The following is a 92,742-nucleotide window of genomic DNA, read 5'->3' as shown; positions in this document are numbered from 1 at the left end:
AAGTCCGGCAACCGCGTTCCCATTCGTTAGCGAAGCCCGTAGCGGATGGGAACAGTGGTGGGCGAGGTCCATAGCTGTGTAACGCAGCTATGACCCTCGCCCAGTAGTCATGGACGGACATCCAGAGGGCCGCAGCAGCCGGAACAAAGCAGCGTCGCAAAGCAGTCAGCACTGACATCGATGAAACGTGCAGGAACATCCTCTCTCCTGACAGGTTCGACGACGTCGTTGTCATGCCCCGGGCTCAACCTCAATCGCTCGTTGGTATCTTCTGGCGCACAGGACGATCAGGCAAAGGAAGTATGCGCGGAAGAATGTTTTCCGATTTGAGTACCCGGTCCGCCAGCGTGCCCAGCACATGCAGAAAAACCAAAAAACCAAAAAGCCAAAAAGCCAAAAAACCAAAAAGCCAAAAAACCAAAAAGCCAAAAAACCAAAAAACCAAAAAACAAACCAACCATCACCCCCCCACGAGCGACTTCCCTTGCGAAAGAATCTTGTCACAAACCTGCTTGGTGACTTGCTGCTTCAACCCACCCCCACTCAAATCAACCTGCTGCCCATCACCACTTTTCAAAAGCCCCGCCGCCCCAGCGGTATACCCACTATCCGACGACGCAGCCGACGTTCCCCCCAGCTTGCTCATCAGCGAGTCTTTAACTGACGAAGCCCCATTCCCACTGAGATAGTTGTTCTTGATACAGAACTGCAGCACACCCGCGACATTACTTGTACTGCCTGATGTCAGCGATGACCCGGTCAACCCACTGGTCATCCCACCCATATTACCCAGGCTACTGAGCCCGCTGGACGATGACCCATCAGAGCTTCCACCTCCCTTCAGCAGATTGCCGAGTTGCGCATGAGCGGCCGAAATGGGTAACAACATTGCAATTGCGATGCCTGCAACGGTGCTGTGATACATGCGGATTTTCATACTCGAACTCCTTCTGTGGATAGATCATCCTCTAATATAGTTCGTTTCAAGCAAGACGTTGAATAAGAACGTTCCCGGCTTGCGCTAAGACAATTTAAATGGAGTGCTGATAATCAAACAAGATCAAAAAATGTCAATGAAAGTCCCGGCTCACGCTCGTCAATCCACCTAGCAGATACGACATATCCACCAGCCGTTGCGCGACAAGATGCTGAACCTCCCCCTCGCATTGCCACGTACCGTACACGGCCAGTAACGTCGAACCAAGCGCCTCGCGGCGCTGCTTCTCCAGCAGACTGGGCCATACAATCACGTTAACATTCCCAGTCTCATCCTCAATCGTGACAAACATCACGCCCTTCGCGGTACCAGGTCGCTGACGCACGGTCACGAGTCCACAACCGCGCGCCAATCGCCCGTTCCTGTAACTACGCAACGTAGCAGCCGACATCAACCGTTGCTCAAGCAACGCCGGACGCAGCAGTTCAAGTGGATGACGTCCGAGTGACAAACCCGTGGCCTTGTAGTCGCTGACAATATCGTCGGCCTCGGAAGGCGCGCCAAGCAGCGGCGTGACATCTTCCACACGTGCGTCGTTGAGCATGTCCTTGTCGGGCACTGCGGCCACGGACTGCCATAACGCTTCCCTCCGGTTACCAGCGAGCGAAGTCAACGCATTGGCAGCAGCCAATGCCTGCAGATCATGCCGATCAAGCTGCGCCCGTTGCGCAAGATCCCCCACGCTCTCGAACGGCCGCACACACCGCGCCGTTTCAATACGCTCCGCCGCACCATCACGCATCCCGCGAAGCAGCGATAACCCCAGCCGCACAGCAGGCCTGCTGTCATCGCCCCTGCGTTCATCCGGATACTCAAGCACCGAATCCCAGCCACTCACTGTCAGGTCGGCGGGAAACACCACTACGCCATGGCGCTTCGCATCCTGCACGAGTTGTGAGGGGGAGTAGAAACCCATCGGTTGCGAGTTCAGCATGGCCGTGAGAAACGCCGCCGGTTCATGTCGCTTCAACCAACTGCTGACATACACAAGCAGCGCGAAACTGGCCGCATGACTTTCAGGAAAACCATATTCACCGAAGCCCTTGATCTGCTCGAAGATGGCGTCGGCAAAGGCTTTTTTATAACCGTTCCTGGTCATGCCACTCACAATGCGATCGTAGTATTTCTCCAGGCCGCCTTTGCGTTTCCAGGCGGCCATCGCGCGGCGCAATTCGTCGGCTTCGCCGGCAGTGAAATCGGCGGCGATCATTGCAATCTGCATGACCTGTTCCTGAAAGATCGGCACACCCAAGGTTCTATCGAGCGCGACCTTCAGATCATCGTTTGGAAAACTCACTGGCTCCAAGCCCTGACGCCGCCGCAAATAAGGATGCACAGCACCACCCTGAATCGGACCCGGCCGCACGATCGCGACCTCGATCACCAGATCGTAAAACTTCTGCGGCCGCAGTCGCGGCAACATCGACATCTGCGCACGTGATTCAATCTGGAACACGCCGATAGTGTCCGCCTGCGAGATCATGTCGTAGGTCGGTTTATCGTCGGGAGGAATGTCCTGCATCTCGAGGCGCTCGCCGCGTTTCTCCGAGACAATATCGAGCGTGCGTCGAATGGCCGAGAGCATGCCGAGCGCGAGTACATCGACTTTTAAAAGCCCCAGCGCTTCCAGATCGTCCTTGTCCCACTGGATCACGCTGCGATCCACCATAGCCGCATTTTCGATAGGAACCAGCCGCGTCAGTTTCTCCCGGCTGATCACAAACCCCCCGGAATGCTGCGACAGATGCCGCGGAAAATTCAGCAATTGCGCGGCCAGCGAAGCCCACGACTGAATCAGCGTATTCTCCGGATCAAGCCCGGATTCAGCGAAGCGTTGCAGCAAGTCATGACCGTTGTCGAACCACTGATGCGACTTCGCAACGCGATCCACAATCTGCGCATCGACCCCAAGCGCCTTGCCCGTTTCACGCAATGCACCGCGCGGCCGATACGTCGACACCGCCGCCGCAATCGCGGTGCGATCACGCCCATATTTACGATAGATGTACTGGATGACTTCCTCGCGCCGCTGATGCTCGAAGTCGACATCAATATCCGGCGGCTCGCCACGCTCCTTGCTGATAAACCGCTCGAACAGCATGTTGCCGCGCGCCGGGTCCACCTCGGTTACGCCAAGGCAATAACACACGGCGGAGTTCGCCGCGGAACCACGCCCCTGGCAAAGAATGTTTTCGCCGCGGGCAAAGCGGACGAGATCGTAGACGGTCAGGAAATACGCCTCGTATTTCATATGCTCGATCAACTCGAGTTCATGTTCTATCTGTGCCTGCACCTTGTGCGGAATGCCGAGCGGAAAACGCCGATGCGCGCCAATATAGGTTTCCTGCCGCAAATAAGCGGCGTGGGTATAACCTGCCGGCACGATCTCGTCCGGATAGTCGTAACGCAGATCATCCAGTGAAAACGTGCAGCGCTTGAGCACATTGAGCGTTTCGCCAAGCGTGTATTCCGGATAGAGATTCGCGAGCCGCAACCTGGAACGCAGATGCTGCTCGGCATTCGGAGCGAGATCGTAACCACATTCCGATACCGGCTTGCCAATGCGAATGGCCGTCATGATGTCCTGCAGCGGCTTGCGCGACCGCACGTGCATCACCACGTTTCCGGTCGCCACCACGGGCACCTTATGAAACGCAGCCACGTGCTCGACGATCCCCCGGTGGATGTCATCGAGTGCGCGCTGGTGCAGCGTCAACCCAACCCACGCGCGTTGAGGAAACGTGGTGTCGAGCCATTCGATCTGGGCATCGAGCGCAGCCTGCTTCGCGGGGAAATCGGGCACCAGGATCGCGAGGCAATCCGGCATGCCGCGCAAGTGCGCAAACTCTTTATCGGGCCGTGCCAGATCGTTCGGCGTGAGCAGGTACGCGCCTTTTTTCGACCGCATGCGGGCAATGGTGATGAGCTCGGACAGATTGCCGTAACCATTGCGGTTCATCGCCAGCAAAATGAGTCCGAAGGCCGGCGAAAGATCCGCGTTGACGAGCTTGAAATACGAGCCAATCACAAGCGGAAAATTCAGTTTCTTCGCCTCCACATGCGCGCGTACGACACCCGCGAGCGAGCATTCATCGGTGATTGCCAGACCGGCATAAGCGAGTTGCGCCGCCCGTGCGACCAGCTCCTCTCCACGCGATGCCCCGTGAAGGAACGTGAAGTTGGAAAACGCGAAAAGCTCCGCATACGCGGGCAGCATGGAGAAGGTGGTATCCACGGCGCATCATCCAAACAGACCGTGGAGAAACCAGCGCGGATCTTCGGCCTCCGCACTGCCGGGCCGCTCGCGATAAATCCAGTAGCAACTTTGATCGCTGGCTTGCGCGACGAAATAATCGCGACTTGTCAAACCGCCGTCGAACCATCCCGCCTCAATGCGCTCAGCCGGCGACACCAGTTTCAGCGACGACCCATAGAACGGCCGATGGCTTTTCATCATCAGTTGCAACGGCTCTTCAAGCAGCCACGCCGGGCGCGGCAGATCGGACGGCACGGCTTCAAGCTTTTGAGGATGGGTGGTGTCGGTGACGGAGATCCATCGGTTCGCCTGCTCAGGCCGGTAATCCGATGAAGGCGCCGCACGCAACACGTTCTCGGCACCCAGCCGCGCAACCAGCAATTCCAGCAAGCGGTTATGGTCTTCAGGCGACCCGCCGGGTTCGGGAAAAAGCGTCTCGGTAGGCGGTTCGGCGGGCTGTATTTTTGCCGCGCTCAGACGCATTGCGATCACCGGAGCCACGAGTTCCGTGCGGCCAAGCCGCTCCTTGAACAAGCGCAGCAAATGTTCTTCGTGCCAGGTTGGTTCGGCGAGCGCAATCTGGATAACGGTGGGGTCAATGGCATCGCGGCCGCGCTCGTGCTCCAGCGTGAGCGTGGCGTGCGTGAGCGCCAGTTGCTGCGTGCTCAGCCAGCCGCACAGTTGCACGATCAGCCGGCGCGCGGAAAACAACATGGCTTCCGCATGTTCAATGCGATCGGGCAACTCGATGCGCGCGCTGAACGCGGGCGGCACGGCTAGCCATTCATACAGTTCGGGCGCGAGTCCATAAGCGTGGTCGAGCGAATCCAGCAGCGCGACGCCGCGGCGTTTTTTAAGCCCCGCACGCGGCAGGCGGCGGATGTCGTTCAGCGTCTTGCAGCCCAGCCCCGTGAACCAGTCTCCAAACGCCCGCACTTCCGGCGCGGCGTGGAACGGCAGCGTCCCGAGCTTGCGTTCGAGCGACGCCATTTTCAGCACGCGCCGCTTGCCGAGGTGAGCGCTGTGGGCGCTTTTGGCCAGCAGCCACGCGCCCTGGCCAGTCGGCGCTGTACTTAAACGCGCTGTCACGCCGATGGCATCGACAATGTCCCGCATCTGATGGCACAGCCGCACGATGCCGCCGAAGAGCCGCAAGCTCGCCGTGACGTCGATAACGATGGTTTCCTCATCGCAGAGCGCGACCATGGGGGAGAATTTCATCAGCGAAAAAGCTACCTCGCGCATCAAGTCGTTTTCCCGGCTCAGTTCGCGCTCGAACATGAGGGTGTCGGGCGAGAGCGTGAGGACGCCGCCGCGTTTCATGCCCACGCACACGCCGGCCTCGCGAGCCCCCGGGTCTGCGATAGAGACCGTGTCGCGGTCCAGGACCACGCAGCCGTGTTCAGGCCGGCGCGACCAGCGTGGACGGAACACTTCCAGCGACAACCGGGGTAGATGTATGCCGACGTACACGGGCATGGGGACTCAGCAGAACGGGAGAGGGTTGCAGGGTGACGGACAGTCTTTCGGCGCGGATCGGCCCTTTGCGCTTGATGATGTCGACAGCAATACCGTCGCCGGCCGGCCGCACGCACAGCCTCAACGTGGCCGGTGACGAGTCCGACGCGCTCGCGAGCGGGCGCACCATCAGGAACAGCGTTTCAGAGGATTGCGCGGCCATGTGCAGGCGCCGCAGCGACTCCGTGCGCGCGTATTGCTGCCAGAAGACAAGGGCGCCGCAACTGCCGGTCTTGAGGATTTGCTCGGCTGACCACAACGCGTCAGCCAGTTTCAATGCACGCACCTGGAGCAGCTTCTCGAGCGGCACACCCAGATACGCAAAAGCGAGAGAATTTGGATTATGAGGCGGTTGCACAAAGGCAATAGGACGCTTGCTCACCGCGGCGAGCGCCGGGCGTAACAGCCTGACTTCGCCCACGCCCGGCTGCTGCACCAGCAACTCGATCAGCGTTCCCAGGGGCCAGCCGCCGCCCGGCAGTTCGGCCGACAGCACGGCATAACCCGTGTCGACCGTCTGCCCCTGCGAGCGCGCGAGCTGCGACCCGCGCCACAAGGCGGGGTGGATGTCTTCGACGTTCTTGAGCAGGGCGGACATGGTAAATTTCACTGTATGGATGTACAGTATTTTACCTTGAATTTGATCGAGCCTGAACTGCCCCTTTTAAAAGACGGGGAGGAGAGCGGGGAAGTAAGCGGGGAAGTAAGCGGGGAGAAAAATATGTCGAATGAATGGTGTGGAAATGGTAGGGAGAATGCGCAGTGACCATCCTGGTTGGCACGGCTTCGTGGACGGATCCCACGCTGATCAAGTGCAAGCGTTTTTATCCGCCCGGCTGTTCGAGCGCGGAGGCGCGCTTGCGTTATTACGCGTCCGTGTTCCCTTTGGTGGAGGTCGATTCCAGTTATTACGGCATGCCCAACGCCGCGAATTCGGTGTTGTGGGCTGAACGGACACCGCCCGGATTCGTGTTCAACATCAAGGCGTTCCGCTTGTTCACGGGGCATCAGACCGCACGCGACACGTTCCCGCCGGACATCCAGCCGAACCTGCCGCAGAACGGCAAGACGAGCCTGTATTACAAGGATCTGCCGGACGAGTTGCAGCAGGAATTATGGTGCCGGTATTTCGAAGCTGTTGAGCCGCTTCGTGCCGCCGGCAAGCTCGGCGCCGTGCATTTCCAGTTCGCGCCATGGGTGATCTGCAATCCCCACGGCATCCGGCATGTCGAGCACTGCGCGGACGTCATGAGCGCAATGGACGGCTACACCATGGCGGTCGAGTTTCGCAACCAGACCTGGTTCGACGAAAAGCGCCGCGATTCCACACTGGCCATGGAGCGTGAGCGCGGGCTGGTGAATGTGGTGGTGGATGAACCGCAAGGGGCGAGTAACAGCATCCCTGCTGTTTGGGAAACAACGAATCCGCGGCTGGCGTTGATTCGCATGCATGGACGCAATCAGGACACGTGGAATATCAAAGGCGCGGTTGTATCGTCGTCGAGATTCAACTACGAGTACAACAACGACGAACTCGATTCAATCGCGAGCCAGATTATCGAGATTTCAAAAGCGGTCGAATTGACGCATGTGATTTTTAATACCAACTACGAGGACCAGGGGCAGAGGAATGCGCTGAAGCTGATGGGGGCGTTGGGTGTCGCGCATTCGGTCGATAGCTGACGAGTAGCGCCATGGTACCTGCCCAGCCATTGGAGACTTATGAAGACGTGAGGGTATCCAGGTTCGCACGTTGGATCGCGTCCTGCAGGTAATGACGCATAAGGCCCTCCAGTTCGTCCATGACAGCTTTACGACTGGCTATGGAGGTATCGCCATTAACTGCGACGGCCGCCTTCATGATCTGCTGGATCACGGCGGCACGGACGGCGATCTCTGCAGGTGCCAGATGCGGCGCCACTTCAGCCAGCACGGATTCGATCTCTCTACGCAGACTTTCGCGGATGCTCATGGTGCCCGGCAGAGCGTAACTGTAGGTCTCGACCAGGACCGCAAACGCCGGATGGGTCGCGCGGAACTTCACGAACGTTCTCGTCAACCGGCTCGCAAGCAGCGATACGTCCAGAGACGGCGCAGCCTCGCGCAGCTTGTGGAACGTCTCTGCGAGTATGTTCAGATAGCTTTCGAGCAACGCACCCGCGATCCGGTCCTTGGTGGGAAAAAATTGATACAGCGAGCCAATCGATGCGCCCGCGCGGGAGGCAATCGCCGTCATGGTTGCTGCGTCGTATCCCTTGTCTGCGAATTCGGTACCCGCTGCCTCGAGCAGCGCTGCGACCCGTGCGTGACCGCGTGCACGCTGTGGGGCTTTCGCTTGCCCGCTTTCGGCACGCAATGTTGCGGTTGACTTTTGTGAGGACATGCTCATAAAATAGATATGTGAGACGAGCCTCACAATACACCTTTGGCTCACTAACTTCAATGGAAGGCAAAAGATGTTGCAGAAACTTGACTCCAAAACTACGGCACTCGTTCTGATCGACCTCCAACAGGGCATCCTTGGTTTTGGGAAGGCCCCTCGTAGCGCCGAGTCCGTGCTGACGGCCTCAGCGAAGCTCGCGAAGCGCTTTCGGGAACTCAGTGCGCCAGTCGTGCTGGTACGCGTAGGCTGGAGCGACGATTTCGGCGACGCGCTGAAGCAACCCGTCGACCAGCCCGCGGCGCTTCCTGCCGGCGGACTTCCGTCGACGTGGTGGAACTTCCCCGAAGCGCTCGAAGCCGCCGAGCATGATCTCAAGATCACGAAGCGGCAGTGGAACGCATTTCACGGCACGGAACTCGATCTGCAATTGCGCCGCCGTGGCATCAAGACCATTGTGCTCGGCGGAATTTCGACGAATATCGGTGTGGAGTCGACGGCACGAGCTGCCTATGAACTTGGCTACACACTCGTGCTCGCCGAGGATGCGATGAGTTGCGCCACGGCTGAGCATCATCACGCGTCGGTTAATTACATTTTTCCGAGACTCGGCCTGGTGCGTCAGTCCGAGGACGTGATCCAGGCACTCGCGGACTGACACTGGTCCACGAAGGGGCATGAGGGCCCGAATGCGCAGCCGCAGACAGGCCGGAAAGTGCGTCGGTCGGTACGCCTTTCACCTGGAACGACCGATCGGATCGAGTCAACTCGCGGATTTGTACATCGACCTGTCCGCACACGCGAGAGGGCAGCAGCAGAGTACGAAGATTCAGTGCAGGAGTTCCGGGATGTCCAAATCAAGGTACGACGAACAATCAGTTGACCGTATAACCGACGCTTCGCCGACGCAAACAAATCGTTACGAGGTTGTCGGATCGGCCGTGTCGCGCATTGGGGCTGCTATCGATAGCAAGGCGCTTGTTCGCACGTTGACGGCCCTTTTCCCGTTAATCGTCCTCGCGCTGGTTTCCGGTCAGACAAAGTGGTTGCTCGTTTCGCTGGTGACGGTGTCGACCGCTATCGCAGTGGATCGCTCGCATCTCGCTCCGCTCGGGGTTATTTCCCACGGGATAACCATCGGAGCGGGCTTCCTGGTATTGATGGCCTCGCTTGCGTATCCACCACTGTTTGTCGTAGCCACTGCCCTAATGGCAATGGGGTCGATTTTGGTGACCGCACGGGGAAGCGAGTTGCGCTCACTCGGTAGCTATACGTTCATTCCGGTGCTTTACCTCGCCTGCGAGAGCGCCGAAGGAGTGAGGCAATCGGCACTTATTCATCGCGGGTTCGAGCTTCTTCCCTTCGTATTGACTGCTTTCTTGCCGGTTCTGCTGATTTCCTCGATTAATCACTACCGCGAACGCCGTCCAGAGGTTTCATATTTAGCGCACTATGCGAAATGGTCGAAGCGTTCAGAGCGTGGCGATCGTGTTCCGTACGTCGAAGCGATGATCGCAATAGCACTCGCCGTAGGCCTCGCAGCAGCACTCGTGGAGTGGAGGCATATCGAGCGCGGACAATGGATGATCTGGTCAGCGGCAAGCGTGGTGACGGGCAGTGCGGCGAGCGCCCGAGTCAAGTTCCGGAATCGTATCGCGGGGGCCATCGTAGGCGTGCCGGCCGGTATCTTCGTCGGGTTATTGGTCCCCCACGACTATTTCGTGCGAGACCTGGTTATTCTCGCTGCGTTGCTGACACTCGTCTGTATTCGGCCCTACGTTATGGCATTCGGCACGCGTTGCGCCTGCGCCGCGATGGCATTCGTGGTTGCCGGGCAGTCGTGGATTTTCGCTAGCGAGCGTCTGATCAACGTAGCGGCCGGCAGTGCGACCGGTCTCTTGATTACGCTGGCTGTGCACGTTATCGCGAGGCGCATCGAATGCTCGCGCAAACCGGTCTCATTTTGATGATCGGCAAGATTCCGGTCGCCCCTGTTGACGGGTCCGATGTTGCGTCGCGCGCGGAAGCGAACGGCCGTTGTTGAACCCGTCCTGAGACATTGGAGCATCCTTGCCGAGGGGACTATAGCGGGTCGTTAGTTACCCTTAAGGATTCTGATCGGCAGCCTGCAGAAATGGACCGGCGTCGGGCGCTCGATCCCGCGGTCTGATCGAACTGGAATCGAGCCGGCAATCGTGTGGATCTATCGCATGGATCTGTTTAGCCAGGGAAATCGGCGCTTATGGTCGTGGCTTCCCATGCGGCGATCTCGGCGCGTAGAGCGTCCAACTTGATTTTGACACGCTCCAGGCCGTTGCTGCCCAAGATCAGATGGCCCGGAGGGGTTGGCGACTGCACCGCGGCGATGATAGCCAGGGCCGCGCGCGCCGGGTCGCCTGGCTGCTTGCCACTACCGGCCGAGATCGTTGCGCGGCGCTTGCCGGCGCCCGCCTCGTAGGCTTCGATCGGCTTTTTAGCCTGCTTCAGCGAACGTCCTGCCCAATCGGTACGGAACGGCCCGGGTTCAACCGCCGTAACCTTGATCCCGAAATCGGCCGTCTCGGCAGCCAACGCTTCGCTCAGGCCTTCCACCGCGAATTTGCTGGCGGCATAGTAGCCGCTTCCCGGATTGCCGATCAGGCCGCCTACGGACGTGATGTTGACGATGTGCCCGGCGCGCTGTTCTCGCATCGCGGGTAACACGGCCTTGATGGTATTAGCGACGCCAAAGAAGTTGACCTCGAACATTTCGCGCACGTCCTGATCGTCGCCTTCCTCGATGGCGCTCAGGTAGCCATAGCCGGCATTGTTGACCAACACGTCAATACGAGCGAATTGCTGCAGGGCTTTTTCAACCGAGTGTTTGATCTGGCCGGGCTGGGTTACATCGAGTTCGAGTACCAGTGCACGGTCACCGTAGCGCTCGTCAAATTCTGCCAGGGAGCTGGGTTGACGAGCTGTCACGACAGCACGCCAGCCTTTATCAAGGACGGCGAGTGCGAGCTCTCGGCCGAATCCGGTCGAGCAGCCGGTAATAAACCAAACGGGTGCGGACGAGGGAGTGTGAGCGGATGGCATGACGTTCCTTTTGACGAGGGCCGCGCGGCAGTTGCACCACACGGTAGGGATAGCGGGATAAAAAGTATCGCATGTTGCGGCACACCGCGTGGCTGGCGGCTCACCTGCTCGCCATCGCTTCGATAAGCCGCCTCTTTACGCAACTTACGCTCGGCCATAACGGAACCGAGTTGCGCCGACCGTGTCAGGCAGACACCGGCCATGAAGCGTCATTCACCCGCACCGGTGCTCGGACATTGAGATGTCGGTTCTACCCGGGAATTTGCCGTTCAATTCGCGGTTATGAACGTTGCTTTTTCGGCCGGGGCGGCCATGCGCGGAGATCAATCGCGAGTCACGGCTGACGTCCGCTCCCGACTCGCTATTATCGATACTTGCCCTAAAGGAGAACAGCCGATGAGCCGGCCGGATTTCATTAAACACTGGACTGAACTCGAACAACCGGATGCGCATTCGTATCGCGGCGATACCGAGCCAATGGCGCTGGACACGCCGCTTTCCGAAGCACTCGGCATCACACGTATAGGCATTCATCACGTGAGGCTTCTGCCCGGACGGCGGACGTCATATCCGCACGCCGAAAGAACCGAGCAGGAGTTTGTGTACGTGCTCGAGGGCAAGCCCGACGTCTGGATCGACGGCGTGCTGCATCCCATTGCTGAAGGCGATTCCGTCGCGTTTCCGGCTGGCACCGGAATCTGCCACACCTTCATTAACAATACGAAGGATGAAGTGAGGCTGATGGTGATCGGCGAACGTCCGCGCGACGACAACCGTATCCGTTACCCGCTCAACGAAGCGCACGAACTTACCCGTGTGGACCGCTGGGTTGACTGGCCAGCCAGACCGCTAGGGGACCATAACGCGATGCCGGACTGAGCACGTGGATGACCGCAATGTGCTAGCCGGGCTGGTCGAGCCGCGTCATCCTGCGCAGCTGGCGCGGTAATACGATGTACATGCCCCAAGCCACGAGGCATAGCCCGCGAAGCATCTCGGCGACATGATGGGGAAACCAAATGGCCAGTTCGGCGATCAGCAGACCGCCCGGGATGGACCACGCATAGGTGGTCACGCCTAGCAACGTTGCTCGCCAGAGACCGAAGCGTTCAGTCTCGGAAATGGCGTGCGCAACGAGTCCGCTTCGTACCATGTATCCCGCAAGCGGCAGGCTCAGCAGAAGGTAGATCAGGATGGCCAGAACGACTGGTATCTCCATGAGCGCAAACGGCCATGCGGGCGATGTCCTCGTTGCGCCAGACGTGATCAGATGCGTTGTGAATCCCATGAGCGGCAGGGTTGCCTTTGCAACCAGGGAGTGGAACGCGATTACGCCGGTGAAGAAAAACAGCGTACTCGCGAACCATTGGCGCCAGGCGCAGGACCACCATACGTACAGGCGCTTGCCGAAGCCCATGACCGGGTTGAGCCTGAACAGAGACCCCCGGTCCGTGAGCGCCGCAAGGCCCGTGACGACGACAAGCAGTACGACCGCCACAACGAGCCCGTTGGTACTCCACACGAAGGTTCGCGCATAATCTCCGGCAGCAAAAGCGGACGGTCCGGACCCGGTGAAGTGCTGCAGATGTTGAGCGATATATTGCGAGGGATCGACCGCCCGCGTACCGTCGTTTGCTACCATTTTGTCCCCCTTGGCTCGCGGCGTGGGAATCAAAGTGTGTACACCGACCGGCGTGGGGAATGCGCCCGAAGCGCGATCGCGCGCACAGGCGCGCCAGCAACGCGCCCAGTACCGGAGAAACCTGCCTTGGGGGATTTATAGTACAAAAAGGCCCGGAAAGCGCACCTGTCTCACGATGCGCCCCCCCTCCTCTTGCGTCCCCTTCGCGATGTATCGAGCGGGGAATCGCCCCGCATCCGCTTTCCCCAAGCCTTTCCACACCAAGATAACAATTTGGTAATGCCGATGTCAGTGTTACGCAAAGCTTGCAGGCCAATACTGTTTGCAAGCCACCGGAATTGCACCTGTGGCCAGCCAGGAAGGTCGATCCCGGAATAGCAGCAATACCGATGTGTTTGCACTGCATGGACACAGAAATTTGGATTCAATCAAGTAAGGATGCCGAAACAAGGACGAGTCGATCGGCCGCACTTTCCAGGCTTGTCATCGCATTCCGGCAGCTACAGCTTCATCTGTTTCAGGGCAAGGTTGCCCGTTGATCAATCATACTCATTGAAGGAATAGCCATCATGAAAAAAGCTCTTGTTTGTCTCGCTCTCGCCGCTGCTTCGTTGACCGCTCCGGTCCTCAGCCTCGCACAATCGAATGCTCCCGTGACGCGCGCTGAAGTCCGTGCAGATCTCGTGCGTCTTGAACAGGCGGGCTACAACCCGGCGCGTAACGACATCAACTACCCGGACGATATCCAGGCTGCCGAAGCGAAGGTTGCGGCTCAGAACGGCCAGCAACAGGCGACGCAAGCCTACGGCGGCGTGGCGGAGAACGGCACTTCGTCGTCAGGCGTCTCGATGCACACGGCCATGGGCCCGACCTGCGCCGGTCCGGCCAGCTTCTGCAACACCTATTCCCATCACTAAGTGGTGTGGCTCAGGGCCTGTGCCGTCGCCGTCATCTCCATTGACGCGCACAGGACTGATTTCGTCCCGTACCGTGTGGCGCAGCTCAATGGAGCAGACCGGCGACAACATGGTCACCTATCAATTTTGTAATCAAATAATGGGGATCCAGTCATGTTGGTTGTTGCAACATGGGGTCTGGTTTCACTCGGATCGGATTCACCGCCCGCTCCATTGTTTGACAGCGACCAATGAAACACGCTTTCATGCGCGTTCACTGAAACATCGCGGAGTTTTAACGGTGGATCGAAATAAAATGGGGTGGCGTACTATTCTTTCGGGTAAATAAAACGTTGCAGCGAGGCGTCAACATGAGGGTTCTGGTCATTGAGGATGAGCAAAAGGCGCTCGCCTACATCAAGAAAGGTTTGGAAGAGGCCGGCTTTCTTGTCGATGTGGCGGCCGACGGCGCGGAAGGCCTGATCCTGGCAAGAGAGGATACGTATGACGTCATCGTGCTGGACGTGATGCTGCCGACCATGGACGGCTGGAGTGTCCTGAAGAATCTTCGAACCCTGAAAGCGACCCCCGTCCTGTTCCTTACCGCTCGTGACGACGTAAGCGACCGCGTGCATGGACTCGAACTGGGCGCGGATGACTATCTGGTCAAGCCGTTTGCGTTTGTCGAACTGCTCGCGCGGGTCCGCACACTGGCGCGCAGAGGACCGCCACGGGAGCACGATTCGCTGACGGTTGCGGATCTGGAAATCGACGTAACGCGCCGCAAGGTCCGCCGTGCAGGCAAGCGGATAGAGTTGACTCCTCGCGAGTTCGCGCTGCTGCAACTGCTTGCGCGCAAGCAGGGCGAGGTGATGAGCCGCACCCAGATTGCATCCTATGTCTGGGACATGAATTTCGACAGCGACACCAATGTGGTCGAGGTCGCCATTCGCCGGCTGCGAGCAAAAATAGACGATGACTTCGAAGTCAAACTCATCAAGACAGTACGTGGCGTGGGCTACGTCATAGATACCAAAGAGGACGACTGATGCGTTCGCGTTCGCGGTCGTTGACGGCGACATTGGCACTGGCCTTTGCCGGAACCACGCTGGCGGTATTCGCCCTGGTCGGAAGCTACGTTTATACGGTGCTGGCGCACGAGGTCAGTACGCAGGACGATCAGGACATTGTGCTGGCGGCGCGGCACATGCGCCGCCTGACGGAGGAGCTGGCCAACGCGCGTGACCTGACGGAGCATCGGGAGCGGTTGGAAACCCAGGTGCTGGGCAACGGGGCTTTATCGGCGGAAATGATCGATTCGTCCGGCCAGGTTCTCATGCAACATAACTTGTCCAAGGCGGCTCTCGGCATTGCGTGGCCGGCGGTCCAGCTGGATCCCACGGAGCAGATTACAGCGGCGTCGATCACGGCCTTGACCGCAAGCGACGGCACGCCATTCCGGCAAGTTGCCACCGGGGCGCGACTCACTGATGGTTCGACCGTGAAGATAGTCGTGATGCGCGACGTGGCCGACCGATGGCTGCTGTTAAAGAGGTATCGCGATCGACTTTTCCTCGCAAGCGGCGCAGGCGCATTGCTGGCGTTTTTGATGAGTTACCTGCTTGTTCGCCAGTCCCTCAGGCCCCTGCGTGAGATCTCGCGCAGCGCCACCGACTTTACGACTGAAAATCTCAGCGCCCGCATCACGGTGCGCAAGGTGCCGCGAGAACTCGAAACGCTGATTGCCTCGCTCAACGGCATGTTTTCCGGCTTTGAGCATGGCTTCAACCGGCTCTCGCGATTTACGGCAGACCTGGCCCATGACATGCGCACGCCCTTGGCCAACTTGCGCGGCTCAACCGAGGTTGCGCTTGCGCGACCCCGTTCCAGTGAGGAATACCAGGCGCTGCTGGCATCGAATCTTGAAGAGTGCGACCGCCTTTCGAGAATGATCGAAAATGTCCTCTTTCTCGCCCGCGCCGAGCATCCGAATTTTTCCCGGCACTTGCTCGAGTTTGATGTCGACGAAGAGCTCTTGAAGATAGCGGATTATTTCGAGGGGATAGCAGAGGACGCCGGTATTCGAATCCGCGTGACGGGGCACGCGAGATTGAAGGCGGATATTGAACTTTTCCGGCGTGCGGTCAGCAATCTGCTGGCGAACGCGGTGCGCTTCACGCCGCGTAACGCCGAGATCATATTGTCCGTTGCCGAACGCGACGGCGCGGTGTGCGTTGAAGTGGCGAATGAAGGCGTTCCACTGGACGCAAACCTGCTCGAGCGCGTTTTCGACCGGTTTTATCGTGCTGATCCGTCGAGGACCAACGGTGCGTCAACGAGCGGATCGACCGGGCTGGGACTGGCGATAGTGCGGACGATCATGGAGCTGCATGGCGGCAGGGCACACGCAGAAAGCGACCCGCAAGGAACACGATTCATCCTGACTTTCCCGCTGGCTCACTGAGTTCCTGACCTTGCCCCGCGTAGCGGTGTTGTGCCGCCAAGTCATATCACGCATGAGCCTCCGAGACACCCCAACTCACTACGCTTGCTCTGTTTCCATCGTCGTATTCCAGTCCGACCCGCGTGCGAGTTCAACAAAGGCGCTCAGATAATCGATAGATGTATCCGTTTCGCGCACGCCCAGGAAAATCTGCTTGGCAATGCCTTGTTTGCCCAGCCGAACTGCACTCACCGCGACCTTATCCGCGTACTCTTCAACGAGCCAGCGCGGCAGCGCGGCAACGCCCCGTCCGCTTGCGACCATCTGCAACATGATGTCGGTGGTTTCTATGACCTTGTGCCGCTTCGGCATGACGTTCGCCGGCATGAGGAACTGGTTGTAGATGTCCAGCCGGTCAATCTCGACCGGATACGTGATCAGGACCTCATCGGCCAGTTCAACGGGCAGGATAAAGGGTTTGTGCGCCAGCCGATGCTGCCGGCCCACCACCAGCACCTGCTCGTAGTCGAACACCGGCTCGAAGCGCAGGCCGGGTTTTCTCAACGGATCCGGCGTAACCAATATATCGATGTCATAGCCGAACAACGCGCCAATGCCGCCAAACTGGAATTTTTGTTTGACGTCGACATCCACGTCGGGCCAGCGGGCGAGGTAGGGCGACACCACCTTGAGCAGCCATTGATAACAAGGGTGGCATTCCATGCCAATACGCAGCGTGCCACGCTGCCCCAGCGCGAATTGCCTCATGCGTTCTTCCGCATGTTCCATTTGCGGCAGCACGCGGTTGGCGAGCGCCAGCAAATACTGCCCCGCCTGGGTCAGGCGAAGGCTGCGCCCGTCGCGGCTCCACACGGCGGTCCCGAGCTGCAGTTCCATCTTCTTGACGGTATGGCTAAGCGCCGACTGCGTCAGGCACAGCACGTTCGCTGCCGCAGTCAGTGAACCGTGACGGTCGACTTCCCGAATTATGGCCAGATGGGTTCGTTCGAGCATGTGGCGTCCATGAAAGAAACTAATCGATCAATGAGAAAAGACCATTATATTTCATAAACCACGCAACCTATTATCGAGCCGTTCACTTCAGGAGCGGCACATCGATGGTCACGACGCACAATTTGGGTTTCCCCCGTATCGGCGCAAAACGCGAACTGAAATTCGCACAGGAAAGTTATTGGAAAGGCCAGTCGTCGCGCGACGAACTGACCGGCTTGGGCGCACAACTGCGCGAGCGGCATTGGGAAAACCAGGCCGGGCTCGACCATGTGCCTGTCGGCGATTTCTCGTTCTACGACCAGGTGCTCGACACGAGCTTCATGCTGGGTAACATCCCGGAACGCGTCCGCGGTTTCGATGGCGACGCGCTGGACAATTACTTTCGCGTCGCGCGTGGCCGCTCCGCGCATGATTCGGCTTGCAGCTGCGGCGTGCAGGCTGGCGAGATGACCAAGTGGTTCGATACGAACTATCACTACATCGTGCCGGAATTCAGTGCCTCGACTGAGTTCGCACTCGATGCGTCGCGCCTGCTGGATCAACTGGCGCAGGCTCGCAAGCTCGGCGTGAAGGCCAGGCCGGTCATCATTGGCCCGGTGACGTATCTGTGGCTCGGCAAGGCCAAGGGCGACTCCGACAAGCTCGCATTGCTGCCGCGCCTGCTGCCGGTCTATGCAGCACTGCTCGAACAACTGGCGGCGCAAGGTGTCGAGTGGGTGCAGATCGACGAGCCGGCCCTGGTCACGGAGCTCGACGCCACATGGCAGCAAGCGTTCGTGACGGCATACGACGCGTTGAAGGGTTCGAAGGCCAAGCTGCTGCTGACCACCTACTTTGGACAGTTGCAGGACAACCTGGCCATCGCGTGCAAGCTGCCGGTCCAAGGGCTGCATATCGACGCGATCAACGCGCGTGCCGAAGTCGAGCAAGTGCTCGCGCAGTTGCCGGCGGACAAGGTGCTGTCGCTTGGCGTGATCAATGGCCGGAACATCTGGAAAAGCGACCTGAGCGCCGTGCTAGACTGGCTGGAACCCATTCATCAGAGATTAGGGGACCGCTTGTGGATCGCGCCGTCGTGCTCGTTGTTGCATGTGCCGGTCGATCTGGCGAGCGAGTACAAGCTCGATCACGGAATCCAGTCCTGGCTCGCTTTCGCATTGCAGAAGCTCGACGAACTGAAGGTCCTGGCCCACGCGCTAAACGGCGGACGCCAGTCGGTGCAAGCCGCGCTTGCTGACAATGGCGCCGCGATTCAGAGCCGCCGTTCGTCGCCGCGCGTGCACAACCCGGCCGTCAAGGCAGCGGTTGCGAAAATCGATGCGGCACTCGGCCGTCGCTTGAGCGCTTACCCGCAACGCGCCACGAAGCAGTCGGCCCTGTTGAAGCTGCCGGCGTACCCGACAACGACTATTGGCTCGTTCCCGCAGACCGCCGGGATTCGCCAGGCTCGCAGCCAGCTCAAGAGCGGCGAACTGGACGACGCCGGCTACAAGGCCGCCATGCATAGCGAGATCACGCGCAGCGTGCGTGAACAGGAGGCGCTCGGCCTTGACGTACTGGTGCACGGCGAAGCCGAGCGCAACGACATGGTCGAGTACTTCGGCGAGCAGCTCGACGGCTACGCGTTCAGCCAGTTTGGCTGGGTGCAGTCCTACGGTTCGCGCTGCGTGAAGCCGCCTATCCTGTTCGGCGACATCAGCCGCCCGAAGGCGATGACCGTGGAGTGGATCAAGTACGCACAATCGCAGACCGCGAAGCCCATGAAGGGCATGCTGACGGGCCCGGTCACGATCCTGAACTGGTCTTTCGTCCGCGACGACCAGCCACGTTCGGTGTCGTGCCATCAGTTGGCGCTGGCTATCCGCGAAGAGGTGCTGGACCTGGAAAAAGCCGGCGTGCGTGTGATTCAGATCGACGAGGCAGCACTGCGCGAAGGTTTGCCGTTGCGCAAGTCGCACTGGAACGAATACCTGCAGTGGGCTATTGAATCGTTCCGCATCACGGCGAATGGTGTGCAGGACGAAACGCAGATTCACACGCATATGTGCTATTCGGAGTTCAACGACATCATTGCGTCGATCGCCGACATGGATGCCGACGTGATCACGATCGAGACATCGCGTTCGGACATGGAGTTGCTGGATGCCTTCGATAACTTCAATTACCCGAACGAGATCGGACCGGGCGTGTATGACATCCACTCGCCGAATATCCCGAGCCAGGAGCACATTGTTCAGTTGATGCGCAAGGCGGCTGAGCGTATTCCGGCGGAGCGGTTGTGGGTCAATCCGGATTGCGGTTTGAAGACGCGTCAGTGGGATGAAGTGATCCCCGCGCTCAAGAACATGGTTGCCGCGGCGAAGACCTTGCGCGCCGGAGCGTGATCCAGGGCGATCCGGCATCGCGCCTGCATGCCGGGTCGGGTATGTGCGTTACTGGAACGCCAAACGCAAGGACTCCGAAGGCCGCTTGCCGAATAGCTTGCGATAGTCTGTCGCAAACTGGCTCAAATGCCAGAACCCCCAATCGGCGGCAACGCTTTGCACGGTTCTCGGCAGCTTGGCCTGTCGTGCCGAACTCAAATCGCGCCGCGCGCCATTGAGCCGGATTGCCCGCAGATACGACATGGGTGTCATGCCCAAGGTCTCTTCGAAACAGTATTGCAGGGTGCGCCGGCTCACATGAAACTGGCGGCACAACTCAGGCACTGCAACCGGGCGATCACGATGGGCGAGGATATAGTCACGCACCTGCATGACGATCCAATAGCGATCCGACTTTGACCGGTTTTCAGGCAGATCATCGGCTCGCAACGAAACGCCCAGATCGAACAACATGGCCAGGACACACGACTGTACGTTGCTGCCTGCAACGGCCGAAAGCGGTTGGGGACCTGCCTGTGCGGTAAGCAAAAGCATCGACAACCCATCACACAAGCTGGCCTTGCGCGATGCGCCGACATTCAGGATCTGCCGGCTCAGCACCTCGTCGGAGAAATCGATCCGCTCGACCTCGCGGGCATAGGTGCGCAATTCGGCATCTTCAATCACCACGCCCAGGATCCGATATCCGCTCGCCGTCACCAGCTCGAATTCGTCCCGGCCGCGCATGACTGCCAGCGCATCATCGGCAATCAAATGGCCGTCGATCAATCCCGGGCCGTCATTTTTCAATGGAATGCCAAACAAGTAGGAATCCGAACCAACCTCGCAGCTTTGGCGCAACACCTGACTGGTCGTTTCACAAAATACCGTCATATGCTCCAGGCATAACTCACTCACGCTGCCGGAAAAAACACCGGGTGTCAGCTGATCGTAAGTTTGCCGCCAGCCCGAGAGGTTTCTCGCCTGCTCGTCGGCATCGCTCGCGACTCGTGTATTCACGCAAAGGCCGTTTGGGAGGTGCGGCGGCACGGCGCCCGAAATAGACGGTCCATAAGCCGCGTTAGGAACTGAGGCAGCAGACAACACAGTCATATGCGCATTTATCCGGTTTATCGTCGCTTTTTACACCACTGCTGACAGCGGTTACACTACGCCGAGATGTGAAAAAATTAATCCGCTCCCCAGCCAATTTCCGCCGTGGCTACTCAGCTGGTCTTATGCAAAATGGCATTTATTTCGATCTGAAGGCGCTTGAAGTCTTCGTGCTCGTCGTCGAATCCGGCGGCATGACAGCGGCCGGTCAACGACTCAACATCACGCAATCCTCAGTCTCCCAAACGCTGTCGAACCTGGAACAAGCACTCAAGCTGCAATTGCTGGATCGCTCGCAGCGGCCCCCCATGCTGACTCCCGTGGGGCGCCAGTTCTACAACCGGGCCTGTACGCTGCTGGATGACGCCAGGCATTTGAGCCAGGAGTTCTGCAAACCTCACGGCGAACCGCTCAAACATATTCGCATTGCGCTGGTCGATTCCATGGCCACCAGCATTGGCGCCGACTTGCTGACAGCAATACGGCAGCGCACCGCCAACTGGTCAATGGTGACCGGTCAATCACATCAGCATGCCGAAGCATTGCTGTCCAGGCGGGTAGACATCATCATCTCCGATGACGTCGTGTTAAAGAACCCCTTGCTATACCGCCAGCGCATCTTGCGTGAACCCTTTGTGCTGGTTCTGCCCGGGGACTTCAAAGGACCCGTTCCCTCGCTGCGCAACCTCCTGGTCAGAGGCGATTTCATTCGCTACAGCAATACAACCGTCATTGGCCGCAGTATTGAAACCCAGTTGGAGAAATGGGGGATTCAACCACCACTGCGCCTGCAACTCGACAATACGTTCGCAATCATGTCCCTGGTGATGGCCAATGCCGGCTGGACCATCACCACGCCGTTGTGCCTGCTGCAGTCGGGACTGACACCCGACAAGAAATTTTCCCAGGCGTTTCGCCTGTTCCCGATTCCCGCCGAGGAGTTCTTCCGCGAACTCATCATGGTCGCCCGTCAGGACGATCTTGGTTTGCTGCCGCAGCAGCTCGCCCAGGACAGCGTGGAGTTGCTGAAGAGTCGTTTTCTGCCGATTATTGAGGCGAATGCGCCGTGGCTGCTGCCCTCTATCGTGTTGGGCTAGATTCAAAGCAGCGTGACGCCGGGCCTCAATTTCTCGTAACGCAACTGACGCAGATCCGCGACATTAATGCCGGGCGCGGCCACCACCAGAATCTCGTCAGCCAACGCGGCAAAGTCGGCGCGGAAATGCACCGAACTCTTTAGAACCAGGATGCGGTAATCGGCGGGACTGGCGCCGACATGGCGGAACATGGCCTGATCGGCAGCTTGCTGTTTGCGGCTCGACACCACGATCTCGATGCCGGGCGGGCTGCCGCATCGCACCCGTGCCATAGCGCCAAGATCCATCTGACAGCCAAGGTAGAACGGCCCCGTGCCGGTGAAACGGCCGGTCCCCAGCGCAAGCACCTCAAAGGATCCTTGAAGCGGCCGCGCCCCCAAACCGCCAATCCCGCCCAGCGGGACATTGATAACGGCACCGATGCCCGCGTGGATCGCCGCTTCGACAAATCGGGCATCGCACAACACGCCGGCGCACACCCGCTGCGCTTCTTGCCGCAGCAGTTCGTGCAGGATATCGGTCGTATCGCCACCGCCTCCACCGCCAGGATTGTCCTGAGTATCGGCGAGGATGATCGTGCCGCTCCCCGGTCGTCGGCTCCGCTCAAGCGCATGCGCAACCGCTTCTGCCGGTGCATAGAGACGTCCGCCGAAATCTCCCTGCCTGGCGAGAACGGCCTGAGCCAAAGATTCGACCGCTGCTTCAACTGCGGTCCGGTCGGAGCCATAGGCAATCACGCTTGGCCCGCTATCGTGGATATCGGCAAGTGGAAAACCCGGCACGAAGTCGACCGCAAAAACCTGTTCCGACGCCAGCGATTCACCGAGCGCCACCAAACCATGCATCGGTTCGGTCAACGTGCTTTGCCAAGGCATGGGAATCAGAAAAGGCAACTGGCGATAGCCCTTGTGCAACGCTGCGCCGGCAAGCAAACGGTCCATCAACACACATGCACGCTGTCCCGTCTGCGCCATGTCGACATGCGGATAGCTGCGGTACGCCAGCAGGCCGCTCGCATGTTCGATCATGGACGGCGTGATATTGGCGTGGAAATCCAGCGCCGCGACTATCGGCATCGTGCTGCCGACTCGTTGCCGCAGGCGCCTGAGCAACTCTCCCTCACCGTCCTCCAGATGCTCACTGACCATTGCGCCGTGCAGATCGAGAAACAGCGCGTCCAGCGGACCCGCATCACGGATCATGCGGTCGAGCATGAAGGCAATCGCTTCGAATGCATCCTGCGTCACCGGACCGCTCGGGTTGGCCGAAGCCCACAATAGCGGAACCAGTTGATGCGACGGCCGCGCCGCTTTTACAAAACCGTCTATGGCCAGATTGACGCCCGAGACCGCGCCGAAGATCTCCTCGCCAACCAGCAAGCCCGGCCACGCGTCCGCCTCGACGAACGTAGCAAAACTTGCCCGGCTGGCGGCGAAGGTATTCGTCTCATGCAAAAAGCCGGCGATCCCGATTCTTGCCACACCATCCCCTCATCAATTCCAATGGGTGCTACAACAAGCCCTCTACCGCCGTCACGAAAATGCGGCTGTACTCGGGGGCGCTGAACTGAATCGGGTTGGTTCCGGCTGATCCGTCGGCCACGGCCATTTCGCCGACCTTCGCCGCGTCATGGGCATCGATGCCGATCTCACTCAGCGTATGCGGAATGCCCAGTGTGTCGCGCATCATCAGGACCCAGTCGAGGAAGGAGGTGAACGACGGCTGCGCCAGTTCAAGGTAGCGCGCCAACAGTTCGATCCGCTCCGAGATGGCCGATTCGTTGGCCTTGAGCACATACGGCATCAGGATGGCGTTGAGCATGCCGTGGTGGGCGTCATACAGCGCGCCCAGAGGATGAGCCAGCGCATGCATTGCGCCCAGGCCGCGCTGAAACGCGGTCGCACCCATGCTGGATGCCACCAGCATTTGCAGGCGCGCGTCGAGGTCCTGACCGTCCTTCACCGCACGCGGCAGGAACTGCTTGATGAGGCGAATACCCTCGACCGCAATGCCTGTTGCCATCGGATGATAAAACGGCGAACAATAGGCTTCGAGGTTATGCGAGAGGGCGTCCATGCCGGTCGCCGCCGTCAGCTTTGCCGGCAGGCCCACGGTCAACTCGGGGTCGAGGATCACGACCGCGGGCAACATCTTCGCGTGGAAGATGATGCGCTTCACATGGGCGTGGTCGTCGGTGATCACCGACGCGCGCCCGACTTCCGAGCCGGTCCCGGCCGTGGTCGGCACCGCCACCACGGGGGCCATGCCGGCCACATTGACACGCAGATAGTTGTCGCCGATATCTTCGAAGTCCCACAGCGGACGATCCTGCCCAACCATCAGCGCCACGGCTTTGGCCGCGTCGAGGGCCGAGCCGCCGCCGAAGGCGATCACGCCGTCATGACCACCGGCCTTGAAGATCGCCACACCGTCGTCGACATTCTTGCCGGTCGGGTTGCCCTTGATATCGTGAAACAGGCCGCACGCGAGGTCGGCGGACCGGCAGTGATCCAGCACGCTGCCTATCAGCGGCAATGCCGCCAGACCCGGGTCGGTAATCAGAAGCGGCCGGCGAAGCCCCAAGCTCTTGCACCATTGCGGCAATTCGCTGATCCGGCCTGCGCCGACCTTGACTGCGGTCGGATAATTCCAGTTTGCGGAGGGAAGTGACATACGAAATTCCTTTGAAGATCCGTTCAGAGACGGGTTTTCAGATGAAAAGATTTGGGTCGCGTCAGGTGCTCATAACCAATCGCCGACAAGGTCGCACCTCGGCCGGTATTCTTCACCCCGGTCCAGGCGAGGGCTGGGTCGAGATAGTCGCAGCGGTTCATGAAGAAGGTGCCGGTTTCAATACGGCGGCCGATCGACAGCGCGGCTTCTTCGTCGCTCGTAAATACACTCGCCGTCAAGCCGTAGGGGCTGTCGTTCATCAGTTCGATTGCCTGTTCATCTCCGGGCACCGGCATGATGCCGACCACCGGTCCAAAGCATTCATCGTTCATCAGCGTCATGCCGTGATCGACATCCACGAACACGCCCGGCGCCACATAAGGCGTGCCGGCGCGTGACAGTTCGAACCGGCTTTCATCGATCAGGTTCTTGGCGCCCTTGGCCAATGCCTCGGCGATTACCTCACGCACTCCATCGGCTGCCGCGGTACGGACCACCGGCCCCAGAGTGGTCTGCGCATCAAGCGGATTGCCCAATACATACTGATTCGTCAGCGCCACGGCACGCTCGACAAAGTCCTTGTACAGAGGCTGGGCCACATAAATTCTTTGGATACCGCAGCATGACTGGCCCGAATTGAAGAAGGCGCCGTCGACCAGCGTCTCTACGGCGTAGTCGAGATTGGCATCGCTTCGCACATAGGCCGGATCATTACCGCCCAATTCCAGCCCAACCCCGATAAAACGCCCGGCCGCGGCTTCCTCGACAATGCGGCCTCCACCCACCGAACCGGTGAAACAGACAAAACCGATCTCGTTCGCGTGTATCAATCGACGCACACGTTCATGATCCACATGCAGATACTGGAACACGCCCTCGGGCAACTCGGCCTGGACGAAGGCCTGGTGAACGAGTTCGGCGCACAACGGTGTTTGATCGGAGTGCTTGAGAATCACCGCATTGCCTGCCAGCAAAGCGGGGACGATACTGTTGACGGCCGTCAGCAAGGGGTAATTCCACGGTGCGATGGTGAGCACCACGCCAACCGGTTCACGCGAAATAAACCGCGTAAAGCCGGCTTGCGGTTCCACCTGAATGGGCTTCAATGCATCTTCTGCAATCGCCATCATATGGCGAGCCCGTGAGGCAAAGCCGTCCACTTCTCCGCCGGTGTAGCGCAGCGGGCGTCCCATCTGGCGCGTGATCGCTTCGGCGATGGCTGGCTTGTTCTGGACAAAGTATTCGACGGCACGGCCAACCAGGGCCAGCCGCTCCGACAGCGGTCGCGCGGCCCACGCCTTCTGCGCAGTTTGTGCGCGCCGTAACGTCTGCTCGATCTGCGACTCGCTCGCATAAGGGCGGCGCACGAATTCGCTGCCGTCAATCGGGCTAATGGTGATCAGTTCTTTTTTCATCATATTGGCTTGGATGTTTGGACTCAGATGATTTCGAAATAGCGGGCCAATTCCCAATCGGTCACATGCCGACGGAACTGCCGCTCTTCCCATTCGCGGGTCGCGGCGAAATGCTCGACAAACGCTTCGCCAAACAAGGTCTTCGCCGCTTCGGACTGGCGCAGCCGCTGTGCGGACTCCCACAGGGTGCAAGGCAATTTCAGGTGGGCGGGAAATTCCTGCGTATAGGCGTTGCCCTGGACGATCTCCCCCGGATCGAGGCCCTGGTCAATGCCATGCAAGCCGGCGCCCAATGCGGCCGCCAATGCAATGTAGGGATTCGCGTCGGCCGAACCAATGCGGACTTCAACGCGCTGGGATTTTTCCGATCCCGGGATCAGGCGCAAGGCCGTGGTCCGATTCTCAACGCCCCAGGTTGCATCGAGCGGCGCCCAGTAGCCCGGCACCAAGCGCGAATAGCTATTGACGGTCTGCGCGAACATCGACATGAATTCGGGCAGGTAGCGTTGCACGCCCGCCATGAAACTGGCTTGCTTGGCGCTCATGTTGTAAGGACGGCTTTCGTCGTAAAACGCCGACTTGCCGGTGCTCGCCTCGCGCAAGGACAAGTGGATATGACCGCTTTGCCCGGGGTGGTCATGCGACCATTTCGCCATGAAAGTCGCCATCAGATTATTCTTCTGAGCGAGCGCCTTGGTGAAGGTCTTGAACAATATGGCCTTGTCCGCCATGTCGGCGGCGCCGTCCACCGCAAGTGCGGCCTCCAGCACGCCCGGACCGGTTTCGGTATGCAGGCCCTCGATAGGCATGTCCATCTGCTCGCACATGTCGAGCAATTGCCGGTAGAAATCACCTTCAACCGTACTGCGCAGCACCGAATAGCCGAAATTTCCCGGCGTCCAGTTCTTCAGGTCACGGTAATTTTTTTCACGCACCGAATGCGGCGTTTCCTCGAACATGAAGAATTCATATTCGAGTGCGGCAGACGCCTCGAATCCCATATCGCTTGCACGCTTCAACACGCGTTGCAGCAAACCACGAGGGCAAATTGCTTCGGCATCCCCAACAAATTCTGCGAGGAAGAAAAGCATGTCTTCGCCGTTGCCCTGTTCCAGCGGCAGGCGCCGGCAGGTCTCAGGAACGATGCGCACCATGGCGTCCGGATACGCGGTGTGCCAGCCGGTGTATTTGGTGTTGTCGTACATCTGGTCGTCTGCGTCCCAGCCCAGTACGACATTGCAGAAGGCGAATCCTGAACGCAGTGCCCCGAGGAATTTATCCTTGCGCAGATATTTTCCGCGCAGAATGCCATCGATATCGGACAGGCCCACTTTGATATGCGTCAGTCCGCTTGCCTCCACCAGGCGAATCGCATCTTCTACTGTCTTGATTACCCGTTCGGGCTTTGTATGCGCATCCATATTCTGTGTCTCCGCTTCACCGCTTTGTGCGGTTAATCCATCTTAGGAACGGGAATGTTCCAGATCAACAACAATCGATATTCGTTATGGTGACGATCGGCTGGGGTAATACTCAGTGCCTTGTGCCTTTGTGGTCGAAAACGCCTGAGCGGCATCGCACCCGTTACAGCACTATTCGCGGAGCGGCGCGACGCAATTTGAACAGCGCCAGCACGCTGATGATGTACATCACAATCGCGCCGAATACCGACATGGTCACAATATTGGCGGTCAGCGTCTGGCCGCCAACCTGGATCAGCTCGTCAGGCCGGTTGTTCGATTCTCGTTCCATTCAACTCTCCGGAAGTTGGCAGCCGTTCCTGTACTGCGGCTAGGCGCTGTATGGGCGACGGGTCCAAACGATAATAGGAGGACGAAAAAATTGAGCGTTATCGAAAATCGGCAATATCCGAACTACGAACGACAAAGCAGCATGGAGCCGGATCTGATTGATCGAGTATCTATGGGTCAACCCTGATTGCGGTTTGAAAAGGTGCTAGATCCTGGCAGCGTGTGTTGTGCGAGAGACGCTTGGCACCATGACCTGATCGCTTGTAAGAACCGTCTTGAAGCGACGTTCCGCCATACCGTCACCTGTCCGTGCTAAGGTATTCGGCTTGGCTTCACTGATATTGCACTTTATTCACAACACCCCACTTTGGGGACGCTCTGGACGCTTTATGAAAAAAGTATCGCTGCTGCTCACTTTTGCTTTGATTGCTTCGTCATCGGCTTACGCCGCTACGGGCGCGACTGAAACGCTTCCTTCCGGCGTCACCGTGACGCAGATCAAGGAAGGCACGGGCGCGCAGCCTACCGCTGCCGACACCGTGACCGTCAACTATCGCGGCACGCTCGCGAACGGCACCGAATTCGACTCCTCGTACAAGCGCGGGCAGCCGGCATCGTTCCCGCTCGGCCAGGTGGTGCCGTGCTGGACGCAAGGTCTTCAGAAGATGAAGGTCGGCGGCAAGGCCAAGCTCGTGTGCCCGCCGGCAACCGCATACGGTGACCGCGGCGTAGGCCCCATTCCTCCAAACAGCACGCTGACATTCGAAGTCGAGTTGCTGAAGATCGGCAACTAAAGCCGGTACAACGCGCGCTCGCTCCCACGCAATCACGCGAATCGCGGGTCTTGCGCTATTGCAATAACCTTTGTTCTTGCAATAGCGCTTTGCGCACCCTTTGTGGACTCTGTCTTGCACCTGTCATCCAATAGATAGAACATATCAGTGGACGTTTAATTCCATTCCGCTAGAAGTGCCTTTACCCGAGTGGTTTTACCTATATGGTTTGATATTGCCCCAGTCAACCTGTTTAAACAGAGGATTGGTAGAGCGCGGAATTAAAATTACTATCGCGTACGGTGCACACAAAGCTGTCACTTGCGCGAAGTAGCGACCACCAGGAACAGCTTAGCCTGGGGTTGGATATTGCCTCCCCTGCCTAAGCCTGATGCCAAGGCCTTGTGCTGCCGGTCGGGTACGAAAAGTTCACTACGGTATGACTCGCAAACGATTCCCCTCGGTTGCAGTTTTAATAAGCGTCCGGTAACATTAATTCGCAGGCGTTGCCATTTTTTTACTAAACCGGTCATATGCCGGGATAGCCCGATTAAGCAATTTACTGTCGTTTTTCCGAACGATAGGCAGAAAAGGCTGACAAAAAGGCATCTTGCAAAAAGTCTCCCCGCATAACCCGTTGTTGAGGTGTCAAAATCACTAAACAAGCCCTCGTGACCGGCGTTAATAAAAAGAGGGCTGTTTCTAGTTACTTCCACCACCATGGCGACGCTGTGATCCGACACACTCTGGGCGGCTTGCTACTGGTGATGTTATGCGTCGGCCGTGCGGTTGCGGCGGGTCCTGATTGTTCACGTCTCTTTACGCTTGCGCTGCATGACCACGGCCTGCTTTATTCCGCTGATACCGACACAGGTATCGACAAGGATTTCGCCGACGAACTGATTCGCCGCAGCGGCTGCCGGATCAGCGTCAGCCTTATGTCACGTGCGCGCATCTGGCAGTTGATCGAATCCGGCGGGCTCGACTTCAGTTTGTCCGGCATTGCCAACGCCGAGCGCAACCGCTTCGCTTCCTTCGCCTGGTACTTCAGCAACAAATACTATTTGCTGGTGCGCAAGGACGCGGGCATGGGTCAGTTGGCCGATTTCGAGCGCAGCGACAAGTTTCAACTGGGCGTGATCCGCAGCTTCCGCTACAGCGACTCGGCCAACCGCCTGGTCGACACGCTCGCGGCTGAAAACCGCGTCAGCCAGGCCGGCGGCCTGGAGCCGCTGTATGAGGCGCTGATTCACCGGCGCATCCAGGGCATGATCATGGAGCCGTTCGATTACCCCGCGCTGGATGAAAAGAAGATCCGCGATGTCACGACCATCATCGAGTTCAACGATCCGGCCATCCCCCATGGCCTGATCATGTCGAAGAAGGCGCTCTCGCCGGCCGAGCAGGACAAGTGGCGCGCGCTGGTGAACGAGATGCGCGCGGATGGAACCGTGCTGCATATTTTCGAGAAGTACTTCAAACCCGATCTGGCGAAATCCATGGTCGATTTCCAGGCACCCCCGTGACCTGGGCTCGCCTGGTATTGCTGCCCCTGTTGATCTTGTCCGCCGCCCTCGGCGTCACCTGGATCGTCTGGGATCATGAGCGGCGAGCTTCCCACAACGAATTGCTCTCCCAGTTCAATTCTTCCCTGGGCGACGTGGTCAGCCGTGTCGAACAGCGCATGTCGACTTACGAGCAGATGCTGCGCGGTGTGCAAGGTCTCTTCGCCGCCACCGGCCACATGGATCGCGACAACTTCCGCGACTACGTCGGCGCGCTCAATCTCGACGCCAACTTTTCCGGCATCCAGACTATAGGGGTCATCGAGTGGGTACCGGCTGCGCGCAGGGACGCGCATATTGCCGCGATGCATCAGTTGGGTTTTACCGGCTATACCATCCAGCCGCAGGGCTTGCGTGAAAACTACGCGCCGATCATCCAGCGCGAACCGTCCGTTGCCAGCAACCGCGCCCCGCTCGGCGTGGATCCCTGGGCCGACCCTGTGCGGCGGCAGGCCATGGAGAAGGCGCGCGATTCCGGCATGGTGGCGGTCTCCGGGAAAGTCCGGCTGCGCGTGGACCATGGGCCGGACGCGAAACCCGCTTTCATCATGTACCTGCCGATCTACGACCGGGGCCAGCCGCACGACAGCGTCGCAGAACGCCGGGCGCATCTTGCCGGCTGGGTGTACGCGTCGTTTCGCATGCACGACGTCATCGCCAGTCTTTACGGCGACCCTCTGCCTGGCCTCGCGTTGGCTATCTACGACGGCGTGGATCCGTCCGTCGCGACCTTGCTTTACCGCTCCCCTGACGCAGGGAAGCAGCACTGGCCTGCGCTCATTTCAGCCAATGAGTACCTGGTCGTCGCAGGGCACGACTGGACGCTCTCGATGACCACCCTGGACGATTTCAAGGGTCGCTTCGGCCGCAACGCCGAAGCGCTGATCGCCGTCGCCGGCACGGGCCTGAGCCTGCTGCTGGCGCTGCTCGCCTGGTTGATGGTGACCGGCCGCGGCCGCGCGATGCGGCTGGCTTCCACCATGACCCGCGAGCTGCGCGAGAGCGAGGAGAAGTTCCGCGCTATTGCGGACTGCACGGTGAACTGGGAGGTCTGGTGGGGACCGGATGGCAAACCACGCTGGATCAATCCATCGGTCGAGGAATACACCGGCTACACCGTCGACGAATGCATGGCGATGAAGGACTTCGCCGGCACGCTGATCTATCCGGACGACATGGCCCGCGTCGCCCCTGAGTTCCTGAGGGGGCTCAAGGGCTCTCGCGGCGATGACCTCGAATTCCGCTGCGTCCGCAAGGACGGCTCGCTGGTCTGGCTGTCTGTTTCCTGGGTTCCAATCACCGACGCCAAGGGCGTTTTCACGGGCTTCCGGACCAGCGGGCGCGACATCACCGACCGCAAGCAGGTCGAGGCCGAATTGCGTATTGCGGCGGTCGCCTTCGACTCGCTCGAAGCCATGATGGTCACCGACGCCAACAACACCATCCTGCGCGTCAACTCCGCGTTCACCGAGTGCACCGGGTACACCGCTGAGGAAGCCGTGGGCCAGACCCCGCGGATGCTCCGCTCGCACCATCACGACCAAGCTTTTTTCGGCGAGATGTGGGAAACGATCCATCGCATGGGCGGCTGGCAGGGCGAGATCTGGGGGCGTCGCAAGAATGGCGAGGTCTATCCGAAATGGCTGACGATCTCGGCGGTGACGGGCGAGGGCGGCGTTGTCAGTCACTATGTGGGTACGCACCACGACATCACCGAACGCAAGATCGCGGAGGAACGCATCAAGGAGCTGGCTTTCTTCGATGCCCTCACGCGTTTGCCCAACCGCACCCTGCTGCTTGACCGCCTGACGCAGGCCATTACCGTCAGCGCGCGAAGCGGGGCGTGCGGTGCATTGCTATTCATCGACCTGGATCACTTCAAGACGCTCAACGACACCCTGGGTCACGACATGGGCGACCTGCTGCTGCAACAAGTGGCACAGCGTCTGGCCGCCAGCGTACGCGACGGCGATACCGTGGCGCGGGTAGGTGGCGACGAATTCGTGGTGGTGCTCGGAAGCCTTGACCAAACCTGGCAGGAAGCGGCGGCCCAGACCGAAGCCATGGGCGAAATGATCCTGAGTGTTCTCGGCGAGTCGTATCAGCTTGAGGACATCGATTACCGCAGCACGGCCAGCATTGGCGCCACGGTGTTCAGGGGCTATCAGACATCCATGGACGAACTGCTGAAGCAGGCCGACCTTGCCATGTACAAGTCGAAGGACCTTGGGCGCAACGCGCTGTCTTTCTTCGATCCGGCCATGCAGACCGTGGTGGTGGAACGGGCAGCGCTCGAGGCGGACTTGCGAAGGGCAATAGAGGGTAATCAGTTCCTCGTGCATTACCAGGCGCAGGTGCTCGACGGCAACCGGGTTATCGGGGCCGAAGCGCTCGTGCGTTGGCAGCATCCAGAGCGCGGCATCGTGTCGCCCGCCGACTTCATTCACCTCGCCGAAGAGACCGGGATGATCGTGGCGCTGGGCAACTGGGTGCTGGAAACCGCGTGTGCCCAGCTGGCGTTGTGGGCCATGCGGCCGGACATGTCCCACCTGACGATCGCGGTCAATGTCAGCGTGCAGCAGTTCCGCGAGCCTGATTTCGTGGCCAAGGTGTTGAACGTGATCCGTCGAACGGGCGCTAACCCGAACCGGCTCAAGCTGGAACTGACCGAGAGCGTGCTGGTGGACAACGTGCAGGACATCATTGAAAAAATGTACGCGCTCAAGGCGCGCGGCGTGGTCTTTTCGCTGGACGATTTCGGTATCGGCTATTCATCGCTTTCATACTTGAAGCGGCTACCTTTGGATCAGTTGAAAATCGATCAGTCATTCGTGCGCGACGTGCTGATCGATCCAAACGACGCGGCCATTGCGCGGACTATCGTGGCGCTGGCGCAGAGCCTTGGCTTGGGGGTGATTGCCGAAGGCGTGGAGACGGAAGAGCAACGCGACTTCCTGGCTGACGCAGGTTGTCATGCCTACCAGGGTTTCTATTTTTGCCGGCCGTTGCCTGTTGAAGGGTTTGAGGAGTTTGCGAGCAAGGGTCGAATGAAGCCGGAAGCGGCCAGCGCACAATAGCTCGACCGTCTGACCACATTAGCTCGCACGGGCTCAGATTCGCAGGTCCGCCAGGATCTGTTCCGCCAGGAAATCACACGGCGGCCGGTTCGATCCCGCGCTGCGCGCGAGCACGATTTCCAGGTCCGGCAACGCCGGCAAGCCGTCCGCGCTGCCAAGTTGGACGAACCGTTCCGGGATGCTGCACCGGGACAGCGGCGCGATTGCGAGCCCCGCCTCCACCATGCTGAAAAGGCCCAGCAGGCTGGGGCTTTCGTAAGACGTGCGATAGCTGATCTTCGCCCGTTCGAGCGCGTGGATCGCCTTGGACCGCGCGACGCTGCCCGGCGCGAAGACGGCAATGGGCAGCGGGCGTTCCTTCCAGACCTCGTTGCCGACAGCGTAACCGGCCCAGACCATGGGTTCCAGGCGGATAAAGTCGCCGCTCAATCCCTTCATGCGCGTCATGCAGGCGAGATCGATCTTGCCTTCCTTGATAAGCGGCGCCAGTGCGTTGCTCGGCATGCCGATGACCTGGATCTCGACCTTCGGGTAAGTCGCGGAAAATTTTCTCAGCACGGAGGGCAGGAGAGACGACGCGTAGTCGTCCGGTACCCCGATCGCCACCCGCCCCCTGACGTCCGGTCGAACAATCGAGGCCCAGGCTTCGTCGCGCAGGGCAAGCAAACGCCGCGCGTAGGCGAGCAGCACATGGCCGTCCTGGGTCAGCGTGATGTTGCGCGGCTTGCGCGAAAACAAGGGCTTCCCCAAAGACGCCTCGAGCGACTTGATCTGCATGCTCACGGCGGATTGCGAGCGATGCACGAGAGCGGCGCCGCGCAGGAAGCTGCCTGTGTCGGCGACGGCGACAAACATGGAGAGCGCATCGAGATCGAAGGTTTTCATCGGTATCAGAAAAGCTGAACGAAGTCTTCAATATAACTCGCTTTTCTGAATGCTGACGGCCTTGCATACTGGGCGTCCCTCAACGCGAATGGCCGGAAAAGAAACGATGCCGATGACTTACGATGACTTCAGGAAGCTCGGACTCACAATCGATATGACTCGCGGAAAGCCGTCTTCGGAACAACTCGACCTGTGCTCGGACGCACTGGCCAACGCGCTGAAGGCGGGCGAATTCACGTCGCGCGATGGCATTGATTGCCGTAATTATGGTCATGCCCTGGGTCTGCCCGAGGCACGTGAGCTCGGTGCCGATCTGCTTGGGGTTGCCGCGGAACAGGTCGTGGCGGCGGGCAATTCCAGCCTTGAGCTGATGCATGACGCCATTGCGTTTGCCATCCTGCACGGCATGGCTGACGGCAGGCCGTGGCGCAACGCGGGGGATGTCGCGTTCCTCTGCCCCGTGCCGGGATACGACCGCCATTTCTCGATCTGCGCGGCGCTTGGCGTGCGCATGATCCCGGTGCCGCTGACCGGCAATGGCCCCGATATGGATTTTGTCGAAGCGCAGGTCGCTGCCGATCCGGCCATCAAGGGCATGTGGTGCGTGCCGCTGTACAGCAATCCAACCGGTGAAATCTACTCGGCCGATACCATCCGCCGTCTCGCCTCCATGGAGACCGCCGCCTCCGACTTCCGCCTGTTCTGGGATGACGCTTACCGGTTCCATCACTTGACCGAGCAGAAGCACACCACGTTGAACATGATCGATGCTTGCGCGGAAGCGGGTCATCCGGACCGGGCGCTGATGTTCGCGTCGCTGTCCAAGATCACGATAGCGGGGGCCGCGTTGGCGTTCGTTGCATCGTCGCGGCGTAACGTCGACTGGTGGCAGCGCTGCTCGTTTATCAGGACCATCGGGCCGGACAAGCTCAATCAACTCCGCCACGTCCGGGTGCTGCGCGGCCGGCAGACATTGGAGGACTTGATGGAGCGGCACCGGGCGCTGTTACGGCCCAAGTTCGACGCCATGACCACGACCTTCAGCGAGATCCTTGCCGATCTGCCTGGCGTGTCGTGGACCATACCCCAAGGGGGTTATTTCATCAGTCTCTATACGCCCGACGGTCTCGCCAAACGCACGGTCGCACTGGCCGCCGAAGCGGGCATTGCAATGACGCCGGCCGGCGCTGCGTTCCCTCATGGTCTTGATCCGCGCGACCGGCATCTGCGCGTTGCGCCGACCTTTCCTGCGCTCGATGAAGTGAAGCGCGCGGCGCAAGGTATTGCGTTGTCGTTGCGCCGCGCGTTTGAGGAGCGGGCTTGAGCGTTTAAGTTCTGCGGAGAAGCGGTCTCGTCTGATATGCGGTTACTGCAAATCAGCGAGGCTGCTTCTGCAAACCGGCGTTGCGCGCCGTGTGTTCGGTACAAGGAAAGTCAGTCCGACAAGCAGCAGGGAGGCCGCCGATGCCAACCCGTACACCGGCTGAAAAGAACCGAATACCGTCTTGCATAACCCGCCCACTACGTTTCCCAACCCGCCGCCTACGCCGAACGCCGCCTCGCAGATTCCGCACACCATTGCCGCGATAGCCGGCGTGCTCGTCTTGCCGACATATGCGTGCAGAAGGCCGAAGATCGGGAAGAACGAAAAACCTATCGCGATCGCTGCAACCATCAGCGCGTAAGCGCCCGGACGCATTGTCGCGATCACGGAGGCGCACAGAAGCAGTGCGCTGGCGCTGACCAAAGCCGTACGCATGCCGTCTCTTTGCGTGCGTCCGTTTTTTTCAGGACTACCATTCATATCGGCAATCACGCCAAGCACCAGTCCGCTCACCACACCGACCAGCCCCACGAGCGCCCATGCGTGTGCGGTGACGTCGAGGCCCAGATGCAGGTCGTCGTGCGCATAAGCCGAGAAGTAGGTGATGAACGGCACGCCGGAAAAACCGCATAACAACGCAATGGCGTACACCAGCAGGAATCGCCGGCCAAGCGTTTGCCGCAGCCCCGGTCGCTCGCGGGGGTGCGTAGCCTTACGCGTTGATGCGGGAGGCGGCTGCGTTTTCGACATACGCGGAAGGCGTGCGAACACAAGCGCGATAACGGCGCTCAACACAACGGTCAGCAGAGCGGTCACGAGCCATACCGAGCGCCAGCCCCACAACGCCAGCAACGCGGGCACCATCAAGCCGTTCAGCAAGACGCCGTAGTTCGTGCCGCTGCCAATCACCCCGATGGCTTTCGCCTGATGGCGCTGGTCGATCAACGGTGCGATCAGCGCCATCATGGGCACCCAGGTCGCAGCGGCGCACGCGTTGAGTGTCACGACAGCGGCGCTCACCATCCATGTGTGATTGGCGAACGCGAGACTCGCGAGGTCGATGGCCGACAGCGCGGTTGCCGCGAGTACCACCCTGGCTGCGCCCAAACGCGCGGCGACGAAGCCGGACAACAACGCCATGGCGACATTGGCCAGTTGCCGTGCAGCCGTGATGTATCCGGCCTGTGCATAGTCGAAGCCGATGTCCTGTTTCATCTGCGGCAAGACAACGGGAAACAGGTAGACGCCGAACCCGTAGGTCGCGGCGATCACGGCGGTCAGCAGCAGCGTGACGGCCAGTTGATTTGGAGCGCGAGGTGGAACATCCATGGCAGGCTACCGGAAGAAGTCGTTGGATTGATTCTCGGCCGCCTTGCGCTATGACGGAAATGATTTAATTTACTATCATTGATTAAGCACCATCATCATTGATTTGGACCAGTCGCGACCATGAACCTCGACCTTGCACTCCTGCGCGCGTTTGTCGCTGTAACGGAAGCCGGTGGTTTTACCCGGGCGGCGCGACGGCTGAACCTGACGCAATCCGCGATCAGTCACCAGATACGGCGGCTTGAAGAGGAGGTGGGCCGGCCGCTTTTATATCGGACCACGCGCAGTCTGACTCTGACCGAAGACGGCGAGGATTTTTTGCGTTACGCCATGCAAATCCTCAACGCGATGGATGCGGTCACTCAGCGTTTTCAATCCTCCCCGGCTTCCGGTGTCGTGCGTTTTGGAGCGCCGGATATTTTCATGGGAGAACGGCTACCCGTTTTGCTGACGCAATTTTCGCGAGCGTTTCCGAACGTGCGGCTGGACGTGAGCGTGGGCATGAGTCTTGACTCGCAGGCGATGGTCGCCGCGCACGAACTGGATCTTGCCGTGGTGCTATGCGAGTGCGGGGAAGCGGATCGGGGTGCAGAGGGCATTGTGTTGCGGCGAACGCGGTTTGTCTGGGCGGCGGCCGAATCGTTCGACGCGCGTGCGGGGGCGCCGTTGCCGCTCGCGTTCTTTCCGGCGCCGTGTGTGAACCGGCGAGTGGCGCTGGAGGCGCTCGATGGCCTGCCGGTCGACTGGCACGTTGCGTTTACGTCGTCGAGTCAGTCGGGTATCCGCGCGGCTGTGTTGGCGGGGCTCGCGATCACGCCGCTGACACGCGATGACCTGGAGCCGGGGATTGTGGTTGTCGACGGGCAGTACGGTTTGCCACCCCTGCCGGAAGCGGAATTCAGGCTGCTATGGGGCAAGGGCGAACCCACGCTGGCCGCGCAGGAATTCGGCCGTCTTGTGCTCGACGCGCCGGTCGAGCGTTCACTGAGGGCGAGTGCTACGCGGTGAGTTTCGCTCGCTCTATCACATAGACCGCACGAACTATTACGCGCTTCAAAAGGCAGGCGAAGGTCCAGCCGAACTACGCGCCGGGCCGCGCAAGGTGTTGATGGCGGTACGCAGTGCGCAAGAGTGGGAACGGCGATGTGAGAAGCGCGCCGCGAACGACCATATCGCTAGCGATGCGGCATAAACCCGGCCACGTCGCCACTGATCCACAAAGGCCCGCAAGTGTGCGGGCCGATGCTTCAAGCGCTTGGCGGGCCTTCGGGGTCTCTTTCTGTCGTAATCGAAAGGTGGTCTTTTAGAAACTGCGATCTGGACGCGAGAGTAAGCAATACCATTCCCCCCAAACGTCTAGCAAAATCATCATCAACTCGATTGTGAAAGTCATCCAGCGGCACGTCAAAGCTCGCGTGTTCCGCGAGCGCCCCGGCAATGGCATCCACTGGCACATGATATGTGGAGATTGTGTTTGTTCCCTCGTTATAGACGGACACGCTGCACGTCTGACGTTTTGATTGCATTAATAGCCCCTGCACCGCTGATAGTTGGCGAAAGCGCGCGCTTTGCATGCCATATCTTCAGGTTGAGACGCCCAATCTCTCTCGTTCCGATCCGCAAACAGTTTCGCTCCTGCTGCGAGTGCGTCAAGCTCGGTTTCGTAGCGCTCACGGGGCGACAAATCACTCGGACCACACAGCATGTATCAGTGACGTCCGTAGTTGAACAGTTCCACGCGCATCCCGTTTGTCTCCTGATTTTTTAACGGCAAACGCGAAACCGTAACGCACCTTTCCGCACGTCCATCTCAATAAAGAGACGAGCGCGCGGGCGGTATCGTTCAAGGGTTTTGGGTCAGGGACTTTGCAACAACGCGCGGATCACATCGACGCGCCAGAAGACAGACAGAGCGGAAAAGCGAATGCCCGGCGCGAGCGAAAAACCACCGCCCTACATGCGCTCCGCAATGCTGTGCGCCGTCGCAGCAGACAGCGTCCATCCCAGGTGCCCATGCCCGGTGTTGTAGAACACGCCGCGACGCTTGCCGCTCCCGACCTTCGGCAACATGCTTGGCAGCATCGGCCGCAAGCCCGCCCACGGGATTACGCGCGATGTTGCAACATCCGGAAAATAGCGGCGCGTCCAGTCGACGAGCGGTGCGATCCGGTCCGAGCGAATGTCGCGATTAAAGCCGTTGATTTCAGCCGTACCCGCAACGCGAAAGCGGTCGGCGCCAAGCCGGCTCGTGACAATCTTCGCGCTGTCGTCGAGCAGACTGACCCACGGCGCACCCTCGCGACTCGCGGCGTCATCCAGGCACACGGTGATCGAATAACCCTTCACCGGATAGATATTCACGTGATCGCCGAGCATGGACGCTATCTGGCGGCTTGCCACGCCCGCGCACACCACGATGCGGTCGAAGCCATGTTGTTGCTCGTCATCCGCGCTGCCGCCGTGCAGCACACGCATGGCGAACGGCCCGTCGCCGCGCTGCTCGATATCCGCGATCTGCGTGTCGTAATGAAAGCGCACGCCGCGCCGCTCGCAGGCTTCGGCAAGACCCCGCGTGAATTTGTGGATGTCGCCGGTCGAGTCGGACGGCGTGAAAAATCCACCGTGGAAATCGCCTTGCAGCGTGGGTTCGATCGCGCGCATCTCGTCGCTTGTCACCGCGCGCCGGTCAAGGCCGCCCGACTGCAAAAGCACGTTCACTTTCGCGGCGGTATCGAAGTCCTTTTTCTGCTGGTACATATGCAGGATGCCGTGCTGCTCGAGGTCGAAGTCAATGCCTTCGCGCTCGGCAATCCCGAACAGATGCTCGCGGGCGGCAATGGCAAGGCGCACTGTCTCGACGGTATTCGCCCGGTAGTTCGGGATCTGGCGCAGGAACTCGCCCATCCATGAATACTTGTGCCAGGTGGGCGCCGGGTTCAGCAGCAGCGGTGCATCGCGCGTGAACATCCACCGCAAGCCCTTGAGCACGGTGGCCATGCTGTTCCAGACCTCGGCGTTGCTCGCGGAAAGCTGGCCGCCGTTGGCGAACGATGTTTCCATTGCCGCGTATCGATGACGCTCGAAAACGGTGACGTCGTGGCCGCGTTCAGCGAGGGCGTAAGCAGTCGTGACGCCGGTGATACCGGCGCCAATGATGGCGATTCGTGACATGACAAGGTCCAGATGAAAGTTGGGCATCGCCGGGATTTCCGGCGTCTATGCCCCATCTGTCCGTTTACCTGAGAGTTTCAGTCGTGGCGTTGCACGCACGACATCCCCGTCGGTGGGCGCATTAAAGCGCCGCTCTCCAGATGTTCCTGCTACGCGGTCCTTTGGCCTGAGAGTTTCCGGGGCGGTTGCTCCGTCGGCGCCGTCACCATGCTTCCGTGACAGTCTCTCCCGCGCTAGCGATTAGAACCCCGCCAAGATACCGCCTAAAAATAAGATAGGCAAGGGGGCTGTAGGTTTGGATTGACTCGGGGAAGGGTGCTTGCGGCAAACCGACGGGTCATTTGAGAGCGCCGCAAGCCGGCTTCGTCTTTTCCTTGTCGAGAAATAATCAGGATACCTAATGATTTTTCGCGAATTATCCTCAACAAAGCCTCCACCGGCGACGCCCGATTTCTTAATCTTTCATTTAATACAATTATTTCTTTTAGCTTTCATTTCAATATAAAATGCGCTTCCCTTTACAGATTTGGAGGCCGGCATGAACCCTTTTGCGAAGGCAGCAGCCACTCTGGCGGCCTGCATTGGCGCTTTTACGGTTGTGGTATGCATTGTCGAGGGATTGACGGGGTAACCGGGCGGCGACTGCGTTTGCGACTACGTTTACCCCAACGCCGCTAGCGCTTTTGCCAGACGCGCAATTCGAACAGCGGCAGGATGCCATAGACGTGGTCGAACATATCCGACTGGATCTGTTCGTATGACTCCCAGCTTGTTTCGTTCACGAACAGGAACACTTCCAGCGGCAGACCCTGGCTGGAGGATTGCAACTGGCGAACCACCAGCGGCATGTCGCTTCGGATACCCGGATAGTGGCGAAAGTACCCCACCAGATACAGGCGAAACATGCCGAGATTGGTCAGGCGTTGCGCGTCGTCGGGCAGGGTGAACGGCACCCGAAAGGCGGTGCTCGCCCTTAGTTTGGCAAGCAGTTCATCGTCGCAAAACCGGATGCTCTCAAAGTCCAGGTGAATGGCATGCTTGACTCGCCGGCCGCCGGATTCAACCATGCCGCGCCAGTTCTTGACGCTGTTGGTCAGCAATACATAGCTCGGCAGCATGACAATCGAGTTGTCGAAATTGCGCACCTTGATCGTGTTCAGCGCGATATCAATGACCGTGCCGTCGGCCACGAATCCAGGTACCTCGATCCAGTCGCCCACGCGCAGCATGTCGTAGGCGGCCAGTTGAATGCTGGCGACAAACCCCAGCAGCGAATCCCGGAAGACGATGATCAGCAACGCGGTCATCGCGCTCACGCCAGTGAGGAAATTGGCCGGTGAACGATGCAACAGCAGTGACACTGCGGCAATCAGCGCAAGCACGTACAGGACGATAGCGGCTATCTGAAGAAAGCTTTTGATCGGTCTCTGGCTTGCAAAATGAAAATGACTATAGCGATCCTCAATGCTGCTCAGGAACGCGAATGCGGCGCGCAGGACGGTCACCACCATGAAGCATGCCGACAACGTCTCCACCGGACGACCCAGCATGGAAATGACCGGAAACGTGACTCCGGTCAGCAGCGGCGCTGAAATATAGATGATGGCCGCGGGCACCAGCGGCGCCAGCCGATGAAACACCTTGCGGCGCTCCGCGGCACGCAGCCACTTGCGGCGCTCGCCGCGCGCAAGGTAGCCAACGATCTTCAGCAAGATGAAGCGGGTGATGTAGTAGCAGAGCGCGCTGGCCAACGCGATAGCCAGGAACAACACAATGACGAGAAGAATCGCCACGGGAAGGCTGTCGGTGTGGACATAGAAATGACGTCCATCCGGTCCATTCACTACGCGGAACATGTCATTGAACATAGATCCTCTCAGTGCCGGCCAGCCTGTTTTTCTGGAGATGATCCGGGCGTGCGCAGCACCGGCATTCCCCAATCCGGCTACGCAGCTTCGCTAAACGTTGCTGCAGTCCGGCCAATGAACCTGCCAAAGGCATTGTAACGGCCTCCTGATCTTTCCGGCGAGGCTATCGCTCCCTTATCCACGCGTCACGCCGCTTAAGTTTTACTTATACCCAACCCATTTTGGCTGATTGGACCGGGCTAATTCGGCTACCGACCATCTAGTCAATGCCGGGTGTTTCACATCAGGTGAAACACGCGCATTCAAGTAGTTGGAGACCAGACATGCTAGCCGATGAGGCAATTGCGGGCGATGCTGAAATCGCTCACACGCGCAGTGCGCTTGGCGGAGCCGTCGCACAATCCAGTCACGAGATCGTTGCCCTCGCGCGCGCCCTGGTGGCTGTTCCCAGCGCTTATCCGCCGGGCAGCACGCACGCCATGGCAGATGCGATCGAGGCGATGTTCGACGGTTTCGACGTTAGCGTCGAACGCTACGGCACCCTCCCGCATGTGATGAATCTCGTGGTCCGCGTCCGCGGTGCCACCCCGGGCCGACGACTCGTTTTCAACGGGCACCTCGACACGTTCCCCCTTGTCAGCGCGAAGCAATGGTCTGCTGATTTCAACGGCGAGGAGCGCGGCGGAAAGTTATTTGGGCTAGGGGTGTCCGACATGAAGGGGGGTCTCGCGGCCATCATCTTCGCATTGCGCCATCTCGCCAGACTGCGTGATTCGTTTGCTGGCGAGGTGGTCGCGACGTTTGCCGGTGACGAAGAAAGCATGGGCACCGAGGGCAGCGGGTATCTGCTCGATCATGTCCCGCATGCAGCCGGCGACGCGATGATCAGCGCCGACACCGGGTCGCCCCATGTGCTGCGATTCGGCGAAAAGGGAATGATCTGGCTGCGCCTCGATGCAACCGGCAAGTCGGCTCACGCGGCACACGTCCACAAGGGCGACAGCGCGATTGAAAAATTGCTGGATGCCATTCAGGAGCTCAAGAGCGTACGTGACTATACGGTTGCCGCTCCACCCGAAGTGCTCGCCGCGATCGAGCGTTCAGCCGCTGTGTCCGAGGCAATCTCGGGCTTGGGCGAAAGCGATGTTCTTCGCTGTCCCACCATTACATTCGGCACGATCAGCGGCGGCCGGTTATCGAATCTGATTGCGGATCACGCGAGCGCAACGGCCGATATCCGGCTTCCCGTCGGCGTATCGGTGGCTCAGATGACAGCCAGGATAAACGCGATCGTCGCTCGTCATCCTGGGGTTTCTCTGGAGATTGTCCGCGAATACGAACCGAGCTGGACCGATCCCGACCACGAGGTCATTCAAACACTCAAACGCAATTGTGCAGCGAAGCTTGGCACCGAACCGGTCGTCAACATGCGCGTGGGTGCGTCCGACGCGCGGTTGTATCGCCGGCACGGCGTACCGACGGTCGTATGCGGCCTGACTTCCTACAACATGGGTGCGGCGGATGAATACGTGCACGTCGACGAACTGCGCGCGCTAGGCGAAATCTTCGCGCTAACCGCATTTGATTACCTGAATGCGCCGGCCGGCGTTGAAGCGCGGCTGCCCCCCTGAAAGATCGTCAGTGCGTCCGCTGTCACGCGGCCCACTGAGACCTCACGCATCGGAAAAGGAAACGCCCATGTCCACCGATAACGTTCTAACCCCCGCGCAGCGCAGTAAGTTCCGGCGCATCCTGGCGTCGGCGCTGGTCGGCAATATGCTCGAGTTCTACGACCTGTTTGTGTATGGTTTTCTGGCGGTGGTTATTGCCAAAGCCTTCTTTCCGACCGGTGACGCCTACACGTCGATGCTGGCCGCCGCCGCGACCTTCGGCGTCAGCTATTTCATCCGGCCTCTGGGGGCGATGGTGCTGGGTGCCTATAGCGACAAGCGCGGCCGCAAGGCGGGCATGATGCTCACGATCTGGCTCATGGGTGCCGGTACCCTGGTGATCGCGTGCGCGCCGACCTATGCCATGTTCGGAGTTGCCGGTACGTTGATCCTGGTCCTGGGCAAGATCTTGCAGGGCTTCTCGGCGGGCGGTGAATTCGGGTCGACGGTATCCTTCGTGACCGAACATGCGCCCGCGCGCATGAAGGGTTATTTCGCCAGCTACCAGGTGGTCGGGATTGGTCTTGCGACCGGTCTGGCAAGCCTCGTGGGACTAGGCACGAACAAGCTGATGACGCCCGATACCCTGCTATCGTGGGGTTGGCGCATACCGTTCCTGATCGGGCTTGCGATCGTGCCGTTTGGTTACTGGATCCGCCGCCGTGTTGATGAAACCCCTGAATTCAAAGCGGCCAGCCACGAACGCAACCCGATCCGCAACACCTTTGCAACCGCGAAGATGCGCATCATGGCGGCGGTCGGTTTGTACTCGCTGGCGGCATCGACAAATTATCTGCTCGGTGTATTCATCCCCCTATATGCACAGAAAGTGCTGGGCATGAGCGCGGCGGACTCCATGTGGGGCGCCATCGGATATTCTGTTGCGCAGATCGTCTTGCCGCCGGTCTTCGGCGCTCTTTCGGACCGGGTGGGCCGCCTTCCGCTGATCGCGACAGGCACCTCGCTGACGGCCATCCTGACTATCCCCGCGTTTCATCTGATGGTCGCGTCGCCGACGGTTACGACGTACGTGTTCTGCGTCACCGGATTGACCGCGTGCGTGATGGTGTTTCAAGGCGCGATGCCCGCGTTCGTGGCCGAACTCTTTCCTCACGACACCCGCACGACCAGCATCGCGATCGTTCATAACTTGACCTTTGCGGTGTTCGGCGGATTGTCGCTGATGATCTGCACGTGGATCGCCAACGCGACCGGCAGCAAGTTCATTCCCGCTTATTACGTCATGGTCACGGCGGTGCTTGCGCTGTTGTGTATCCTGTACTTTCGCAAGCGGGTGGACCCCGTCGCGGCCAGCGCGAGCGTGTTGACCAACGCATGAACAGACGGCCGGCCGCTCGCCCGGGTCCACTGCGAAATTGAACCCAACCGGACTCCCCATTCGATGCGGCTCAGGCATATAGAGGTAGTGAACGCTATCCGCGTCACAGGAACGCTTAAAGCAGCTGCCGCACTGCTGTCTCTCACGCAGCCGGCAATCACGCAAATCCTGCAAAGTGCGGAGCGCCAGTTAGGTTATCCGCTCTTCGACCGGGTTCGCGGCAAGCTGATACCGACCCGGGAGGCACAGTTGCTGTTCCCCGAGATACTGCGGCTCGACGAACAGCTTCAGGCCGTTCAGCGGCTCGCGCAGAATCTGCGCGGCGGCACCGGCGATTCGTCCATACGCATTCTCGCCGCGCCCGCACTGGCCCAGACCATGGTGGCAGATGCCGCGCTGGCGTTTCGAGCGAAGCATCCGGGCGTGAAGCTGTCGATTCGTTCAGATTACTCGGCGACCGCCGTTGCCAGCATCGCGCTCATGGAGGCGGACGTCGGCATCCTGTATCACAGCGTGTCCCACCCTGCCATCAAGGAGATCGAACTGGCTGCCAGCCGGCTTGTTTGCGTGGGGCATCCTTCCATGTTGCCGGACACGCCGTCCATTGAACTCGGTGTGCTGGAGGGCCGCGAGATTGCCGGGCCGGATCCTGCGGACCCGCTGGGAAGGCTGCTCGCCAAGCGTCTGGAGGAGCTCTCGGTGACCTTCGATGTCGCCGTCACCGCGCAGTCCTATCACTCGCTGGTTGCGCTGGCGGCGCGCTCGAAGCTGATCACCATAGTCGATGAAGTCGCGGCGCTCTCGGCTCGCGCGCAAGGGCTTCGCGTGGTGCCGCTGTCGCCGGTTATAGCAATTCCGGTTGTAGCCAGCGTCGCGATCAATGGCGAAAGATCGGCGCTCGTCGAACAATTCGTCGAGACATGCCGGGAGACCCTGCATTCGCTGAAGTGATATTTCCGAAGTAAATGATGCTTGTTTCAAGGCACATTCGATGCAAACCGGACGCTGACCACCAGCCCGCCGCCGGGTGCGTCGCCCAGCTTGATCTGCGCATGATGTACCCGGGCGATCTCGCGCACGATCGCGAGTCCGAGTCCGCTGCCTTCCACGTATTGTTCCGTCTGGCTCCGGTAGAAACGCTCGAACACTGCATCGCGCTCATGCGGCGCAATGCCCGGACCATTGTCGACAACCTGCAGCAACGGGTCTTCTTCCACCCGCGCAACGCGAACCGTGATGATGGAACCGTCGCCTGCATAACGGACGGCGTTGTCGATAAGATTGCCGCACAATTCCGCCAGCAATTCCCGGTTCCCCATGACTTCGACATCCGCTTCATGCTCGAAACCGAGGTCGATATTGCGGGCCCGAGCCACGGGCGACCAGTCGAGCGTCACGCTGCGCGCGAGCTTGTCGAGGCGCAGCGGCGCGAGCATGCCGATCTCGCTGCTGTCGTTGTCAAGGCGGGATAGCGACAGCAATTGCTGCACGCCTTTCGCTGCTTGTCTGACGGCGCCGTTCAGGCGTGTCAGATGCAAACGCGCGGGCTCATTCAAGGTTTCTCGCAAGGCGAGTTCCGACTCGGCCTGAATGATGGCGAGCGGTGTCTTCAACTGATGCGCCGCGTCGGTGAAAAAGCGCCGACGTGATTCCTGCATGCGCCGTAATCGTCCGATGTACTGATTGATTGACTCCACCAGCGGCTCCACTTCGTTCGGCAGACCCGCTTTATCGAGCGGTGCGGGGTCATCTTCCGTGCGTGCGGCGACCTTGGCCGAGAGCAGATGCAGCGGCCTCAGTCCGCGTCCCACGCCGAGCCAGACGATCGCCAGCGCCAGCACGACCAGGAGGCACTCCTGCAGCAGCGAGCCCATCAGGATCTGGCGAGCGAGCGCCTGACGCGGCTCGATTGTTTCGCCGACCATGATCCACACTACGCGCGTCTGGGCACCCGGTACGTCGTGCACCGGCAGGCGCAGCACGCCCATGCGCAACTCTTCACCGCGAAAAGCGGCGTCGTAGAAACTCGTTTGATAAGACTCGGGTGCGGCGCGCGGCGACGGCATTGGCAAGTCCGGATAGCCGGTTACCGCGCGGCCGCCTTCCTCGCGGATCAGGTAATAGATCTTGCCCCCCGCGTTCGATTCGAACATTTCCAGCGCGAGATACGGCAGGTCCACTTCCACGGTGCCATTGACCAGGCGCGTGCCTTCGCGAATCGACTTCAGCGAGTACTCGAGCGAGCGGTCGAACGCAACGTGCGCGGCGCTCATCGCGCGTTGATACGTCAGCCACGCATCGAGCGCGAGCAGGGCGAGCAGCGGCAGCAGCAGCCAGAGCGCGACTTGCCGCCGGAGATTGGGCTTCTTCATCAGACGCCGGCCGCAGCAGGCTCCTGTTTCGCTTCCAGCAGATACCCCAGCCCGCGCAGCGTAACAATGGCAACGCTGGTGCGTTCGAGCTTCTTCCTGAGCCGGTACACGTAGATCTCGATCGCATCCGGATTCACGGATTCATCAATACCGAAGATCTTCTCCGACAGCGTTTCCTTATTGATCGCGCGGCCGTTGCGCAGGATCAGCACTTCCAGCACCGCGCGCTCGCGCGGCGTCAGCGCAAGCTGCTCGCCGTCGAGACGAAAGCTGTGGTCGACGCTGTCGTATTCGAGCGGCCCGCACGCGGTTTTCGTCTGCTCATGACCGTGGCTGCGCCGGATCAGCGCGCGGGCCCGCGCTTCGAGTTCGCTCAGTTCGAACGGCTTGGCGAGGTAGTCGTCGGCGCCGAGATCCAGACCCTTCACCCGATCCTCCACCGACCCGTGCGCGGTCAGGATCATCACCGGCACCGCGTTACGACGTTGCCGCAGGCGTCGCAACACTTCGAGCCCGTCGAGCTTGGGCAGTCCGAGATCGAGGATCACGAGCGCGTAGTCCTGCGTGCGCAAAACGTGGTCGGCGGCCTCGCCGTCATGCATGCAGTCCACGGTGAACCGGGCCTGCGCGAGCGCGTCGGTCAGCGACTTGGCGAGGGTGGGATTGTCTTCGACTAGGAGTACGCGCATGAGGGGAATCAGGGAAATCCATGAGGCCGAAACAGGGGTTAGCGGCGCTTTTCGACAAGAAATGAAAGCGGGCTGAAAGTACCCGTAACTTACTATGCGCCCACTCAAACATGACAAACATACAACAAATATTTTTGGAGGAAGACATGAAGAAGTTGAACCACAAGTTGCGCCTGCCGGCGGCCCTGGCGTTGTTTTTTGCAATGCAGGCGGCGTACGCGCAGGTACCCGAGGGTTATCCCGGGAGCTATCAGCCGGTGATCGACGGCGCGAAGAAGGAAGGCAAGCTGCTGATTTATTCGGTCACGGATACGGCGCTCGTGCGGCCGCTGATCAAGGACTTCGAGTCCATGTACGGGATCAAGGTCGAATACAACGACATGAACAGCACGGAGCTCTACAACCGCTTTATCAGCGAGAACGCCGCGAACAGCACGAGCGCGGACGTGCTGTGGAGTTCGGCCATGGACCTGCAGGTCAAGCTGGTTAACGACGGTTTGATGGCAAGCTACGAGTCCCCTGAAGCCTCGCACGTGCCGCAGTGGGCGCAGTACCAGAAGCAAGCCTACGGCACGACCTACGAGCCGCTGGCGATCGTCTACAACAAGCGCCTGCTGCCCGCCAACGAAGTGCCGCAAACGCGCGCCGAGCTGATCAAGCTGCTCACCACGCACGCCGACAAATTCAGGGGCAAGGTCACCACGTACGACATAGAGAAGTCGGGTGTCGGCTTCAACTACCTGACGCAGGATGCCCGCGTGAATCCCCAGGTCACGTGGCAACTGGTCGAAGCCATGGGCGCGCTGAATCCCAAGCTGCAGTCGAGCACGGGGGCGATGATGGAACGTATCTCGTCCGGTGAAAACCTGATCGGCTACAACATTCTGGGTTCGTACGCGTTTGCGAAGGCGAAGAAGGATCCGTCCATCGGCTATGTCTATCCGAAGGATTACACGCAAGTGGTGAGCCGCCTTGTGACCATTTCGAAGAAGGCGAAGAACCCCGACGCGGCGAAACTCTGGGTGGACTACCTGTTGTCCAAACGAGGCCAGACGCTGCTCGCAAACCAGGCCAACCTGTTCTCCATTCGTGCCGACGTGGATGGTGAAACTTCCATGGCGGGGCTCACCAAGCAACTGGGCGACTCCCTCAAGCCGATCCCTATCGGTGCAGGTTTGCTCGTCTATCTCGACCAGTCCAAGCGCCTCGAATTCCTGAAGCAGTGGCAGCAGGCCATCAAGCGCTAAGCCCTTCGTCGGCTTGAGCCGGCGGATCCCCCGACAACTTCTCGCATGCGCCACACAAGGCGCAGGGAAACACGCATGCTGACTCAAAGCTCGAACGATGCGCCGGGCGTCCTCACGACGAACGGCGCCGGCAAAGTGCCGGCCCTGCACGACGGCGGATGGCGCGGTCTCGCCGCGACCTTCCGCTGGATCGTGATAGCGGTACTGACCGTGGCGGTGCTGTTGCCGCTGTCGTTTATCGTGATCCAGAGTTTCCTGAATGCACCGTTTTTTGATGCCAACCGGACCTTCGGCATTGCGGGTTACCGGTTCATTTTCGAAGATCCCGACTTCTGGTCGGCGCTGAAGAACTCATTCATCATCGCCGGCGGGATGCTGTTCATCTCGATCCCGCTCGGCGGCATTCTCGCGTTCCTGATGGTGCGCACCGACTTGCCCGGACGCCGCTGGCTCGAACCGCTGCTGCTCACACCCGTCTTCGTTTCCCCGATGGTGCTCGCGTTCGGCTACGTGGTCGCAGCCGGACCGGTCGGCTTCTATTCCGTGTGGTTCAAGCAGTTGACCGGCCTCGGGAACGCGCCATGGTCGATCTATTCGATCTTCGCAATCACGATCATTGTCGGCCTCACGCATGTGCCGCACGTGTATCTGTATTCGTCCGCGGCGCTCCGCAATCTGGGCTCCGATGTAGAAGAAGCCGCTCGCGTGGCCGGTGCACGGCCGTTTCGCGTCGCGCTCGATGTCAGCCTGCCAATGACCATGCCCGCGTTGTTATTCGCCGGCGTACTGGTGTTTTTCCTGGGCTTCGAAGTGTTCGGCCTGCCGCTGGTTCTCGGCGATCCTGAAGGGCACCTCGTACTCGCGACCTACCTCTACAAGCTCACCAACAAGCTTGGCGTGCCGTCGTATCACCTGATGGCGGCGGTCGCCATGTGCATCGTCGCGATCACTTTCCCGCTCGTGCTGCTGCAACGGCGTTTGCTCAAGAGCGCGAGCAAGTTTGTCACGGTCAAGGGCAAGACGGGTCGTCAGACCGTGCTGCCGCTGGGCACATGGCGCTGGATTGCGTTGGGTATCGTCGTGCTGTGGTTGTTCCTCACGGTGTTCGTGCCGCTCTCGGGCATCGTGCTGCGTTCCTTCGTCACCAACTGGGGTGAAGGCGTTGCACTCTCGGAAGTGTTGACGCTCGCCAACTTCACCGAACTCTTCGAGCAGGACAACCTCGTCCGCGCGATTTTCAACACACTCGGCATTGGCGTGATTGGCGGCGCGGTTGCGGTGGGTTTCTATTCGTTCGTTGCATTCGCGGGACATCGGCGCAACGACTGGGGCGCAAAGCTGCTCGACTATCTCGTGCTGTTGCCGCGTGCCGTACCGGGGCTGCTCGCCGGTCTTGCGTTCCTCTGGATCTTCCTCTTCGTGCCCGGCATCAAGGAGCTGAAGAACTCGATGTGGAGCATCTGGATTGCGTACACGGTCGTATGGCTCGCGTATGGCATGCGCCTGATTCAAAGCGCCTTGCTGCAGGTTGGACCTGAACTTGAAGAGGCCGGGCGCAGTGTCGGCGCAACCCGTTCACGCGTGAGTCTCGACGTCACGCTGCCGCTCGTGCGCTTCGGTTTGCTTGCCGCGTGGCTGCTGATCTTCATGATTTTCGAGCGTGAGTATTCGACGGCTGTTTATCTGCTGTCTCCCGGCACTGAAGTGATTGGCGCGTTGCTCGTGTCGCTGTGGGCGACGGGCGCGGTCGACCAGGTAGCGGCGCTTTCTGTCATCAACATTGCGATGGTCGGCGCCGGGCTCGGCGTGGCATTGCGCTTCAGAGTGAAACTTCATGGATAAGCTGATCGTCGACAACCTGTTCCTGAGCTACGGCGCGAATCCGATCCTGAAGGGCGTGTCGTTCGAACTGAAGGCGGGCGAGGTGGTGTGTTTGCTCGGTGCATCGGGCAGCGGCAAGACCACGTTGCTGCGTGCCGTGGCGGGTCTTGAACAGCCGTCGGAAGGGCGCATTGCACTCGACAAACAAGTCTTCTTCGACGGCGCCGCCAGGATCGATTGCCCGGTCGAACAGCGTTCGCTTGGTCTCGTGTTCCAGTCGTATGCGCTGTGGCCGCATCGCACGGTTGCGGACAACGTGGGGTACGGGCTGAAACTGCGCAAGGTGTTGACAGCGGAGAGAAAACGCCGCGTGCAAAGCGCGCTCGATCAGCTCGGCCTCGGTCATCTCGCTGAACGTTTTCCGTATCAGCTATCCGGTGGTCAGCAGCAACGCGTGGCGATTGCGCGTGCGCTCGTCTACAACCCGCCGGTCATCCTGCTCGATGAACCCCTCTCCAACCTCGACGCCAAGTTGCGAGAAGAAGCACGTGCGTGGCTGCGGGAACTGATTGTGTCGCTGGGACTATCCGCCCTTTGCGTGACGCACGACCAGACCGAAGCAATGGCGATGTCCGACCGCATCCTGCTGTTGCGCAACGGACGCATTGAACAGGAAGGCACGCCTGCGGAACTCTACGGCTCGCCGCGCTCGCTTTACACGGCGGAGTTCATGGGCAGCAACAATCGCATCGATGCAAAAGTGGCATCGGTCAGCGGTTCGCGTGTGGTGCTCGCCGGCGATGGTTTCCAGTTGCATGCCCATGCTCGCGACACCCTGCAGGCCGGCCAGAACGCGCAGGCGGTGATCCGTCTCGAGCGTGTGCAAGTGGCGGACGGTCCCGGTCAGAACCGCTTGCAGGCGAATCTTGTCACGTCGATGTATCTGGGCGACCGCTGGGAATACCTCTTCCATTGTGGTGAATTGCGCTTCCGCGCATTCGGCCATACGCCGCGGAACCCGGGCAAGCACTGGGTCGAATTTCCGGCCAACGATTGCTGGGCGTTCGCACAAGCGAGCTAACCGCCCATCAACAGGAACGCAGGACACCCGCGCGCTTTTCACGGCCGCGCGAGACCCCGTTCGCGCATCACAAACCATAACCACAACACGGAGAAGACAGATGAAGCGCAGCAGTATTGGAGCAGCATCCCTGGCGGCATTCGCGCTGAGCGGTGCGGCGCACGCACAGTCGAGCGTGACGCTTTACGGCATTGTCGACGCGGGCATTGAATACGTGAATCACGCGAGTAACGACGGTGGAATGGCGCGCCTGGTATCGGGTGGTAAAAACACGTCGCGGTTCGGCTTCAAGGGATCGGAAGAACTCGGTGGCGGACTGAAGGCCATATTCCAGTTGGAGAGCGGTATCAACATTGCGAACGGTCAGCTCGATGACGGTCCCAACGCATTATTCGACCGGCGTGCAACCGTGGGCCTGAAGAGCAAGAAGTGGGGGCAAGTGATCCTTGGCCGCACCTTCACCACTACCTACGACTACATGCTGCCGTTCGACCCGATGGGTTACGCGCCCAACTATTCGTGGGCGACGAGCGCAACCGCAACCGGCGGGCGCAAGGACGGTCTGTTCTCGCGCTCGGCGAACGCCGTGCGTTACGACGGTGAATACAGCGGGGTGAAGTTCGGTGCAATGTACGGCTTTGGCAACGTACCGGGCAGCGTGAAGTCAAGTTCGAAATATGACTTCGGGCTTGGCTACGAGTGTGGTGCGTTTGCTGCGGTCGCCACATTCGATCGCCAGAATGGCGCCGGCGATAGCGTGACGCCTGCGGATTCCACGAACTACATCCAGGGCATCCATGCGGGCGCGAGCTATGACTTTGGCGCGGCGAAGGTGATGGCGGGTTATCGGAATTATCGGCGCGCGTTCAACACGGCCGCTGCTGCGCTGCGCAGCGATACGTACTGGCTGGGGGGGTCGTATGAATTCACACCGGCTTTCACGTTGATTGGCGCGGTGTATCACCAGGACATCAAGGACGCAAGCGACGGAGACCCGACGTTGTTCTCGGTGCGGGGCAACTATTCGTTGTCCAAGCGCACGACGCTTTATGTGTCAGGCGGTTATGCGATGGCGAAGCACGATCAGAAGGTCAGCCTGTCGCGTGATCTGGTCGGCGCCGCCGATACGCAGGCGGGCGTGACAGCAGGGATTCAACATCGTTTTTGATGCATGAAGTCCTTTGAGGTTTGCCGCAGCGCGTACTGACATGCGCTGCGGCGAACATCGACTCCCGCTTTAAACCGCCACTTCCGGCGGCGGCTGGCGGAACAAACGCGTGATCCAGCACAGGTACACGAGCCCGATCACGAACCAGATGGCGCCTAACACAAGCGCGGTCTTCTCAAGGCTCGCCAGCAGCCAGACATCCGCGACCGCACCAATCAGCGGAAACACCAGCCCGCCGATCACGCCAATTTTCTTGTCGCCATGATTGCCCGAGAAATAAATCCTGATCACGCAAAGATTGACGGCGGTGAACGCGAGGAATGCGCCGAAGTTGATGAACGACGTTGAAGTCGCGACGTCGAGTTTCAATGCGATCAAACCCACAATACCCGCAATCGCGATGTTGATCGCCGGCGTCTTGAACTTCGGATGGATGAAGCCAAACACACGCTTGGGCAGGATTTCATCGCGGCCCATGGCATATAGCAGACGCCCGACGCTGGCTTGTGCAGAGATGCCCGATGCAAACTGCGCGAGGATCAGGCCGGCCAAAAAGACGGTCACGAAGATATCACCGCCAATCATCTTGGCGACTTCGAACGCGGCCGAATCGGTGTCCTTGAATTCCACACCGGGGTGCGCAAGCTGCATCGTGTAAGCGGCCACGACAAAAATCGCACCGCCTATCAACGCGATCCACAAGATGGCGCGCGGCATGTTCTTCTTCGGGTCGATGGTCTCTTCGGTGAGCGTGGACACCGCGTCGAAGCCGAGGTACGAATACGCGGCAATGGCGGCGCCGGCCATGGTCGAGGCGAACGGCACGTGTCCTTTGAAGAACGGTTCCGCCAACGCAATACCACCAGGACCTGCCGCAGCCGATGCATAGTGCCAGCACAGCGCGACAAACAAACCGACAATGGCCAGTTGCACGACCATCAACACAATGTTGAAGCGCGCGGCCAGTTCAATCCCCACAATATTCAGCGCACTCGTCAGGACGATGAACGCGACGATCCAGATCCAGGTGGGCACGGTCGGGAACGCGGCGTTCAGGTAAGCCGCGCCGATCAGCCAGATCACCATGGGCAGGAAGAAGTAGTCGAGCAGCGTCGCCCAGCCGACCAGGAAGCCCAGGTGCGCACTGAAGGTCTTGCGTGTGTAGGTATAAGCGGAGCCGGCCACCGGGTAGAGCCTGGCAAGCTTGCCGTAGCTCAGCGCCGTGAAGGCGATGGCAACCAGGGCCAGCAAATAAGCGAGGGCGGCGGTGTCGTCGCTTGCCTTGGCGAGCACGCCATAGGTGCCATATACGATCAGCGGCGCCATATAAGCGAGGCCGAACAACAATACGGACGGCAAGCCGAGTGTACGTTTCAGATGCGACTGCGCGGCTACGGATGAGTCTTGCATGATGTCTCCGGGACTTTCGACAGGCGTGGGCGGGCGCGTCCGGAGCGCGGGCTCCGGACGATTCATGTGCTACGGAACTGCTGAAAACTTCAGTCGATACGACGTCGGCGTTCTTCGATCACAAGCGCGCGTGATCCGTTTGCGTTGTCGACCGGCGTGAGGCCGAGCGGCACGCGTGCATCGTTCAGGTAACGATAGTGCTCACGGCTGGCCTCCAGCCGCTTGAGGTCGATATCCACGCCTAGCAGCGTTTCCTGCGCGCCAGCCGCATCGACAATCTCTCCGAAGGGGTCGACCAGCGCGGATTCGCCGGGGAAGGTGAGGTTGTCGTCACCTGTGCCGCAGCGGTTCACCATGAGCGCGAACATCTGGTTCTCCATTGCGCGTGCGGTAATGGCTCGCCGATGCACCGGGCCGAACGGATCCATGTTGCCGTTGGTGACGATCAGCAGGTCGGCATCGAGGGCGGCGACTGCACGGGCGGTCTCGGGGAACTCGATGTCGTAGCAGATCAGCAGTCCGACCGTGAGGCCGTTCCACAAGCAGGTTTCGAACCGGTCGCCCGGCGTGAATACACCCACGTCCGACGCCCACAGGTGCGTTTTCCTATAACGCAGCGCAATTTCGCCTTTGTCATCGACCAATACGGTCGTGTTGTAAAATCGCGCGCCTTCGCGTTCGGCCAGCCCCACCGCGACCGATACGCCGGCGCGCCGTGCAGCCTCGCGCACGGCCGTTAGTGCGGGACCATCGATCGGCTGCGCGACGTCCGGGATGTTTTCGCGCGTTGGAAAACCGGACAGCGTTGCTTCGGGGAACACGATCAGCTTCGTTCCCCCGGCAACATCGGCGTGGCCGATTGTTTCGATGACCTTGCGCGTGTTGTGCCCGACATCACCGTCGATCAGCGCAAGTTGTGCGAGTTCTGCATGCATTAAATCCGTCTCCTTCCAGATACCTTTCAGTGCCACTATTCGGTGGCCTACGTTTTCGTCCGGACTATTATCGAGGCATTATTTTTGTCCAGGAATTACCCACCAGGGTTACCCTTACCGGAGGAGACGATGGAGTTTCAATGGCATGATCTCGCATTTCATCGGGAGATCGGTTCAGCCATCGACGCACTGGACGGGCCGCATTTCTGGGCTCGCCTCACGCGGGTGCTCGAGCGGCATATCAGCTTCGACAGTTGGGTCGCGCTGCGTTTTGCCCGCAATGGACCGCCGCTGGTCTGCGCTGAACAGGCATTGCCTGACGGCAAGACCGACCTGTTGTTCCAGGACTATCTGGCGGCGCTTTATCAGCTCGATCCGTTTTATCTGGCAGCGTTTGAGCAGCGTGTCTCGGGTTTCTACACGCTTGCCGATGTCGCGCCCGACAACTTCAAGATGACCGAGTACTACCAGCGCTACTTCAGGAAAAACATTGTCGGCGACGAAGTGCACTTCAATGTTGTGATCGACGCCAATCACACCATGGGATTTTCACTCGGCAATATGCGCCGTTACGACGAGCGTGAAGTGGCGTTGCTCACGTTGTTCTCACCGTGGGTTCTTGCGTTGATGCAGCAGCGCTTGCGATATGAAAATTTTGGCGTGGCGGCGGGGGCGTCCGAGACTGCGGAGGGTGGACAGCATGATCTGCCTGCGCGGTTCGGTGCGCTTACTGAAAAGAGTGGGCGCGGTGCATTGACAGCGCGTGAGATTGAAGTCGCCATGTTGTCGCTGAGCGGGTTCTCATCGCGTGCGATTGCGGAGAAGCTGACCATTTCGTTCGAGACGGTCCGCGCGCACAAGAAGCATATTTATTCGAAGCTCGGCATTGGTTCGCAATCGGAGTTGTTTGCGCTGTTCTACGAACCGGGTTCGCACCCGTTTGCCGACGGTTCGGAGGGCGATGTGACGACGCCCGCGGGACATGGGTGATCTTCGCTCGCGCCGGCGGGACCAGCGGTCCGCCGGTGCGAGTAAAAGCTCAATGATGGTAGCGGTATTCCTGCGTGCGCCCGCCGTACCCATACGAAGCTGCCCGGACATCTTCAACGTGGATATAGCTCTCTTCATGCAGATCGCCCAGGATCCTGCCGAAGCCTTCATAAACGGCCGCAATATACCGCGCCTTCTCGTCCTTCGTATTCGTTTCGTCGGTGATCTTTATGTCGAAATAGAAGCTTGATTTGTGCTGCTCGCTTAGCAGCCGGCCACCGATCACCCAGCTATCCGGATCAATGAACTGAATGGCGATAGCCGTCACCTCGCGCTTTTTGCCCAGAATGCCGGAGGTCAGTTCAAGCAACATGTCCGAAATGGCCGTAACTGCTTCGGGCGATTTTTTGATGCTTACCTTCACGTTCAAAATCGGCATTTCACACCTCCAATTAGTTCGCTATACAACTATTTAGGAAAAAAATCAGTCGAGGCTCGTCCGTGCATCTTTCACGCTTGCGACCGTGGTCGCAAAGCGTTCCTCACCCAACTCAGCCTTCAAACGCTTGGTGACCGCGGCACTTGCAGCGTTCAACGAGTCCTTGATTCGTAACGCCTCCCCAGTGGGATGAATCGCGGTCTCACGTCCGTCGGATGCGGTAAGCCGGCGTTCGATGAACATCAACTTCTGCAAACCGTCCAGCGTTCGCGTTGCAGTGGATCGTGAAATGGCGAGTTCAGAGGCCAACTCGCTTTGCACGATGCCAGGCTTCGCCAGCACCGCGCGCAGCATGAATCCCTGCGGCGGAGTCAGGCCAAATGCCTTGTACGCGTTCGCCCACTCGCGCTCGAGACTTCGCGCAAGTGCCGTTGTGTTGAAGTAAATGCAGTGATCGAACATGGACATACTGTAAGAGAAAGTAATTCGCTATGCAACTAGTTCATGATTTCCCAATATGCAGGATGTAAGCTAATCGACAGGTTTTCGGGCCTCGCGATATCTCACCGAGCCTTACCAGATATTTCACGAAACTTTCTTGAAGCGTCTTCAGACTAGCGTCCGCGATGCAACGAAAACGTTTGCGCGTACCTTCGGACCAAGCGGAGAAGCGGAGACATCATGAGACGAACCGCGATATTGGCACTAGCAACGCTGGCGCTCGCCGCCTGCGGACCAGACGATCAGGCGAGCGTCAGTGCCACCCAGGCTTCTGCCAATGCCTCGTTGCCGGCCAGCGCCGTCGAGCCGCTGGTGCTGGCCGCACCCACCGAAAGCGAGGCCGCGAGCAGTCCCGTCGCTGTCGCGCAAGCCAGCCTCGCGGCGGATGCGCAGCAGGTCACACCCGTCCTTCACTCCGCGCCTGACGCGTCCGAGTGACGCTGAGAAACCAGGCTAAGAAGCAACGCTCTCCAGTGAATCAGATCCCCATCCTGATCGAGTCCTTCGACCGGGACGGCATTGCCGCATTTATCATGACGCAACGAGGTGAATCAAAATGACATTGAATAGCCGCCGCCGTTTCCTGCAGACTGTTGCTACTTCAGCCGGCGCCGCCGCCGCGCTGACGGTGTTCCCTGAGTCGATTCGTAAAGCGCTCGCCATTCCGGCGTCGCGGCGCACCGGATCGATCAACGACATTGAACACATTGTCGTGTTCATGCAGGAGAACCGTTCATTCGATCACTACTTCGGCCACATGCGGGGCGTACGCGGATACAACGACCGCTTCCCGATCCCGCTGCCCAGCGGCCAGCCGGTATGGTTCCAGCCGTCGAAGGAAGATGCGACGAAACCGGTGCTGCCGTTCCATCTGAATACGGCGACCACCAGCGCGCAGTGCGTTGGCGATCTGGATCATTCGTGGTACCCGACGCACTACGCGATCAACAACGGCCGTTATGACCAGTGGCCCGCGTACAAGACGGACATGACGATGGGTTATTACCTGCGCCGCGACATTCCGTTTCATTACGCGCTCGCCGATGCTTTCACCGTCTGCGACGCCTACTTCTGCTCGCTGCCCGGCCCGACGCATCCGAACCGCGCGTACCTGATGACGGGGATGGTCGACCCGACCGGCACGCAAGGCGGCCCGCTGCTCGACAACAACGACTTTGTGGACGGCGACGGTCCGCCGCAATATCAGTTGCTCTCGTGGACAACTTATCCGGAACGTCTGGAAGCTGCCGGTATCTCGTGGCAGATCTACCAGCAAGGGCTGACCGGCGCAGACCCGCTGAACGGCAACTACGGCACCAACGTCCTGCAGAATTTCGCGAACATCATCAATGCGCCGCAAGGCTCTTCACTGCAGTTGCGCGCGAATGCAGTGCGCACGATCGATGACCTGAAGGCCGACGTGCTGGCGAACAACTTGCCGCAGGTATCGTGGTTGTGTCCGCCCGCTGCGTACTCGGAGCATCCGAAATACACGCCGGCTTACGGGGCCGAATACACGTCGCAGATCCTTGATGCGCTAACGTCCAACCCCGAGGTCTGGAGCAAGACGGTCCTGTTCATCATGTACGACGAGAACGACGGTTTCTTCGATCACCTCGTGCCGCCGCAGCCGCCCATGTCGCGGGCGCAAGGCTTGTCGACGGTGACCACCGACGGCGAACTCCATACGGTCGTCAATCCGGGACGGGGCGGCAGCTATACCGCCGACGGCCTGCCGTACGGCCTCGGCCCGCGCGTGCCCATGACGGTTGTTTCACCGTGGACCAAGGGCGGTTTCGTTTGCTCGCAAGTGTTCGACCACACGTCGGTGATTCGTTTTATCGAAACGCGCTTTGGGGTGATGGAGCCGAACATTACGCCGTGGCGTCGCGCGGTATGCGGCGACCTGACCACGGCCTTCGATTTCCGCACGCCCGATGCACAGATGCCGCCGCTGCCCGACACGAGCAACTACAAGACGATCGCGGACAATCAATGCGCGACGCAACCGGCGCCGACGGTGCCGGCCGTGCCCGGCCCGATTGTTCCGCAGGAACCCGGCACGCGCTTCGCTCGTGCGCTGCCCTATGAGTTGTATGTACAAAGCAGTCTTGACGCGAGCAACAAGCAACTGACGCTTTATTTCGCCAACACCGGGTCGCAGGGCGCGCACTTTTATGTCTATTCAACGAACCGCACCGACGGTCCGTGGGGCTATACGGTCGAAGCGGGCAAGACCTTGCGCGACAGCTTCGACATCAACGTGACGGCGGGCATCTATGCGTTCACGGTCTATGGTCCGAACGGATTCGTGCGCGAGTTTGCCGGTACGTTGACGCCCCCGGGCAGCGGCAGTGTGTCGAACCCGCCGGCTGTTCCCGAAGTGGCGGCGAAATACGATGTCGCAAACGGTAATGTGGTCCTGACGTTCACAAACCGGGGTCGCGGCATTGCGCGCTTGTCGGTGGTCGATAACGCCTACGGTGCACAGCCGCGTCCGGTGTTGGTGCCCGCGCTGGGATCCATTCAAGGGCAGTGGATTCTGGGTGCGAGCCATCACTGGTACGACCTGAGCGTCTCCAGCAACGATGACCCCACGTTCTCGCGCCGTCTTGCCGGCCACGTTGAAAATGGCCGGCCCAGCATCAGCGATCCGGCCGCGCTCGCGCCAGTGACGGTGCTGGCCTGAGGTAGCAGCAGAGGTAGCAGCGGACAGGCTTGGCAGATGAGCCATCGCGAACCCGGTACGTGTTTTTTACACGTCCGGGTTCGCTTCGCTTGGGTGATTGCTGTTCTTCAATAACCGCACGGCGAGACGCTGCGTCGCCGTTCAGCGTAGTGGTTTCGGGAGCCATCCCCCGGCTTGTGTGATCGCCTTCGCGAAGAAGGCCTTGGCGGCAGCGGCATCGCGCCTGGCGCCGATCCCGAAATCGACTGCCTTTCCTGCTCCATCAACTTTAATGACTTGACGTGAAGCCGGAGGGATTTCATTCCGCGCGCGATCATTTTTATTGTTGCTGAGGGCAAATATATATCGATATCCACGTATTTTTGTCGTCCATAAACTGATGTCCATAGCGCGAGTTCGCTCATGCAACAACACCTCGTCGCCCTCGCTGCCAAGAGGCGATGCTAGAGAATCCGACAGCTCGTTAAACGGAAAAGTGGCTGACTAAGCCGAGTAGGTGACGAACCGGAATCGACGGACGCACGCACGCGCAATTCCCTGACCCCTTGCAATCAGAAACGACCCCATTCGAGTCTGTCTGGCCAGACGCCGGATGAGGTCTATTCGCAATTCTGACAGCGATCCAGTCGGCAGCTTGACTGCTACAAGCGCTCCACTTAAAAATCCGGATTACCTGTCCGGACAAATGGTCCTTTGCATGCCGCTCCACGCCGTTCGAATTGAGTCAACACATCTTTAATTTAGCGATGCTATCAATTTTTTGCTTGTTAATGGCCATGCTACATTCCCTTGAATAGCACATGTCATGCAACGCAATGTCACGCGCACGCAACTTGAAAGGGAGTTAAAAATGGCAAGACTAGACTCGGCTTTGCGAATGGCGCTGCGAGCCCTGACAATGCTGGGTTTCGCAGCGATCGCAAACGTGGTGCTTGCTCAAAACAGCCCCGTTCAGATCGGCTTCGCTGGTCCTTTGACGGGTGCATCCGCGAACTTCGGCAAGGATCTGGAAATGGGCGCCCGTCTGGCTATCGACGAGGCCAATGCGGCCAACATCGTGATCGATGGCAAGCCGTTGCAACTCACGCTCGATTCCCAGGACGATCAGGCTGATCCTAAGATGGCGGTGCAAGTCGCACAACGGTTTGTCGATGCGAACGTCGCCGCCGTGGTCGGGCACTTCAATTCGGGCACCACGCTGGCGGCGTCCTCAGTCTACAACCGTGGCGGGATTCCGCAGATCATTCCGGCAGCGTCCAATCCGAGTGTCACCCACCAGGGTTTCAAGCTTATGTTTCGCCCCTACGGCACCGACAACACGGTTGCTGGAGCGGCGGCGGAGTATTCGGTTCAGACTCTCCACGCCAAGCGCATCGCCATCATCGATGATCGTACCGCCTACGGTTCGGGCCTGGCCGACGAATTTGAAGCAGCCGTCAAAGCGCAGGGCGCTGAGGTAATAGACCGCGAATACACCAACGACCAAGCCACCGATTTCAAGGCGATCCTCACCCACATCCGTGCGCAGAACGCCGACCTGGTGTTTGTCGCGTGCCTGGGTGGCGAAGGCGCGCTGGTCGTCAAGCAAGCTCGCCAGTTGGACTACCGGGGGGTGCTGTTGGCTGGGGCGACCTATGTCAACAAGAATTTCATCTCCCGCGCCGGCGATGCCTCTGAAGGCATGTACGCCTTCGAGCAGGGCGTCATGCTGAGTCAACTTCCGCAGGGCAAGGCATTCCTCTCACGCTTTCGCAGCAAGTACGGGACCGACCCAATCGGCTTTGCACCGTTTGCGTATAACGACGTCTGGGTCATCGTGAATGCCATCAAGGCGGCCGACTCTACCGACCCGAAGTTGTTCGGCCCCGCAATTGCCAAGCTGTCTTTCCAGGGTGTGCTGGGCACGGTCGAATTTAACGAGTTCGGCGATTTGAAGAACCCAAAAACCACGCTGTTCAAGGTTGAAAAAGGCAGCTGGGTGCCGGTGAAGACATTCGGCGGCTAATCAACCAGGCCGGACGACTTCATGGTCTCGGCACTTTACTTAGAGATCCACCAATGAAGGTGCGTGACCCGAGACCCGCAGTCTGCCGCACAACACTCGACTGGCAATTCACTGTTTTTCAATATCGATATTGACGGCGAGCCCTAAAGCCCTTTATTGTTTGCTGCATGAACTCACATTTCTTCGCCCTCACCACCGCCACCACCACGACCCCCTTCTCAGGCGGGTCGTCTGGAGGCCGTGCGCGATAAGGTATCGAGGTGCGTTTTTCAGAAGGCCCCGCCGGAAACGGACGGGGCCTTTTGTGTTTACGGCTCTCCCTGTCCGTCAAGGCCCTTGAATTTAACGGAGAGCATTGTGGGCAATATCGATCATCGGCAGTTGGGCAACAAGCTGAACCTGTTTCATCAGCAGGACGAAGGACCTGGAATGGTGTTCTGGCATCCGCGTGGGTGGGAGCTTTATCGCGTGGTGGAGGATTACATCCGGCGTCGAATGCGCGGCGCGGGGTTTCGCGAGGTGCGTACGCCGCAACTGCTGGCGCGTTCGCTCTGGGAGCGCAGCGGACATTGGGATAAATTTCAGGCTGCCATGTACTCGGTGAACGGCAGTCAGGATGAGGCTCGTGACGAAGCTCATGAAAGCCAGCCTTATTGCCTGAAACCCATGAGTTGTCCGTGTCATGTGCAGATTTTCAATCAACGGATTCGTTCTTATCGGGACTTGCCGATCCGATACAGCGAGTTTGGCGCGTGCCATCGCGACGAACCTTCCGGGTCACTCGAAGGATTGAAACGCACGCGCGCTTTCACGCAAGACGACGCTCATGTCTTCTGCACGGAAGATCAGGTGAAGGCCGAGTTAGGGCAGTTTTGCGACTTGCTTCGCGTGGTCTATGCCGACCTTGGCTTCTCGACGTTCCGTGTGCAACTGGCTACGCGTCCGGAGCAGCGAGCTGGCGACGACGCCGTCTGGGATCGCGCGGAAGAGGCGCTTGCGAAGGCCGCGGTTTCCGCCGGCCTGACGTTCGATGTACGTCCGGGGGAAGGGGCTTTCTACGGCCCGAAGCTTGAATTCCATCTCACGGATAGCCGCGACCGTAGCTGGCAGTGCGGGACGATCCAGCTTGATTTCGTCTTGCCGGATCGTCTTGATGCAAGCTTCGTTTCGTTCGAGAACGAGCATGTGCGGCCAGTGATGATTCACCACGCGGTCCTTGGCAGCATGGAACGGTTTATCGCGATGCTCCTCGAACATCATGAAGGTTGGCTGCCCCTGTGGCTTGCGCCGGATCAGGTGACGGTCGCAACGGTATCGGATGCCAGCGCGGCTTATGGACAACGCGTGATGGACCTGCTGGATGAAGCGGGGCTAAGGGCGGTGTTCGACGACAGGCCTGAACGGCTTGAACGAAAGATCGTCGATGCACGCGAACAGCGGATCCCCGTATTTATCACGGTGGGCGCGCGCGACCAGCGTGACGAGACGGTGTCCTTGCGGTTTCGGGACGGGACGCAAGACACCTTCCCGATACACGAGGGCGTTGCACACTTGCGTGAGAGGGGGCGCACGCCCGCTAAAGCCCGGTAATAAGAAAAAGGAAAGAGCCGCAAGAAAAAGGAAAGAGCCGCGACCGGCTCTTTCCTCACAACCCGCCCGCCCTGTGCCTTGCCTCGCCCCGTCCCCAAGGGTTTCCCCTCATCAATTCCCGCTTGACCATAGCAATATGACGCCTTAAATTCTGTACATGTTCCTACATGTACTTTTTAAAGGTTCATAAAAGGAACAAGCAGCCAGGGTTGAGGCCGTGCAGGCGCCCGAAGCTTTCAGTGAGGTTTCGTGCATCGCTTTTTCGAAAAACATGTGCATACTTGTGCTTTTGCAGAGACTGGACCTTCCAATTCTCATCGGCACAGGAGTCGCAGCATGGTTAAACGAGCAGTAAAAACCGCAGAGGTCGGGCGCTCGAAGGCACATATGGTTGCCGCCACGATCGAGCAGGAGATCCTCACCGGGCGTCTGCCGTTCGGGCAGCAACTGGAAAGCGAGAACGAGCTGGTCGAGCGTTTCGCGGTCAGCCGTAACACGGTTCGCAAGGGGCTCGACCTGCTCACCAGCGGCGGCTTGATCACGCGCAAGGGTGGTATCGGCTCGTTTGTGACGTTCAACGGCAAGGCGATTGACGGGACGCTCGGCTGGACCACGGCCATAGAAAAAGTGGGTGGCCACGCGCAGACCCGTTTGCTGCAGATTGCGCTGGTTGAAGACGAGACGCTTGCGCAAGAATTGAAGCTTGAGCGCGCGACGTTCGTGGCGATCGACCGGATGCGCGTGATCGGCGCTGACGCCGAAGCACAATGCATTTCGCTTGAACGCAGCCGCTTGCCGTTCAGCGACGACCTCGCCGCGTTGCCGCTGGAAGGGCTCGTAGGCGGCTCGCTGAACCGGACGCTGATCGAGCACGGCATGGTGCCGCATCACGGTGAGCAATGGGCCGAAGTGGTCGGCCTGGAAGCTGCCGATGCACGCCTGCTCAAGCGTCGCGCCGGCACCTCGTTCCTGCGTTCCCGGCGGCTCACGCGGGACCGGGAGGAGCGGATTATCGAGTACGTCGTGAGCTTGCTGGACCCGGCTTTTTTTGCACTACACCTGGAATTCTGATGTCTTCGTCTTTGCTTTCGAATCACCCCACGCTGGCGGATCGCGCACGCGGCGCCTTCTACGGTCTTGCACTCGGCGACGCGTTCGGCATGCCGACCCAGTCACTTAGCCGCGAGCGCATCGTCGAACAGTTCGGACGGATCGAGAAGCTGGAAAACGCATTTCCGGATCAACCAATCGCGCCGGGTCTCCGGGCTGGCTCCATCACCGACGACACGGAACAGGCGGTCCTCGTTGCGCATCTGCTCGCCGACGGCCACGGCAAGATCGAGCCAATGGCGTTTGCGCATGCGTTGATCGAATGGGAAGCGTCCATGAAGGCGCGCGGTTCGCTCGACTTGCTCGGACCCTCGACGAAACAGGCAATCGAGCGCATTGCCGCCGGTGAAGACCCGCTGCGCACAGGCCGTTTCGGTACGACCAACGGCGCGGCCATGCGCGTGACGCCGGTCGGGATTGCATTCGACCTGCGCCGCCGCGATGTGTTTATCGATGCCGTAGTGCAGTCGTGTGTCGTGACGCATAACACCACGCTCGGGATTTCGAGCGCGGCGGCGGTGGCGGCAGCGGTATCGGCCGGATTGAACGGCGCGAGCCTGATTGAAGCGCTGGAAGCTGGTATTGCGATGGCCGAGACCGCCGAAAGCCGCGGGTTCTGGGTCGCGGGCGGCCGCATTGCGCCGCGCATCCGCCATGCACGCGAACTGATGCGCAACTGCGCCGGGCACGAGGTGGCGGACACGATCTACGACGTGATCGGTACGTCGGTGGCATCGCAGGAATCGGTCGTGGCGACCTTCGCGCTGGCTTTCGATCTGCATGGTCGAGGCAGCTCGATCGAAGCCGCCCTGGGGGCTGCAGCAAGCCTGGGCGGGGACACCGACACGATCGCCGCCATGCTCGGCGCGATCCTCGGCGCGTGCGCGGGTTATGACGCGCTGCCGGCCGGCGCCGTCGAGACCATTCGGCGCGTGAATTCGCTTGATCTCGAGCCGCTGCTCGACCGTTTGCTTGGACTGCGCGCCGCCGCTTCCTGACGCGCTTAACGTATTTTCCGCATTTTCCGCAGTACCCCGTAGCACCCCTTAATCTGGAGATCGGACTCAGATGGCTTCGTCACGCACGTCAAACAGCGCTCGCCGAGTCGAGACGCGTGGTATCGAACCTGTACCGGAAGGCGAATGTCATGGGCATCCGCTGCAGCTTTTCTGGGTCTGGTTCGCCGCCAACATCAGCATCCTCGGATTGCCGCTCGGCGCGACGCTGGTGGCTTTCCAGCATCTCGCGTTCTGGCAGGCGGCGCTTGTCGCCGTAATCGGCGCGGCGGGATCGTTTGCGATCGTCGGCGTGATCTCGATCGCCGGGCGGCGCGGGCATGCGCCGAGTCTCACGTTGTCGCGTGCGATCTTCGGCGTACGCGGCAACATTGGGCCGACCATCGTCTCGCTGCTGTCGCGGCTCGGCTGGGAGACCGTCAACACGACCACGGCCGCGTACGTGCTGCTGTCGCTCGCAACCATTGTGTTCGGCACGCCCGCGGAAGCCAGGAACGCGCCGGTGCTGACGCTTGTGTTCATCGCCGTGTTCGTGGTGCTGACGTTGATCGTGTCGGGACTCGGCCACGCTACGCTGCTCGTGATCCAGAAATGGTCCACCTATGTCTTCGGCGTGCTCAACCTGCTGGTGGCCGGTTTTCTCGCGATGAAGATTGACTGGCATGCGGTTTTCAACACGGCGCCTGCGCCGTTGAGCGCCGTCATCATCGGCATTGGCACGATCGCAGCGGGGACGGGGATTGGCTGGGCTAACGCAGGCGCCGACATGTCGCGGTATCAGGCGCCTACGGTCAAGGGGCCGGCGCTGGTCGCATCCGCTGCCTTTGGCGCGGGCATTCCGCTGATTCTTCTCGTCACGCTTGGCGCGCTGCTCTCGGTTGGCAACGATCATCTCGCGTCGGCCACGGACCCGATCGCCGCGATCCGCGAAATGCTGCCTACGTGGATGGCTATTCCGTACCTGATCACAGCGTTCGGCGGTTTGCTGCTGTCCAACTACCTGTCCGTGTATTCGGCTGGTTTGACGACACTCACGCTTGGCCTGAAGGTGAAGCGGGTGCAGGCGGTGGTGGTCGACGTCGTGGTGATCTTTACGGGCTCGATCTACTTCATGTTGATCGCCGGCAGCTTCTACGGTCCGTTCATTGGCTTCATTTCGCTGCTGGCGGTGCCTATCACGGCGTGGGTTGGTATCTTCGTGGTGGATCTGATTCATCGCCAGGAATATTCCCCGGCCGACTTGCTCGATGTCTCCCCGCGCAGCGCGTACTGGTACAAAGGCGGCATTGAATGGCGGCCATTCGGCGCGTGGGCGCTGGCGATCGTGCTCGGTTTTTGCTTCCTCTCCACGGGCGCAATCCACGGCATATTCGCGGACTCCTGGTTAGGACACAATGGCCTTGGATGGATCGTGACGTTCGTCGTGGCAGCAGGCGTGTACGCAATATTGGGCGGGGCACGCGGTACGGCTAAACGTTGGAAGACAGCATGACGCAAAGAGACTCACAGCAGGCAGCAAGATTGATTCATACGGGGCAGGTGATTGTCGACCTGGTCATGCAGATCGATACGCTGCCCCCGCCCGGCGGCGACGCGCTCGCACACAACGCAAGCTTCCAGGTAGGCGGCGGTTTCAACGTGATGGCGGCGGCACGGCGCAGCGGCATGCGCGTGGTGTATCCGGGCGGTCATGGGCATGGGCGTTTCGGCGACATGGTGCGCGAGACGTTGACGCAGGAAGGCGTGGAGATAGCGGGGCCGGAAGTGGCGGACCGGGACACCGGCTTGTGCGTCGCCATGGTCGATGCTTCCGCCGAGCGCACGTTCGTCTCGTACATGGGCGCGGAAAGCGTGCTCGAGCGGCACGTACTTGACGCTCTCTCGCTGAACGCGAAAGACATTGTCTATGTAAGCGGGTATAGCCTGATGCTTCCGGAGAAGGGGGCGGTGCTCGTCGACTGGCTTGAACATCTGCCTTCCGGAACGCGCGTGGCCTTTGATCCGGGACCGCTTGTCGATGCTATCGACGCAACGTTGCTCGCGCGCATGCTGGCCGTTGTATCGATCTGGACGAGCAACCGTGTGGAAGCGTTACGTTTCGCCAATACCGACAATTTCGACGCAGCGTTCGACTCGATCATCGCGCGATTGAGAACCGGCGCACTTGCCATCGTGCGCGATAGCGCATCCGGTTGTCATCTGCGCGTGGGCGGAACACGCGACCGTGTGCCGGGTTTCGCGGTAAAAGCAGTCGACAGCAATGGTGCCGGCGATGCTCACGCCGGCGTATTCCTGGCCGCCCTTGCGACCGGCGCCGACGCACGAACGGCGGCTCGTCGCGCGAACGCGGCGGCGGCGATTGCCGTGACGCGCTACGGGCCTGCGACGTCGCCGGATACCGCGGAAATCGATGCTCTCATCGCGTCGCTGACGTAGGCGAATCAAGCGAATCAAGCGGAATCACCCGCGTCTGACCGGACGGCAAAGCGCGATTTCGCAAGCACGTATATGCTCAGTTTCCCCACGATGAATCCTGGAGAAACCACATGACCTCAGCTACCGCTCGACAAATCGTGTTGGCCTCGCGTCCCACCGGCGGCCGCGCCGCGCTCTCTGATTTTCGCCTTGAAGACGTGCCCATGCCGGTGCCCGGGGAAGGGCAGGTCTTGTTGCGCGTCGACTACCTGTCACTCGATCCGTACATGCGTGGCCGCATGAATGACGCGCGTTCGTACGCGAAACCCGCGCAGATCGGAGAGCCGATGCCCGGCGAGGGCGTGGCGACCGTAATCGAATCGAACAACACAACACTCCCGGCCGGCGCCCAGGTGCTCGTGAACGCGGGATGGGTCAGCCACGCCGCGGCGAATGCCAGCGACCTGAGCCCGCTATCCGCAGACGGTATTGCCACGCGCGCTTATCTGGGGGTGCTCGGCATGCCGGGCTTTACGGCTTATTCCGGCATGGCGGCGATCGGCAAACCGAAGCAAGGCGAGACGGTCGTGGTCGGTGCGGCGAGCGGCCCCGTGGGCTCGCTCGTCGGTCAGCTCGCCAAGATCGCGGGAGCGCGCGTGGTGGGCATTGCCGGCGGTGCGAAGAAGTGCGCTTATGTGGTGGACGAACTTGGCTTCGATGCCGCCATTGACCATCGCGCGCCCGACTTCGCCGATCAGTTGGCGAACGCGTGTCCCAAAGGTATCGACGTCTATTTCGAGAACATTGGCGGCGCGGTGTGGAAGGCTGTGCTGCCTTTGCTCAATCAGTACGGCCGCGTTCCCGTCTGCGGATTGATGGCGCAGACGTCGGGTAAAAATGCTGATGCCGACGATGGCCTCGCTGCGACCATGCGCGCGATTCTTACGCGCAGCCTGACGGTGCGCGGTTATATCAACTATGAGTTTTTGCCTGAGTATCGCGACGCTTTCCTGCGTGACGTCGGCGGGTTTTTGCGTGCGGGTCAGGTGAAGCACCTGGAGGATGTCACCGTGGGCCTGGAGAACGCGCCGCAGGCGTTCCTCGACATGATCGATGGCCGTAATTTCGGCAAGGTGCTGGTGCGGGTGTCCGGGGAAGCATAAACCTGAGGAGATGTTGTACACACGTGTATTTACATTGAAGGCTTTTGCGTCTATAGTACATCCAATGTACACACAAGGATGTCCGTTATGCCCACTACCAAGGTTTTCCGCAATGGAAATTCGCAGGCCGTGCGCATTCCAGCAGAACTGGCTTTCGACCGTATGGACATGGAGGTTGATATCGAACGTGTCGGTGACGAATTGAGGATTCGGCCGATACGTCGATCTCTGGCGGGCGTGCTGAAAACCTTTGCGAAATTCGGGCCGGATTTCACAGTAGACGGTCGTGATGAACACGAGCAGAGGGACCGCGAGGATTTGTAATGCCGCTTTATATGCTCGACACCAATATTTGCCTTTATCTGATGAAGAACCAACCCGAGCAAGTTGCTCGTCGTTTTGCAAAATGTTATTTCGGCGACGTGGTCATGTCTGCTATCACGTTTGCCGAACTCGAATACGGTGTGGCGATTTCAGCTAATCCAAAGCGCGAAAAGCGCAATCTTGCGGCGCTGACACAAGACATTCGAGTGATGCCGTTCGACGCTGCAGCAGCGACCGCCTACGGCCCTATCCGGGAAGCCACACGCGAACGGAAAAAAGATCATCTCGACAAGCTGATCGCGGCGCATGCCCGTGCGTTAGACGTAACTCTGGTTACCAACAACGAACGCAACTTCGCGCACTATCCTGGGGTTAAAGTTGAAAACTGGCTAAACGCATAATCCACCGGTGGTTTGCTCTACCGCCTTTCCACGCTCAATCTTTCGGGTTCACCAGCGAGGTCAGCACGTGATCCGCCCATTGCCCGTCGATCTTGAGATACGCCTTGGCCAGCCCTTCATGCTCGAATCCAAGCCGCGCCAGCAGACGCGCGCTGCGATCGTTCTCCGGCCGATAACTCGCCATGACGCGATGCAGCCCGTAGGCATCGAAGATAAAACCCAGCGCCGCGGCAAGCGCCTCGCGCATCAGCCCGCGTCCCTCGTAATGCTGATCGATGGAATAGCCGAGATGGCACGCCTGAAACGGCCCCCGCACGATGTTGGTGAAGTGGCAGTCGCCAATCAGCGTCTGGCGCCGTTCATTCGAGAAAATCAGCAAATGCAGCGCCGTGCCGGCAGCCATCGCGGTTTCCATTAACGCCATGCGTTCGTTCGCGGCTTGCATGGTGAAGAAAGCGTCTTCGCGCAGCGGCTCCCAGTGATCGAGGTGCGCGCGATTGGCGAGCCGGTAGATCAGCAGCGCGCCGGTGTATTGACTGCTCGCCGGGCGCAGCACGACACGCTCCGTTTTCAAGCCCTCCGGCGGGAATTGCGCCATGGCGCTGTGCCCGGCTTCGACTGCCATAAGCGGTAATTGCTCCTTCCTGATCCTGTTCAACTGCAATGCAGCGACGAAGACAATGACAATACAGCGACGAAATTAAGGCGGGCTTTTCATGTGATGAAAAGAGGCAATATTTTCGTAAGCGGTGCGTCTGACGGTGTCGTTTTCCGTCACCAGCGCCCAATTTTGGCTGGTAAAAGATAGGTGAAAACCCTTATAATTCTCAAAGTGAAAGACTCAAGGAACTTTGGAAATGTCCCGCCGCTTTATGATCGTCGAGCGCATCGCTTTCGCGCTGCTGACATTGTCCGCCGTTGCGGACGCTGGTTTTATCAGCTACGAAAAGAGTCCGAATTTCAGGGATAACATCCATGAAATCGTTCGCGTGAGCAAACAGGTTTCGCTCATGTATCCGGCGACCGGCAACGACCCGTGGATGCCCCTCGCGTCCAGCTAAGGTTCTGAGAATGCGCTCAGGCTGAAGTGTAAATCGCGCTCATGTTGCAACCGAACTTTGCAGCCGTGCGCTTCACGCAGAGCTTTTTTCACCGGGCGTCTCTTTTACGCAATCAAGAAAAAATCAAGAAAGACCCGCACTCGCGGCGACCAATGCCGTCGATTCGCTAACATCGCATATAGCTTGATTTCATCGCAGTGGTAGGGCGCAAGGCGCTCAATCAGCCTGCCCACGCGCAAATCATCCTCTACGTCCACGGCGCCTTCAACACAAGGCCGCGGCCTTTGATCGCCCAGTCGCGCAGCACTTCGCCGCTTGCGGTCGAGAGCGCAAGCGCACATGAATCTCCAGTCCATCTTTCCACCTGACGCAACGATTCCACGCAGGCGGATACCTTCTCGCCACGGCCGGACGCGGCAATAATGCGGACATGACAACGGAGCAGCCATCATGAAAGCACTGCGCTTTGAAGGTGGGCGGACGGCTGGTGGAGATATCGGGGGACAAAAGGCCGCGTGGTGCTGACACCGCAAGCGAAGCGGAGTTGACTCTGGCTTAGGCCACGTGGCGGAACCGAAGCCACTTCAACCTCGTCGCTTTGAACGCCGTGACGCGCGGATCGAGTGAGCGGCCACATCAATTGTCAAATAACGTTATGCAGCAACGCTGAATTTCACGCGGCGACATAAACGTGGTACAGGGTGTGGTTTTGTGCGTGAACCGCACGAATCCTTCACGGAAAAATTGTGTGGCCGTGATCGGTTTTTCTTTGAGTTCGTGTCAACACACTTGGGGATGAGACGTTAAACCGGTACACGCGACGTCGTCGCCGCGTAGTTGACATCAACCTCAAGGATCTCACTGCCATGAAAAAGCAACTCGTTGCCGCGACGCTCGTCGCTTTGTTCTCCGCTGGCGCATTCGCACAAGCTTCGGCACCTGTCGCGGCACCTGCTCCGGCTCCGGCCGCGACGGCTGCCGCCGCAACACCGGCTAGCGCCACGCACAAGGCCAAGAAGCATCACCATAAGAAGCATCACAAGCACGCCGCCGCAGCAGCTACGACGATCCCGTCATCGGCACCGAAGCCCTAAGCTTTTATCAAGCTTTAAGTTTTAGCGTTGTCGAGACGAGCCCCGATCAGTCGGGGCTTTTTTCGTTTCGTCCGGTTTGTGCAGGTGAGCCGGCCCCGGCGCGAGCAGACCCCCCTCGTGTATCATCCACACCACGCGGCTTTTTCGGGCCGTTCCCCGCCCGAATGCTCAACCCCCACAGCTCTCTCCAGTACTGATGTCACTCTCCGAACTCAAACGGCGCCGCACCTTCGCGGTCATCTCCCACCCTGACGCGGGCAAGACCACGCTGACCGAAAAACTGCTGCTGTTTTCGGGCGCGATCCAGATTGCAGGCACCGTGAAGGGGCGCAAAAGCAGCCGCTATGCGACGTCGGACTGGATGGAAATCGAAAAGCAGCGCGGCATTTCGGTCGCGAGCTCGGTCATGCAGTTCGAATACGGCGATTGCGTGATCAACCTGCTCGATACGCCGGGACACGAAGACTTCTCCGAAGATACCTACCGTGTGCTGACGGCGGTGGATGCCGCCGTGATGGTGATCGACGGCGCCAACGGCGTTGAAGCGCAGACGCTCAAGCTGCTTGAAGTCTGCCGCAGCCGTCGCACGCCCATCCTCACGTTCATCAACAAGCTTGACCGTGAAGTGCGTCAACCGCTCGACCTGCTTGATGAAATTGAACAGCACCTGGGTGTGGCGGCTGTGCCGTTCACCTGGCCTATTGGCATGGGCAAGGAATTCCAGGGCGTCTACGACATCGCACACGATCAGGTGCGAGTATTCCGCGCCGGGCAGGATACCGCCGGCGGCGCGGTCGAAACCGTGCGTGCGCTCGACGACGCTGACGGTGAGCGTCGCTTCGGCCCGAGCTGGACGCGCGCGAAAGAAGAAATCGATTTGATCACGGGCGCCACGCCCGCGTTTGATCGTGCTGCGTTTCTCGCAGGCGAGCAGTCGCCGGTTTTGTTCGGATCGGCGATCAACAACTTCGGCGTGAAGGAAATTCTCGACGCGCTTGTCGACCTCGCGCCGCCGCCGTCCATGCGCATGTCGGTACAACGTCCGGTGTTACCGGAAGAGCCGCGTTTCACCGGCGTGGTCTTCAAGGTGCAGGCGAACATGGACCTGGCGCACCGCGACCGCGTGGCGTTCATTCGCGTGTGCTCGGGGCACTTCGAGCGCGGCATGGCGCTGAAGGTGACGCGCACTGCCAAGACCTTCCGCGCGAATAACGTGGTGACGTTCCTGTCGCAACGCCGTGAGACAGTGAGTGAAGCGTTCCCGGGCGATATCATCGGCATTCCGAATCATGGCACGCTGAGTCTCGGCGATACCTTGACCGAGGGTGAACTGCTGCAGTTCGTCGGTTTGCCGTTCTTTGCGCCTGAAATTTTCCAGACGGTGGAAGTGGTCGATCCGATCCGGGCGAAGCAGCTGGGTGAAGCGCTGCGGCAACTCGGCGATGAAGGTGCGATCCAGGTCTTCCGTCCTGTGCTTGGCGGGTCGACCATTCTGGGCGCGGTCGGGCAGCTTCAGTTCGAGGTGGTGTCGCACCGGTTATCGGCGGAATACAAGGTGGACGTGCGGATCATGCCGGCGCGGTATCGCATGTCGCGGTGGGTGACGTGTGACGATGCCGCCGAATTGCGCCGCTTCACCGACGCGTATGCGGCTCGCATTGCACTCGACGCGTCAAATGCGCCGACGTATCTCGCTTCGCATGTTTCCGAAATCGATGTCGCGAAGAAGGCCTGGCCGAAGATAGTTTTTAATGAGCTGCGCGAGCATTCCGGCGCGCCGTTTCAGAAGTCGATTTGAGGGGTAGGTGGACGCTGAACTGATCCCGCAAAGTTGGACATCGATCCAACTTTGCGGGGTGTTTTCATGGTGCAGACCTTTGTTTCAAACGCTGGCCGGGCCACCCTTCGACTCTGGGTCTTCGGTTACCGTGATTAGGCTCGCCAGCCCTTGCTGGCGAGTCGCCAACAGCTTAAAAGCGACCCCGCCAATCATCCGCGCGAACTCGTCGTTGAGTTCATAGCCGATTTCGCTTAACGGCCAATCCATAACGAGCGCACGATCGATAAGCGATTGCACCGCCGCGCGATCCACGGTGCAAGTCGTGATTTTTTGCCCGTCCTCGTCGTAAGCAATCAGCACGCATACTTTCTTTGCATCCATTACATAGTCCCCTTTCCGGTTACACAGCGCGCCAAGCGTTGCGACGCTCGATCAGAGCACATGCCCCAAGATGATTTTTGCATCGAGCAATAGGCGCTGCACTCTGCCATGTCCAGGTTGTATTGAAACATGCATTCAGCTTCCTCGGCGGGTGTGAGAAAGATCCCTGCAACAGTATCAGTAACCTCAGATGCCGCGCGCTCGATGTACTCAAACGGCGCGGCATTGCCTAGCGGCGTTCGGCCTGCGCCAAGCTCGGACACGTCGCCAAGGTCTGGAATGCCTTCGTCATTGGGTGAGACATTGATAGATGGGAGCGACGACACGACAGCGGAAGCGATTGCCCCAACGGATGACGCAAGCGCCGCCAACCCCTCACTTGCAGCCCGCGCGGCACGGTTTCGCGCACCTGCTTCGGCAATTGTTTCGATGTGTCGGATCGGGGTAAGCGCAATCTTCGACGCTCGCACGCGTTCATCGACTGCTCGCGTATAGCTCGCAAAGTCGGCGACGTGCGCTGCGGACCTTTCCGCGTAGGCTTTGCCACGCTGTGCTAAGTCGTCGTCGTAGTCATCGGCATATTTACGCGTCGGAACGAAGCCGCTATGCGCGAGGTATGCGGGTTCCGCGCGGAGAATCACGACCGACCCGTCGAGAACACAGCGGCACAAACACGTGGCGACTTCACGCGCGCTATCTTCCCATTGCCCGGAAAGATGCCACGGCATGGATTTCTGTAAAAACGTTCGAATCCTGGCCACTACTCAGGTTGCGACGCCCAATGTCTTTCGTTGCGATCCGCAAACAGTTTCGCCCCTGCTTTGAGTGCATCAAGCTCCGTTTCGTATCGCTCATCTGGCGACAAATCTCCGGGCCCGCACAGCATGTATCGGTAACGTCCGTAGTTGAACAGTTCTACGCGCATCCCTTTTGTCTCCTGTTTTTTTAACGGTAAACGCGAGACGCTAACGCACTCTTTCGCACCCGCATCTCAAAAATGGCGGGCGTGCATGCGCATCGATTCGGGCTATGACGAATGGAGTAACGCGCGGATAGCGTCGACGCGCCAGAAGACGGACCTAGCGGACAAGCGGACACCGGGCGGGAATCGCGCGCTTCGAACACCACGTCTGCAGGTGGATATGGAAATGGGGATCAGCGTTAGTACCTGCTCGACCGTGAGCGATTGGCGAAGTAATTAAAATGAAAGCATAAAAACGAAGCAATTCCGGTGGATCGTTTCGATTAATCGCATCACGACTATCTGAAATCATCTATTCCCGCCGACAAAAACCCTTATCGAATTATTTTCTAATATTTTCTCGGCACAGCAACCCAAAGGGATATTTTTCTGCGTCCGGATTGCATTTTTTCCACCCTACACTGGGCGCTCGATAATGACGGTCCGCCACTATGAACGCCATAAAGTCCACCAGGTTCGATTTGCTTGACGGCTTGAGAGGTGTTGCTGCAATCGCCGTCATGCTTCACCACTACACGCAGCATACGGGCTGGGACTGGTTCGGCGGGGCATGGGTCGCGGTCGACCTGTTCTTCGTGCTGTCCGGCTTCGTGATCGCGCATAGTTACAGCAAGAAGATCCTGAACGGAATGTCGTTTCGCGAGTTTGCCTTCGTGCGGCTCGTCCGGCTAGCGCCGCTCTACCTGCTGGGACTGGCGCTCGGCGTGTGCGCCGTGTTGCTGTCGATGGCAAAAACCGGCACGCCGCAAATATCGGGCACGCAGCTCGCAACAGCCACCGTGCTGGGCGCGGCCTGGCTGCCGTACTTCAATAATATCGGCTGGCCTTTTGGCACGGACTCAATCGTAGGCGCAACCTTTCCGTTGAACGATCCATCGTGGTCGTTATTCTTCGAGTTATTCGTCAATGTTGTTTTTGCCGCTTACCTGTACAAATTCCGCAAACTGCCGAATGCCAAATATTCGCTGCTTGCATTCATTGCGTTCATTGCCTGCACGGTAATCTTTCGGCAAATCAATCCGGGCTGGCGGGCTGAAAGTTTCCTGCTCGGGTTCCCGCGTGTCATTGCCGAATTCTTTGCCGGCGTCTTCATCTTTTCGGCAGGGCTCCAGTTTAAAAAGCCGCATCTCTTGTTCACCGCGATGGTGACCATCGCGGCGATGGCGTGCTTCACCATCGGCAATCCCAAGGTGGCTTTCGTTAATTCGCTGACGCTCGTTCCGTTGTCGGTCGCGTTGCTGTGCTCCGTGTCCATAGAAGGCATCGGCCAGGGGATCTGCAAGGTGCTGGGCGAGCTCTCGTATCCGCTCTACGTGATCCATTTCCCGATCTATCGGCTGGTGTTCGAATCGTTCGAGATCCGGGCGCTCAACTCGGTGGTCCAGACGCTCGTGGTGGCCGGCATCTCGATCGTGCTGGCCTTATTGCTCGCGCGAGCTGACCAGGAACTCAGGAGGAAGCTGACGAGTTTCATCAAGACCAAGACGTCGGCCGCAGCGGTGTGACCGAGGTTTATTCCGCGGCATGGGGAAAACCGGCGGGTTATTCATAATCCGCTGAAAATGCGGCCCGGGCTAAACTTACGGTTTCCGCCCACGGCATCGCAAAGCCATGACCGCCTCCCGTTTCAGCAATTCCGCGCGCTATTGGCGCTCGCCGCTCGTGCCCGGCGCGGAAATGCTGACGGCCGAGTATTACGATCATTCCTTTGCGCCCCACTGGCACGACGCGTACACCGTTCCCGTCATTGAGGCGGGCGCGGAGCAGTACGACTATCGCGGATCGAATTTCGTGGCTGAAGCCGGCTCGGTGCCGGTCATCAATCCGGGTGAACTGCATACCGGCGCGCGGGCGGTGGATCTGGGCTGGCGGTATCGCGTGTTCTATCTGCCGGTCGACTTCGTGCAGTCCGTCGCCGACGAAGTGGCCGGCCGCACCCAGCCAATGCCATGGTTCTCCGCCGACGTCATCCGCGACGCCGATCTCGCCCATCGCGTGCAGATCGCGCATCAGGCCATGGAAGCCAACCTGGATCCGCTTGGAGCGGAGCACGCGTTGCTCGACGCGGTATCCACGCTGCTTGTGCGTCATGCCGGACAACAGCCGCCGGTACAGCGCATGCGTCAGGACACGGCGCGCGTGAACGCCATGAAAGCCCGCCTGACCGATGACCTGACCGAGCCGTTATCCCTTGCCGAACTCGCGCAGACAGTGGGACTTTCGACCTTCCACGCCGCGCGCCTGTTCACGCGCGAAACCGGACTTGCGCCTCACGCCTGGCGTAACCAGATGCGTGTCAATCGCGCGCTCGATGCATTGCGCGCGGGTGTGCCGGTGACGGACGTGGCGGCGGCGAGTGGCTTCACCGATCAGAGCCATTTCACGCGGCACTTCAAAAAGACCTTCGGCGTGTCGCCCGGACGCTGGCGCTAGCACATCACCCCTCGCCACCCACATCACCCTCTGTCGATGTAACCGGACCGCAAGAACGTACAAGCGCATGAGCGCGGTGCGTCCTATCCTCGCTATCAACGGAGGAGACATTGAACTCATCGCATCAGAACCATCAACCGGGCAATCTCGCCGAATTCGGCGCGGGCGCACGCGACACCATTCCCATGATGGTCGGCGCCGCGCCATTTGGCGTGATCTTCGGCACGCTCGCCGCCACCGGCCCGCTGCATGCGTGGTCGGTGCAGTTAATGTCGCTTGTCGTGTTTGCAGGCTCCGCGCAATTCATTGCGCTCGGGCTGATTGCCGGCCACGCGAGTTTCGCCGTGATCTGGGCAACTACGTTCATCGTCAATCTGCGCCATGTGCTGTACTCGGCGACGCTTGCGCCGTATGTCGCGCACTTGCCTGCACGCTGGCGCTGGACGCTTGGCGCTTTCATGACCGATGAAGTCTTTGCCGTCTCGTACGCGCATTACCAGCGTCGCGCACCGGGCGAAACCGGGCCGTATTACTTCCTGGGCTCGGGCGTGTCCATGTATGTGAACTGGCAGATATGGACCGTCGCCGGACTGCTGTTCGGCTCGGCGTTTCCAGGTCTCCAGTCGAAGGGACTCGACTTCGCGATGGTCGCCACGTTCATCGCGATCATCGTGCCGCAGCTTGTGGCGTTGCGTTTTGTGGCGGCTGCGCTGGCAGCGGGCGTGTTGTCGTTTGCGTGGAACGACTGGCCTTACAAGCTCGGTTTGCTTGCGGCAGTCGTGGTCGGGGTGGCGGTGGGCATGCTGCTGTCGACGCGTGCCAAGGACTCAACGCAACGCCCGGCACAACGTCCCACGCAACGCTCTGCGGAAATGGAGCGAGCCAAATGAAATACGCTCTTTTGATCCTGGGCATGGCGGTGATTACTTACGGCATCCGCTCGGCGGTTTTCGTGTTCGGCGAGCGCCTGAGCTTTCCGCCCGTTGTGCGCATGGCGCTTAATTTCGTGCCCGTGACGGTGTTGACGGCGATCATCGTGCCGATGACGTTTGCGCCGCACGGCGGCGCGGCCGAGCTTACCTGGCGTAACTCGCAATTGGTCGCGGCGGCGGTGGCCGTGGTCGTGTGTGCGCTTACGCGCAAGCCCTTGCTGACCATTGCGGTCTCGCTGGCGGTGTTCTTCGTCTGGCAAATGATTGTTTAGGTTTTCACTCGCGCCGCATTGGTAAAAGTCTCCGATGCGCACGCGAGCGAACACCCCTCACGCAATCGTGCCGCGTCTCACGCTGACTGAATCAACCCGGCATTGCGTGCTTAGTCTTCGATCGGCGACAACGCTTCGAGCGGCATCTTTTTCTCGTGGCCCAACGTGATCGTCGGGACGAAGAGGAGAAACGCAACAACGAAAATCGCGATCACGAAAATCGACAGGAACGTGAGGTGAAGCGACTGATGCAGCACCTGACGGATAGCGTCGCTGGTGCCGAGGTTCGTCACCTGATTCTGAAGCAGCGCCTTCAACTGGTCCGATGTAACCGCTGCCGCGCCGTTCGAATGACTAAGGCCGAAGTTGAGCACGGCGCCGAACAGGGTCGCACCAATCGTGCTGCCGAGATTCCTCGAGAACAGATTCGACGCAGTTGCGCTGCCGCGCTGCGCAATATCCACTATCTCCTGGATCAGCACGAGCGAACTGACGCTCGCCGTTCCCATGCCGAAGCCCATGATGAGTGAACCAAACGCCGCGATGAGCGGCGAACTGTCCGGCGACAACACGATCAGGAACACCGCGCCCAACGGGATAAATGCACTGCCGCCGATCAGGATGCGCCGCAGCCCGATGCGATGAAACGACTTCGCGGCCAGCGTCGCGCCAACGGGCCATCCGACCATCATCATGGTCAATGCGAGACCGGCGATAACCGGCGAACGATGCAGGACGCCCTGCACGTACATCGGTAAAAACGTGGTTGCGCCCATCAGGATCATGCCGGACAGGACGGTTGATCCATTGCACGCGGCAATTGGCCGGCGGCTCCATAGCGCGAACGAGATCATGGGTTCCGTGGCGCGTCTCTCCTGCATCAGGAAGAACAGCAGGCACACGATAAAGAACCCGCCCGCGATCAATGCCTTCGTGACGTCGTCATTGCCCGCATATGTCAGCGACATCATGAGCGCGGCGATCGACACCATGAAAAGCGCAGCTCCCGCAAAGTCGATGGACGGTCGCGCATGCCGCTCGGATTCCTTCAGGAACGCGATGAACCCGGCCGCCGACGCGAGGCCGATCGGCACGTTCATCCAGAAGATCCAGGCCCATGAAAAATCGTGGATGATGAACCCGCCTACCATTGGCCCGACCACCGCCGATATGGCCCATACACTCGCCAGATATCCCTGCACCTTGCCGCGTTCGCGCGCGGGGTAGAGGTCGGCGACAATCGTCAGCGTGACCGGCTGGATCGCGCCCGCGCCGACGCCCTGGATCAGCCGGAACACGATCATGGCCGGCATGGACCAGGCGAAGCCGGCAAGGATTGAGCCGACCAGAAAGATCGCAATGCCGGCAAGAATAATGGGCTTGCGGCCATACAGGTCCGCGAGCTTGCCGAAGATGACTGTCATGGCCGTTTGCGTCAGCAGGAACGACGAGAAGACCCAGCTATAGAGATGGAGGTCGCCGAGTTGCGAGACGATCTGCGGCATGGCGGTGGAAACGATGGTGGCTTCGATGGCGACCATTGCCATTGAAGCCATGACCGCTGCAATGACAAGAGGACGCGACGATTGCGGGCTGCGGGACATGGAGGTTGGTGTAATGAGGGAAGCAGGTAAGGTCGCAGGATCTTGGCGCTGCGACGCGTGAGGCGGCCGCGGCGGCGCGGCCATCGGAGAGTATGCACCTTGATGGAAATGTTCGCTGAACCCGACTCGCGTGCAAACCTGCTTGATCAAGCCGCGCGGGTGACCTCCTCCGAGGCGCATCCGTTGCTCAAGCGCTATGTAAGGCAGCGTTCGCCACGGGCATTTGTTTGCTCGGGATGTTGTGACACACTTGCAAGTTCGACGCGAACGCTTTCATTTTACCCGGAGACCGTCAATGACCTCTACGCCCGTTCCAGCCAATCCGGATTCGGCCGCCATGCGTCTTGAAGCGCTTGGGCTCGTCTTGCCGAAAGTGCCTGCGCCACGGGGTGCTTTCAAACCTTTCTCACGCACGGGCTCGCTGATTTTTCTTGCGGGACAGATTTGCGAATGGGAAGGCGAGGTTCGATACGCCGGTCCTGTCGGCACGGAGCAGGATCTAGAAGCGGGGCAACGGGCAGCACAAATTTGCGGACTCAACCTGCTCGCTGCACTTCACCTCGCGCTCGATGGCGACCTTGACCGAGTGGTCAGTTGTCATCGCATGGGCGGATTCGTGTACTGCACGCCGGGTTATCCTGATGTGCCGAAAGTCATCAACGGCGCCTCCGATCTCATGTTTGCCGTGTTCGGCGAACGAGGCCGTCACGCGCGGACCGCGGTCGGCGTTGCCACGCTTCCAGCGGGGGCGTCTGTAGAAGTGGACGCGATCTTCGAGGTCCGCTGATTGCCTTTTCTGTTTCCAGGAGCTCCAGTGCGCACCAGCTTGCTGATCACTAATGTCCGTCTGCCGGACGGCACCCCGGTGGATATTGCTGTCGACGGCGGACGGATAGAAGAAATCGGTCCGAACCTGCAGCGCAGCGCCGATGTAGTGCGCGAACACGGCCAGGGTGCGCTGGTCCTTCCGGGGTTTGTCGAAGGCCATACGCATCTCGACAAGACGAACTGGGGTTTGCCGTGGTATCGCAACGAAGTGGGTCCGAGGCTCATCGACAGGATCGAGAACGAACGATCGCGGCGCGCGAGCACGGGACACGACGCGGGTGCACAGTCGCTAGCGCTCGCGCGGGCTTTTCTTGCGGCAGGAACAACGCGGCTTAGAACGCATGTGGATATAGACACGGACGCCGGGCTCAGGCATTTGCACGGTGTGCTCGCAACGCGTGAAACGCTGGCCGATGTCATGGACATACAGGTCGTGGCGTTTCCGCAGTCAGGCATGCTGCGCCGTCCAGGGACCGACGCGCTGCTAAGCGACGCGCTGGCGGCCGGCGCCGATGTGCTGGGTGCGCTGGACCCCGCGCTGATTGACCAGGATCCGGTCGCCTCGCTTGATACCACGTTCGAGATTGCGGACCGCCATCAGAAGCCTGTCGATATCCATCTTCACGAGCCCGGCGAGGTAGGTGCGTTCACCTTCAACCTGCTGCTGGACCGTGTCAAGGCGTTGGGCATGCAGGGGCGTGTTGTTGTCAGTCACGCATTTTGTTTGGGGCAGCTGGCGGATCGCGAGCGCGATGCGTTGCTGGCGAGGATCGCGGACCTTGACGTTGCGTTGTTGACTACGGCGCCGCCTTCCGTGCCCGTGCCTGCAATGCGCGCTTGCATCGAAGCGGGCGTAACGCTGTTTGCCGGTAATGACGGAATACGCGATACATGGACGCCTTTTGGCAAGCCCGACATGCTTGAGCGGGCCATGTTCGTTGGCATGCGCTACGACCTTCGCCGCGATGAAGACCTTGCACTTGCGTTTGACTGCGTCAGTACATTGGGAGCGTGGGCGTGCGGGTTCAAGGACTATGGGCTGCACGAAGGCGCCCGGGCCGATCTTGTTCTGGTAGACGTTGAAACGGTGGCTCAAGCGGTTGTTTCGCGACCCGTCCGCAAGCTCGTTGTTGCACGCGGCAGGATTGTTGCGCGCGATGGTGTGGCATCCCTATGAAACTGATCGCACAGCGTCTTTATCTCAGGGATTTAGAGCCGTCCGATATCGACGCGGTGCACGAATATGCAAGCTCGCCGGAAGTCGTGTTGCATCAGGAATGGGGGCCTAACACGATCGAGCAGACGAGGGACTATGTAGCAGGCTGTGTGCTGGGAAATTCGATGCCCGACAGAACAACCCTGGAACTGGCAGCAGTACTGAACGACGGTAGCCTGATAGGCAGCTATCGCGCGACTTTGTCGGAAGACGGTACGGAAGCGGAGATCGGCTATTCGCTCAATCCCCGCTATTGGCATAAGGGTTACGCCACTGAAGCCGCGAAACGATTGGTCGACTATCTGGCACGCGACCTCCAGGTGCGGGAAATCTTCGCGACCAGCAGGCCGGAGAATATCGCGTCCATTCATGTCCTGGAGAAACTCGGGATGCAGCAGATCTACCTTTATCGCAAGAATGTGCTGATCAGAGGCGAGTGGCGCGACACGCTGGTATTTTCAGTGAAGGTTTAATGAATTGTATGTAGCGGACCGCCGGTATCCCCTTCGCGTTCACACCGCTCGGTGTTTCCCTGACTTCAGAATCCCCCCAGACGGCCGATAAGCACAGAACGGCGCGCGTACCGTGCGCCGGGTCATGAACTGTGCCTTGCATCGGAGAGTGGATTGGACCGTCTCAGTTTGAACACCAAATTATCGCTGGCACTGCTCATTACATGGCTCGGGCTGCTGTTCCTTGGCGGATGGGCCGCGTGGCAGTCGCGTGAAGCCATGACCGCGGATCGCAAGATCGGCGTTGAAAACGTGGTCGAATCGGCTTACGGCATTGTTGCAGACTATGCAAGCCAGGTGGACCGCCATGAGTTGACACTGGAGCAGGCTCAGCAGCAGGCGAAGGCGAAGCTTGCCGCGATGCGTTATCCGGGCAACGGGTACATGATGATTACGACCGCACACCCGGTGGTCATCATGCATCCGATACTTGCCGATCTGCGCATGAAGGACGTGAGCGACTACAAGGATACGGACGGCAAGCTTTTGTTCGTCGAGATGGTCAAGGTCGCTCAGGCAAACGGACAGGGTTTCGTGCCGTACATGGCACGCGTGCCGGGCAAAGAAGAGCACGTGCCGAAGATCAGCTTCGTCAAGCGGTTTGCGCCCTGGGACTGGTACCTGATCTCGGGCGTGTACGTGAACGATATCAACGACGCGTTCAAGGTCAGCCTGCTGCAATACCTGATCGTGATCCTGTTGACTGGAGGCGTGAGCTCGGCGGCGCTGGTATTGATCATTCGTAATGTGAAGCACAGTCTGGGTGGCGAACCGGCGTATGCTGCCACCGTCGCCGAGGGCATTGCGAACGGCGACCTGTCGCACGACGTCGCGCTTAGCGCATCGGACGAGAGCAGCATGTTGTCGGCCATGCAACGCATGCAGCAACGCCTGGCCGATACCGTCCGGAGCATTCGCGGCGGCACGGAAACCATTACCGTCGCTGCCCAGCAGATCGCGGCAGGCAACTACGATCTGTCCGCACGCACCGAGCAGCAGGCGTCATCGATCAGCGAAACGGCTGCGAGCATGGAGCAGCTCACTGCGACCGTTAAGCAGAACGCGGAGAACGCGCATCAGGCGAACAAGATGGCGGCGAATGCATCGCTGATCGCAAGCGAAGGCGGGACGGCGGTGCAGCAGGTTGTATTGACGATGCAAAGCATTGCTGTCAGTTCCACGCGCGTGGTCGACATCATCTCCGTGATCGAAGGCATCGCTTTCCAGACGAATATTCTCGCGCTCAACGCGGCGGTCGAGGCAGCGCGTGCGGGCGAGGAAGGGCGTGGTTTTGCGGTGGTGGCGGGCGAAGTGCGTAACCTGGCACGCCGCAGCGCGGACGCGGCCAAGGAGATCAAGAGCCTGATCGAAGAGTCGACCGGCAAGGTCGACGACGGCAAGGCGCTCGTGGAGCGCGCCGGCACGACCATGCACTCGCTGGTTCAGGCCGTGCAGCGCGTGACGGATATCATCGGCGAAATCTCGGTGGCGTCCGAGGAACAGAGCCGCGGCATCGAGCAGGTGAATATCGCCATTGCTCAAATGGACGAGACGACCCAGCAAAATGCCGCGATGGTCGAACAAGCCACGGCCGCCGCCCAGTCGATGCAGGAACAGGCCCAGTTGCTGCGCGACACCGTTAACGTATTCCGGTTGGCGAGCGTGTGAGAGCCGGCACGCGCTTTGGAAGTGGATCTTTGGCGCGGCGATTGTCAGACGTTCGCCTGCTCCGCGGCGAGTGACGTATCCGTTGTCTCCTCGGTTGTCCCGGCTATACTCTGGCGCGATTGACCCACTTAAGATCAGCCTATGCATTCGTCGTCAATTCGCGGGTCGGTGCTTCTGTTAATCGACCTTCAAAAAGCCATTGATCATCCGGACTGGGGCGTTCGCAACAACCCTTCGGCCGAAAGCGAAATCCGCCGTTTATTAGCGCGCTGGCGCGCCGAGAACTGGCCGGTCTGGCATGTGCGGCATGATTCGTCAGAACCCGCCTCTCACTATCGCCCGGGTCAACCGGGAAACGACTTCAAGCCTGAAGCTGCCCCTTTGCCAGGGGAGCCGGTTATCGCGAAACGCACGAATAATGCGTTCATTGGCACAGGGCTGGAAGAGCGGCTGCGCGAGGGCGGACATACAAGCCTTGTGGTGGCCGGCGTGATCACCAACAATTCTGTCGAGACGACCGTTCGCATGGCCGGCAATCTTGGTTTCAATACCTATCTTGCCGCGGATGGATGCTTTACGTTCGGGCGTCTGGATTGGAATGGCCGAGCGCGAAGCGCGGATGAGGTCCACGCCATGTCGCTGGCGAATCTGCACGGCGAATATTGCACGGTTGTTTCGACTGCGGAGTTGCTGGACGCATCCCTATAGCTGACGGGGCTCGGTTAATCCGATCACACGCTATGTGGATCGATCAGCCACGATCCTTACCGGAGCATTGGCCTCGAACTTGGCGCGATGCGTCGAAAAGAATGTGCGCACATTGCGGATGTTCGAAGACGTCTTGAACAGGCGGCGCGCGAGCTCATCGTATTCCGGCATGTCGACGACTTCGGCTACCACCAGGAAGTCCGGCCCGGGCGACACGCGATAGCACTGGGTCACCACGGCTTGCGCGCAGATATAAGTTTCGAAAGCGTCCAGGTCCTCGGCTGCTTGCCGGTCAAGACTGACTTCAATAATTGCGGTTAACGTCGGCCCGATTTTGGCGTAATCGAGAATGGCCACTTCGCGCTGGATGACCCCGGCTTCCTTGAGTTTGCTTACCCGGCGCAAGCAAGTAGGCGGTGACGCGTGCGCACGGCCGGCAAGCTCCACGTTTGACACAGACGAATCACTTTGCAGGATTGCAAGGATGCGAAGGTCGAGTTCGTCCAGATAAATTCCGGGCACTTCGGGCTCCGTTTTTAGCGCTAAGAGGGATCACTCGCGCATAGCTTAGCGTGAAATAAAATTTCATCAAATATTTTGATTAGTGCTTAATTTCAAATAACTTTCTATTATGAAGTTAAATTTCATCAGATCAACCTTAACATTCCCGCACCGGTTCCAAAGGGGAGCCGCCTAGGGAACAACATCATGTGTGGAATTGTCGGCGCGGTCGCGCAACGCAACATCCTGCCTAATCTGGTCGACGGACTTAAACGCCTCGAATATCGCGGCTACGACTCATGCGGCGTCGCGTTATATCGGGCGGGGAAATTGGTGCGGGCACGTAGCGTCGATCGCGTTGCACATTTGCAAGATGTGATCTCCAGCGAAGCCTTGTCCGGTTATACGGGGATTGCGCATACACGCTGGGCGACGCACGGCAAGCCGGTTACCGCGAATGCTCACCCGCACTTTTCGCCGAATGCGGACGTGCCGCGAATAGCGCTTTCGCATAACGGGATTATCGAAAATCACGAGGAGTTGCGAGTGGCGCTGGAGGAAAGCGGCTATGTCTTCGCGAGCCAGACCGATAGCGAGGTGATCGCGCATCTGATCGATCACTTGTATAACGGCGACTTGTTCGAGGCTGTCAAGGAAGCGGTCGCGCAACTGCGTGGAAGCTATGCCATTGCAGTGCTGTGCCGCGACGAGCCGCATCGGCTGGTTGGCGCGCGCGACGGCATGCCGCTGGTGGTGGGCATAGGCGATGGCGAGAACTTCCTGGCCTCGGACGCTATCGCATTGTCGGGCGTTACCGATCAGATCGCCTACCTGGAGAACGGCGATGTAGTCGATATCCAGCTTCATCGACATCGGATAGAAGACGCCGATGGGCGCCGTGTCGAGCGCCGGGTGCATACCGTCGCGGCGCATAGCGGGGCGGCCGACCTGGGGCTTTATCGCTATTACATGCAGAAGGAAATTTTCGAGCAGCCGCGGGCGGTCGCCGACACGCTTCAGGACGTTACATCGATCATGCCGGAGCTCTTTGGCGACAACGCGTGGCGCGTGCTGAATTCTGTAGATTCGGTGCTACTCCTCGCATGTGGCGGAAGCTATCACGCGGCGCTGACCGCCAAGTACTGGATAGAAAGTCTGGCGCAGTTGCCGGTGAGTGTGGAGATCGCGAGTGAATACCGGTATCGCGAAAGCGTGCCGAATCCAAAGACGCTGGTTGTAGCGGTGTCGCAAAGCGGGGAGACGGCGGATGTTCTGGGCGCGGTGCAGGTTGCGAGGCAGCAGGGCATGTTGAACACGCTTGCTATCTGCAACGTGCCGACCAGCGCATTGGCTCGCGAATGCGCGCTGACTTTCTTTACGCGGGCGGGGATAGAGATTGGGGTGGCATCGACGAAGGCCTTCACTACGCAACTCGTTGCGTTGTTCCTGCTGGCGTTGACGTTGGCTCAGGCGCGTCAGCGGTTATCAGAACAGGATGAGCAAACCCATCTTCGCGCGCTTCGCCATCTTCCGGACGCGATGACCAAAGTGCTTGCGCTGGAGCCGCAGATTATTGATTGGGCGGAGCAGCTTACGCGCAGGCAGAATATTCTGTTTCTTGGGCGCGGTATGCATTATCCGGTGGCGCTGGAAGGTGCTCTGAAGATGAAGGAGATCTCGTATATTCATGCGGAAGCCTACCCCGCCGGCGAGCTGAAACATGGCCCCCTTGCACTGGTGAGTGACGAGATGCCTGTGGTTGCGGTTGCGCCTAATGACCGCTTGCTCGAGAAACTCAAGTCGAACATGCATGAGGTCAGTGCACGCAGCGGCAAGCTTTTTGTATTCGCCGATGCCGACTGCGGCATCTCGCCAAGCCCGGGTATTGAAGTGATTCGGCTTACTGAATATTACGGTCTGCTATCGCCTATCCTGCATACGATTCCAATGCAACTGCTTGCGTTTCACGCAGCGCTCGCAAGGGGAACGGATATTGACAAGCCGCGAAACCTGGCTAAGTCGGTGACGGTGGAGTGAGTTTTCAGTGAAGCTTGGCGCTGATGTGAGGTTGGAACAGAACCGCATTTTCTCGTCTAAACAGCCAGCAGTCGCCTGAACAGTCTCTATATTGCTGTCTTCTTCCTTGGCGGCGCGCCAGGCTCTGCCCTGGTCTCACCCTTACTGCTGATCAACTGGCGTTATATTGCCGAGGTGGGTGCGCTGATCGCCGCATTAGCCGCGGTATTCGTTCCAGACAGGATGCAATGATCAGCGCGGCTATGCCATCAGTGAAACGTCGAGTTTGCATTTACGGCTTTGCCAACATGCCGAGGGCGGGAATCAAGGTTCGGGTGATCGCGTCACACATCCCATTGCGGTGCGAATGGCGGGTTCACAAACCGTTGATTCTTCGGTAGAGCCGCAATGGCTTTTCTGTCGGCATCATCCAGACGGACGTTGAGCGCATCCAAATTTGCTCTCTGAGTCTCTCGGCGTTGAGCTTTCGGAATAGCCACAACCCCTGGCTGGTCGAGCAACCATGCAATCGCGACCTGGGCCGCAGTGACACCGTGCTTTTCACCAATGAGCGCGAGAACAGGATCATTAGCCGCACGACCTTGTGCGAGCGGCGCGTATGCAACCAATGGTATGCCTTGGGCGCGCAGGTATCCAAGCATTGCTTCCTGTCCGAGGAACGGGTGATATTCCACCTGATGACAGGCAATTGGGGCTCCAATGTCCTCTAAGACGACTTTCAGAAGCTGCATATTAAAATTGCATACACCGATGGCCCGCGTGAGTCCCGCTTCGCGCAGTCCCTGAATGGTTTCAAGTACAGCCGGTAAATCCATGCTGCTTGACGGCCAGTGAACCATGTACAGGTCTACGAAATCGAGTCTTAGTTTCCTGAGACTTGTTTCGAGCGATCGTTCGATTGCATCGGGCGCCAGCTGGTCGTGCCACACCTTGGTTGTGACGTGAAGGGCGGAACGCGCTATTCCTGACGCCGCGATAGCCGCACCCACTGCCTCTTCGTTCTGGTACATTTCTGCGGTATCGATGTGGCGATAGCCGAGCTCCAATGCGCTCTCGACAACAGGTTGGCATTCGTTGCCAGCCATGCGGAATGTGCCGAATCCCAGGCGAGGCATCGTAAGACCTTGGGTTTGAACTGTAATCACAACTTTCTCCTTGTTGGTGGCGACGGTTAGCTGAGATCCAAAATATCTCAACTGATGTTGCTGGAGACAGAAGTCGCATTGCTGTCTGTCTACTTCGCCCAGTTACGCGACGAGCGTCTTCAGGACGTCATCGAGAGGAATCTGACCTTTGCGATGCTCAATGTCAGCACCGCCCTGGAAGTCAATCCAGCCCTCGTTGAAGCCATCGAGCATCCGTATGCGGGGCAACGGATATCGCATGCCTTGGGACCGAAAGAGCGTTTCCCACGTATCGCGCGGCACGGGAACCATGCGCACAGGAAGACCCAAGGCGATGCTGAACCCGGCGGCGATATCGTTTGCGCAATAGCGAACAGGCCCCTCCAGTTCGACAATTCGCACTCCGGTCCATTCTTCACGAATAATTTCCGCCGCGTTGCGCCCTATGTCATCAGTGGCCACCATTGGTATTGGATGGTCTCGCGGTTGCAGGAAGCAATGAATTACCCCGGTGCGCGCTGCATCTGCATCCCACCCAGCGTTTTCCATGAACCAGGCCGCACGGAGCACGCATACGGGGAGGTCCAGCGTGCGAAGCATCTCCTCGGTCATCCTGGAGTTATTGAGCAGGTTCGGCTCAGCGACATGTGCACCAACAGTCGAAAGAAACACTACCCGTTTTGGTTGCGCGGTTTCCAGCGCTTTCTTGACTGCAGCAGCATTGGCCTGCGTTTCCGGGAAACCTGGTTGAGGATCGTAGTTCGGTGGAGTCATCAAAAAAACTCCATCCGTGCCCTCAAAGGCCTTCGCAAGCGCCTCGGCGTTGCCGATTTCTGCAAGGGCGATCTCGCAACCGAGGTCTGCCCATGGCTTACCCTTGGTGATGTCTCGGACAACAGCGCGAACAGGCAGTCCTGCCTTCAAAAGCGATCGGGCGACGACACCACCGACTTTTCCTGTAATTCCTGTAATAGCGTACATATGGCTTAGTCCTTTAAACATTAGCAGACCTATCTGCACGGCAGATACAATCTGGCTTCGGCGATGGGCTTTGAAGCAAGGGAAGCTCACCGAACTTCAGGGAACGACGAGAACCGCTCGAATAGGTCACCCGATCTGACATTCAAACGATCGGTCGAGGTCGAATATTTCGACAGCGTGCTGCTTGATCGCATCGCCACCTTCCGATGAAACGTCTTGGAGCTTAAGCGGAACGACCTGGTGAGTGAATATCCCAAACGTCAGAAGTGATATGACAAAATGTCATTAAAGGGCACGGCAGAATCAAATTCTCAAGAGTCGTCTTGCAGCCAAGCGTCAGACCGGTCCATTTGGGGCCCAGCCTCTAAACGATCAAGGCTAGTCCGGAGTGTGTTCGGAATGGCATTCGGTAGGCCGTAAAGCACACGAGCAGTTCACTACAGGTAGTTCGGGCGGACGCTAGTGAAGTCCAGCCTGAAAGTGGCCGTCCGGGGCGGGCAGGGAGTGCAGATGCTTTCCGGCCGGACGGCAGATGCTTCAGGAATGCGCATAGAGTGAACCGAGGCCGGTCACGGCGGCAGGGCGGCCCGATGCGGAGGAGCCGTCCTGGACGCCGCCGATACTGCTTTCGACGTTGGCGGTGGTGTTGCGCTGTGCACTGATCCTGGCTTCGGCAGCCTGGACGTCGCCGGGGTAGTGGGGATCGTTATTACCCGGGCGGTAGCCGGCCTTTTCGATCTGTACGAGTTCGGCGCGGACCTGGGCGCGGGTCACGGTGGAGGGAGTTTCCTGGGCATGGCTGGCGATCGGAAAGGCGAGGGCGGCTGCGACGACCAGGGTGAGTTGGCGGAAGTTCATGGCAAATCTCCTTCGGGTTGGGTTAAGAGAAGAACGTATGGTTCGGAATGGATTCTGGACAAAAGGGGAAGAAACTGAAATAGCATCGCGGTCATCTCATTGATGCTTGATTGTCACGAATGAGAGCGCCGGGAAGCTGAGAGGATGCGTAGACTGGTGCTACCGCAACGTAATGCGGCTAACTTCTGCGCGCGCACTAGCCAAGCGGCCGGCAGGCATCTGGGTGGTCGGAGGACGGCCTGGGCTTAGGAGGTACCCGTTTTGCCTTGAGGTCGTGACGGACGACGGCTTAGCTGGAAGGCGACTACTGTCTACCGCGATATGGGCTTGCCTCGCGAAGGCCGTGGGCATCAACGACGCCTTGTTGGTCGATTCTTGGGTAGCTCGTTTAAGATTAGCAATCCTTATGAAATCAGCTAACGGCCTTGAATCATGTCGTTGCATGAGGTCGCTGAATGATTAAAACCCCGTAACGAGCCGTAGCACGGCGCGCCGGCCCGTTCGTTTCTTTCCAGGTTACAGGGAACGCCACGAGTCCCGGGCCGAGTTCTAATTCCTGGCAATCGGGGAGACTTCGTTGGATCCCTGAGAAAGCCCCGCGAGGCGTGCGGCCTTTGCCTTTGAGAATTAATGGGCGAGTCGAAGTCGCGACGAGACGGGCAATAACATGGGCCTGCACCGCACGGGTGAATCGGCCACCTGCTCGGAACAACCCTTTTGGGCTCAAAGATAGTTAACGGTCTGGCCGTTAGGGACGGCTAGCCTTGGTTTGTCTCTCGAGCGTCTTTTCTGGGGCTGCACTGAGCGACGCAATGAAATTGAGAAACATGCGCACCTTTGCCGGGACATGATGCCGGGACGGATAGAGCGCATAAAGTGGGAACCGTTCGTCGGGCCAGTCGGGGAACAGCTCCGTGAGCCTGCCGTCCGCGAGTAGATGTTCTACACCAAGTTCCATCACCTGAGCAATGGCGTGTCCGGCCACGCAGACGCTATGCATTGTGCCGACATCGTTGACAGTGAGTCGCCCGGCCACCTCAATGGTAATTTTCTTGCGCCCGCGGTGAAATTCCCAGTCGAACGGCCGCCCTGTTTCGGGATCCCGAAACCTTATGCATTGGTGAGTATCGCTTTCGAGCTCGGAGGGTTGTTCAGGGCGGCCCTTGCGCTTGAGGTAGGCCGGTGCTGCGACGGTCAGGATGCGCGTTTCGAGGAGCTTTCGTGCCACAAGGCTGGAAGGCCGAGGCTCGCCAAATCTGACCGCAAGGTCAAATCCGTCGGCGATCATATCCCCGAGATGATCTCTTGTGACCAATTCCAGTCGAAGCTCCGGATACTGATCGATAAATGACCCTAGCTTCGGAGCAAGGAGCAGGCGGGAAAAAAAAGGATCGACATTCACCCTTAGGCGGCCGCGTACGGCTGTCGCTCCTTCAGTGGCGGACGTCGCGGCCTCTTCAAGTGCCGCGAGCAGTGGCATCACCTGCTCGTAAAGGCGGCGGCCTTCATCCGTCAGCGTGACCGAGCGCGTCGTACGGTCCAGGAGACGGACCCCGAGGCGCGTTTCAAGCCGCGCTATGGAGCGGCTGACACCCGATTGGGACATGTCGAGCATGTCACCCGCACCAGCGAAACTGCCGGTGTCGACTATCGCGGACAGCACACTCATCCCATTCAGAATTCGTTCGTCGAAGCCAGGCATCAATGCGCTCGCGGCATATATCAAGTGCCACTGATGTTATCGCGAAAAGACGTTTCGGCGCACAA

81 protein-coding genes, 2 pseudogenes and 1 riboswitch are annotated in these 92,742 nt (G+C 59.5%); of the genes and pseudogenes, 46 read left to right on the top strand and 37 right to left on the bottom strand.

Annotated features, from left to right (window positions below):
- Nucleotides 1-287: 287 nt before the first annotated feature.
- The 5 genes from AWB69_RS47615 to imuA form a co-directional block, all read right to left on the bottom strand.
- The gene (locus AWB69_RS47615) at nucleotides 288-461 is read right to left on the bottom strand and encodes a hypothetical protein (RefSeq protein WP_156528818.1); all 174 of its coding nucleotides are present in this window, start codon (nucleotides 459-461) and stop codon (nucleotides 288-290) included.
- Nucleotides 461-937, bottom strand: coding sequence for a DUF2501 domain-containing protein (locus tag AWB69_RS11870; RefSeq protein ID WP_062085094.1), 477 nt, complete (start codon nucleotides 935-937; stop codon nucleotides 461-463). Before AWB69_RS11870 ends, AWB69_RS47615 begins: the two co-directional genes overlap by 1 nt.
- Nucleotides 938-1,070: 133 nt before the next feature.
- Nucleotides 1,071-4,232, bottom strand: coding sequence for an error-prone DNA polymerase (locus AWB69_RS11865; protein ID WP_062085093.1), 3,162 nt, complete (start codon nucleotides 4,230-4,232; stop codon nucleotides 1,071-1,073).
- Between the two features lie 6 nt (nucleotides 4,233-4,238).
- Entirely contained in the window at nucleotides 4,239-5,732 is a 1,494-nt protein-coding gene (locus AWB69_RS11860; RefSeq protein WP_062085092.1) for a Y-family DNA polymerase, read from the bottom strand.
- Nucleotides 5,656-6,369, bottom strand: a complete 714-nt coding sequence (gene imuA, locus AWB69_RS11855) for a translesion DNA synthesis-associated protein ImuA (RefSeq protein WP_062085091.1) — start codon at nucleotides 6,367-6,369, stop codon at nucleotides 5,656-5,658. Before imuA ends, AWB69_RS11860 begins: the two co-directional genes overlap by 77 nt.
- A gap of 164 nt (nucleotides 6,370-6,533) precedes the next feature.
- On the opposite strand from imuA, the gene AWB69_RS11850 reads away from it, so the two are divergent.
- Nucleotides 6,534-7,454, top strand: coding sequence for a DUF72 domain-containing protein (locus tag AWB69_RS11850; RefSeq protein ID WP_062085090.1), 921 nt, complete (start codon nucleotides 6,534-6,536; stop codon nucleotides 7,452-7,454).
- A 37-nt stretch (nucleotides 7,455-7,491) separates the two neighbouring features.
- Here the strand turns inward: AWB69_RS11850 and AWB69_RS46880 are convergent, their stop codons facing one another.
- On the bottom strand, nucleotides 7,492-8,154 hold the full coding sequence (locus AWB69_RS46880; protein ID WP_082913356.1) for a TetR/AcrR family transcriptional regulator: 663 nt from the start codon (nucleotides 8,152-8,154) through the stop codon (nucleotides 7,492-7,494).
- 73 nt (nucleotides 8,155-8,227) lie between these two features.
- Between AWB69_RS46880 and AWB69_RS11840 the strand changes: the two genes are divergently transcribed.
- Together AWB69_RS11840 and AWB69_RS11835 are read left to right on the top strand one after the other, a co-directional pair.
- Nucleotides 8,228-8,809: a hydrolase gene (locus AWB69_RS11840; RefSeq protein WP_062085089.1), complete on the top strand. Its 582-nt coding sequence runs from the start codon at nucleotides 8,228-8,230 to the stop codon at nucleotides 8,807-8,809.
- 190 nt (nucleotides 8,810-8,999) lie between these two features.
- A complete protein-coding gene (locus AWB69_RS11835) occupies nucleotides 9,000-10,118 on the top strand; it encodes an FUSC family protein (RefSeq protein ID WP_062085088.1) in 1,119 nt (372 codons plus the stop codon).
- Between the two features lie 253 nt (nucleotides 10,119-10,371).
- Here the strand turns inward: AWB69_RS11835 and AWB69_RS11830 are convergent, their stop codons facing one another.
- Nucleotides 10,372-11,229, bottom strand: a complete 858-nt coding sequence (locus AWB69_RS11830; protein ID WP_062085087.1) for an oxidoreductase — start codon at nucleotides 11,227-11,229, stop codon at nucleotides 10,372-10,374.
- A gap of 396 nt (nucleotides 11,230-11,625) precedes the next feature.
- On the opposite strand from AWB69_RS11830, the gene AWB69_RS11825 reads away from it, so the two are divergent.
- Nucleotides 11,626-12,108, top strand: a complete 483-nt coding sequence (locus AWB69_RS11825) for a cupin domain-containing protein (RefSeq protein WP_062085086.1) — start codon at nucleotides 11,626-11,628, stop codon at nucleotides 12,106-12,108.
- Nucleotides 12,109-12,130: 22 nt separating this feature from the next.
- Here AWB69_RS11825 and AWB69_RS11820 read toward each other — a convergent pair whose 3' ends face one another.
- Nucleotides 12,131-12,871, bottom strand: coding sequence for a hypothetical protein (locus tag AWB69_RS11820; RefSeq protein WP_062085085.1), 741 nt, complete (start codon nucleotides 12,869-12,871; stop codon nucleotides 12,131-12,133).
- A 569-nt stretch (nucleotides 12,872-13,440) separates the two neighbouring features.
- On the opposite strand from AWB69_RS11820, the gene AWB69_RS11815 reads away from it, so the two are divergent.
- The 3 genes from AWB69_RS11815 (at nucleotide 13,441) to AWB69_RS11805 (ending at nucleotide 16,231) form a co-directional block, all read left to right on the top strand.
- Nucleotides 13,441-13,788, top strand: coding sequence for a DUF4148 domain-containing protein (locus AWB69_RS11815; protein ID WP_062085084.1), 348 nt, complete (start codon nucleotides 13,441-13,443; stop codon nucleotides 13,786-13,788).
- 350 nt (nucleotides 13,789-14,138) lie between these two features.
- Nucleotides 14,139-14,816 (top strand): heavy metal response regulator transcription factor, encoded by a 678-nt coding sequence (locus tag AWB69_RS11810; protein WP_062085083.1) that lies wholly within the window; start codon nucleotides 14,139-14,141, stop codon nucleotides 14,814-14,816.
- Nucleotides 14,816-16,231, top strand: a complete 1,416-nt coding sequence (locus AWB69_RS11805; RefSeq protein ID WP_062085082.1) for a heavy metal sensor histidine kinase — start codon at nucleotides 14,816-14,818, stop codon at nucleotides 16,229-16,231. The genes AWB69_RS11810 and AWB69_RS11805 overlap by 1 nt, the downstream gene beginning before the upstream one ends.
- 78 nt (nucleotides 16,232-16,309) lie before the next feature.
- Here AWB69_RS11805 and AWB69_RS11800 read toward each other — a convergent pair whose 3' ends face one another.
- A complete protein-coding gene (locus AWB69_RS11800) occupies nucleotides 16,310-17,224 on the bottom strand; it encodes a LysR family transcriptional regulator (protein WP_062085081.1) in 915 nt (304 codons plus the stop codon).
- Between the two features lie 104 nt (nucleotides 17,225-17,328).
- Here AWB69_RS11800 and metE point away from each other — a divergent pair, with 104 nt between their 5' ends.
- Nucleotides 17,329-19,608, top strand: coding sequence for a 5-methyltetrahydropteroyltriglutamate--homocysteine S-methyltransferase (metE, locus tag AWB69_RS11795; protein WP_062085080.1), 2,280 nt, complete (start codon nucleotides 17,329-17,331; stop codon nucleotides 19,606-19,608).
- Nucleotides 19,609-19,656: 48 nt separating this feature from the next.
- On the opposite strand, the gene AWB69_RS11790 is transcribed toward metE, so the two are convergent.
- Nucleotides 19,657-20,607 carry a helix-turn-helix domain-containing protein gene (locus AWB69_RS11790; RefSeq protein ID WP_231937070.1) on the bottom strand — a complete coding sequence of 317 codons (951 nt, stop codon included), beginning with the start codon at nucleotides 20,605-20,607 and terminating at the stop codon, nucleotides 19,657-19,659.
- 161 nt (nucleotides 20,608-20,768) lie between these two features.
- Between AWB69_RS11790 and AWB69_RS11785 the strand changes: the two genes are divergently transcribed.
- Nucleotides 20,769-21,797: a LysR family transcriptional regulator gene (locus tag AWB69_RS11785; protein WP_156528817.1), complete on the top strand. Its 1,029-nt coding sequence runs from the start codon at nucleotides 20,769-20,771 to the stop codon at nucleotides 21,795-21,797.
- Between the two features lie 2 nt (nucleotides 21,798-21,799).
- Here AWB69_RS11785 and AWB69_RS11780 read toward each other — a convergent pair whose 3' ends face one another.
- The 5 genes and pseudogenes from AWB69_RS11780 to AWB69_RS47610 form a co-directional block, all read right to left on the bottom strand.
- On the bottom strand, nucleotides 21,800-23,278 hold the full coding sequence (locus AWB69_RS11780) for a M81 family metallopeptidase (protein ID WP_062085077.1): 1,479 nt from the start codon (nucleotides 23,276-23,278) through the stop codon (nucleotides 21,800-21,802).
- Nucleotides 23,279-23,306: 28 nt separating this feature from the next.
- Entirely contained in the window at nucleotides 23,307-24,470 is a 1,164-nt protein-coding gene (locus AWB69_RS11775) for an iron-containing alcohol dehydrogenase (RefSeq protein ID WP_062085076.1), read from the bottom strand.
- A gap of 23 nt (nucleotides 24,471-24,493) precedes the next feature.
- Nucleotides 24,494-25,885 (bottom strand): aldehyde dehydrogenase family protein, encoded by a 1,392-nt coding sequence (locus AWB69_RS11770; RefSeq protein ID WP_062085105.1) that lies wholly within the window; start codon nucleotides 25,883-25,885, stop codon nucleotides 24,494-24,496.
- A 23-nt stretch (nucleotides 25,886-25,908) separates the two neighbouring features.
- Nucleotides 25,909-27,306: a glutamine synthetase family protein gene (locus AWB69_RS11765; RefSeq protein ID WP_062085075.1), complete on the bottom strand. Its 1,398-nt coding sequence runs from the start codon at nucleotides 27,304-27,306 to the stop codon at nucleotides 25,909-25,911.
- Between the two features lie 172 nt (nucleotides 27,307-27,478).
- A pseudogene (locus AWB69_RS47610) lies at nucleotides 27,479-27,610 on the bottom strand (ethanolamine permease); the annotation flags it as partial.
- Between the two features lie 415 nt (nucleotides 27,611-28,025).
- Between AWB69_RS47610 and AWB69_RS11760 the strand changes: the two are divergent.
- The 3 genes from AWB69_RS11760 to AWB69_RS11750 all read left to right on the top strand — a co-directional run bounded on the left by AWB69_RS11760 (nucleotide 28,026) and on the right by AWB69_RS11750 (nucleotide 33,051).
- Nucleotides 28,026-28,430 carry an FKBP-type peptidyl-prolyl cis-trans isomerase gene (locus AWB69_RS11760; RefSeq protein WP_062085074.1) on the top strand — a complete coding sequence of 135 codons (405 nt, stop codon included), beginning with the start codon at nucleotides 28,026-28,028 and terminating at the stop codon, nucleotides 28,428-28,430.
- A 710-nt stretch (nucleotides 28,431-29,140) separates the two neighbouring features.
- Nucleotides 29,141-29,935: a substrate-binding periplasmic protein gene (locus tag AWB69_RS11755; RefSeq protein WP_062085073.1), complete on the top strand. Its 795-nt coding sequence runs from the start codon at nucleotides 29,141-29,143 to the stop codon at nucleotides 29,933-29,935.
- Complete coding sequence (locus AWB69_RS11750) at nucleotides 29,932-33,051, top strand: bifunctional diguanylate cyclase/phosphodiesterase (protein ID WP_062085072.1); 3,120 nt, start codon at nucleotides 29,932-29,934, stop codon at nucleotides 33,049-33,051. The genes AWB69_RS11755 and AWB69_RS11750 overlap by 4 nt, the downstream gene beginning before the upstream one ends.
- Before the next feature lie 33 nt (nucleotides 33,052-33,084).
- Here AWB69_RS11750 and AWB69_RS11745 read toward each other — a convergent pair whose 3' ends face one another.
- The gene (locus AWB69_RS11745; RefSeq protein WP_062085071.1) at nucleotides 33,085-33,936 is read right to left on the bottom strand and encodes a LysR substrate-binding domain-containing protein; all 852 of its coding nucleotides are present in this window, start codon (nucleotides 33,934-33,936) and stop codon (nucleotides 33,085-33,087) included.
- A gap of 106 nt (nucleotides 33,937-34,042) precedes the next feature.
- Between AWB69_RS11745 and AWB69_RS11740 the strand changes: the two genes are divergently transcribed.
- A complete protein-coding gene (locus AWB69_RS11740) occupies nucleotides 34,043-35,260 on the top strand; it encodes an aminotransferase class I/II-fold pyridoxal phosphate-dependent enzyme (protein ID WP_062085070.1) in 1,218 nt (405 codons plus the stop codon).
- A gap of 42 nt (nucleotides 35,261-35,302) precedes the next feature.
- On the opposite strand, the gene AWB69_RS11735 is transcribed toward AWB69_RS11740, so the two are convergent.
- Nucleotides 35,303-36,589, bottom strand: a complete 1,287-nt coding sequence (locus AWB69_RS11735) for an MFS transporter (RefSeq protein ID WP_062085069.1) — start codon at nucleotides 36,587-36,589, stop codon at nucleotides 35,303-35,305.
- Nucleotides 36,590-36,709: 120 nt separating this feature from the next.
- Between AWB69_RS11735 and AWB69_RS11730 the strand changes: the two genes are divergently transcribed.
- Nucleotides 36,710-37,597, top strand: a complete 888-nt coding sequence (locus AWB69_RS11730) for a LysR substrate-binding domain-containing protein (RefSeq protein WP_062085068.1) — start codon at nucleotides 36,710-36,712, stop codon at nucleotides 37,595-37,597.
- A gap of 239 nt (nucleotides 37,598-37,836) precedes the next feature.
- Here the strand turns inward: AWB69_RS11730 and AWB69_RS47605 are convergent, their stop codons facing one another.
- From AWB69_RS47605 to AWB69_RS11715, 3 genes are all read right to left on the bottom strand, one after another.
- On the bottom strand, nucleotides 37,837-38,163 hold the full coding sequence (locus AWB69_RS47605) for a hypothetical protein (protein WP_156528816.1): 327 nt from the start codon (nucleotides 38,161-38,163) through the stop codon (nucleotides 37,837-37,839).
- A gap of 379 nt (nucleotides 38,164-38,542) precedes the next feature.
- Nucleotides 38,543-39,760, bottom strand: coding sequence for a D-amino acid dehydrogenase (locus AWB69_RS11720; RefSeq protein ID WP_062085104.1), 1,218 nt, complete (start codon nucleotides 39,758-39,760; stop codon nucleotides 38,543-38,545).
- 144 nt (nucleotides 39,761-39,904) lie between these two features.
- Nucleotides 39,905-40,001, bottom strand: a riboswitch (glycine riboswitch).
- 433 nt (nucleotides 40,002-40,434) lie between these two features.
- Complete coding sequence (locus AWB69_RS11715) at nucleotides 40,435-41,628, bottom strand: mechanosensitive ion channel family protein (protein ID WP_062085066.1); 1,194 nt, start codon at nucleotides 41,626-41,628, stop codon at nucleotides 40,435-40,437.
- Nucleotides 41,629-41,951: 323 nt separating this feature from the next.
- Here AWB69_RS11715 and AWB69_RS11710 point away from each other — a divergent pair, with 323 nt between their 5' ends.
- From AWB69_RS11710 to AWB69_RS11700, 3 genes are all read left to right on the top strand, one after another.
- Nucleotides 41,952-43,259, top strand: a complete 1,308-nt coding sequence (locus AWB69_RS11710; RefSeq protein WP_062085065.1) for a M20/M25/M40 family metallo-hydrolase — start codon at nucleotides 41,952-41,954, stop codon at nucleotides 43,257-43,259.
- Between the two features lie 67 nt (nucleotides 43,260-43,326).
- Nucleotides 43,327-44,637 (top strand): MFS transporter, encoded by a 1,311-nt coding sequence (locus tag AWB69_RS11705; RefSeq protein WP_062085064.1) that lies wholly within the window; start codon nucleotides 43,327-43,329, stop codon nucleotides 44,635-44,637.
- Between the two features lie 63 nt (nucleotides 44,638-44,700).
- Nucleotides 44,701-45,588: a LysR family transcriptional regulator gene (locus AWB69_RS11700; protein WP_075643898.1), complete on the top strand. Its 888-nt coding sequence runs from the start codon at nucleotides 44,701-44,703 to the stop codon at nucleotides 45,586-45,588.
- Nucleotides 45,589-45,614: 26 nt separating this feature from the next.
- Here AWB69_RS11700 and AWB69_RS11695 read toward each other — a convergent pair whose 3' ends face one another.
- Both AWB69_RS11695 and AWB69_RS11690 read right to left on the bottom strand, forming a co-directional pair.
- Nucleotides 45,615-47,009: a sensor histidine kinase gene (locus AWB69_RS11695; RefSeq protein ID WP_062085062.1), complete on the bottom strand. Its 1,395-nt coding sequence runs from the start codon at nucleotides 47,007-47,009 to the stop codon at nucleotides 45,615-45,617.
- Nucleotides 47,009-47,698, bottom strand: coding sequence for a response regulator (locus AWB69_RS11690; RefSeq protein ID WP_062085061.1), 690 nt, complete (start codon nucleotides 47,696-47,698; stop codon nucleotides 47,009-47,011). The genes AWB69_RS11695 and AWB69_RS11690 overlap by 1 nt, the downstream gene beginning before the upstream one ends.
- Before the next feature lie 146 nt (nucleotides 47,699-47,844).
- On the opposite strand from AWB69_RS11690, the gene AWB69_RS11685 reads away from it, so the two are divergent.
- The 4 genes from AWB69_RS11685 to AWB69_RS11670 all read left to right on the top strand — a co-directional run bounded on the left by AWB69_RS11685 (nucleotide 47,845) and on the right by AWB69_RS11670 (nucleotide 53,015).
- Nucleotides 47,845-48,945, top strand: coding sequence for an ABC transporter substrate-binding protein (locus AWB69_RS11685; protein ID WP_062085060.1), 1,101 nt, complete (start codon nucleotides 47,845-47,847; stop codon nucleotides 48,943-48,945).
- Between the two features lie 75 nt (nucleotides 48,946-49,020).
- Nucleotides 49,021-50,787 (top strand): ABC transporter permease, encoded by a 1,767-nt coding sequence (locus AWB69_RS11680; protein ID WP_062085059.1) that lies wholly within the window; start codon nucleotides 49,021-49,023, stop codon nucleotides 50,785-50,787.
- Nucleotides 50,780-51,847 carry an ABC transporter ATP-binding protein gene (locus tag AWB69_RS11675; RefSeq protein WP_062085058.1) on the top strand — a complete coding sequence of 356 codons (1,068 nt, stop codon included), beginning with the start codon at nucleotides 50,780-50,782 and terminating at the stop codon, nucleotides 51,845-51,847. Before AWB69_RS11680 ends, AWB69_RS11675 begins: the two co-directional genes overlap by 8 nt.
- A gap of 100 nt (nucleotides 51,848-51,947) precedes the next feature.
- Nucleotides 51,948-53,015, top strand: a complete 1,068-nt coding sequence (locus AWB69_RS11670) for a porin (protein WP_062085057.1) — start codon at nucleotides 51,948-51,950, stop codon at nucleotides 53,013-53,015.
- A 69-nt stretch (nucleotides 53,016-53,084) separates the two neighbouring features.
- Here the strand turns inward: AWB69_RS11670 and AWB69_RS11665 are convergent, their stop codons facing one another.
- Nucleotides 53,085-54,425, bottom strand: coding sequence for an APC family permease (locus AWB69_RS11665; RefSeq protein ID WP_062085056.1), 1,341 nt, complete (start codon nucleotides 54,423-54,425; stop codon nucleotides 53,085-53,087).
- Nucleotides 54,426-54,514: 89 nt separating this feature from the next.
- Nucleotides 54,515-55,360: a carbon-nitrogen hydrolase family protein gene (locus AWB69_RS11660; protein WP_062085055.1), complete on the bottom strand. Its 846-nt coding sequence runs from the start codon at nucleotides 55,358-55,360 to the stop codon at nucleotides 54,515-54,517.
- Between the two features lie 129 nt (nucleotides 55,361-55,489).
- On the opposite strand from AWB69_RS11660, the gene AWB69_RS11655 reads away from it, so the two are divergent.
- The gene (locus AWB69_RS11655; RefSeq protein ID WP_062085054.1) at nucleotides 55,490-56,350 is read left to right on the top strand and encodes a response regulator transcription factor; all 861 of its coding nucleotides are present in this window, start codon (nucleotides 55,490-55,492) and stop codon (nucleotides 56,348-56,350) included.
- Between the two features lie 49 nt (nucleotides 56,351-56,399).
- Here the strand turns inward: AWB69_RS11655 and AWB69_RS11650 are convergent, their stop codons facing one another.
- Nucleotides 56,400-56,789, bottom strand: a complete 390-nt coding sequence (locus AWB69_RS11650; RefSeq protein ID WP_062085053.1) for a tautomerase family protein — start codon at nucleotides 56,787-56,789, stop codon at nucleotides 56,400-56,402.
- A gap of 45 nt (nucleotides 56,790-56,834) precedes the next feature.
- On the bottom strand, nucleotides 56,835-57,251 hold the full coding sequence (locus tag AWB69_RS11645; RefSeq protein WP_062085103.1) for a MarR family winged helix-turn-helix transcriptional regulator: 417 nt from the start codon (nucleotides 57,249-57,251) through the stop codon (nucleotides 56,835-56,837).
- 219 nt (nucleotides 57,252-57,470) lie between these two features.
- Here AWB69_RS11645 and AWB69_RS11640 point away from each other — a divergent pair, with 219 nt between their 5' ends.
- Both AWB69_RS11640 and AWB69_RS11635 read left to right on the top strand, forming a co-directional pair.
- On the top strand, nucleotides 57,471-57,728 hold the full coding sequence (locus tag AWB69_RS11640) for a hypothetical protein (protein ID WP_062085052.1): 258 nt from the start codon (nucleotides 57,471-57,473) through the stop codon (nucleotides 57,726-57,728).
- Between the two features lie 118 nt (nucleotides 57,729-57,846).
- The gene (locus AWB69_RS11635; RefSeq protein WP_062085051.1) at nucleotides 57,847-59,979 is read left to right on the top strand and encodes a phosphocholine-specific phospholipase C; all 2,133 of its coding nucleotides are present in this window, start codon (nucleotides 57,847-57,849) and stop codon (nucleotides 59,977-59,979) included.
- A gap of 141 nt (nucleotides 59,980-60,120) precedes the next feature.
- Here AWB69_RS11635 and AWB69_RS47600 read toward each other — a convergent pair whose 3' ends face one another.
- Entirely contained in the window at nucleotides 60,121-60,366 is a 246-nt protein-coding gene (locus AWB69_RS47600; RefSeq protein ID WP_156528815.1) for a hypothetical protein, read from the bottom strand.
- A gap of 418 nt (nucleotides 60,367-60,784) precedes the next feature.
- Here AWB69_RS47600 and AWB69_RS11630 point away from each other — a divergent pair, with 418 nt between their 5' ends.
- The 9 genes from AWB69_RS11630 to AWB69_RS11590 all read left to right on the top strand — a co-directional run bounded on the left by AWB69_RS11630 (nucleotide 60,785) and on the right by AWB69_RS11590 (nucleotide 70,003).
- Nucleotides 60,785-61,984 carry a branched-chain amino acid ABC transporter substrate-binding protein gene (locus AWB69_RS11630; protein ID WP_082913353.1) on the top strand — a complete coding sequence of 400 codons (1,200 nt, stop codon included), beginning with the start codon at nucleotides 60,785-60,787 and terminating at the stop codon, nucleotides 61,982-61,984.
- A 357-nt stretch (nucleotides 61,985-62,341) separates the two neighbouring features.
- On the top strand, nucleotides 62,342-63,574 hold the full coding sequence (gene thrS / locus AWB69_RS11625; protein ID WP_062085049.1) for a threonine--tRNA ligase: 1,233 nt from the start codon (nucleotides 62,342-62,344) through the stop codon (nucleotides 63,572-63,574).
- Nucleotides 63,575-63,910: 336 nt separating this feature from the next.
- A complete protein-coding gene (locus tag AWB69_RS11620) occupies nucleotides 63,911-64,645 on the top strand; it encodes a GntR family transcriptional regulator (protein WP_062085048.1) in 735 nt (244 codons plus the stop codon).
- Entirely contained in the window at nucleotides 64,645-65,682 is a 1,038-nt protein-coding gene (locus AWB69_RS11615) for an ADP-ribosylglycohydrolase family protein (RefSeq protein ID WP_062085047.1), read from the top strand. The genes AWB69_RS11620 and AWB69_RS11615 overlap by 1 nt, the downstream gene beginning before the upstream one ends.
- A gap of 70 nt (nucleotides 65,683-65,752) precedes the next feature.
- Nucleotides 65,753-67,192 carry a purine-cytosine permease family protein gene (locus AWB69_RS11610; RefSeq protein ID WP_062085046.1) on the top strand — a complete coding sequence of 480 codons (1,440 nt, stop codon included), beginning with the start codon at nucleotides 65,753-65,755 and terminating at the stop codon, nucleotides 67,190-67,192.
- On the top strand, nucleotides 67,189-68,136 hold the full coding sequence (locus tag AWB69_RS11605; RefSeq protein WP_062085045.1) for a PfkB family carbohydrate kinase: 948 nt from the start codon (nucleotides 67,189-67,191) through the stop codon (nucleotides 68,134-68,136). Before AWB69_RS11610 ends, AWB69_RS11605 begins: the two co-directional genes overlap by 4 nt.
- A gap of 110 nt (nucleotides 68,137-68,246) precedes the next feature.
- Nucleotides 68,247-69,278: an NADP-dependent oxidoreductase gene (locus AWB69_RS11600; protein ID WP_062085044.1), complete on the top strand. Its 1,032-nt coding sequence runs from the start codon at nucleotides 68,247-68,249 to the stop codon at nucleotides 69,276-69,278.
- Between the two features lie 87 nt (nucleotides 69,279-69,365).
- Nucleotides 69,366-69,602, top strand: coding sequence for an antitoxin (locus AWB69_RS11595; protein WP_062085043.1), 237 nt, complete (start codon nucleotides 69,366-69,368; stop codon nucleotides 69,600-69,602).
- Entirely contained in the window at nucleotides 69,602-70,003 is a 402-nt protein-coding gene (locus tag AWB69_RS11590; RefSeq protein ID WP_062085042.1) for a type II toxin-antitoxin system VapC family toxin, read from the top strand. Before AWB69_RS11595 ends, AWB69_RS11590 begins: the two co-directional genes overlap by 1 nt.
- A gap of 34 nt (nucleotides 70,004-70,037) precedes the next feature.
- On the opposite strand, the gene AWB69_RS11585 is transcribed toward AWB69_RS11590, so the two are convergent.
- Complete coding sequence (locus tag AWB69_RS11585) at nucleotides 70,038-70,628, bottom strand: GNAT family N-acetyltransferase (RefSeq protein WP_231937069.1); 591 nt, start codon at nucleotides 70,626-70,628, stop codon at nucleotides 70,038-70,040.
- Nucleotides 70,629-70,860: 232 nt separating this feature from the next.
- Between AWB69_RS11585 and AWB69_RS11580 the strand changes: the two genes are divergently transcribed.
- The 3 genes from AWB69_RS11580 (at nucleotide 70,861) to AWB69_RS11565 (ending at nucleotide 73,956) form a co-directional block, all read left to right on the top strand.
- Nucleotides 70,861-71,064 carry a hypothetical protein gene (locus AWB69_RS11580; protein WP_062085041.1) on the top strand — a complete coding sequence of 68 codons (204 nt, stop codon included), beginning with the start codon at nucleotides 70,861-70,863 and terminating at the stop codon, nucleotides 71,062-71,064.
- Between the two features lie 866 nt (nucleotides 71,065-71,930).
- A complete protein-coding gene (locus AWB69_RS11570; protein ID WP_062085039.1) occupies nucleotides 71,931-72,158 on the top strand; it encodes a hypothetical protein in 228 nt (75 codons plus the stop codon).
- A gap of 196 nt (nucleotides 72,159-72,354) precedes the next feature.
- Nucleotides 72,355-73,956, top strand: coding sequence for a peptide chain release factor 3 (locus tag AWB69_RS11565; protein WP_062085038.1), 1,602 nt, complete (start codon nucleotides 72,355-72,357; stop codon nucleotides 73,954-73,956).
- 84 nt (nucleotides 73,957-74,040) lie between these two features.
- Here AWB69_RS11565 and AWB69_RS11560 read toward each other — a convergent pair whose 3' ends face one another.
- The 3 genes and pseudogenes from AWB69_RS11560 to AWB69_RS50760 all read right to left on the bottom strand — a co-directional run.
- The gene (locus AWB69_RS11560) at nucleotides 74,041-74,319 is read right to left on the bottom strand and encodes a hypothetical protein (RefSeq protein WP_062085037.1); all 279 of its coding nucleotides are present in this window, start codon (nucleotides 74,317-74,319) and stop codon (nucleotides 74,041-74,043) included.
- Nucleotides 74,319-75,047: a hypothetical protein gene (locus AWB69_RS11555; RefSeq protein ID WP_062085036.1), complete on the bottom strand. Its 729-nt coding sequence runs from the start codon at nucleotides 75,045-75,047 to the stop codon at nucleotides 74,319-74,321. The genes AWB69_RS11560 and AWB69_RS11555 overlap by 1 nt, the downstream gene beginning before the upstream one ends.
- A gap of 299 nt (nucleotides 75,048-75,346) precedes the next feature.
- Nucleotides 75,347-75,490 (bottom strand): annotated as a pseudogene (locus tag AWB69_RS50760) (helix-turn-helix transcriptional regulator); the annotation flags it as partial.
- Between the two features lie 242 nt (nucleotides 75,491-75,732).
- Between AWB69_RS50760 and AWB69_RS11550 the strand changes: the two are divergent.
- The 4 genes from AWB69_RS11550 (at nucleotide 75,733) to AWB69_RS11535 (ending at nucleotide 78,938) form a co-directional block, all read left to right on the top strand.
- On the top strand, nucleotides 75,733-76,806 hold the full coding sequence (locus AWB69_RS11550; RefSeq protein WP_062085035.1) for an acyltransferase family protein: 1,074 nt from the start codon (nucleotides 75,733-75,735) through the stop codon (nucleotides 76,804-76,806).
- 106 nt (nucleotides 76,807-76,912) lie between these two features.
- Nucleotides 76,913-77,734, top strand: a complete 822-nt coding sequence (locus tag AWB69_RS11545) for a helix-turn-helix transcriptional regulator (protein ID WP_062085034.1) — start codon at nucleotides 76,913-76,915, stop codon at nucleotides 77,732-77,734.
- A 185-nt stretch (nucleotides 77,735-77,919) separates the two neighbouring features.
- The gene (locus AWB69_RS11540) at nucleotides 77,920-78,624 is read left to right on the top strand and encodes an AzlC family ABC transporter permease (RefSeq protein WP_082913358.1); all 705 of its coding nucleotides are present in this window, start codon (nucleotides 77,920-77,922) and stop codon (nucleotides 78,622-78,624) included.
- Complete coding sequence (locus AWB69_RS11535) at nucleotides 78,621-78,938, top strand: AzlD domain-containing protein (protein ID WP_062085032.1); 318 nt, start codon at nucleotides 78,621-78,623, stop codon at nucleotides 78,936-78,938. Before AWB69_RS11540 ends, AWB69_RS11535 begins: the two co-directional genes overlap by 4 nt.
- Nucleotides 78,939-79,048: 110 nt before the next feature.
- On the opposite strand, the gene AWB69_RS11530 is transcribed toward AWB69_RS11535, so the two are convergent.
- Nucleotides 79,049-80,542: an MDR family MFS transporter gene (locus tag AWB69_RS11530; protein ID WP_062085101.1), complete on the bottom strand. Its 1,494-nt coding sequence runs from the start codon at nucleotides 80,540-80,542 to the stop codon at nucleotides 79,049-79,051.
- A 295-nt stretch (nucleotides 80,543-80,837) separates the two neighbouring features.
- Between AWB69_RS11530 and AWB69_RS11525 the strand changes: the two genes are divergently transcribed.
- The 5 genes from AWB69_RS11525 to AWB69_RS11505 all read left to right on the top strand — a co-directional run bounded on the left by AWB69_RS11525 (nucleotide 80,838) and on the right by AWB69_RS11505 (nucleotide 85,474).
- The gene (locus tag AWB69_RS11525) at nucleotides 80,838-81,329 is read left to right on the top strand and encodes a RidA family protein (protein WP_062085031.1); all 492 of its coding nucleotides are present in this window, start codon (nucleotides 80,838-80,840) and stop codon (nucleotides 81,327-81,329) included.
- Nucleotides 81,330-81,356: 27 nt separating this feature from the next.
- Nucleotides 81,357-82,547 (top strand): amidohydrolase family protein, encoded by a 1,191-nt coding sequence (locus AWB69_RS11520; protein ID WP_062085030.1) that lies wholly within the window; start codon nucleotides 81,357-81,359, stop codon nucleotides 82,545-82,547.
- The gene (locus tag AWB69_RS11515; protein ID WP_062085029.1) at nucleotides 82,544-83,059 is read left to right on the top strand and encodes a GNAT family N-acetyltransferase; all 516 of its coding nucleotides are present in this window, start codon (nucleotides 82,544-82,546) and stop codon (nucleotides 83,057-83,059) included. The genes AWB69_RS11520 and AWB69_RS11515 overlap by 4 nt, the downstream gene beginning before the upstream one ends.
- 153 nt (nucleotides 83,060-83,212) lie before the next feature.
- Nucleotides 83,213-84,766: a methyl-accepting chemotaxis protein gene (locus tag AWB69_RS11510; protein ID WP_062085028.1), complete on the top strand. Its 1,554-nt coding sequence runs from the start codon at nucleotides 83,213-83,215 to the stop codon at nucleotides 84,764-84,766.
- A gap of 141 nt (nucleotides 84,767-84,907) precedes the next feature.
- Nucleotides 84,908-85,474 (top strand): cysteine hydrolase family protein, encoded by a 567-nt coding sequence (locus AWB69_RS11505; protein WP_062085027.1) that lies wholly within the window; start codon nucleotides 84,908-84,910, stop codon nucleotides 85,472-85,474.
- A 30-nt stretch (nucleotides 85,475-85,504) separates the two neighbouring features.
- Here AWB69_RS11505 and AWB69_RS11500 read toward each other — a convergent pair whose 3' ends face one another.
- Entirely contained in the window at nucleotides 85,505-85,996 is a 492-nt protein-coding gene (locus AWB69_RS11500; protein ID WP_062085026.1) for an Lrp/AsnC family transcriptional regulator, read from the bottom strand.
- A gap of 186 nt (nucleotides 85,997-86,182) precedes the next feature.
- Here AWB69_RS11500 and glmS point away from each other — a divergent pair, with 186 nt between their 5' ends.
- A complete protein-coding gene (gene glmS / locus AWB69_RS11495) occupies nucleotides 86,183-88,012 on the top strand; it encodes a glutamine--fructose-6-phosphate transaminase (isomerizing) (protein WP_062085025.1) in 1,830 nt (609 codons plus the stop codon).
- 323 nt (nucleotides 88,013-88,335) lie between these two features.
- Here the strand turns inward: glmS and AWB69_RS11490 are convergent, their stop codons facing one another.
- From AWB69_RS11490 to AWB69_RS11475, 4 genes are all read right to left on the bottom strand, one after another.
- Nucleotides 88,336-89,127: an aldo/keto reductase gene (locus AWB69_RS11490; protein WP_062085100.1), complete on the bottom strand. Its 792-nt coding sequence runs from the start codon at nucleotides 89,125-89,127 to the stop codon at nucleotides 88,336-88,338.
- Nucleotides 89,128-89,259: 132 nt separating this feature from the next.
- The gene (locus tag AWB69_RS11485) at nucleotides 89,260-90,117 is read right to left on the bottom strand and encodes an NmrA family NAD(P)-binding protein (RefSeq protein ID WP_062085024.1); all 858 of its coding nucleotides are present in this window, start codon (nucleotides 90,115-90,117) and stop codon (nucleotides 89,260-89,262) included.
- 537 nt (nucleotides 90,118-90,654) lie between these two features.
- A complete protein-coding gene (locus AWB69_RS11480; RefSeq protein WP_062085023.1) occupies nucleotides 90,655-90,975 on the bottom strand; it encodes a DUF4148 domain-containing protein in 321 nt (106 codons plus the stop codon).
- A gap of 748 nt (nucleotides 90,976-91,723) precedes the next feature.
- Nucleotides 91,724-92,677, bottom strand: coding sequence for a LysR family transcriptional regulator (locus AWB69_RS11475; protein WP_062085022.1), 954 nt, complete (start codon nucleotides 92,675-92,677; stop codon nucleotides 91,724-91,726).
- Nucleotides 92,678-92,742: the final 65 nt, after the last annotated feature.

The organism is Caballeronia udeis, from assembly GCF_001544555.2.
GTDB lineage: Bacteria > Pseudomonadota > Gammaproteobacteria > Burkholderiales > Burkholderiaceae > Caballeronia > Caballeronia udeis.
This window is presented reverse-complemented; position numbering and strand designations above follow the sequence as displayed.

Excerpts from the sequence above, each read along its gene's own strand:
- AWB69_RS11490 (WP_062085100.1), bottom strand. The coding sequence starts at position 89,127 with ATGCCTCGCCTGGGATTCGGCACATTCCGCATGGCTGGCAACGAATGC.
- AWB69_RS11620 (WP_062085048.1), top strand. The coding sequence starts at position 63,911 with ATGGTTAAACGAGCAGTAAAAACCGCAGAGGTCGGGCGCTCGAAGGCA.
- AWB69_RS11630 (WP_082913353.1), top strand. The coding sequence starts at position 60,785 with ATGCAACGCAATGTCACGCGCACGCAACTTGAAAGGGAGTTAAAAATG.
- AWB69_RS11760 (WP_062085074.1), top strand. The coding sequence starts at position 28,026 with ATGAAAAAAGTATCGCTGCTGCTCACTTTTGCTTTGATTGCTTCGTCA.
- AWB69_RS47600 (WP_156528815.1), bottom strand. The coding sequence starts at position 60,366 with ATGGACATCAGTTTATGGACGACAAAAATACGTGGATATCGATATATA.
- AWB69_RS11560 (WP_062085037.1), bottom strand. The coding sequence starts at position 74,319 with ATGGATGCAAAGAAAGTATGCGTGCTGATTGCTTACGACGAGGACGGG.
- AWB69_RS11800 (WP_062085081.1), bottom strand. The coding sequence starts at position 17,224 with ATGCTCGAACGAACCCATCTGGCCATAATTCGGGAAGTCGACCGTCAC.
- AWB69_RS11640 (WP_062085052.1), top strand. The coding sequence starts at position 57,471 with ATGAGACGAACCGCGATATTGGCACTAGCAACGCTGGCGCTCGCCGCC.
- AWB69_RS11705 (WP_062085064.1), top strand. The coding sequence starts at position 43,327 with ATGTCCACCGATAACGTTCTAACCCCCGCGCAGCGCAGTAAGTTCCGG.
- AWB69_RS11600 (WP_062085044.1), top strand. The coding sequence starts at position 68,247 with ATGACCTCAGCTACCGCTCGACAAATCGTGTTGGCCTCGCGTCCCACC.
- AWB69_RS11485 (WP_062085024.1), bottom strand. The coding sequence starts at position 90,117 with ATGTACGCTATTACAGGAATTACAGGAAAAGTCGGTGGTGTCGTCGCC.
- AWB69_RS11550 (WP_062085035.1), top strand. The coding sequence starts at position 75,733 with ATGAACGCCATAAAGTCCACCAGGTTCGATTTGCTTGACGGCTTGAGA.
- AWB69_RS11765 (WP_062085075.1), bottom strand. The coding sequence starts at position 27,306 with ATGGATGCGCATACAAAGCCCGAACGGGTAATCAAGACAGTAGAAGAT.
- AWB69_RS11870 (WP_062085094.1), bottom strand. The coding sequence starts at position 937 with ATGAAAATCCGCATGTATCACAGCACCGTTGCAGGCATCGCAATTGCA.
- AWB69_RS11475 (WP_062085022.1), bottom strand. The coding sequence starts at position 92,677 with ATGCCTGGCTTCGACGAACGAATTCTGAATGGGATGAGTGTGCTGTCC.
- AWB69_RS11540 (WP_082913358.1), top strand. The coding sequence starts at position 77,920 with ATGATGGTCGGCGCCGCGCCATTTGGCGTGATCTTCGGCACGCTCGCC.
- AWB69_RS11700 (WP_075643898.1), top strand. The coding sequence starts at position 44,701 with ATGCGGCTCAGGCATATAGAGGTAGTGAACGCTATCCGCGTCACAGGA.
- AWB69_RS11695 (WP_062085062.1), bottom strand. The coding sequence starts at position 47,009 with ATGAAGAAGCCCAATCTCCGGCGGCAAGTCGCGCTCTGGCTGCTGCTG.
- AWB69_RS11815 (WP_062085084.1), top strand. The coding sequence starts at position 13,441 with ATGAAAAAAGCTCTTGTTTGTCTCGCTCTCGCCGCTGCTTCGTTGACC.
- AWB69_RS11805 (WP_062085082.1), top strand. The coding sequence starts at position 14,816 with ATGCGTTCGCGTTCGCGGTCGTTGACGGCGACATTGGCACTGGCCTTT.
- AWB69_RS11650 (WP_062085053.1), bottom strand. The coding sequence starts at position 56,789 with ATGCCGATTTTGAACGTGAAGGTAAGCATCAAAAAATCGCCCGAAGCA.
- AWB69_RS46880 (WP_082913356.1), bottom strand. The coding sequence starts at position 8,154 with ATGTCCTCACAAAAGTCAACCGCAACATTGCGTGCCGAAAGCGGGCAA.
- AWB69_RS11830 (WP_062085087.1), bottom strand. The coding sequence starts at position 11,229 with ATGCCATCCGCTCACACTCCCTCGTCCGCACCCGTTTGGTTTATTACC.
- AWB69_RS11590 (WP_062085042.1), top strand. The coding sequence starts at position 69,602 with ATGCCGCTTTATATGCTCGACACCAATATTTGCCTTTATCTGATGAAG.
- AWB69_RS11745 (WP_062085071.1), bottom strand. The coding sequence starts at position 33,936 with ATGAAAACCTTCGATCTCGATGCGCTCTCCATGTTTGTCGCCGTCGCC.
- metE (WP_062085080.1), top strand. The coding sequence starts at position 17,329 with ATGGTCACGACGCACAATTTGGGTTTCCCCCGTATCGGCGCAAAACGC.
- AWB69_RS11685 (WP_062085060.1), top strand. The coding sequence starts at position 47,845 with ATGAAGAAGTTGAACCACAAGTTGCGCCTGCCGGCGGCCCTGGCGTTG.
- AWB69_RS47605 (WP_156528816.1), bottom strand. The coding sequence starts at position 38,163 with ATGCAAAGCGCGCGCTTTCGCCAACTATCAGCGGTGCAGGGGCTATTA.
- AWB69_RS11665 (WP_062085056.1), bottom strand. The coding sequence starts at position 54,425 with ATGCAAGACTCATCCGTAGCCGCGCAGTCGCATCTGAAACGTACACTC.
- AWB69_RS11645 (WP_062085103.1), bottom strand. The coding sequence starts at position 57,251 with ATGTTCGATCACTGCATTTACTTCAACACAACGGCACTTGCGCGAAGT.
- AWB69_RS11525 (WP_062085031.1), top strand. The coding sequence starts at position 80,838 with ATGACCTCTACGCCCGTTCCAGCCAATCCGGATTCGGCCGCCATGCGT.
- AWB69_RS11635 (WP_062085051.1), top strand. The coding sequence starts at position 57,847 with ATGACATTGAATAGCCGCCGCCGTTTCCTGCAGACTGTTGCTACTTCA.
- AWB69_RS11515 (WP_062085029.1), top strand. The coding sequence starts at position 82,544 with ATGAAACTGATCGCACAGCGTCTTTATCTCAGGGATTTAGAGCCGTCC.
- AWB69_RS11710 (WP_062085065.1), top strand. The coding sequence starts at position 41,952 with ATGCTAGCCGATGAGGCAATTGCGGGCGATGCTGAAATCGCTCACACG.
- AWB69_RS11810 (WP_062085083.1), top strand. The coding sequence starts at position 14,139 with ATGAGGGTTCTGGTCATTGAGGATGAGCAAAAGGCGCTCGCCTACATC.
- AWB69_RS11570 (WP_062085039.1), top strand. The coding sequence starts at position 71,931 with ATGAAAAAGCAACTCGTTGCCGCGACGCTCGTCGCTTTGTTCTCCGCT.
- AWB69_RS11530 (WP_062085101.1), bottom strand. The coding sequence starts at position 80,542 with ATGTCCCGCAGCCCGCAATCGTCGCGTCCTCTTGTCATTGCAGCGGTC.
- AWB69_RS11735 (WP_062085069.1), bottom strand. The coding sequence starts at position 36,589 with ATGGATGTTCCACCTCGCGCTCCAAATCAACTGGCCGTCACGCTGCTG.
- AWB69_RS11690 (WP_062085061.1), bottom strand. The coding sequence starts at position 47,698 with ATGCGCGTACTCCTAGTCGAAGACAATCCCACCCTCGCCAAGTCGCTG.
- AWB69_RS11680 (WP_062085059.1), top strand. The coding sequence starts at position 49,021 with ATGCTGACTCAAAGCTCGAACGATGCGCCGGGCGTCCTCACGACGAAC.
- AWB69_RS11480 (WP_062085023.1), bottom strand. The coding sequence starts at position 90,975 with ATGAACTTCCGCCAACTCACCCTGGTCGTCGCAGCCGCCCTCGCCTTT.
- AWB69_RS11670 (WP_062085057.1), top strand. The coding sequence starts at position 51,948 with ATGAAGCGCAGCAGTATTGGAGCAGCATCCCTGGCGGCATTCGCGCTG.
- AWB69_RS11555 (WP_062085036.1), bottom strand. The coding sequence starts at position 75,047 with ATGCCGTGGCATCTTTCCGGGCAATGGGAAGATAGCGCGCGTGAAGTC.
- AWB69_RS11660 (WP_062085055.1), bottom strand. The coding sequence starts at position 55,360 with ATGCATGCAGAACTCGCACAACTTGCGCTGATCGACGGTGATGTCGGG.
- AWB69_RS11825 (WP_062085086.1), top strand. The coding sequence starts at position 11,626 with ATGAGCCGGCCGGATTTCATTAAACACTGGACTGAACTCGAACAACCG.
- AWB69_RS11720 (WP_062085104.1), bottom strand. The coding sequence starts at position 39,760 with ATGTCACGAATCGCCATCATTGGCGCCGGTATCACCGGCGTCACGACT.
- AWB69_RS11545 (WP_062085034.1), top strand. The coding sequence starts at position 76,913 with ATGACCGCCTCCCGTTTCAGCAATTCCGCGCGCTATTGGCGCTCGCCG.
- AWB69_RS11770 (WP_062085105.1), bottom strand. The coding sequence starts at position 25,885 with ATGAAAAAAGAACTGATCACCATTAGCCCGATTGACGGCAGCGAATTC.
- AWB69_RS11775 (WP_062085076.1), bottom strand. The coding sequence starts at position 24,470 with ATGTCACTTCCCTCCGCAAACTGGAATTATCCGACCGCAGTCAAGGTC.
- AWB69_RS11610 (WP_062085046.1), top strand. The coding sequence starts at position 65,753 with ATGGCTTCGTCACGCACGTCAAACAGCGCTCGCCGAGTCGAGACGCGT.
- AWB69_RS11655 (WP_062085054.1), top strand. The coding sequence starts at position 55,490 with ATGGAGTTTCAATGGCATGATCTCGCATTTCATCGGGAGATCGGTTCA.
- AWB69_RS11860 (WP_062085092.1), bottom strand. The coding sequence starts at position 5,732 with ATGCCCGTGTACGTCGGCATACATCTACCCCGGTTGTCGCTGGAAGTG.
- AWB69_RS11730 (WP_062085068.1), top strand. The coding sequence starts at position 36,710 with ATGAACCTCGACCTTGCACTCCTGCGCGCGTTTGTCGCTGTAACGGAA.
- glmS (WP_062085025.1), top strand. The coding sequence starts at position 86,183 with ATGTGTGGAATTGTCGGCGCGGTCGCGCAACGCAACATCCTGCCTAAT.
- AWB69_RS11675 (WP_062085058.1), top strand. The coding sequence starts at position 50,780 with ATGGATAAGCTGATCGTCGACAACCTGTTCCTGAGCTACGGCGCGAAT.
- AWB69_RS11715 (WP_062085066.1), bottom strand. The coding sequence starts at position 41,628 with ATGTTCAATGACATGTTCCGCGTAGTGAATGGACCGGATGGACGTCAT.
- AWB69_RS11835 (WP_062085088.1), top strand. The coding sequence starts at position 9,000 with ATGTCCAAATCAAGGTACGACGAACAATCAGTTGACCGTATAACCGAC.
- AWB69_RS11615 (WP_062085047.1), top strand. The coding sequence starts at position 64,645 with ATGTCTTCGTCTTTGCTTTCGAATCACCCCACGCTGGCGGATCGCGCA.
- AWB69_RS11565 (WP_062085038.1), top strand. The coding sequence starts at position 72,355 with ATGTCACTCTCCGAACTCAAACGGCGCCGCACCTTCGCGGTCATCTCC.
- AWB69_RS11580 (WP_062085041.1), top strand. The coding sequence starts at position 70,861 with ATGTCCCGCCGCTTTATGATCGTCGAGCGCATCGCTTTCGCGCTGCTG.
- AWB69_RS11585 (WP_231937069.1), bottom strand. The coding sequence starts at position 70,628 with ATGGCAGTCGAAGCCGGGCACAGCGCCATGGCGCAATTCCCGCCGGAG.
- AWB69_RS11840 (WP_062085089.1), top strand. The coding sequence starts at position 8,228 with ATGTTGCAGAAACTTGACTCCAAAACTACGGCACTCGTTCTGATCGAC.
- AWB69_RS11605 (WP_062085045.1), top strand. The coding sequence starts at position 67,189 with ATGACGCAAAGAGACTCACAGCAGGCAGCAAGATTGATTCATACGGGG.
- AWB69_RS11505 (WP_062085027.1), top strand. The coding sequence starts at position 84,908 with ATGCATTCGTCGTCAATTCGCGGGTCGGTGCTTCTGTTAATCGACCTT.
- AWB69_RS11595 (WP_062085043.1), top strand. The coding sequence starts at position 69,366 with ATGCCCACTACCAAGGTTTTCCGCAATGGAAATTCGCAGGCCGTGCGC.
- imuA (WP_062085091.1), bottom strand. The coding sequence starts at position 6,369 with ATGTCCGCCCTGCTCAAGAACGTCGAAGACATCCACCCCGCCTTGTGG.
- AWB69_RS47615 (WP_156528818.1), bottom strand. The coding sequence starts at position 461 with ATGGTTGGTTTGTTTTTTGGTTTTTTGGTTTTTTGGCTTTTTGGTTTT.
- AWB69_RS11535 (WP_062085032.1), top strand. The coding sequence starts at position 78,621 with ATGAAATACGCTCTTTTGATCCTGGGCATGGCGGTGATTACTTACGGC.
- AWB69_RS11820 (WP_062085085.1), bottom strand. The coding sequence starts at position 12,871 with ATGGTAGCAAACGACGGTACGCGGGCGGTCGATCCCTCGCAATATATC.
- AWB69_RS11740 (WP_062085070.1), top strand. The coding sequence starts at position 34,043 with ATGCCGATGACTTACGATGACTTCAGGAAGCTCGGACTCACAATCGAT.